Origin of the sequence: Sphingomonas alba, assembly GCF_023516555.1 — a bacterium.
Taxonomy (GTDB): domain Bacteria; phylum Pseudomonadota; class Alphaproteobacteria; order Sphingomonadales; family Sphingomonadaceae; genus Sphingomicrobium; species Sphingomicrobium album.
In genome coordinates, this window is sequence record NZ_JAMGBD010000001.1 from 719,886 (window position 1) to 831,026 (window position 111,141).

The 111,141-nt window shown below is 63.1% G+C and carries 112 protein-coding genes, 1 tRNA gene and 1 other RNA gene (1 of these 114 cut by a window edge); 48 read left to right on the forward strand and 66 right to left on the reverse strand.

The annotated features are described in order from the left end of the window. Window positions 1-188: the final stretch of a LysR family transcriptional regulator gene (locus LZ536_RS03790; RefSeq protein ID WP_249846958.1), read on the forward strand. It extends 730 nt beyond the left edge of the window; only the last 188 of its 918 coding nucleotides appear in the window; the start codon falls outside the window, past its left edge; the stop codon is at window positions 186-188. A gap of 123 nt (window positions 189-311) precedes the next feature. Continuing rightward, the gene (locus tag LZ536_RS03795) at window positions 312-815 is read left to right on the forward strand and encodes a DoxX family protein (protein WP_249846959.1); all 504 of its coding nucleotides are present in this window, start codon (window positions 312-314) and stop codon (window positions 813-815) included. Window positions 816-826: 11 nt separating this feature from the next. Here LZ536_RS03795 and LZ536_RS03800 read toward each other — a convergent pair whose 3' ends face one another. Together LZ536_RS03800 and LZ536_RS03805 are read right to left on the reverse strand one after the other, a co-directional pair. Further along, on the reverse strand, window positions 827-1,219 hold the full coding sequence (locus tag LZ536_RS03800; protein ID WP_249846960.1) for a VOC family protein: 393 nt from the start codon (window positions 1,217-1,219) through the stop codon (window positions 827-829). Between the two features lie 7 nt (window positions 1,220-1,226). Further along, the gene (locus LZ536_RS03805; protein ID WP_249846962.1) at window positions 1,227-1,703 is read right to left on the reverse strand and encodes a hypothetical protein; all 477 of its coding nucleotides are present in this window, start codon (window positions 1,701-1,703) and stop codon (window positions 1,227-1,229) included. A gap of 313 nt (window positions 1,704-2,016) precedes the next feature. Between LZ536_RS03805 and LZ536_RS03810 the strand changes: the two genes are divergently transcribed. The 4 genes from LZ536_RS03810 (at window position 2,017) to LZ536_RS03825 (ending at window position 5,532) form a co-directional block, all read left to right on the forward strand. Then, the gene (locus LZ536_RS03810; RefSeq protein WP_249846963.1) at window positions 2,017-2,448 is read left to right on the forward strand and encodes a GNAT family N-acetyltransferase; all 432 of its coding nucleotides are present in this window, start codon (window positions 2,017-2,019) and stop codon (window positions 2,446-2,448) included. Between the two features lie 85 nt (window positions 2,449-2,533). Then, entirely contained in the window at window positions 2,534-3,031 is a 498-nt protein-coding gene (msrB, locus tag LZ536_RS03815; RefSeq protein ID WP_249846965.1) for a peptide-methionine (R)-S-oxide reductase MsrB, read from the forward strand. Further along, entirely contained in the window at window positions 3,031-4,767 is a 1,737-nt protein-coding gene (locus LZ536_RS03820; protein WP_249846966.1) for a cytochrome c biogenesis protein DipZ, read from the forward strand. The genes msrB and LZ536_RS03820 overlap by 1 nt, the downstream gene beginning before the upstream one ends. A 3-nt stretch (window positions 4,768-4,770) precedes the next feature. After that, window positions 4,771-5,532, forward strand: a complete 762-nt coding sequence (locus LZ536_RS03825) for a haloacid dehalogenase type II (RefSeq protein ID WP_249846967.1) — start codon at window positions 4,771-4,773, stop codon at window positions 5,530-5,532. A 34-nt stretch (window positions 5,533-5,566) separates the two neighbouring features. Here the strand turns inward: LZ536_RS03825 and LZ536_RS03830 are convergent, their stop codons facing one another. Then, window positions 5,567-6,169, reverse strand: coding sequence for a GNAT family N-acetyltransferase (locus LZ536_RS03830; RefSeq protein WP_249846969.1), 603 nt, complete (start codon window positions 6,167-6,169; stop codon window positions 5,567-5,569). A gap of 265 nt (window positions 6,170-6,434) precedes the next feature. On the opposite strand from LZ536_RS03830, the gene LZ536_RS03835 reads away from it, so the two are divergent. The 5 genes from LZ536_RS03835 (at window position 6,435) to LZ536_RS03855 (ending at window position 9,328) form a co-directional block, all read left to right on the forward strand. Beyond that, a complete protein-coding gene (locus LZ536_RS03835; RefSeq protein ID WP_249846970.1) occupies window positions 6,435-6,821 on the forward strand; it encodes a thioredoxin family protein in 387 nt (128 codons plus the stop codon). Between the two features lie 3 nt (window positions 6,822-6,824). Further along, window positions 6,825-7,553, forward strand: a complete 729-nt coding sequence (locus tag LZ536_RS03840) for a cytochrome c biogenesis CcdA family protein (protein WP_249846971.1) — start codon at window positions 6,825-6,827, stop codon at window positions 7,551-7,553. An 11-nt stretch (window positions 7,554-7,564) separates the two neighbouring features. Next, on the forward strand, window positions 7,565-8,134 hold the full coding sequence (locus tag LZ536_RS03845) for an NADPH-dependent FMN reductase (RefSeq protein WP_249846973.1): 570 nt from the start codon (window positions 7,565-7,567) through the stop codon (window positions 8,132-8,134). A 65-nt stretch (window positions 8,135-8,199) separates the two neighbouring features. Then, complete coding sequence (locus LZ536_RS03850; protein ID WP_249846974.1) at window positions 8,200-8,679, forward strand: DUF6314 family protein; 480 nt, start codon at window positions 8,200-8,202, stop codon at window positions 8,677-8,679. Window positions 8,680-8,752: 73 nt separating this feature from the next. Then, the gene (locus LZ536_RS03855) at window positions 8,753-9,328 is read left to right on the forward strand and encodes a biotin transporter BioY (RefSeq protein ID WP_283938381.1); all 576 of its coding nucleotides are present in this window, start codon (window positions 8,753-8,755) and stop codon (window positions 9,326-9,328) included. A gap of 143 nt (window positions 9,329-9,471) precedes the next feature. Here the strand turns inward: LZ536_RS03855 and LZ536_RS03860 are convergent, their stop codons facing one another. From LZ536_RS03860 to LZ536_RS03875, 4 genes are all read right to left on the reverse strand, one after another. After that, complete coding sequence (locus LZ536_RS03860; RefSeq protein WP_249846977.1) at window positions 9,472-12,675, reverse strand: autotransporter outer membrane beta-barrel domain-containing protein; 3,204 nt, start codon at window positions 12,673-12,675, stop codon at window positions 9,472-9,474. Window positions 12,676-12,772: 97 nt separating this feature from the next. Then, window positions 12,773-14,947 carry a TonB-dependent receptor gene (locus LZ536_RS03865; RefSeq protein ID WP_249846978.1) on the reverse strand — a complete coding sequence of 725 codons (2,175 nt, stop codon included), beginning with the start codon at window positions 14,945-14,947 and terminating at the stop codon, window positions 12,773-12,775. Window positions 14,948-15,150: 203 nt separating this feature from the next. Next, window positions 15,151-16,059 (reverse strand): FecR family protein, encoded by a 909-nt coding sequence (locus LZ536_RS03870; RefSeq protein ID WP_249846980.1) that lies wholly within the window; start codon window positions 16,057-16,059, stop codon window positions 15,151-15,153. Window positions 16,060-16,095: 36 nt separating this feature from the next. After that, on the reverse strand, window positions 16,096-16,695 hold the full coding sequence (locus LZ536_RS03875) for an RNA polymerase sigma factor (protein ID WP_249846983.1): 600 nt from the start codon (window positions 16,693-16,695) through the stop codon (window positions 16,096-16,098). 42 nt (window positions 16,696-16,737) lie between these two features. Here LZ536_RS03875 and LZ536_RS03880 point away from each other — a divergent pair, with 42 nt between their 5' ends. After that, complete coding sequence (locus LZ536_RS03880) at window positions 16,738-17,865, forward strand: aminotransferase class V-fold PLP-dependent enzyme (RefSeq protein WP_249846984.1); 1,128 nt, start codon at window positions 16,738-16,740, stop codon at window positions 17,863-17,865. On the opposite strand, the gene LZ536_RS03885 is transcribed toward LZ536_RS03880, so the two are convergent. From LZ536_RS03885 to paaA, 7 genes are read right to left on the reverse strand one after another with little or no spacing between them, the layout of a single operon-like run. Further along, window positions 17,862-19,064: a dihydrolipoamide acetyltransferase family protein gene (locus LZ536_RS03885; protein ID WP_249846985.1), complete on the reverse strand. Its 1,203-nt coding sequence runs from the start codon at window positions 19,062-19,064 to the stop codon at window positions 17,862-17,864. The genes LZ536_RS03880 and LZ536_RS03885 overlap by 4 nt on opposite strands. Before the next feature lies 1 nt (window position 19,065). Then, window positions 19,066-21,090, reverse strand: coding sequence for an alpha-ketoacid dehydrogenase subunit alpha/beta (locus LZ536_RS03890; RefSeq protein WP_249846986.1), 2,025 nt, complete (start codon window positions 21,088-21,090; stop codon window positions 19,066-19,068). Between the two features lies 1 nt (window position 21,091). Then, window positions 21,092-22,285, reverse strand: a complete 1,194-nt coding sequence (locus LZ536_RS03895; RefSeq protein ID WP_249846987.1) for an amino acid aminotransferase — start codon at window positions 22,283-22,285, stop codon at window positions 21,092-21,094. A 20-nt stretch (window positions 22,286-22,305) separates the two neighbouring features. Further along, window positions 22,306-23,379, reverse strand: a complete 1,074-nt coding sequence (locus LZ536_RS03900) for a 2Fe-2S iron-sulfur cluster-binding protein (RefSeq protein WP_249846988.1) — start codon at window positions 23,377-23,379, stop codon at window positions 22,306-22,308. Between the two features lie 5 nt (window positions 23,380-23,384). Continuing rightward, window positions 23,385-24,155 (reverse strand): 1,2-phenylacetyl-CoA epoxidase subunit PaaC, encoded by a 771-nt coding sequence (paaC, locus tag LZ536_RS03905; RefSeq protein WP_249846993.1) that lies wholly within the window; start codon window positions 24,153-24,155, stop codon window positions 23,385-23,387. After that, window positions 24,155-24,439: a 1,2-phenylacetyl-CoA epoxidase subunit PaaB gene (gene paaB, locus LZ536_RS03910; protein ID WP_249846994.1), complete on the reverse strand. Its 285-nt coding sequence runs from the start codon at window positions 24,437-24,439 to the stop codon at window positions 24,155-24,157. Before paaB ends, paaC begins: the two co-directional genes overlap by 1 nt. Further along, window positions 24,436-25,419: a 1,2-phenylacetyl-CoA epoxidase subunit PaaA gene (gene paaA, locus LZ536_RS03915; RefSeq protein ID WP_249846995.1), complete on the reverse strand. Its 984-nt coding sequence runs from the start codon at window positions 25,417-25,419 to the stop codon at window positions 24,436-24,438. The genes paaB and paaA overlap by 4 nt, the downstream gene beginning before the upstream one ends. 67 nt (window positions 25,420-25,486) lie before the next feature. Here paaA and paaG point away from each other — a divergent pair, with 67 nt between their 5' ends. Next, window positions 25,487-26,266, forward strand: a complete 780-nt coding sequence (gene paaG, locus LZ536_RS03920) for a 2-(1,2-epoxy-1,2-dihydrophenyl)acetyl-CoA isomerase PaaG (protein WP_249846996.1) — start codon at window positions 25,487-25,489, stop codon at window positions 26,264-26,266. Here the strand turns inward: paaG and LZ536_RS03925 are convergent. Then, window positions 26,253-27,215 (reverse strand): threonine ammonia-lyase, encoded by a 963-nt coding sequence (locus LZ536_RS03925; protein WP_249846997.1) that lies wholly within the window; start codon window positions 27,213-27,215, stop codon window positions 26,253-26,255. The genes paaG and LZ536_RS03925 overlap by 14 nt on opposite strands. 116 nt (window positions 27,216-27,331) lie before the next feature. On the opposite strand from LZ536_RS03925, the gene LZ536_RS03930 reads away from it, so the two are divergent. The 3 genes from LZ536_RS03930 to LZ536_RS03940 are packed head-to-tail and all read left to right on the forward strand — an operon-like array spanning window position 27,332 to window position 31,184. After that, window positions 27,332-28,621 carry a DUF418 domain-containing protein gene (locus LZ536_RS03930; RefSeq protein ID WP_249846998.1) on the forward strand — a complete coding sequence of 430 codons (1,290 nt, stop codon included), beginning with the start codon at window positions 27,332-27,334 and terminating at the stop codon, window positions 28,619-28,621. A gap of 52 nt (window positions 28,622-28,673) precedes the next feature. Next, a complete protein-coding gene (gene paaZ / locus LZ536_RS03935; RefSeq protein WP_249846999.1) occupies window positions 28,674-30,698 on the forward strand; it encodes a phenylacetic acid degradation bifunctional protein PaaZ in 2,025 nt (674 codons plus the stop codon). Between the two features lie 57 nt (window positions 30,699-30,755). Next, window positions 30,756-31,184: a CBS domain-containing protein gene (locus LZ536_RS03940; protein ID WP_249847000.1), complete on the forward strand. Its 429-nt coding sequence runs from the start codon at window positions 30,756-30,758 to the stop codon at window positions 31,182-31,184. 36 nt (window positions 31,185-31,220) lie between these two features. Here LZ536_RS03940 and LZ536_RS03945 read toward each other — a convergent pair whose 3' ends face one another. From LZ536_RS03945 to LZ536_RS03965, 5 genes are read right to left on the reverse strand one after another with little or no spacing between them, the layout of a single operon-like run. Further along, the gene (locus LZ536_RS03945) at window positions 31,221-31,763 is read right to left on the reverse strand and encodes a F0F1 ATP synthase subunit B family protein (protein ID WP_249847001.1); all 543 of its coding nucleotides are present in this window, start codon (window positions 31,761-31,763) and stop codon (window positions 31,221-31,223) included. Continuing rightward, window positions 31,756-32,244 (reverse strand): F0F1 ATP synthase subunit B family protein, encoded by a 489-nt coding sequence (locus tag LZ536_RS03950; RefSeq protein WP_249847002.1) that lies wholly within the window; start codon window positions 32,242-32,244, stop codon window positions 31,756-31,758. Before LZ536_RS03950 ends, LZ536_RS03945 begins: the two co-directional genes overlap by 8 nt. Before the next feature lie 46 nt (window positions 32,245-32,290). Then, on the reverse strand, window positions 32,291-32,524 hold the full coding sequence (locus LZ536_RS03955; RefSeq protein WP_249847003.1) for a F0F1 ATP synthase subunit C: 234 nt from the start codon (window positions 32,522-32,524) through the stop codon (window positions 32,291-32,293). 31 nt (window positions 32,525-32,555) lie between these two features. Further along, window positions 32,556-33,335 (reverse strand): F0F1 ATP synthase subunit A, encoded by a 780-nt coding sequence (locus LZ536_RS03960; protein ID WP_249847004.1) that lies wholly within the window; start codon window positions 33,333-33,335, stop codon window positions 32,556-32,558. 3 nt (window positions 33,336-33,338) lie between these two features. Further along, window positions 33,339-33,674, reverse strand: a complete 336-nt coding sequence (locus LZ536_RS03965; protein ID WP_249847005.1) for an AtpZ/AtpI family protein — start codon at window positions 33,672-33,674, stop codon at window positions 33,339-33,341. A 170-nt stretch (window positions 33,675-33,844) separates the two neighbouring features. Here LZ536_RS03965 and LZ536_RS03970 point away from each other — a divergent pair, with 170 nt between their 5' ends. Beyond that, window positions 33,845-34,636: a DUF4163 domain-containing protein gene (locus LZ536_RS03970; protein ID WP_249847006.1), complete on the forward strand. Its 792-nt coding sequence runs from the start codon at window positions 33,845-33,847 to the stop codon at window positions 34,634-34,636. On the opposite strand, the gene LZ536_RS03975 is transcribed toward LZ536_RS03970, so the two are convergent. Genes LZ536_RS03975 through LZ536_RS03985 form a run of 3 tightly spaced genes read right to left on the reverse strand, consistent with a single transcriptional unit; the run spans window position 34,633 to window position 38,508 of the window. Next, on the reverse strand, window positions 34,633-35,004 hold the full coding sequence (locus LZ536_RS03975; RefSeq protein ID WP_249847007.1) for a YdbL family probable chaperone protein: 372 nt from the start codon (window positions 35,002-35,004) through the stop codon (window positions 34,633-34,635). The genes LZ536_RS03970 and LZ536_RS03975 overlap by 4 nt on opposite strands. Further along, window positions 35,001-35,228 carry a YnbE family lipoprotein gene (locus LZ536_RS03980; RefSeq protein WP_249847008.1) on the reverse strand — a complete coding sequence of 76 codons (228 nt, stop codon included), beginning with the start codon at window positions 35,226-35,228 and terminating at the stop codon, window positions 35,001-35,003. Before LZ536_RS03980 ends, LZ536_RS03975 begins: the two co-directional genes overlap by 4 nt. Window positions 35,229-35,238: 10 nt before the next feature. Further along, window positions 35,239-38,508 (reverse strand): intermembrane phospholipid transport protein YdbH family protein, encoded by a 3,270-nt coding sequence (locus LZ536_RS03985; protein WP_249847009.1) that lies wholly within the window; start codon window positions 38,506-38,508, stop codon window positions 35,239-35,241. 119 nt (window positions 38,509-38,627) lie between these two features. On the opposite strand from LZ536_RS03985, the gene radC reads away from it, so the two are divergent. The 4 genes from radC to LZ536_RS04005 all read left to right on the forward strand — a co-directional run bounded on the left by radC (window position 38,628) and on the right by LZ536_RS04005 (window position 44,458). Continuing rightward, complete coding sequence (gene radC / locus LZ536_RS03990) at window positions 38,628-39,308, forward strand: RadC family protein (protein ID WP_249847010.1); 681 nt, start codon at window positions 38,628-38,630, stop codon at window positions 39,306-39,308. Window positions 39,309-39,612: 304 nt separating this feature from the next. Further along, on the forward strand, window positions 39,613-41,538 hold the full coding sequence (locus LZ536_RS03995) for a toll/interleukin-1 receptor domain-containing protein (protein WP_249847011.1): 1,926 nt from the start codon (window positions 39,613-39,615) through the stop codon (window positions 41,536-41,538). Window positions 41,539-42,309: 771 nt separating this feature from the next. After that, window positions 42,310-43,638 carry an adenylosuccinate lyase gene (gene purB, locus LZ536_RS04000; protein ID WP_249847012.1) on the forward strand — a complete coding sequence of 443 codons (1,329 nt, stop codon included), beginning with the start codon at window positions 42,310-42,312 and terminating at the stop codon, window positions 43,636-43,638. Beyond that, a complete protein-coding gene (locus LZ536_RS04005; protein ID WP_249847013.1) occupies window positions 43,625-44,458 on the forward strand; it encodes a GAF domain-containing protein in 834 nt (277 codons plus the stop codon). The genes purB and LZ536_RS04005 overlap by 14 nt, the downstream gene beginning before the upstream one ends. On the opposite strand, the gene dnaJ is transcribed toward LZ536_RS04005, so the two are convergent. Both dnaJ and dnaK read right to left on the reverse strand, forming a co-directional pair. Beyond that, on the reverse strand, window positions 44,459-45,583 hold the full coding sequence (dnaJ, locus tag LZ536_RS04010; protein ID WP_249847014.1) for a molecular chaperone DnaJ: 1,125 nt from the start codon (window positions 45,581-45,583) through the stop codon (window positions 44,459-44,461). It lies immediately after the preceding gene. Window positions 45,584-45,636: 53 nt separating this feature from the next. Beyond that, the gene (gene dnaK / locus LZ536_RS04015; RefSeq protein ID WP_249847015.1) at window positions 45,637-47,571 is read right to left on the reverse strand and encodes a molecular chaperone DnaK; all 1,935 of its coding nucleotides are present in this window, start codon (window positions 47,569-47,571) and stop codon (window positions 45,637-45,639) included. 148 nt (window positions 47,572-47,719) lie between these two features. Here dnaK and LZ536_RS04020 point away from each other — a divergent pair, with 148 nt between their 5' ends. Then, entirely contained in the window at window positions 47,720-48,910 is a 1,191-nt protein-coding gene (locus LZ536_RS04020; RefSeq protein WP_249847016.1) for a glycosyltransferase family 87 protein, read from the forward strand. Here the strand turns inward: LZ536_RS04020 and fabG are convergent. Together fabG and fabD are read right to left on the reverse strand one after the other, a co-directional pair. After that, a complete protein-coding gene (gene fabG / locus LZ536_RS04025) occupies window positions 48,885-49,625 on the reverse strand; it encodes a 3-oxoacyl-[acyl-carrier-protein] reductase (RefSeq protein ID WP_249847017.1) in 741 nt (246 codons plus the stop codon). The genes LZ536_RS04020 and fabG overlap by 26 nt on opposite strands. Further along, window positions 49,625-50,548, reverse strand: coding sequence for an ACP S-malonyltransferase (gene fabD / locus LZ536_RS04030; protein WP_249847018.1), 924 nt, complete (start codon window positions 50,546-50,548; stop codon window positions 49,625-49,627). Before fabD ends, fabG begins: the two co-directional genes overlap by 1 nt. A gap of 70 nt (window positions 50,549-50,618) precedes the next feature. Between fabD and LZ536_RS04035 the strand changes: the two genes are divergently transcribed. Continuing rightward, on the forward strand, window positions 50,619-51,944 hold the full coding sequence (locus LZ536_RS04035) for an APC family permease (RefSeq protein ID WP_249847019.1): 1,326 nt from the start codon (window positions 50,619-50,621) through the stop codon (window positions 51,942-51,944). Here the strand turns inward: LZ536_RS04035 and LZ536_RS04040 are convergent. Further along, window positions 51,880-53,046 carry an aromatic ring-hydroxylating oxygenase subunit alpha gene (locus LZ536_RS04040; RefSeq protein ID WP_249847020.1) on the reverse strand — a complete coding sequence of 389 codons (1,167 nt, stop codon included), beginning with the start codon at window positions 53,044-53,046 and terminating at the stop codon, window positions 51,880-51,882. The two genes, LZ536_RS04035 and LZ536_RS04040, sit on opposite strands and share 65 nt — an antisense overlap. Window positions 53,047-53,137: 91 nt before the next feature. Here LZ536_RS04040 and LZ536_RS04045 point away from each other — a divergent pair, with 91 nt between their 5' ends. Continuing rightward, entirely contained in the window at window positions 53,138-53,968 is an 831-nt protein-coding gene (locus LZ536_RS04045) for a nickel-binding protein (protein WP_249847021.1), read from the forward strand. Between the two features lie 84 nt (window positions 53,969-54,052). On the opposite strand, the gene LZ536_RS04050 is transcribed toward LZ536_RS04045, so the two are convergent. Then, window positions 54,053-54,748 (reverse strand): glutathione S-transferase family protein, encoded by a 696-nt coding sequence (locus LZ536_RS04050; protein WP_249847022.1) that lies wholly within the window; start codon window positions 54,746-54,748, stop codon window positions 54,053-54,055. Between the two features lie 98 nt (window positions 54,749-54,846). On the opposite strand from LZ536_RS04050, the gene LZ536_RS04055 reads away from it, so the two are divergent. The 5 genes from LZ536_RS04055 (at window position 54,847) to LZ536_RS04075 (ending at window position 57,373) form a co-directional block, all read left to right on the forward strand. Continuing rightward, window positions 54,847-55,311 carry a MarR family winged helix-turn-helix transcriptional regulator gene (locus LZ536_RS04055; protein ID WP_249847023.1) on the forward strand — a complete coding sequence of 155 codons (465 nt, stop codon included), beginning with the start codon at window positions 54,847-54,849 and terminating at the stop codon, window positions 55,309-55,311. Window positions 55,312-55,464: 153 nt separating this feature from the next. Continuing rightward, window positions 55,465-55,881, forward strand: a complete 417-nt coding sequence (gene rpsF / locus LZ536_RS04060; protein ID WP_249847024.1) for a 30S ribosomal protein S6 — start codon at window positions 55,465-55,467, stop codon at window positions 55,879-55,881. 3 nt (window positions 55,882-55,884) lie between these two features. Then, window positions 55,885-56,109, forward strand: coding sequence for a 30S ribosomal protein S18 (gene rpsR / locus LZ536_RS04065; RefSeq protein WP_249847025.1), 225 nt, complete (start codon window positions 55,885-55,887; stop codon window positions 56,107-56,109). Between the two features lie 12 nt (window positions 56,110-56,121). Continuing rightward, entirely contained in the window at window positions 56,122-56,775 is a 654-nt protein-coding gene (rplI, locus tag LZ536_RS04070; protein WP_249847026.1) for a 50S ribosomal protein L9, read from the forward strand. 184 nt (window positions 56,776-56,959) lie between these two features. Next, entirely contained in the window at window positions 56,960-57,373 is a 414-nt protein-coding gene (locus LZ536_RS04075; RefSeq protein WP_249847027.1) for a hypothetical protein, read from the forward strand. A gap of 54 nt (window positions 57,374-57,427) precedes the next feature. On the opposite strand, the gene LZ536_RS04080 is transcribed toward LZ536_RS04075, so the two are convergent. Both LZ536_RS04080 and LZ536_RS04085 read right to left on the reverse strand, forming a co-directional pair. Continuing rightward, window positions 57,428-58,078 (reverse strand): glutathione S-transferase family protein, encoded by a 651-nt coding sequence (locus LZ536_RS04080; RefSeq protein WP_249847028.1) that lies wholly within the window; start codon window positions 58,076-58,078, stop codon window positions 57,428-57,430. Window positions 58,079-58,142: 64 nt separating this feature from the next. Further along, window positions 58,143-58,637, reverse strand: a complete 495-nt coding sequence (locus LZ536_RS04085; protein WP_249847029.1) for a DUF6456 domain-containing protein — start codon at window positions 58,635-58,637, stop codon at window positions 58,143-58,145. A 96-nt stretch (window positions 58,638-58,733) separates the two neighbouring features. Between LZ536_RS04085 and LZ536_RS04090 the strand changes: the two genes are divergently transcribed. Both LZ536_RS04090 and LZ536_RS04095 read left to right on the forward strand, forming a co-directional pair. Further along, on the forward strand, window positions 58,734-59,297 hold the full coding sequence (locus tag LZ536_RS04090; RefSeq protein ID WP_249847030.1) for a helix-turn-helix domain-containing protein: 564 nt from the start codon (window positions 58,734-58,736) through the stop codon (window positions 59,295-59,297). A 42-nt stretch (window positions 59,298-59,339) separates the two neighbouring features. After that, window positions 59,340-59,415, forward strand: a tRNA-Val gene (locus LZ536_RS04095). A 3-nt stretch (window positions 59,416-59,418) separates the two neighbouring features. On the opposite strand, the gene LZ536_RS04100 is transcribed toward LZ536_RS04095, so the two are convergent. From LZ536_RS04100 to LZ536_RS04145, 10 genes are all read right to left on the reverse strand, one after another. Then, window positions 59,419-60,552: an aspartyl protease family protein gene (locus LZ536_RS04100; RefSeq protein ID WP_249847031.1), complete on the reverse strand. Its 1,134-nt coding sequence runs from the start codon at window positions 60,550-60,552 to the stop codon at window positions 59,419-59,421. Window positions 60,553-60,620: 68 nt separating this feature from the next. Then, window positions 60,621-61,541: a winged helix DNA-binding protein gene (locus LZ536_RS04105; RefSeq protein ID WP_249847032.1), complete on the reverse strand. Its 921-nt coding sequence runs from the start codon at window positions 61,539-61,541 to the stop codon at window positions 60,621-60,623. A gap of 187 nt (window positions 61,542-61,728) precedes the next feature. Beyond that, window positions 61,729-61,923, reverse strand: coding sequence for a hypothetical protein (locus LZ536_RS04110; protein ID WP_249847033.1), 195 nt, complete (start codon window positions 61,921-61,923; stop codon window positions 61,729-61,731). A 35-nt stretch (window positions 61,924-61,958) separates the two neighbouring features. After that, a complete protein-coding gene (gene cysQ / locus LZ536_RS04115; RefSeq protein WP_249847034.1) occupies window positions 61,959-62,783 on the reverse strand; it encodes a 3'(2'),5'-bisphosphate nucleotidase CysQ in 825 nt (274 codons plus the stop codon). A 44-nt stretch (window positions 62,784-62,827) separates the two neighbouring features. Further along, window positions 62,828-63,607 (reverse strand): SDR family NAD(P)-dependent oxidoreductase, encoded by a 780-nt coding sequence (locus LZ536_RS04120; RefSeq protein ID WP_249847035.1) that lies wholly within the window; start codon window positions 63,605-63,607, stop codon window positions 62,828-62,830. A gap of 101 nt (window positions 63,608-63,708) precedes the next feature. Beyond that, window positions 63,709-65,574, reverse strand: a complete 1,866-nt coding sequence (locus LZ536_RS04125) for an acetyl/propionyl/methylcrotonyl-CoA carboxylase subunit alpha (protein ID WP_249847036.1) — start codon at window positions 65,572-65,574, stop codon at window positions 63,709-63,711. After that, on the reverse strand, window positions 65,571-66,206 hold the full coding sequence (locus LZ536_RS04130) for a lysophospholipid acyltransferase family protein (protein WP_249847037.1): 636 nt from the start codon (window positions 66,204-66,206) through the stop codon (window positions 65,571-65,573). The genes LZ536_RS04125 and LZ536_RS04130 overlap by 4 nt, the downstream gene beginning before the upstream one ends. A 30-nt stretch (window positions 66,207-66,236) precedes the next feature. Beyond that, entirely contained in the window at window positions 66,237-67,220 is a 984-nt protein-coding gene (bioB, locus tag LZ536_RS04135; protein WP_249847038.1) for a biotin synthase BioB, read from the reverse strand. After that, the gene (locus LZ536_RS04140) at window positions 67,217-67,684 is read right to left on the reverse strand and encodes a nuclear transport factor 2 family protein (protein ID WP_249847039.1); all 468 of its coding nucleotides are present in this window, start codon (window positions 67,682-67,684) and stop codon (window positions 67,217-67,219) included. Before LZ536_RS04140 ends, bioB begins: the two co-directional genes overlap by 4 nt. A gap of 5 nt (window positions 67,685-67,689) precedes the next feature. Next, window positions 67,690-69,291 (reverse strand): carboxyl transferase domain-containing protein, encoded by a 1,602-nt coding sequence (locus tag LZ536_RS04145; protein WP_249847040.1) that lies wholly within the window; start codon window positions 69,289-69,291, stop codon window positions 67,690-67,692. A gap of 87 nt (window positions 69,292-69,378) precedes the next feature. Between LZ536_RS04145 and LZ536_RS04150 the strand changes: the two genes are divergently transcribed. Next, entirely contained in the window at window positions 69,379-71,460 is a 2,082-nt protein-coding gene (locus LZ536_RS04150; RefSeq protein ID WP_249847041.1) for a M13 family metallopeptidase, read from the forward strand. Between the two features lie 164 nt (window positions 71,461-71,624). Here the strand turns inward: LZ536_RS04150 and LZ536_RS04155 are convergent, their stop codons facing one another. After that, a complete protein-coding gene (locus tag LZ536_RS04155; RefSeq protein WP_249847042.1) occupies window positions 71,625-72,233 on the reverse strand; it encodes a hypothetical protein in 609 nt (202 codons plus the stop codon). A gap of 154 nt (window positions 72,234-72,387) precedes the next feature. After that, complete coding sequence (locus tag LZ536_RS04160) at window positions 72,388-72,825, reverse strand: hypothetical protein (RefSeq protein ID WP_249847043.1); 438 nt, start codon at window positions 72,823-72,825, stop codon at window positions 72,388-72,390. A gap of 145 nt (window positions 72,826-72,970) precedes the next feature. On the opposite strand from LZ536_RS04160, the gene LZ536_RS04165 reads away from it, so the two are divergent. Beyond that, entirely contained in the window at window positions 72,971-73,702 is a 732-nt protein-coding gene (locus LZ536_RS04165) for a LytTR family DNA-binding domain-containing protein (protein ID WP_249847044.1), read from the forward strand. A gap of 371 nt (window positions 73,703-74,073) precedes the next feature. Here the strand turns inward: LZ536_RS04165 and LZ536_RS04170 are convergent, their stop codons facing one another. Next, entirely contained in the window at window positions 74,074-75,219 is a 1,146-nt protein-coding gene (locus tag LZ536_RS04170) for an isovaleryl-CoA dehydrogenase (RefSeq protein WP_283938463.1), read from the reverse strand. A 113-nt stretch (window positions 75,220-75,332) separates the two neighbouring features. Between LZ536_RS04170 and LZ536_RS04175 the strand changes: the two genes are divergently transcribed. After that, a complete protein-coding gene (locus tag LZ536_RS04175) occupies window positions 75,333-76,526 on the forward strand; it encodes an acetyl-CoA C-acyltransferase (RefSeq protein ID WP_249847046.1) in 1,194 nt (397 codons plus the stop codon). A gap of 27 nt (window positions 76,527-76,553) precedes the next feature. Here the strand turns inward: LZ536_RS04175 and LZ536_RS04180 are convergent, their stop codons facing one another. The 8 genes from LZ536_RS04180 to LZ536_RS04215 all read right to left on the reverse strand — a co-directional run bounded on the left by LZ536_RS04180 (window position 76,554) and on the right by LZ536_RS04215 (window position 86,222). Further along, window positions 76,554-76,961: a RidA family protein gene (locus tag LZ536_RS04180; RefSeq protein WP_249847047.1), complete on the reverse strand. Its 408-nt coding sequence runs from the start codon at window positions 76,959-76,961 to the stop codon at window positions 76,554-76,556. 50 nt (window positions 76,962-77,011) lie between these two features. Then, window positions 77,012-77,650: a protocatechuate 3,4-dioxygenase gene (locus LZ536_RS04185; protein WP_249847048.1), complete on the reverse strand. Its 639-nt coding sequence runs from the start codon at window positions 77,648-77,650 to the stop codon at window positions 77,012-77,014. A 151-nt stretch (window positions 77,651-77,801) separates the two neighbouring features. Further along, entirely contained in the window at window positions 77,802-81,584 is a 3,783-nt protein-coding gene (locus LZ536_RS04190; RefSeq protein WP_249847049.1) for a beta strand repeat-containing protein, read from the reverse strand. Window positions 81,585-81,778: 194 nt separating this feature from the next. Beyond that, entirely contained in the window at window positions 81,779-82,255 is a 477-nt protein-coding gene (locus LZ536_RS04195) for an SH3 domain-containing protein (protein ID WP_249847050.1), read from the reverse strand. Next, window positions 82,255-83,661, reverse strand: a complete 1,407-nt coding sequence (locus tag LZ536_RS04200) for an NAD(P)H-dependent flavin oxidoreductase (protein WP_249848554.1) — start codon at window positions 83,659-83,661, stop codon at window positions 82,255-82,257. Before LZ536_RS04200 ends, LZ536_RS04195 begins: the two co-directional genes overlap by 1 nt. Window positions 83,662-83,740: 79 nt before the next feature. Further along, window positions 83,741-84,295 (reverse strand): hypothetical protein, encoded by a 555-nt coding sequence (locus LZ536_RS04205; protein WP_249847051.1) that lies wholly within the window; start codon window positions 84,293-84,295, stop codon window positions 83,741-83,743. Between the two features lie 141 nt (window positions 84,296-84,436). Beyond that, complete coding sequence (gene nadC / locus LZ536_RS04210; protein ID WP_249847052.1) at window positions 84,437-85,321, reverse strand: carboxylating nicotinate-nucleotide diphosphorylase; 885 nt, start codon at window positions 85,319-85,321, stop codon at window positions 84,437-84,439. Between the two features lie 58 nt (window positions 85,322-85,379). Continuing rightward, window positions 85,380-86,222 (reverse strand): metallophosphoesterase family protein, encoded by an 843-nt coding sequence (locus tag LZ536_RS04215; RefSeq protein WP_249847053.1) that lies wholly within the window; start codon window positions 86,220-86,222, stop codon window positions 85,380-85,382. Between the two features lie 50 nt (window positions 86,223-86,272). Between LZ536_RS04215 and LZ536_RS04220 the strand changes: the two genes are divergently transcribed. From LZ536_RS04220 to LZ536_RS04230, 3 genes are all read left to right on the forward strand, one after another. Beyond that, window positions 86,273-87,340 (forward strand): phosphotransferase family protein, encoded by a 1,068-nt coding sequence (locus LZ536_RS04220; protein ID WP_249847054.1) that lies wholly within the window; start codon window positions 86,273-86,275, stop codon window positions 87,338-87,340. A gap of 174 nt (window positions 87,341-87,514) precedes the next feature. Further along, on the forward strand, window positions 87,515-89,602 hold the full coding sequence (locus tag LZ536_RS04225) for an adenylate/guanylate cyclase domain-containing protein (RefSeq protein ID WP_249847055.1): 2,088 nt from the start codon (window positions 87,515-87,517) through the stop codon (window positions 89,600-89,602). Window position 89,603: 1 nt separating this feature from the next. After that, window positions 89,604-90,320 (forward strand): hypothetical protein, encoded by a 717-nt coding sequence (locus LZ536_RS04230; protein WP_249847056.1) that lies wholly within the window; start codon window positions 89,604-89,606, stop codon window positions 90,318-90,320. Between the two features lie 69 nt (window positions 90,321-90,389). On the opposite strand, the gene LZ536_RS04235 is transcribed toward LZ536_RS04230, so the two are convergent. The 6 genes from LZ536_RS04235 to LZ536_RS04260 all read right to left on the reverse strand — a co-directional run bounded on the left by LZ536_RS04235 (window position 90,390) and on the right by LZ536_RS04260 (window position 95,796). Beyond that, on the reverse strand, window positions 90,390-92,531 hold the full coding sequence (locus LZ536_RS04235; RefSeq protein WP_249847057.1) for a M3 family metallopeptidase: 2,142 nt from the start codon (window positions 92,529-92,531) through the stop codon (window positions 90,390-90,392). A gap of 97 nt (window positions 92,532-92,628) precedes the next feature. Continuing rightward, window positions 92,629-93,162 (reverse strand): NUDIX hydrolase, encoded by a 534-nt coding sequence (locus tag LZ536_RS04240; RefSeq protein ID WP_249847058.1) that lies wholly within the window; start codon window positions 93,160-93,162, stop codon window positions 92,629-92,631. Continuing rightward, window positions 93,163-93,834, reverse strand: coding sequence for a TPM domain-containing protein (locus LZ536_RS04245; protein WP_249847059.1), 672 nt, complete (start codon window positions 93,832-93,834; stop codon window positions 93,163-93,165). It lies immediately after the preceding gene. Next, a complete protein-coding gene (locus tag LZ536_RS04250) occupies window positions 93,834-94,652 on the reverse strand; it encodes a TPM domain-containing protein (RefSeq protein WP_249847060.1) in 819 nt (272 codons plus the stop codon). Before LZ536_RS04250 ends, LZ536_RS04245 begins: the two co-directional genes overlap by 1 nt. Next, window positions 94,649-95,110 (reverse strand): TPM domain-containing protein, encoded by a 462-nt coding sequence (locus tag LZ536_RS04255; protein ID WP_249847061.1) that lies wholly within the window; start codon window positions 95,108-95,110, stop codon window positions 94,649-94,651. Before LZ536_RS04255 ends, LZ536_RS04250 begins: the two co-directional genes overlap by 4 nt. A gap of 86 nt (window positions 95,111-95,196) precedes the next feature. After that, entirely contained in the window at window positions 95,197-95,796 is a 600-nt protein-coding gene (locus tag LZ536_RS04260; protein WP_249847062.1) for a LemA family protein, read from the reverse strand. Between the two features lie 161 nt (window positions 95,797-95,957). On the opposite strand from LZ536_RS04260, the gene mscL reads away from it, so the two are divergent. After that, a complete protein-coding gene (mscL, locus tag LZ536_RS04265; RefSeq protein WP_249847063.1) occupies window positions 95,958-96,380 on the forward strand; it encodes a large conductance mechanosensitive channel protein MscL in 423 nt (140 codons plus the stop codon). A 3-nt stretch (window positions 96,381-96,383) separates the two neighbouring features. Here the strand turns inward: mscL and LZ536_RS04270 are convergent, their stop codons facing one another. Continuing rightward, the gene (locus LZ536_RS04270) at window positions 96,384-98,426 is read right to left on the reverse strand and encodes an amidohydrolase family protein (RefSeq protein WP_249847064.1); all 2,043 of its coding nucleotides are present in this window, start codon (window positions 98,424-98,426) and stop codon (window positions 96,384-96,386) included. Window positions 98,427-98,531: 105 nt separating this feature from the next. Beyond that, window positions 98,532-98,888, reverse strand: a transfer-messenger RNA (tmRNA) gene (gene ssrA, locus LZ536_RS04275). A 105-nt stretch (window positions 98,889-98,993) separates the two neighbouring features. Here ssrA and LZ536_RS04280 point away from each other — a divergent pair. From LZ536_RS04280 to LZ536_RS04295, 4 genes are all read left to right on the forward strand, one after another. Continuing rightward, entirely contained in the window at window positions 98,994-99,263 is a 270-nt protein-coding gene (locus LZ536_RS04280) for a hypothetical protein (protein ID WP_249847065.1), read from the forward strand. A 137-nt stretch (window positions 99,264-99,400) separates the two neighbouring features. Next, window positions 99,401-99,571 (forward strand): hypothetical protein, encoded by a 171-nt coding sequence (locus LZ536_RS04285; RefSeq protein ID WP_249847066.1) that lies wholly within the window; start codon window positions 99,401-99,403, stop codon window positions 99,569-99,571. 93 nt (window positions 99,572-99,664) lie between these two features. Next, the gene (locus LZ536_RS04290; protein ID WP_249847067.1) at window positions 99,665-99,928 is read left to right on the forward strand and encodes a hypothetical protein; all 264 of its coding nucleotides are present in this window, start codon (window positions 99,665-99,667) and stop codon (window positions 99,926-99,928) included. Between the two features lie 138 nt (window positions 99,929-100,066). Then, complete coding sequence (locus tag LZ536_RS04295) at window positions 100,067-100,783, forward strand: hypothetical protein (protein WP_249847068.1); 717 nt, start codon at window positions 100,067-100,069, stop codon at window positions 100,781-100,783. Window positions 100,784-100,901: 118 nt separating this feature from the next. On the opposite strand, the gene LZ536_RS04300 is transcribed toward LZ536_RS04295, so the two are convergent. Continuing rightward, window positions 100,902-101,567, reverse strand: a complete 666-nt coding sequence (locus LZ536_RS04300; protein WP_249847069.1) for a DsbA family oxidoreductase — start codon at window positions 101,565-101,567, stop codon at window positions 100,902-100,904. A 73-nt stretch (window positions 101,568-101,640) separates the two neighbouring features. Between LZ536_RS04300 and LZ536_RS04305 the strand changes: the two genes are divergently transcribed. Together LZ536_RS04305 and LZ536_RS04310 are read left to right on the forward strand one after the other, a co-directional pair. Continuing rightward, a complete protein-coding gene (locus tag LZ536_RS04305) occupies window positions 101,641-101,811 on the forward strand; it encodes a hypothetical protein (RefSeq protein ID WP_249847070.1) in 171 nt (56 codons plus the stop codon). A 141-nt stretch (window positions 101,812-101,952) separates the two neighbouring features. Beyond that, the gene (locus tag LZ536_RS04310) at window positions 101,953-102,627 is read left to right on the forward strand and encodes a hypothetical protein (protein ID WP_249847071.1); all 675 of its coding nucleotides are present in this window, start codon (window positions 101,953-101,955) and stop codon (window positions 102,625-102,627) included. A gap of 6 nt (window positions 102,628-102,633) precedes the next feature. Here the strand turns inward: LZ536_RS04310 and LZ536_RS04315 are convergent, their stop codons facing one another. Then, the gene (locus LZ536_RS04315) at window positions 102,634-103,407 is read right to left on the reverse strand and encodes an NUDIX hydrolase (RefSeq protein ID WP_249847072.1); all 774 of its coding nucleotides are present in this window, start codon (window positions 103,405-103,407) and stop codon (window positions 102,634-102,636) included. A gap of 704 nt (window positions 103,408-104,111) precedes the next feature. Here LZ536_RS04315 and LZ536_RS04320 point away from each other — a divergent pair. Beyond that, on the forward strand, window positions 104,112-104,885 hold the full coding sequence (locus LZ536_RS04320; RefSeq protein ID WP_249847073.1) for a hypothetical protein: 774 nt from the start codon (window positions 104,112-104,114) through the stop codon (window positions 104,883-104,885). Between the two features lie 176 nt (window positions 104,886-105,061). Here LZ536_RS04320 and LZ536_RS04325 read toward each other — a convergent pair whose 3' ends face one another. Continuing rightward, entirely contained in the window at window positions 105,062-105,328 is a 267-nt protein-coding gene (locus LZ536_RS04325; protein WP_249847074.1) for an SWIB/MDM2 domain-containing protein, read from the reverse strand. 79 nt (window positions 105,329-105,407) lie between these two features. Further along, window positions 105,408-106,214 carry an LD-carboxypeptidase gene (locus LZ536_RS04330; RefSeq protein ID WP_249847075.1) on the reverse strand — a complete coding sequence of 269 codons (807 nt, stop codon included), beginning with the start codon at window positions 106,212-106,214 and terminating at the stop codon, window positions 105,408-105,410. A gap of 47 nt (window positions 106,215-106,261) precedes the next feature. Here LZ536_RS04330 and LZ536_RS04335 point away from each other — a divergent pair, with 47 nt between their 5' ends. Continuing rightward, complete coding sequence (locus LZ536_RS04335; protein WP_249847076.1) at window positions 106,262-107,641, forward strand: UDP-N-acetylmuramate--L-alanine ligase; 1,380 nt, start codon at window positions 106,262-106,264, stop codon at window positions 107,639-107,641. A 27-nt stretch (window positions 107,642-107,668) separates the two neighbouring features. Here LZ536_RS04335 and LZ536_RS04340 read toward each other — a convergent pair whose 3' ends face one another. Next, window positions 107,669-108,220: a hypothetical protein gene (locus tag LZ536_RS04340; protein WP_249847077.1), complete on the reverse strand. Its 552-nt coding sequence runs from the start codon at window positions 108,218-108,220 to the stop codon at window positions 107,669-107,671. Between the two features lie 193 nt (window positions 108,221-108,413). Beyond that, window positions 108,414-108,644, reverse strand: a complete 231-nt coding sequence (locus tag LZ536_RS04345; RefSeq protein WP_249847078.1) for a hypothetical protein — start codon at window positions 108,642-108,644, stop codon at window positions 108,414-108,416. Window positions 108,645-108,805: 161 nt separating this feature from the next. Here LZ536_RS04345 and LZ536_RS04350 point away from each other — a divergent pair, with 161 nt between their 5' ends. Both LZ536_RS04350 and LZ536_RS04355 read left to right on the forward strand, forming a co-directional pair. Beyond that, the gene (locus LZ536_RS04350; RefSeq protein ID WP_249847079.1) at window positions 108,806-110,017 is read left to right on the forward strand and encodes a sensor histidine kinase; all 1,212 of its coding nucleotides are present in this window, start codon (window positions 108,806-108,808) and stop codon (window positions 110,015-110,017) included. Next, window positions 110,010-110,756: a LytR/AlgR family response regulator transcription factor gene (locus LZ536_RS04355; protein ID WP_249847080.1), complete on the forward strand. Its 747-nt coding sequence runs from the start codon at window positions 110,010-110,012 to the stop codon at window positions 110,754-110,756. Before LZ536_RS04350 ends, LZ536_RS04355 begins: the two co-directional genes overlap by 8 nt. The last annotated feature ends 385 nt before the right edge of the window (window positions 110,757-111,141 follow it).

A 111,141-nucleotide genomic window follows, 5' to 3' on the forward strand; every position in this document is an offset into this window, starting at 1 on the left:
TCCGGCACGGCCAATTGCGCGTGGTCCTAGCCGAGTTCGAACGCGAGCCAAGCCCGGTAAGTTTCCTGCACGTATCCGGAAGGGCGGTGCCAGCGAAGGTCAGGAGCTTCCTTGATTTCGCGGCTCCTGTGTTGAGAGGGCAGCTCACCGAACTGGCAGCGATCACATCGCAGGCGGAGTCGCAATAGGTTGATGATCTGATTGCGGTTGACTGATGCATCGACGCTCACGACGCCGTTTGTCTTGCGTTGTGTAAGTAACCAGCCGCGCTCCCCAGCCGAACTTCGATCGAGCATTGCAAAGGGGACCAAATGGCAGGCACCGCTTCTGTACGCCAACGTTCGATGTTGGCCGCGTTCAATCCACGAAACCCAGAATTCGCGCGATGGGGAGCCCTGCCGTTACGGATAATCGTTGGCTACGGCTTCTTTGCGCACGGGCTCGCAAAGCTGGAAAAGGGTCCGGAAAAATTTGTCGCGATCGTCGACGCTTTGGGCGTCCCGTTTCCTCATGTGGCGGCGTGGTCGGCGATCATGGTGGAATTCGCGGGCGGGCTGCTTATGCTGGCTGGCGCCGGGATCACGTTGCTCAGTCTACCAATGATTGCGGTGCTGCTGGTGGCGATTGTGACCGTCCATCTTCCGTTCGGATTTACGTCGGTGAAATTGATGGAAGTAACCGCTTCGGGTCCGAAATTCGGCCCGCCCGGGATAGAAGCTGACCTGCTTTATCTCGCCTGTATTGCGGCGATGTTCCTGATCGGGCCGGATCCGGTCTCGGTTGACGGTATCCGTGCGCGGCGTCGGGGCAGCTGAGGCTCAGACGCTTATGATGCCCACCAGATTCGCCACGGTGGATAGAGCCGGTTCCTTCCGGCGGAGTACAGCCGGACATCATGCCCGTCGGGATCGCGCATTCGCGCCTCCCTCCACAAATAGTCCATGTCGGTCGGCGCCTGGATGAATTCGATACCGGCCGCGGACAGGTTCGAATGCATCTGATCGACATCGTCGCATTCGAAATACAAATGGCACCCGTCAACTGCCGGCGAACTTGGCGACGACATCACTTCGATGGACAAGGTGGAGTCGCTGGCCGGGACGTGGAAGCGCGCGTAGCGCGGCTCATCCAACACGATGAGACGAAGACCCAACCGCGTGTAGAAATCACGCGAGCGCGCGAGGTTGCTGACTGCAAGTGTTATATGGTTCAGTTTCACGCGTCGATCATCCTATAACCAGCGAGGACAAAGGCCCGACCTGTTGCAGATGACGATCAATGACAGTCGTCACCACGGTCGAGTTGATTTCGTCGATTTGTCGACGTCCAATTCCTGACGCGGATGCACGCACAATTTCAGCGTCATCCGGACGGCCCCTGCTTGCAAGGACGGCCAGTGCAAGGCGGAACACGGCCTGGCGACGATCCGGACGACACGCATCGCCCATCGCGGCCAATCGATTGATGTCGCCAAGGGTAAGCACGCGGCCCAGGCAATCCAACGAAGCAGTAACATCCTGCACCGCCTGGTGATCGGAGCCGGCTCTAATGAATGCGTTCAGACACACGCGAATCTGCAGCTCAACCCGGGCAAGCTCGAAGACCGCGTCTTGTGGACCAGCTTGCGACCAGCCCCGCCTGACCGAGGCAACCTCACGCGGACGACTGCTCTGCAGGGCGAGGCAACGCCCGACGAAACGCATGACATGCTCCCTCCGAAATGAATGCTATTTCGCGCGGAGCGGCGGACCGGTTTCTAATTGGGTCACATTCTTACCAGCCGAAAATGGAATACAGTTTTCCATTCGGACGTATTGGCTGCGGGAGAAATTTGGCGGACTTGCTGCCGCACTCAATCAGTGCGGTAACCGATGGTGCATTTGCGCCGAATTAAACCACGCGATGGCCCTGCATCGCTACGCCGTCAGCTCCCCCAGCTGACGGCGTACTACGTTTCAATGACGCCTGAGACGCTACCGGGCAGAATGAACCACTGAGCAACCAATGAGACCGCGCATGACCGAGCAACGGCCACAAATCCTTGAACGACATGAAATGTCACCGGCAGAGGTGAGCGCGCTGGAGGACAAGTTCAACGATTTCAATGCAAGTCGCACGGGTTTTCACGACGCTGCATCCATCGGATTCCAGCTCGAGCTACACGGGAGAATCGTCGGTGGTGTGGCGGGCTTCACGTGGGCAGGGTTTTGCGAGCTTCGCCAAGTCTGGATCGATGAGCCGTTTCGGCGATCGGGATTGGGTACTGAACTGCTCAACCGGGTAGTCGCCGAAGCGCGAGCGCGCGATTGCTCGCACATCTACCTCGCGACCTACTCGTTTCAGGCCCCTGAATTCTACAAGAAGTTCGGATTTGAAGCGGTGGCGGTGATCGACGGACGACCCCCGGGGCATCAGGACATTATCATGCGGCTGTCATTGGCATCGTGAGTGGCGCACCGGGGCGGTTTCAACCCAGTGTGACCAAATCGGCCGCGCAAACGAATAGCGGGTGAACTTCCAGGATCAAACCCGCATGACAATCCTCCAATCACGGCGACAGCTTCTTGCCACGATTCCGGTCGGGCTGGCCGGATTCCTGTGGCTTGGAAGACCCGAAGCCGCCTCTTCGGCGGCACGGATCAATAAAACGCCCGCCGAATGGCTTCGAGAGCTTGGCCCCGAGCGATTCCGGATCCTGCGCCAGGCTGGAACCGAGCGACCCTATTCCAGCCCGCTCAATGACGAGCATGGGCGCGGGACATTCGCATGCGCTGGTTGCGCGTTGCCGCTCTTCGCATCCTCGACAAAATTCGACAGCGGGACAGGCTGGCCAAGTTTCTATCGGCCGTTGCCCGGCTCGGTTTCGACCAAAACTGACCTGAGCCTGGGTATGGATCGGACAGAAGTGCTTTGCACCCGCTGCGCCGGCCACCTTGGACATGTATTCCCGGATGGGCCCAGGCCAACCGGCCTGCGATACTGCATGAACGGCCTCGCGCTGAAGTTCATTCCCGATCGGGCGCTTGGCTGATGGTCTTCTATCTGCTCGCCTACCTGGGCGGCGCCCTCACCATCTTGAGCCCGTGTATCCTGCCAGTGCTGCCCTTTGTATTCGCCCGGGCGGACCGCAGCTTCGTTCGCAGCACGCTGCCGATGCTCGCCGGCATGGCTGCTACTTTCGCGATTGTGGCAACGCTTGCCGCTTTTGGCGGCGGTTGGGCCGTCCGTGCAAACTCGATCGGGCGATGGGCGGCGCTCGCCTTGCTGGCGCTATTCGGCATCGCCCTTCTTTTCCCGAGCGTCTCGGACAGGGTGACCCGCCCACTGGTCGCACTCGGTTCGCGCATGTCCGAACGAAAGCCGGGCGAGCAGGAAAGCATCTGGTCGTCGGTGGTGCTGGGGGTCGCAACGGGGCTTCTGTGGGCACCGTGTGCCGGACCGATCCTCGGCATCATTTTCACGGCCGCAGCGCTTAAGGGCGCAAGCGCGGAGACGACATTGTTGCTGCTTGCCTATGCATTGGGGGCAGCCACGTCGTTGGCGCTCGCGCTGCTCGTTGGTGGCAAGGTCTTCGCGCGAATGAAAAAGTCGCTTGGCGCCAGCGAGCGAATTCGCCAGGCCCTCGGCGCGCTCGTCCTTGCCGGGGTCGCCGCAATCTCGCTTGGCCTCGACACGCGCATACTGGCCAAGGTTTCCAGCGCGCAAACAACGGGGTTGGAGACGACGCTCGCGCAATCGCTTGGCGTGGGCCCCGCAATGGCCACAAGCGGACCACGCACAAGCCAAATGGGTCAGCTTGCATTGCCGAGCGAAGGAACCCTTCCTGAACTTAAAGCACTCGGCATTGGCCCTTGGTTTAACAGCCAGCCGCTCGCGACAGGCAGTCTTCGCGGAAAGGTCGTTCTGATCGATTTCTGGACCTACAGTTGCATCAACTGCCTGCGCTCGCTTCCCTATGTTAAGGCTTGGGACGAGCGCTACCGCAAGGATGGCCTGGTGGTGATCGGCGTGCACGCCCCCGAGTTCGCTTTCGAGCGCGACTCCGCAAACGTCGCGAAGGCCGTGAAGGATCTCGGTATCCACTACCCCGTCGTGATGGACAACGACTGGAAGCTTTGGCGAGCCCTCCATAACAATTATTGGCCTGCACATTTCTTCATCGACGCCGAAGGCCAGATCCGGTTCCACCATTTCGGCGAGGGAGAATATGATACTTCCGAACGCGTGATCCGGCAGCTGCTCGCTGAAGCCGGCCACTCAACGGGAGCTTCAGGAAGCAAGGCGCGTACGACGGGCACTGGCGCTGCAGGAGACCGTGCCGAAAGGAAATCGCCGGAGACTTACATCGGGTACGCTCGTGCTGACCGCTTTGCCTCGCCCGGCGGACTATTGCGCGATCAGCCAAGGACGTACGAACCGGCTGCGCTGAATCTCAACCAATGGTCCTTCGAAGGCGCATGGCGGGACCAACGCCAAAGTGCTCGCTCACTTTCCGCCGGCGGGAAGATCAATTTCCGCTTCCACGCCCGTGACCTTCATCTTGTACTCGGCTCCGCGACTGCAAAGCCGATACGGTACCGCCTGTTGATCGACGGCAAGGCCCCGGGGCGTAACGCAGGTGTCGACACGCTTCCTGATGGGACTGGCACCGTTACTGGCCAACGACTCTACCAACTCATCCGGCAGAGCGGCCCGATTGAGGACAGGACCTTCACGATTGAATTCCTTGATCCGGGTGTCGACGCCTTCTCGTTCACGTTCGGCTGAGCGATGAGCCCCGAAGCGTCGCGCAGAGAGATGCTGGCACTCATCGCTGCTACCACGGCGAGCGCGCCACTTTTCGCTCAGACAGCGCCACCCATTCATGCGATCGCATTCGACGCGTTTGTTTTATTCAACACAGACGCAATTGTGGCGCGCGTCCGCGAGGACCTGGGCGATATGGCCAGTGCGGTGATGGCCGCGGCATCGACGAAACTGTTCGCCTACAGCTGGTACTACACGAGCGCAGGGAGATACACTCCGTTCGAGAAACTCGCAGCGGATGCCTTCAAGTCGGCTACGCGAGGTCTTGGGTTGAACCCTGCTAACATGAACATCGACCGGATTGTCGCCGGATATGGGAATTTGACGGTCTGGCCTGACATCCCGGATGGACTTCAGACATTGCGGCGTCACGGAATCCGGCTGGCAGTGCTCTCCAATCTCTCGGAGCGGTCGCTTGCGGCAAGCCTTCGGGCCAACGGCATCGACGGTCAGTTCGAGAATGTCCTGAGCACGGACCGAGTTCAACAATATAAACCCAGCCCCAAGGCTTATGCCGAAGCGGTGCGGGCGTTTGGTGTCAGCAAAGACAAGATTGGATTTGCGGCATCCGCCGGCTGGGATGCTTCCGGCGCGACATGGTTTGGCTTTCCGACTGTGTGGATCAATCGCCAGGGACTTGCAGCGGAGCCCGTGCATGCAGCGCCACGCCTCGTTGCCAAAGGAGCGGACGGCCTTCTGCGACTTGCAGGCATTCAAGCCGCGTAGCTTTAGGCAACAAGTGCCCTTTTGCACTTGTCCCTCAGCTCAGGTCGGAGCTGCGGCTCAATGCCAGTTCCAACTCGATGGCATCGTTGAGCGGCAATTGCCTGTCCGTCTGTGCCGGATAACCGCGGTCTGCCGTGAACGCATCTCGCAGAATCGCTGAAGCCCGGAATCCATGACGTAGATAGAAGCCAAGTGCTTCAGGATCGGCGACCGATGTAGACACCGTCAGCGTGCTGGCTTTGTGCCCATGAGCGTAATCGATGACTGCATTGAGGAGTTGCCGGCCAATTCCCAATCGCTGGCAGCCTTCGGCAACCGCAATGCTCTTGAGCTCAAATACCTTATCCCCGCGCCTCACAATGAGCGCTTGCCCAAGGACTTGGCCATTTCGCAATGCGACCAGGAATTCCCCATTGCGCCAGTAGGACCGGATCTGGGTTTCTGAATCATCGGCCAGTTTGAGCAATGGCAACAAGAAGCGGCGATCACCCAGAAATGGGGCGCATTGAATCACATCGTCACCTGCTCCGGAATAAATCTTGCGCCCAGCGGTCTCGGTCGGGCGCGCCTCGCCGCTGCGTGACATCCATCGCCGGTAGAGCGTCAGGCATCGATCACGCAGAAGCTTCGTCAGCAAGCCGAATTCCCCAAAAAATCATGATGTAGTTCGTTCGTCGCGGCGGAATGATTACTCCGCAAGCGATAAGCCCACCCGCAAAACGGCAATCGCCTCACTGATTGAATCAGAAGGTTCGTGGCCGACGGCGAAAAATTCTCTGTAACCCTTGATCGGCCCTCGGCGAACTTGTGGAAGCGACACGCCCCATCTCGAAAGAGACGTCGCCGCGCCGCCAGCGCTCCCTTCGGCGCTGGCGGCGTGCCCTCCCTTCAAAGGCAAAGCGATGCGAGTAACCAATATCATTTTGGCTGTCCTGGCGATGACGGCTTCAGCAGACGTCCAGGCTAATGGCTTCCGCAGCTTCGAGCCTTCGACATTCGCAACGATTCAACAGCACCAGTCGCCAGCCATCGTCTTTGTGCACGCCACATGGTGCCCGATCTGCAAATCGCAGGAGGCAACCATCAAGAAGCTCCTGGCGACACCCCGGTTCAAGAATGTCTCGGTGCTGACAATCGACTTCGATTCTCAAAAGCAGCTGTGGCAGAAGTTCGGCGCCACCGCTCAATCGACGATCATTGGCTTTCATGGACGCCGCGAGACATCGCGACTGGCCTACGAAACAGATCCCGCCAAGATCGAGGCCGTGCTGGCCTCGACCCTGCGTTAGCCGATGGCGACCCCGCTGCTGAGCCCGATCCTAGCATTTGGAGCCGGGTCGCTAACCATCCTGTCGCCGTGCGTGCTGCCGCTCGTCCCGGTTGTGCTTGGGTCGGCGGCTCAGAAACATCGCCTTGGGCCAGTTGCGTTAGCCCTGGGGCTGATCATCAGCTTTACCTTGGTCGGGTTCGTGCTCGCCGTTTTCGGAACCAAGCTCGGAGTGACGGCCGAACAAGTGCGCAAAGTCGGCGCCGCCATCCTGATCTTGGCCGGTGCGTATCTCGCGCACCCTGCGCTGCAAGACCAGGTCGCCGTTCGCGCCGCGCCGCTTGTTGCCTGGGCCGGTGACCGCCAGCTGGCTATCGACGGCTCCGGCCTCCACAGCCAGTTCGGCATTGGCGCGTTACTGGGTGTCGTCTGGAGCCCATGCGTTGGCCCCACTCTCGGCGCCGCGATCGCGCTCGCCGCGCAAGGGCGCGATCTTGGATCCGTCGCGTTGACCATGGCGGCTTTTGGAACCGGCATTGCTGCAGCACTTCTGGTAATCGCCTTCCTAGGCCGGTCACTATTCAATCGGGTTCGGGGAAGTCTTTCTGGAACGGCGAAAAGCGGTAAGACGATCCTGGGCTGGGTTCTGCTAGCGGTTGGAATTGCAATTCTAACCGGTGTTGATCGCTTGATCGAAGCCGCGTTCCTCGCTCATGCGCCGGACTGGCTGATCGCGATCACGACCACATTGTGAGGGATAGGCTGGTGGCCACTGGCAGTCGACAGCTACACATTCTCGGCCTGTGCGGTAGTCTGAGGGCGAGCTCCATCAACCGCGCCATTCTGGAAGCGGCGCGTCTCCTTGCCCCAACGCCTATTGGGCGCCTGTCGATCGTGGACGGCTCTGTTGCCCCTCATTTCAATCCGGATCTCGACGAACCTGGACGCATGCCGCGAGCGGCCGCCGATTGGCGGGACCTCGTCCAGTCGGCAGATGGGGTGGTCATCAGCATGCCTGAATATGCTGGCGGAGTACCCGGCGCCTTCAAGAACAGCCTGGATTGGCTTGCGGGCTCGACAGCAATCTATCAGAAACCCGTGGCCATATTTGCCGCGTCAAATCGTGGTGCCGCCGCACAGAAATCCCTGGCGTCCATCCTCGAAATGCTTGGAACCGATATTGTCGTCGCTTCATGCGTTAATCTCGGCATCAACGGAGCGGAGGCTACGGCCCGCGGCCTAACGGCCGACCAGGGGATTTCCACCACTATTAGAGCGGCGCTGGGTACGCTTGTGGATCACATCCAGTCCCAGGGCGAAATTCTAGTGGAATGACCTCATCACATCGACCAATGATCAAACAATATTCGTCCGAATGATCTAACTGGCAGGGCAGTTTAGTGATCGATGAACGGCAAATAGAGAGAATTCGAGTTCCAGATCTAAGGGCCTATCTATCTGGATTCTGGCAGATCGATCGCGTGTTTCTGGACAGACACAGATCCATTCGTGGCACAATGGCAGGCCACGCACATTTCGCCGAGGACGGCGATTCGCTGAAATATAGTGAGCGGGGCTCATTGAGCTTCGGCGACTATGAAGGAGATGCCGAACAACATCTCGGCGTAGAATTCACTGAAGGCGTCGCTCGAGCGTCCGTATGCTTTCGCGACGGGCGGCCGTTCTACTCGCTCGACCTGTCGGAGGGTTGGTCTGTGGTGTCACATGTCTGCGGCGCGGACCGCTACGAAGGCCGATTTTTCGCTTTTGATCACCTCCACTGGCAATCGACCTGGGAGGTTTCCGGTCCGCGGAAAAATCTACAGATAGTGACGCAATACGCGCGACGGTCCGGGCAGAAGCTCGCCGAGGCCGCGTAACGTCGAGCCTGACCAGCCCCGGCGCCTCCTGCCAATCCATCTTTTGTCACCCTCTCAGATCCGAAAGTTCAACATGACATTCGCACCACGCTCACCTCAGCTCGTACGGCAGGTCGAACTCGGCCGTGCACTTCAGGGGGCGATTGCCCTCGTATTGGGAAGTTCACTCCTTTGGGCATCTGCCAAGGTGCAAGTGCCTTTCTGGCCGGTCCCGATGACCATGCAGACTTACGTGATCCTCTTGCTGGGCCCCTTGCTCGGCTGGAGGCTGGGCGCAGCCGTCGTGCTCACCTATCTGGCGGAGGGCGCAATTGGGCTTCCGGTGTTCGCGGGGCACGCGAATGGTTTGGGGCTTGGATATTTTGCCGGGCCGACTGCAGGTTACCTTGTGGGCTATCTTGCGGCGGTCGTCTTGGCCGGCACACTGGCGGAGCGTGGCTGGGACCGATCTATTGGCGGCAATTTTCTGACACTGCTCGTTGCCGAAATCACGATTCTGGTACTCGGATGCACGTGGCTGGCAACCACCTACGGGTGGGAGACCGCTCTTTCTGTCGGCCTGTGGCCTTTCCTGCTCGGAGATTGCCTGAAGCTTGCTCTGGCCGTCGGGACCCTATCGGCCTTGAATCGGCGCAAGCAGCTCAAATAAGTCTTCCGTAAGACGCGATGGAACGATGCGCCAGATAACTTTGTCAGGATCGATCAAATGGTGGGGGCCGACAACCACGGACCCCCACCCAATGTACCGGCGCGCTACGTGGCCAAGGTACTCGATGGCCCGTAGGCGCCCGACTAAAGGCCGATGTGAAGGCTGGCGCGCGCCGTAATACCAACCTTGTCCTCACGGTCCTCGGCGCCGAGTTCGCCCGCAACCTGGAAGGCCGAATTGCCGCCGATGGCCCTCAGGCGCGCGACCCATCCGCTCTTCCGGTCCTCTGGAGTCAGCGTGAAGCTCTCGCCATCGTCAAAGCGGGCGGTGGTATCGCCAAGCGAACCACCGACGATCTGCCGCCAGCCGCCTTCCGCTTCCACGCGAAGGAAGTCTGCATCCTGATCCTCTGCGCCAAGCTCGAAGCCGCCGACCATCAGCCCGTTGACGGCCAACTCGTCGCTGGTCCGCTTGTCCACGCTCAGGTCGAGCGCGCTGCCGCCGCCTTCCTCTTGGTAGCTGTCTTCGCTCAGGTGGTAATATTCCACGCTCGCGGACGGACGGACGAAGAACAGCCCGGACCACAGTTGCTGGCTCGCGTTCGCCGAGGCCGAGTAGAGTGAGCCATTCCAGTCACCCTTGATCGTCTTGTCGATCGCATCGGTGCCGGATCCGGAACGGAAGAACCTTTCGCCGTTGAAGTTGATGAATGAATAGCTGCCTCGCGCTCCAAGGTGGAGGCCGTTCGAATCGAAACGCCAGTGGGCCGCGATGGAATATTGGTTGGCCCTGACCGTGTTATCGGTCGCCTTGTCGTCGTCCTTGCCGGAGAGGTAGGCGAGCGACAGGCCGGCCTTGCCAAAACCGGTGTCGATCTCGGCACCGCCGCTCATTCCCCAGCCGCCGATCTTGTATCCGGCCGTGTCGCCGATGCTCTTTGACGAGCCCCACGCGACCTGGCTGAACCAATAACCCCATTTGCCTTCATCCTTGTAGGGAGCCTTGGGATCATTGAGGGTGCGGGCCAGCGTTCGGTCGCCCAATGTCACTGCTTCGAAGGTGCCGCCGGCATGTTCGGGCAACAATTGCCGCAGCGTACCGATGAATTCGTCCTGGGTCCGGATCGCAAGGAAGCTGTCGCCGATATCATCGTCGGTGGTCAGCGCCTGGAAGATCGCGTCATAAGCCGAGCTTTCGGAGCGATTGAGTCCCAGCTCGGTGGTGCTTTTCCGACTAATGTCGACCGCGACCTGGTTGCCCGTGATCGCCAACGACCCCTTGTAAAGGAATGGGAGGAAATCGGTGCTGGCGGTAAGGTTGCTGCCACCCGTCAGCGTTCCGGCGGTGATGACGACGAAATGCCCCTCGGCGTCAGCAAGATCGGCGACATTCAGCTGCAGTTTCGAGCCGGCCGCGAAGCTCGCGGTGCCACTGACATTCAGCTGGCTGGAGGCACCCGGCGTCTTGTCCAACGTGACTGCCAGCACACCGCCGTCGGTTACATTCAATGACGCGATGTCTGCGGTCTTTACGACGCCGAAAGTACCCTTCTGGACGTTGATCGTGAGGCCGGTCGCGTTGCTCAGCTGGCCGGCAAAACCCGATGTCCCGCCGATCGTCAGCGTGTCGGCGCCACCGCCGAAATCGACGTTACCGTTGAAGAGGGAGGTCCCGCCGAGAGTGATTATGTCATTGCCGGCACCGAACGTCAGCTTGCCTGCGCCGATCGCATCGCCCGAAAGCAGGAACTTGTTATCGCCTCCGCCGAAAGCAACGTCGCCTGTGATCTTGCCGTCGGCAATGTCGAGAGTGTCGCTGCCGCTGCCGAATTTGATATCCCCGGTGATCGAAGGGGCGGCAAAACCAGCGGCTACGACCGTCTGTTTCACAGTCACGCCCGCGCCATTGGCGCTGACGTCGATGGCAACGTTGCGACCCGAGCCGACCGCCGCGCCCGAAGCGGAAATCGAGCCGCTGTTTTCAATCAGGCCCACGGTCCCCGACTTGTCCGAGATGGCGAGAGCAGTACCGTTCGCGCCCGTCGTTGCCTTGATCGAACCACTATTGCGCAGGATTGGCAGGCTTCCGCCGACATCGATGCCGACGGCGGTCGCAACCGACTGGGCGGTGTTTCCACTAGTCGCCGAAATTCCTCCAGCATTGCGCAGCTCCGGAGTGCTCGCACCGGCGCCGAGCCGAAGGGCGGTCGCGGCTCGGTCAAGGGATGCGGCGTTGACGGACCCCGTCACTCCAATGCCGTTGGCGATCGATACCGTCCCGCCCAAGCCGCCAATCTGTACGGCATTGCCGTCCACGCCCGCATAGACGCCGCTGCCAAGCACGGCGCCTTCGATGATGAGGCCGAAGCCCGTCCCCGTCCCCTGCGTCGCGCCGATATTGATCGCGCCGGCCGCGCCGATCCTTAGCGCCGGAGCTGCGCCGAAGGACTGGATGTTGGCATTGCCTTCCTTGGCATCTTCGATGCCGTCATCATCCTCATCATTGTCGGTGGTGCTCGTGTCCTTTGGCGCCACAGCCAAAATGATCCCCTTGGCGACGTTGCCTTCAATTGAAACGGCGGTTCCGCCCTGAAGCAGATCGTCCGCGTCCAGTTTGCTTGGATCGGCGGGTGCAGTCGTAAAGCGATATCCGGTGGCACGAATTGTGCCCTGCAGGACCATGGCGCCTCCAACGTCGCCGGTGGACCGGACCGCAACACTGTTCTGCCCCTGAACACTAATATCGCCCGCGAGGCGGACGTTACCTGTAACACCGGCGAGCTCGACGCCGACGCCGTTGTTTCCCAAAACCGACGTCTTGCCGTCGTGGCTGAAATTACCTGTCAGGGCCCCGCCGAGCTTGATGCCGGCACTGTCATTCCCCTCGACCGTGATCGTGCCGGTGCTTGTGACAACGATATCGCCGGTCATGGCACCGTTGGTGCGGATGCCGACGCGGCCGGTGCCGGTGGCGAATGGACCGTCCAGGTCTCCGTCATTATCGGCATCGGTTGGAGTGAAGGACTCATCGACGATGACCTTGCCACTCAGCGTGATGCCGCTGGTAACGCCTGCCGCCACATCGACTCCAGCGACGTTGTTGACGTTGCCGATCTGGATCGTGCCCTGGTTGTTCAGCTTGTGATTGCTGTCGATGATGACTCCGCCACTGGCATTGCCGTTTACGACACCGGTCGAGTTGATCAGAATGTCGTCCGGCGTTCCCCCGGGTGTTTTGACCGTCGAGGTCCGGATCGGGCCGGTCACTGTGTTCGAAATAGTCGTTTCCGCGACGGCCGGAGCGGCCAGAATGACGAGGCAGGTCGAAGTGAGCAGCAGGTGTCGCATAAATCCCCATGAGTCCGACGAGGGGCGTGCCCACCGGTCGGCGGACACGCTTTCAGACGGTCAGACGGAGCCGCGGCCCGCTTGCCTTGAATCTTTTTTAGAAGGTGAGTTCGAAGCCTAGCCGGGCGGTGCGCGGCCTTAGCGGCGTGATCTGGTCTTCGCTGGTGGCGATAGGAGCGCCAAAGGCGAAGCGATTTCCGACTTCGTCGGTCAGGTTGGTGACGGTCAGCGACAGCGCCCTTCGGGCGTCGGCCAATCGCAGCACGACGCCGGAATCGACATATTGTCCCTGCTTTTCGCCGAGGTGCTGACCGACGCCAAGCCGCGAATGCCCGACGTAACGTGCATAAGCATTGGCCTGAAGAGTCCAGTCGGCCGCCACCTTCGTCTTCCAGTCGATCGCCCCCCGCGCAACAACGCGCGCGATATTGGGGATCGCCATGGATTCCGCATCGCTGGTGGCAAGCAAGAAACGAAGCATATCGGTAGGTCGAGTAACCCTTCCGTCATTCCAGGCGAGCCCGGCCTCCAGCCTCAATCCATCTGCAAGCCGCACTCCGCCATTTAAGGTAATCGTCCAAACTCGACCGTCCCCGATATTGTCGGTCACCGGTAGGCCCGAAGGGTCGAGAAAGTCGGCCTGGATATCCCGCCAGTGACTCAATGTCGCATTGGCCTGGAGGTCGAAGCGATCATGGCCGGGCAGGCCGTAGCGCATGCCTAGCTCGGCGGTGCCAAGGTGATCGTTGCGGTACACGCGAACCGTATCGTTGGCGATCGACAGGCCGCCCGGACGAAAGCCCTGCTGGTAACGGGCATAAACAGTCAGCCCGTCCAGCGGGCGCACCAGCAAGGATGCAGAAGGCAGGAAGCGGTGCTCCTTGCGGTCAGCGTCCTGTGCCTGAAGCTGAGCGAATGCGAAGGGGCTGAGATGCTGGCCCGATCCCGAGAGGGAGGATCGCGTGTAGCGGCCGCCGATGCTGGCCTCGATGCCCGGCGTAAGCTCGAGCCCCAATTCGCCATATAGCGTTGTTTCTCGGACCTTATTCTCGACACCTGAGAGGTCGACCTTGACGCCGCCTTCGAGCAGGTCGCGCGCAACCTCATAGCGATTCGAAACCGTGCTGAAGCCCAGGAGCCAGCTGAAGCCGCCAGCCATGGGCCGCCACACTCGCGTCTCATTGCTCACGGCCCGGGCGAGGCTGTGCTGGCCCAAGCGGCGGATACGGTCATCGATCGATGCGTCGAAATTCTCGTCGACGTCCTGCCGAGTGGCGCCCGTCGTCGAGCGAAATCGAATGGCGCCAGTGTCTTTGCGGACGACCAATCCGGCCAAGGCGAAATCGGATCCGAAAGGCTGGTCGACCAAGCTTTCGCGCGACAGGCGCTTGCCATGCTTGTCTGCATATTGGCTGTCGTCGCCATCAATGTGCTGGGCGATGCCAACGGTATCGACGAACCAGCCCGGGGCCAGCTCGGCGCTCAGGATCGCGCGGCCGCCGGTCGTGTCGATGTTGTTGATATCTTTCCTGCCGGTAGCAGGATTATCGATATAGCCGCCCTCTTGGGCCCGATAAGCGGTGGCCCGCAATGCGACGGCGGGTCCCAAAGGCAGGTTCACTGTGCCTGATGCATCATATCCAGGCTCGCCATGCCACGTGACGGAAGCACCGCTGGCGATCGTGCCGCCGGTCTCACCGAATATCGGCAAGTTGGGCTTCAGAAGGACGATGCCGCCGAGTGCGCCCGAGCCGTACAAAGTGCCCTGTGGGCCCTCAAGCACTTCGACCGAGGCAATATCAACCAGCCTCAAGTCGGGATCGGGCCCGCTGTAGCCAGTGCGAAGGTCGCCGAAATATTGCCCGACGGGCGACTGGGTCGGGCCGCTGAAGCTGGAATCGGCGATGCCGCGGATGAAGAGCTTGTTCCGACCGGCGCCGAGGTGGGTCGAAGAAAAGCCGACGCTGCGCGCCTCGATCGCCTCAGTGCCGGCAACGCCCAAAGGCGTGAATTCCCTGCCGTCGATCCGTTCCCATTGTCCGGGAAAATGCTTGAGCGACGTGTCGCGCTTGCTGGCGTGGACGATGACGTCTTCGGACGGTGATTCAGGTTGTGCAGCAACTGCCGAGGCCTTCCTGGGGACAGCAGGGACGCTCTTCGGCTCCTGAGGCGGTCGCGCCGCGGCGGCAAGCAGGTACGAATTCGCGCCGACCTTGGTCAGTTTGAGCCCGCTTGACGATGCAAGTCGGTTCAGCGCCTGACCGGCGTCCATCCGCCCTCGAATCGCTGCAGTCCGGCGCTGCAGCAGCTTGCGATCCGGGATGGAAATGCTGACGCCAGCCTGTCTGCCGATGGCGAACGCCGACTGTCCGACCGTCCCCGCCGGGACATCGATCGGATATGAAACTGCTAAAGCGGCAGAGGGGAGGACGAGCGCGGCAATGAACGACGCACCGACAAACAGCCCGCGAATCGCTAAGTCCTTCCTCCCAGTTTCCAGGCCTTGCCTGTTTGCTTGATGGAAACGCCGACCAATGGGCCGAGCGACTTGGGATCACGCCTGACATCCGCCACCGACAACGTGCCGGTGAAACGCTGTGCGCTGATAGCGGCGTCCGCGGAAATGTCGAGGCCGGTCGACCGGCTGAGATCGGCAACGACATGGTTCACAGGTTCATCGATATAGGTCAGTTGCCCGCGCTGGAAGGCGCCGACCGAGGCCACGTCCGCCGCCTCCGCCTGCAAGACGCTTGCTCCGTCTTTGGCGTCGAGCTTCTGGCCGGCACCAAGCCGAAGCTTCGCGCCATCGGGATCGGCGACGACCGCGCCTTCGCTGACGATGACGCGGGTCTCGCCAGCATCGCGCGTCACTTCAAAGACGGTGCCAACGTCTACGAGCTTGAGGTCGCCGCTAGTGACGGCGATCTTACCCTTGGCGGGATCACGCAGTTCCAACAGGGCCTGGCCGTTTTCGAGGTGCACGTCGCGCCGGTTCCAGCCCGACAGCGCGAGCTTGGTCGAACCGTTCATCACCAGCCGGTCCTTGCCGCCCAGGCTGACGACCCGGATCTCTCCGGGCGCGGTCGAATAATCGACTGGCATGAGGCCAGGCGCAATGACGGCGGTAATCGCCGCGGCAAAGGCGGCGACGCCGGCGACCAGCGCCAGTCGACGGCGTTCGGGGGGCGCTGCCGGTCGTATCTGAGCTTGCTCGACAAGCGGCCGCATCTCGGCCTCGCTCTGTCCGAGCGCGTGGAAGGCCCCGGCGTTGGCCGAGTCCGCCTCAAGCCAGGCGGTGAACTCGTCCCAACCCTCGAATTCGGGGTCGTTGACCCGCACCAGCCAGCCTAGCGCGGCCTCGCGTCGGTCCCGATCGATGTTCATTGCCACCTCATGCCCCCCAAGACGGAGTCGCGACGCTCATTCCTCATCCAGCCGCCTCCTCAACTCATCGAGCAGCCGGTAGACGAGGCGCAGGTCGCTCTCGATCGTGCTGCTGCTCACGCCCATGGAAGAAGCAATCTGGCGCTGCGTTTGCCCATCGATGCGGTGCAACCGAAACACGGCAACCGCCCGGCTGGGGAGGCGTGCCAGTTCCCGTTCCACCAACGCCAACTGCCGCTGCCCGTCGACGGTGCGGTCGGGCCCCGGATCATTGGCTGGCGATTCGGGAAGGCGGTCGGTCAGCCGCGTCCACTCCACGTCGCGGCGCTGCGCCTGGTTTTCAGAACGCCGCCGATCGATCATCAAATTGGTCGCGGCGCGAAACAGGTAGTTTCGGGGCGCTCCGATGGGACCCGACGGAGCCGACGACAGCTTGATCCAAAGCTCCTGCAACAGGTCCTCGGCCTCCTCCCCCGCGCCATGCGCACGGAGGTACCGGAGGAGCTGCTGACGATGCTGCTCGAAGATTTCCTGCAGGCCGGACTGGGTCATGCGCTGAGCGCGTTTATCGCGGCCATTTCGCATGCTCAATGGTTGGGGAGCCAGAATGCTGAAATTGGAGTCCAGCTCTTCCATCGGGCCTACGCATTGCCGGAAATCTGAGGCTATAAGCGGAGAATGACCATGCCGCTGATCCCGCCCGAGGAACTGATGCTGGCGCCGGGGCTCGTTCATTTGCAGACCGGCGGAGTCGGCGCGATGCCGAAGTCGGTATTCGACGCGACGGTGGCCGCAATGCGCGAGGTCGAGAGCGATCCGGCACGCGAAACCTACGGTCCCGGCGTGGCCGAGTTCGCCAAGGTTCGCGCCAAGATCGCCTCGCTCATCGGTGCCGACGCCGAGGACATCGTTCTCACCACCAGCGCGACGCAGAGCATGTTCATGCTCGCGCAGGGCCTGCACTTTACCCACGGCGACCATGTCCTGACGACCGACCACGAGCATCCCGGCGGGCGGCTCGGCTGGGAATGGGCTGCGCGGCGCTATGGCATCGAAGTCGACGCCGTGCCGATCGCGCCGGACGAGACGGACCCGAAGACGATCGTCGAACGCTTCGCCGACCGCATCCTGCCCAGGACACGGCTCATCTCAATAAGCCACATATTGTTCACGACCGGAGTGAAGCTGCCGGTCGCGGAACTATGTGCATTGGCTCGCGATCATGGTTGCCTTGCGATCGTCGATGGCGCGCAGGGACCAGGTGCCATGCCGGTCGATGTGAAGGCGCTCAACTGTCATGCTTATGCGGCGAGCGGGCACAAGTGGCTGCTCGGCCCGAAGGGTACGGGCTTTCTCTACATCAGCCCGGAGATTTCCGGCGCCCTCGATGCCTTGCAGCTGGCGGCTGGAAGGGTGCCGGGATCGGACTCGACCGGCATCGTCAACATCGGCGGATTGCGCGGATTGGGAGCGGCAGTGGATTATGTCGCCGCGCTGGATCCGAAGCGGATCGACGAACATAATATGTCGCTCCGGCGCGAGCTCTACGATCGGCTATCGCGGTTCAATCCGGTCAGCATTCCCGCGCCGGCGGACGGCCCGCTCAATTCGGCGAACCTGTCCTTCTGCTTGCCCGACGGCGCCGATCTCGCGGCTATCCGCCGCAACCTGGTCATGAAACACAAGATTTATATCCGCACGGTTGACCAGGCCGGCTTCAAGGGACTGCGTGCGTCGATGCACGCGTACAATGGCTCTGCGGACATTGCGCGCCTGGTCGAGGCCCTCACGGAAGAACTGGCCTAAGCCCAGCCTTCGATGATCTCCACGAAGCGGGTCAGCCAGGCGTTGGTTTGGTGGCCGTCGACGACGCGATGGTCGATGGTCAGCGTGACGTAGACCATCGGCCTTACAAGGATGGCGTCCTGGCCATTGACCTCGCGGACTACGACCCGCTTTTCGAGCTTGCCGACTCCCAGAATCGCCGCCTGCGCCTGATGGATGATGATCGGCGAGGCGAGCAGGCTGCCCGACACGCCGTGGTTGGAGATGGTGAAGCTGCCGCCGGATACATCAGCGCCGGCCAGTTGCCCCTCGCGGGCGCGGCGAGTCATCTCGTCGAGGCGCGCACCGATCTGTTCCAGGCTAAGAGAGCCGGCATCCTTCACGACGGGGACGATGAGGCCCTTCTCGCCAAGGGCCGTACCAACGCCGATGTCGATGGTCGGCGATATGGCGATGCGGTCGTCTTCCCAGCGGCCGTTGATCGCCGGCGCAACTGCCATTGCCTCGGCGGCGGCTTTGACGATGTAGGCGGTATAGCTGAGCTTTGTGCCCTTTGCGGCAAGTGCCGCCTTGTGCGCGGCGATGGCCGAGAAATCGGCTTCGAAGACCGCGGTCACATGGGGCTGATCGGTGACCGCGCGAACCATGTTCTCGGCGATCTTCAGCCGCATGCGGTCGTGCGGAATATCCTGCGCGGAGAATTGACGCGGCTGGGCGGTGGCGGAATCGCCGGAGGTCACAATCGTCGCGGTTTCGACAGCCTTATCGACGTCCTCGCGAGTGATCCTGCCGTTGCGGCCCGTTCCCGCAATGCGCGACGCGTCGATGCCGTGCTGTTGGAGGGCGCGGCGGACGGAGGGGGAGAGGCGGGATTCCTGACCTTCACCAAGCTCGTTCGTCCTGAGCGAGGTCGAAGAGCGTGCCTCCGCCGCTTGTGCGGCACGCCCTTCGACTTCGCCCTGCGGGCTGCGCTCAGGACGAGCGGAATTGTCGGTCGATATACGGCCTAGCAGCGCGCCGGGCACTGCCTCGGCATCCGTGTCCAGCAAGATTTCCGCCAGCACCCCGGCCGCCGGCGACGGAACTTCCTGTGTCACCTTGTCAGTCTCAAGCTCGACCAGGGGATCATTGACGGCGACCGGATCGCCGACCTTCCTCAGCCAAGAGCGAACGACCGCCTTGGTGCCCTCCTGCTCGTCGGGGACGCGGACATCGATCATCTTAGAAGCCCACCAGCCGTTCGATTTCCGCTCGAATGCTGTCCACAGACGGCAAGGCTGCATCCATCAACTTGGGATGATGAGGGCTTGGAAAGTCCGGCATCGTAACGCGCGCGACCGGTGCGTCGAGGTCGAGGAAGGCTTCGTCGGCGACAACCGCGGCAATCTCGGCGCCGAAGCCGCCCGTCCGCAAATCCTCATGGACGATCAGGCAGCGGTGGGTGCGGCGGACGCTGTCGAGCACCATGGCCTTGTCCCAGGGCATCAGCGTGCGGAGGTCGATGACGTCGGCGCCGAAGCCTTCGGCGGCCGCTTCGCATCGCGGCACCATCGCGCCCCAGCTGACGATGGTGATCTTGTCGCCCTCGCGGGTCTTTTTCGCTCTGCCGAACGGCAAGACATAGTCGTCGCCCGGCCAAGGCCGCCGCGCCCAGCTGTCGTCGAGCATGGCGCGATGTTCGAAAAAGAGTACCGGGTCGTTACCGCGCAGCGCGCCGCGGAGCAGGCCGACTGCATCCTCGGCATTGGAGGGCACCGCAACCAGCCAGCCTGGATTATGGACGAACTGCACCTCGTTGGTCTGGCTATGCCAGGGGTCGCCGCATTTAAAGAAGCCGCCCGGCACGCGTAGCACCATCGGCGCCGAAAAACGGTTGGCGGTGCGCCAGCGCATGGTACCGATGTCGTTGATCTGCTCGGTCGCCGGCTCTGCATATTTGCGAAACTGGATTTCCGGCACCGGCATCAGCCCAGCCAGCGCCATGCCAGCGGCTCGGCCGACAATGCCTTCTTCGTTGAGGCTCGTGTCGAAAACGCGGGCGACGCCGAACTTGTCTTGCAAGCCGAGCGTCACCGCATGGACGCCGCCCTTGGGGCCGACATCTTCACCGAAAACCAGCACCTTTGGGTTGGATTCCAATTCCTGATCGAGCACGCGACGGATGGCGGTGACCATGTTGATCCGCTGGCCGTCGGGCTTCGGTTCGTCGGTCGTCGCGACATTCGATCCGGCTCGGCCGCCGACCTCGCTATGCGTTCCGGAGAAGAACATGTTGTCGCCTACGCGCGCGACATCGAGCACCGGCCGCGCTTCTGCTTCAGCGGCAGCGGCGTCGACCTCCTGGGCCACGCTGCTTTCGATAAAGTCCCAGTCGAGGTCCGGCACGAAAGCTTTAAGCTTGGGCAGAGGATCGCGCTCCCACTCCGCCTTGATGACGGCGTCCGGTTTGTAGGTCTGAGTATCCTGGTAGCTGTGGCCTTCCAGGCGCGGCACGGTCAGGCGGAGCAGCACCGGTCCCTTGCGGCCGCGAACATGGCCGACTGCCTCGGCGATCAGCCGCGCGGCTTCGGCGGGCTCGGTGCCGTCACCGTTGAGGATGGTGATGCCTTTGAAGCTGGCGAGGTTGGCGGCGATGTCCTTGCCCGGCGTCTGATATTCCGACGGAACGGATATGCCGAAGCCATTGTCCTCGATGTAGAAAAGCATCGGCAGCTGCTGCGTTGTCGCAATCGTCAACGCCGACCAGAACCCGCCCGTCGCGCAGCTGGCGTCGCCGCCAAGCACGACAGCGATCGCGCCGCCCGGCCCGTCGCCCAGCTCTTCTTCCTTATATTTGATCGCCTGCGCCCAACCGGCCGCCGGCGTATATTGCGCGCCGACGCCGCCGCACATCGGCAAGGCGTGGGCGCCGCCGGGATTGGGGTAGTTAAAGACGACGCCAATATCGCGGCCGTCGGAATAGCCACCGACGCGGCCCATTCCGGAGCCGAGCGCGTCGGCCAGCGGCACGCCAAGCGCCAGCAATAGCGGTCGCGAGCGATAATAGCCGTTGGCCGCATCGCCGTCCTTGAGCTGGAGGCCAAGCAGCACCTGCGCCACGTCATGACCGCGCGCGCTGAACTGGTAGAGGACCTTCTTTTCCGGGACGAGCCGTTCTTCCTCGACGCGGTCCATTGCGCGGCTGGTCAGGACCAGCCTGGCGACGGTCTGCCAGTCCACGTCCGCGCTCAGCTGGCGCGGGTCCATCTCAGCCACCAATGACACCGGCGACTGCAGCCACGAAGCGGTCGATGGCATCGTCCGCCATGCCGAGGATGTTGAAGCGCCCGCTGTCGGCCATGTAGATCGCGTCGCGCTCGCGCAGCTGCAGCACCTGTTCGGGCGTCAGCGGCAGCATCGAGAACATGCCCATCTGGTTGCGGATATACTCGAGGCGCGGATCGGCATCGGCAAGCTTGTCGCGAATCCTGAGGATGCGGTCGCGCATCTCGTCGAGTTCGGCCCGCCAGTCCGCGGTGAGCGCAGGATCCTGCAGGACCGTCCGGACGACAGCGGCGCCGTGATCGGGCGGCATCGACCACATTTCCCGGGCGATCTGCAGGACATGGCCCATAGCGATGTCGCTGGCCTCGCGGCTCGCCGTCTTGATGAACAGGCAGCCGACGCGGTCGCGATAGACGCTGAAATTCTTGTCGCAGCTCTGGGCGACCAGGACTTCGTCGCAGGCGTCGAGGATGCCGCGCAAGCCGGCGGCGTCTTCATCAAGGCCACGGCCGAGACCTTGGTAGGCGATATCGACCAGCGGCAGAAGGTCGCGCTCGACGATGACGCGCGTGACCTCGCGCCACTGGTCGGCGTCAAGATCGGCGCCCGTCGGGTTATGGCAGCAGCCATGTAGCAGGATCACGTCGCCGGCGCTGGCGCCCTCAATCGCCGCCATCATCTCGTCGAAGCGGATTCGGCGGGCGTCACGATCGTAATAGGGATATTCGACGATCTCGAGCCCGCAACCGACGGTGATCGGCACATGGTTCGGCCAGGTCGGCATACCTACGAACACGCGCGCCGCCGGGTTGGCGCGGGCGATCAGCTGGATGGCAAGGCGAAGCGCGCCGCAGCCGCCAGGAGTCTGGACGCCGACGATGCGTTCATCGCCGGAATGCTCGCCAAGAACGATCGGCCGCAGCAAATCCGCATAGGCAATGTCGCCCTTGCTGCCGAGGTAGGACTTGCTGTCCTGGGTCTCCCAAAGCTTCTTTTCCGCCGCCTTCACCGCCCGCATGACCGGCGTGTTGCCCTGGCCGTCGCGATAGACACCGACACCGACGTCGATCTTGTTCGGGCGGGAATCGGCATTGGCCAGCGCGATGAGCTTTAGCAGCGAGTCGCTGCGCACCGCGTCCAGGTCGGCGAGGCGGGCACTGCTCTTGGTCGTCAGCATGGTGCGGCTCCTAGCGCGCTTCAGGCGTCATAGTCTACCGCGACCCCCTCGCCCGCGGGGACCGACTGGCAGGTGAGCACATAGCCGGCGGCGATTTCCTCGTCGGTGAGGCCGTAGCGGGCGGCCATCTCGACCTTGCCCTTGGTGACCTTCGCCCGGCAGGTCGCGCAGACTCCGGCCTTGCAAGCAAAGGGCGCCGGCAACCCGGCGGCACGGGCGCTGTCGAGGATATTGGCTTCGGTGAAATCGACTTTGCGAGTGCGGCCGTCGAGCGTGACGCTGACCGTCAGGCCCGCCGCCTGCTCCTGCAGCGCCTGCATCTGCGCAGCAAGCGCCGCGGACGGACGGCCGGCGGTGAAGCGCTCGATATGCACGCGTTCCTTGTCGATGCCCTTGTCCAGCAGTGCGGCTTCCGCCGCATCCATCATCGGGCCTGGACCGCAGATAAACCAGTCGGAGATCGCCTGCGGCTCGTCGATCAGATGCTCGATCGCCTCGTCGCACCGCTCGCGGGTAAGCATACCATTGAAAAGGTCGACATCGCCCTCCTCTGCATCGAGGAAATGGAAGATTTCGAGCCGCTCTATGTAGCGGTCTTTCAGGCCCGCCAGAGCTTCGAGGAAGATGATCGAGGTGGAATCGCGGTTGCCATAAAAAAGAGTGAAACGACTGCGGGGTTCTTCGGAAAGCGCCGTGCGGATCAACGACATGACCGGCGTGATGCCCGAGCCGCCTGCGAAGGCGACGTAGTGGCGCTTCGAGCCTGGATCGAACGGCCGCGTAAATGAGCCGTGCGGCGTCATCACGTCGACCATGTCACCGCTCTTCAAATTTTCACCAACCCAGTTGGAGAAGACGCCCCCGGCGATGCGCTTCACGGTCACCATCAGGTCGTTTTCGTGAGGAGCGGTGCAAAGCGAGTAATTCCGGCGGACCTCTTCCCCGCCGATCTCGGTACGCAGCGTCAGGTGCTGGCCGGCCTTGAAGCGAAAGGCCTCTTCCAGGTCCTCCGGCACCTCGAAGCGGATGGAATTGGCTTCCTCGGTCTCCGGCACGACCTCGGCGACCCGCAAGCGGTGAAAATGCTCGGCCATTCGGCTTACCAGACTGCGTCGGGATAGGTGCGCGGCAGATACTGCATTGCCGCCAGCAGATGACCGAGATGCTCACTGTGATGGCCGCGCCGGCCACCAAGGATCGGCCGCTGGTCGGCGGGCATTTCCAATTTGGCTTCCGCAAGGACATCCCCGATGGCGGCGCGGTATTCGCGTTCGAAGCTGCGCGGGTCGGGCACGGTCTGGCGGGCGATCATTTCTTCCAGCGTCTCGTCGACCTCGAACAGCTCGGGCACAAATCGCCAGCACCAATCGAGCGCGTCGCGCATGCGGGCTGCGCTTTCGTCGGTGCCGTCGCCGAGGCGCACCGTCCATTCGCTCGCCAACTCGCGATGGTAGGCGACTTCCTTCACCGCCTTGGCGGCAATAGCCGACAGGAACGGGTCGCGGCTCTCGGCGAGTTGCTGGAACAGCAGATGCTGCCAGGTTGAATAGAGCAACTGGCGAACGATTGTGCGGGCGAAATCGCCGTTCGGCTGCTCAACCAGCAGGCAGTTCCTGAAATCGAGGACGTCGCGCTTGAATGCCAGCTCGTCGCCATCGCCGTTATTCGCGTTGTTGAGGATGTGCGTGGCCTGGCCGATCAGGTCGAGCGCCATGTTGGCGAGGCTGAGGTCGACCTCGACCGACGGCGCGTGGCCACACCATTCGCTGAGGCGCTGGCCAAGGATCAGGGCGTCATCGCCGAGCCGCAGAAGGTAGTCGTAATAGGCGTCTTCCAGCGGATCGGCCGCCAGTTCGTCGGCAGCCGGCATCAGATGTGCTTCACTTCATCCGGGATGTCATAGAAGGTCGGGTGGCGGTAAATCTTGTCCTCGGCCGGCTCGAATAGCGGCCCCGCCTCTTCCGGGTCAGACGCAACGATGTCCGTCGATTTCACAACCCACAGGCTGACGCCTTCTAGCCGCCGCGTGTACGTGTCCCGCGCGTGGCGGAGCGCGAGCTCCTGGTCAGGAGCATGAACACTGCCAACGTGGCGATGCGCAAGGCCACCCTTGGCACGGACGAAAACCTCCCAAAGCGGCCAGTCACTGCTCACGCTGCCTCCCGAGCCTGTTTCTTGGCGGCATGCGCGGCTGCCGCCTCGCGGACCCAGGTGTTGTTTTCCCAGGCCTCCCGGCGCGCGGTGATCCGCTCCTTCGCGACCGGACCCTCGCCGCGGACGACCGCATAGAATTCGTCCCAGTCGACCTCGCCGAAATCGTGGCCGCCCTTCTCGTCGTTCCACTTTAGCTCGGGATCGGGGACAGTGAGGCCGAGGAAGTCGGCCTGCGGCTTGGTGATGTCGACGAACTTCTGGCGAAGTTCGTCATTGGTCTCGCGCTTGATCCGCCAGCGCATCGAACGTTCGGTGTTGGGGCTGTTGTCGTCGGGCGGGCCGAACATCATCAGGCTCGGCCACCACCAGCGGTTGAGCGCGTCCTGCGCCATCCGCTTTTGCGCGGCCGTGCCGTTCGCCAGCGCGATCATGATTTCGTAGCCCTGGCGCTGATGGAAGCTCTCTTCCTTGCAGACGCGGACCATGGCGCGGGCATAAGGCCCGTAGCTCGTCCGCTGCAAAGGCACCTGGTTCATGATGGCCGCGCCGTCGACCAGCCAGCCGATGGCGCCTATGTCGGCCCAGGTTAGCGTCGGATAATTGAAGATCGTCGAGTACTTGGCTTTGCCGGAGTGCAGCGCCTCGATCATCTCCTCGCGGCTCGTGCCGAGCGTCTCGGCGGCGCAATAGAGGTAGAGGCCGTGGCCAGCCTCGTCCTGCACCTTGGCGAGCAGGATTGCCTTGCGCCGCAGCGACGGCGCGCGAGTGATCCAATTGCCCTCGGGCAGCATGCCGACGATCTCGCTGTGCGCATGTTGCGAAATCTGGCGCACCAGCGTCTTGCGATAGGCCTCCGGCATCCAGTCCTTCGGCTCGATGAACTCGTCGGCAGCGACCCGCGCCTCGAAGGCTTCCAGCAGGGCCGGATCCTCGGGCGTCTCGATCGGCTGAACATTCTTGCTGAGCTCGGTCGTGTACATGGCTTCGCCTCTAGCAATTGCGCCCTTGCACTTCAAACGCATGAACGAGGCGGCTAGAGCCGCTCCCATGGCCTACGAAACCATCCTCTTCGACCGCGCGGACGGCGTCGTCCGCATTACCCTCAATCGGCCCGACCGGCTGAACAGCTTTACGCGCACCATGCATGCAGAGGTGCAGGCGGGGCTCGACGACGCAAAGGACGCGCGGGTCATCATCCTGAGCGGTGCCGGCCGTGGCTTTTGCGCAGGCCAGGATCTGAACGATCGCGCGGTCGCGCCGGGAAAGGCGGTGGACCTTGGCGAGACCGTCGAGGAAAGCTGGAACCCCCTGATCCGGCGCCTCGCGACGATGCCGCAGCCGGTGATCGCCAAGGTCAATGGAGTGGCGGCGGGCGCGGGTGCCAATATCGCGCTCGCCTGCGACATCGTCGTCGCCGCGAAGGAGGCAAAGTTCATCCAGAGCTTTTCGACACTGGGCCTGATCCCGGACAGCGGCGGCAGTTGGCATTTGCCGCGCCTCGTCGGCCAGGCGCGGGCATTGGGGCTGGCCCTGACCGGCGAGCCGCTGCCAGCCGAAAAAGCCGCCGACTGGGGCCTGATCTGGAAGGCCGTCGACGCAGACGCGCTTGACGCCGAAGTTAATGCCATCGCGACCAAACTGGCCTTGCTGCCGCCCCTCGGTCTCGCTGCGATCAAGGCCATTATTCGTTCGACCGGCGAACGGACGCTGGATCAGGAGCTCAACCTCCAACGCGACGAAATGCGCCGCCTGGGTTTCACCGAGGATTATCGCGAGGGCGTCGCTGCGTTCCTCGAAAAACGACCGGCAAGCTTCAAGGGGCGGTGACCAATTCGGCGAATTTCTTAAGGTCGATATTGCCGCCGGAAACGATGCAAACGATTGGCCCCTCGCCTGCCTGACCGCTGAGCGCCGCGGCCAAAGCGAGGCAGCCTGCGCCCTCCGCGACGATCCTCGCTTTCTCCGCCTGCAGCCGCATTGCCGTTCGTACTTGCTCGAGCGACACCACGATCGAACCGTCGACGACCGGCGTCATGCGGTCCCACATGCGTTGAATGACGCTCTGGCCGCCGGCGCCATCGACAAAGCTGGCCTGCCAGTCGGGGTATTTGCGCGGCGCGCCTTCAGACAACGACAAGGCGAAAGGCGCCGCCGTCTCGGGTTCAGAGCCCAGCACCTGCACATCGGGTCGGAGCGCCTTGATCGGGCTGGCCACTCCGGTGATGAGCCCGCCGCCACCGATGCCGGCGATCACCGTGCGGACATCCGGAGCGTCCTCGAGAATCTCCAGCCCCATGGTGCCGTGGCCGGCGATGAAATCGTCATTGTCGAAAGGATGGATGAACGTGCCGTCCATTCCTTCGAAGGCATGGGCCTCGGCCGCCTTCCAGGCCTCTTCATAGGATACGGGGACTACGGTCGCGCCGAGCGCACGCATCCGGTCGAGCTTGGTTTGCGGCGCGGTTTCGACGGCCACCACCGAGCAAGGAATGCCGGCCGCGCGGGCAGCGTACGCGACCGCTTGTCCGGCGTTCCCCGCGCTGATCGTCCAGACGCCGCGAGCAAGCTCGTCGTCGCCGAGTCTGGCTACGGCGTTGGCAGCGCCGCGGATCTTGTAAGAATTGGTCGGCTGCAGGTTCTCGAGCTTGAGCCGGACGTCCGGCCCGTCGGGACCCAAGTCGAGCGGCACGAGCGGTGTCCGTAGGATCGTCCCGGCAATGCGGTCGCGGGCATCGCGAATTTCCTCAATCGTGATTGGCCTGACCGGCTTTGGCATGCTTGTCCCTTTCGGACGCACGTCGTCGGAGGATCGGGCGACAAGGTCAATGGAGCGGGTTGCCAGCAAGGGGCAGTTAGCGGATAGTTAACAAACATCAACGGGGGGATGGAGCCATGGCCAAATCCGTTGCGGCGCCGACTGCGAAGCGCCTTGAATCGCTCGACTTCATTCGCGGCTGTGCGTTGTTCGGCATCCTGATCATGAACATCGTCGGCATGGGCTTGGGCCCCGCCTACGATAACCCGACCATCATGGGCGGCGACAAGGGCATCGACCTTTGGACCTGGTTCGTCGTCAACGTGACGTTCGAAGGCACCCAGCGCGGACTGTTCTCGATCCTGTTCGGTGCGGGCATCATCCTGTTCACGAGCAGGCCCGACTCCACGGATGCCTATTTCCGTCGAAATCTGTGGCTGATCGCCTTCGGCTTGTTCAACGCCTGGATCCTGCTCTGGGCCGGCGACATCCTCTATTATTACGGGCTGACGGCTCTCTTCCTGTTCGCCTTCCGCAACCTGAGCGGAAAGCGGCTACTGGCTCTTGGCGTGGCCTCGTTCGTCCTCGGCGCAGCCTGGTCGGGACTCGACACGTCGAACTTGTTAGGCGCTCACGAGAAGGCGGTGGCGGCCGAGAAAGTCCCTGTCGCCAAGCGGACCGACGATCAGAAAAAAGCAATCGAGGACTGGAAGGAGAAATCCAAAACCGGGCCTACGCCGGCCGAGATTGAAAAGACCAAAAAGCAGATCCAGGGCAATTATGCCGGCGCACTGATGGCACGGGGACCTCATATCGCGGAGGGAGAATCCTGGGGGGCGTACCGTTATTTCTTCGACGTGTTCGGCATGATGATGATCGGCATGGGCCTGTTCCGGCTGGGCATCGTCACTCTGGAAGCGAAGACGCGAACTTACGTGGCGATGATGGTCGGCGGGTATGCGATCGGCATCCCGCTTAACCTCTACGAAGCCAATTGGATCATGAGCCACGGCTTCTCGGCACTGGCCTACAATCAAGCCGGCATTACCTATGACGCCGCGCGACTGGCACAGACAACCGGCCATCTTGGCTTGCTGTGCCTGTTCTTGAGATCCGGCGCCTTCACCTGGCTCCGGCAATCCATGGCGGCGGTGGGCCGGATGGCGCTGACCAACTACCTTACCCACTCGGTCGTAGCGCTGATCATTTTTGTCTTCCTGGGCTACTGGGGCGAGCTGCAGCGGCACCAGCTCTATTACATCGTCTTCAGCGTCTGGGCGGTGCAGATCGTCATCAGCCCGATCTGGCTGAGGCATTTCCATTTCGGGCCGGTCGAATGGCTGTGGCGTTATCTGACGTACGGCAAGGCGCCGCCTTTCCGGCGGGAGACGTCCTCAGGCCAGCCAGAGCTGGTGCCCGCCGAGTAGGCATTGCGTCCGCCTCTTCTTGCCCGCAATGACGCGGGCAGAAGAGGTGGCCATGAAGACTCCGCAACTGCTCAACTATGCCCGCGACCAGTGGGTGCCCGGCGAGGCATCGAGCCTGTCCGAGATTGCTTCGGCGATTGACGGCGCACCGGTCGCGACGACCGGCTCGGGCGGTCTCGATTTCGATGCGATGTTGCGGCACGCACGGGAAGTCGGCGGGCCAGCGCTTCGCCGGATGACCTTCCACGAGCGGGCGCGGATGATCAAAGGCCTCGGCCTTGCGATCCTGGCGCAGAAGGAAGGGCTGTACGAGCTTAATTACCTCACTGGCGCGACCCGCAAGGATGGCTGGATCGACATCGAGGGCGGCGCCGGCACGATGCTGTCATTTTCATCGAAGGGCCGCCGCGAATTGCCGGACGCTCATGTCCTGCTGGACGGCCAGGTCGAGCCATTGTCAAAGAGCGGCTCCTTCATCGGCCAACATATCTACACGCCGCTTCAGGGTGCGGCGGTGCACATCAATGCTTTCAACTTCCCGGTCTGGGGGATGCTGGAGAAGCTGGCGCCGACGCTGCTCGCGGGCATGCCGGCGATCGTCAAACCCGCCAGCGCCACGGCCTATCTATGCGAGGCGGCGGTCAGGGTGATGGTCGAGAGCGGCCTGCTACCTGAAGGTGCGTTGCAACTGATCGTCGGCGGCGTCGGCGACCTGTTCGATCATCTGGGTGGCCAGGACGTTGTCAGCTTCACGGGCTCGGCGTCGACCGCGCTGAAGCTTCGCTCCCATCCGGTCGTCCAGCGCGAAAGCGTCAAGTTCGTTGCCGAGCAGGACAGCCTCAACGCGTCGCTGCTTGGTCCTGATGCGGCGCCGGGTACGCCCGAGTTCGACCTGTTCGTGAAAGAGGTCGTCAATGAAATGACGGTCAAGGCGGGCCAGAAGTGCACCGCCATCCGCCGCGCCATGGCGCCGGCTGAATATCTCGACGCAGTCGAAGCGGCGATCCGCGACCGGTTGGCTGCAACCAAGGTCGGCGACCCACGCGACAAGGAAAGCCGCATGGGCGCCCTCGTCTCGCTCAGCCAGCGGGAGGATGTCCGGGCGCAGATCGGCAAGCTAACGGCGTCTGGAGCTCGCATCGTCGCCGGCAATCCAGATGCGACGCCGGGCGTCAGCGGCGGCGCCTTCATGGAGCCGATCCTTCTCCGCACCGACGATCCTTGGGGCACAAGCGCCGTTCATGATGTCGAGGCGTTCGGCCCCGTCTCAACCGTGATGCCCTACAAGAACATGGCGGACGCCATCGCGCTCGCCAATCGCGGCATGGGCAGCCTGGCCTTATCGTTCTTCACCTATTCGCCGGAGGCGGCACGCGAATTCATCCAGGGCGCGGCGGCCTATCACGGCCGCATGCTGGTCCTGAATCGCGACAATGCGGCGGAATCGACGGGACACGGTTCGCCCCTCCCGGTCCTCGTCCACGGCGGGCCCGGGCGTGCAGGCGGCAGCGAGGAGATGGGCGGCGTCCGCGGCGTCAAACACTACATGCAGCGCACCGCCATCCAGTCGACGCCTGCCATGATCGCGGCGATCAGCGAGCAATATGTTCCGGGCGGTCCGAAGCATTTCCTCGAAGCCCATCCCTTCCGCAAGCGGATGAGCGAGCTTCACATCGGCGATACGCTGAAGACCCCGAGCCGCACCGTCACCATCGCGGACATCGAGCATTTCGCCGAATTCACTGGCGACAAATTCTACGCCCATATGGACGAGGAAGCGGCGAAGGCCTCCCCGATCTTCGAGGGTCGCGTCGCCCACGGCTATCTCATCCTGAGCTTTGCCGCCGGCCTGTTCGTCGACCCCGATCCGGGTCCAGTGCTGGCGAATACCGGCCTCGAGAACTTGCGCTTCCTGACGCCGCTCTACCCGGGCGATTCGATGCGCGTCGAACTCACCGTTCGCTCGAAATCCCTGAAGAGTGAGGACACCGGCGTCGTCCGCTGGGCGGTCGAGATCTTCAATCAGAAGGACGAGTTGGTCGCCACCTACGACCTGCTGACGGAAAACGTGCCTTGACACGAGCAACCGCCCTTCCCGCCGTTCGTTGATCGGGTGAGAAGGAAGGAGGGCTCCATGAAAGTCAGTGAAGTCATGACGAGCGACGTGCAGACGGTCAGCGCCGACCAGACCGCACGCGAGGCGGCGAGCTTCATGCTCCGCGCCGAGGCGGGATCGATCCCGGTAGTTGAAGGGGATGAGGTTATCGGCATCATCACCGATCGCGACATTGCCGTCCGCGGTGTCGCCGAAGGCCGCAGCCCGGATACGCTAGTGCGAGACCTGATGAGCGACGGCATCATCTGCGCTCACGAAGATGACGATGTCACCGACGTAGCGCAGCGAATGAGCGAAGAGCAGATTCGACGCTTGCCGGTTTTGGATCACGACAAAAGGCTGGTCGGGATCGTCAGCTTGGGTGACCTTGCCCGCGAGACTCGTGGCGAACCAGCTCAGCAAGCCCTGGAAGGCGTCAGCCAGCCCGGGGGCGACCACCAGCAGTAGAAATGATTGTGGCCCCGGCTTCGGCCGGGGTCGGCATCACTTCAGGCTCGAGATCGCCTGGTCGATCAGCTTGGCGTCGGCCTTGGCGTCGTGCCGGTCGGCGATCAGCTTTTCGGCGGCCTTGCTGGCGGCAGTGGCTGCAGCAGCGCGCAGCTCCTTGATCGCATTGCGCTCCTCGGCGGCAATCTTCTCTTCCGCCATCTTGGCGCGGCGCTCGACGAGGGCTTCGGCGTCGGCATTGGCCTTGGCGACGATCGCCTCCGCCTCATGCTTGGCGCGGTCGATCATGGACGCCGCTTCCTTGTCGGCCGCCTTGGCCTTCTTCTGATATTCCTTCTTCAGTTGCTCGGCCTCGGCACGCAGCGACGAGGCTTCATCGAGCCGCTTGCGGATCGCCGCGATCTGGTCGTCGAGGGTTTTGGCAACTGCGCCCGGAACCCGCTTCCAGATCATGATCGCGAAAACCACGATCATGGCGAGGGCCACCCAGCCGCCGGCGTTCAGGCCGAATGCGGTGGGCTCTTCGTGATGCTCGGCCGGAACCTCGGTCCCGGCAGTCGTGTGCGCTACGTCAGCCATGAGCCGATTCCACTGCCTTCAGCGCCTCTTCCTTGCTGACATTCAGGCCGGCGACCTTGGCGGCAACGTCCTGGGTCATTTCCGCAGCCGCTCCGAGGATTTCGGCGCGGGCGGATTCGCGAGCCTTGCGGATGCGCTCGTTCGCCTTGTCGAGTTTCGCCTGGTTCGCAGCGTCGGCCTTGGCGACCTTTTTCTCGATGGCCTTGGCGACATCGCTTTTCGCGGCCGCCGTCAGCTTCATGGCGTCCGCTCGGCTGGCGTCCATGCGCTCGCGATAGGCTTCTTCCATCTTGTCCGTCTCGGTCCGAGCCGATTCCGCGGCCGTAAGATCCTGGGCGATCTTCTGGTCGCGCAGGTCGACGGTCGACTGGATCTTCGGCAGCATGCCGCGGGCGATGACGAAATAGATGAACCCCAAAGTGATCGCGAGCCAGAACAGCTGCGACAGGAGCACATCCGAAAGCTGGGTAAGTTGAGGCATGGACGTCCCCGGTGCGGGCCGGACTTAGCCGGCCCGCTGCCGTTTGTTAGCCGTTGAAGGCGTAAAGGATGATCATCGCCACGGCGAACGCCATCAGGCCGAGAAGCTCGGCGGCGGCGAAGCCGATGAATAGGCGACCCTGCTGGCCGTCAGCGGCAGCCGGGTTGCGCAGCGCGCCCTGGAGGAACGCACCGAAGACGTAGCCGACGCCCGCGGCGGCGGCGCCAACGCCGATAGCAGCAAGACCGGCACCGATGACCTTTGCAGAAGCGAGATCCATTTTAAAACTCCTTGAGAAAAACCGACAAAACCTAGTGAAGATGAACTGCGTCGTTGATGTAGAGCGACGTCAGCAGCGCGAAAACATAGGCCTGGATGGCACCGACCAGCAGTTCCAGCGCATTGACGAAGATCACGAAGACAAAGCAGAGCGCCGAGACGCCATAGCCCGCGGCGCCACCGCTGTTGAGGCCCTGGACCACGAAGTTGCCGAACACGTCCAGCAGGATGTGACCGGCGAACATGGCGATGAAGGGACGAAGGCCGAGGCTGAATGGCCGGACGGCGAAGCTGATAATCTCGACCGGCGTGATCAGCAGCTTGAGGATGAACGGCGTCCCCTGCGGCACGAACAGCGAGAAGAAGTGCAGGCCATGCTTCCAGAACCCAACGCCCAACACGATCGCGAAGGTGATGATCGACATCACGCCGGTCACTGTAAACTGGCTGGTGACCGTGAACGGATGCGCGCCCGGCACGACTGCAAACGGCATGGCGCCGATGAGGTTCGCGAACAGGATGAAGATGAAGGCGGTGAACACCCACGGCAGGTAGGTGCGGCCTTCCTTGCCGATGCTGGATGTCACCATGTTGTTGACGAAGCCGACCAGCCCTTCGGCGGCGACCTGCCAGCGGTTCGGGACCAACTCGCGGCGCATTCCCATCAGCATGAAGCCGGTGATCACGGCCAGGAGGACCAGCATCCAAAGGGAACTGTTGGTGAAGGCGAACGGGTTATTCGAGCCCAGCTGTCCATAGATCGGATCGATCATGAACTGGTGCATCGGGTCGATTTTGCTCTCTACGGCCACTGATTACTTCCCTGAGTCCCTGTTCGAGCCCTGCTTCGTAAATCTCATCACGTCCAACACCGCTCCGGCGAAGCCGATGAACATCAGCCCCAGCATGATCCACGGCGCCGTGTCGAACAGCCGATCGAGCAGCCAGCCGATAATGGCACCGCCGAGCGGCATTCCGATCAAGCTTTGCGCGACCCTCTGGCCGACGTTCTTGATCAACGTCGAGGAGTCAATCGGGTCAGGCCCTCGCTCGGCCTCCACCCGCTCGGCCCGCTTCAGTCGCTCCTCGAGCGAACCTAGTCGTGCGTCCTGGGGGGACGTCGGAACCTCGTCGTTCTCGTCTTCAGCCATGTTACGCAAGCCTCCCGATGTTGTGCGCCAGCGCCTTTGGAAGGGCAGGCGCGAAAGGCATGGAACATGGCGGCCACGATCCCGCCAAGGCGCCGCCCCTTTATGAAGGGGCCGGGACATAGTCAACCGCGGCTTCCCCCGGTTTCCTACCCCGTATAAGTTCGTACCTGATGAAGTATTTCGCAGCCCTCGCCTTAATCCTCGCAGGTTGCGGACCGAAGGCGTCCGAGACACCGCCGAATCAGGCTGCGGACAACGGACAAGCTGCAACGAAACCACTGCCAGCAGCGCCACCCGCCAAGCCCTTCTCGGTCGAGACCAAAAACGATCTCATCGAATATGACTTCTCCTACCCGGCCGAGGCTGCCGCCATTCCTGAATTGGTGAAGCGGTTTGCCGGCGAGATGGAGAAGGAGAAGTCGGAGCTGGTCGCCAATGCCGAGGAGGACAAGGCGATGCGGGAGAAGCTCGGCACCGATTTCAACCCATTCTCAGCCTCGACCGCCTATGAAACCTCAGGCCAGACCGACCGCCTTCTGAGCCTGCGGGTTGATTCCGGCGGCTACACCGGCGGGGCTCACGGCTATGCCTCGACAGACGCCTTGCTCTGGGATCGGCGGGCGCGTCGCGAGATCAAGTTCGCCGACCTGTTCGCGGAAGCTTCCAATCGCGACCGGCTGCTGACCCAGCGCTGGTGCGATTCGCTCAACAAGGCGCGGGAAGAGAAGCGCGGCGAGCCGGCCGGCGGGGGTGGCATGTTCGACGATTACCCGACCCTCGACGACGTCTCGATCATCCCGGTCGACGGCAACAAGGACGGCAAGTTCGAGAAGTTGCTTGTCGTCGCCTCGCCCTATGTCGCCGGGCCATGGGTCGAAGGCGATTATGAAGTCGAGCTGGCGGTCAGTTCCGACCTGGTCGCCGCACTCAAGAACGAGTTCAAGCCGAGCTTCAAGGCCTAGGGCGCGCAGTAACTCGGAATCGAGACATTCTGCATGGCGGTTCGCCTCCGCCAGACATTGTCGGCCAGCAAATAGGGCTCCCCGACCTCAACCGAGCGCAAGGTCACGCAGCCCGCCGTGATGCCGACGTCTTGCGGAGTGACACCCTTGGCATTGGCCAAGTTCGAATAATGCGAACGGCGGCGGATGTTGATCGCCTCAACTTCGCGTCGGACCGCGGCAGGCGCGTTCGCAGCCATCCCAAGGTAGCCGTCGTAACGCTCTCCGACCTGCCCGGCTGCCTTTGCCGCCCGGATCGTCGGCGACATCTGGGCCATCGCCGGCACCGCGACTGCCAGCGCGAGCAGTGCCGCGAGCTTCAGTCTCACGGCTGCCCCCCTGGCTTCTTCGTCTGCGGGAAGTCCTGCGGATTCTGGTTGATGATATTCTCGACGTCCCGCTGCAGGCGAACGACGACCTCCTGCTCGATCTTGACGTTGAGGTTGATCTCGATCGGCTTTTCGGGCGCCGCAAGGCTGATGCAACCGCCGAGCGGCACCGCCAGCGCGGCGGCTCCCAGCAGCGATGCCCCCTTTTTGATTGTCTCGGTCATTGCGCTTCTCTCACTTGGTTGTCGGGGTTGGCGGATTGGTTTCGACTTTCTCCTGGACCGGGGTCTGGGTCTGGGTGTTCTCTTCGTTCTTGCGGATGACCTCGGTGGTGATGCCCGGCACCTGGTCGAGAGGCCGCGGCAGCACCTCCTCGATCACCTGACGCGGGTCGCGGAAAGCCTTGGCTGTTGCGATGAGGCCGCGGAACGGCCCGCGGATGGTCAGGTTCAGCTTCAGCGGAATCTTCTTCAGAAGGCCGCGGATGATCCTCTGCGTGCCAGTAGAGCCGAGGCCGACGCCATCGATGGTCGAACGCGTGACGAACTCGCCCGCCAGGTCGCCGTCGAGACGAATGATCATCGATTTGAACCGCAGGTCGCGTAGCGCCTCGAAGGCGATGTTCCCCATTGTGCCAAGGTTCGCCTTGTTGACCACGCCATTATACTGGAGGAAGCCGCCGCCTTCGCGAGAATCCAGCCGCCCGCCGACGATCCGGCCGCCATTCTCGTCGAAGATCATCGGCAAGACGCCATCGAAGACGCCGGCCGCATCGATTTCGCTGAAACCCATACTGCCGACAAAGGTGTGCGCGTCGAGACCCACGACTTCGAAGGTCAGGCGCTTGGCGGTCGGCTTGTTGAAGTTGAGGATCGTCTCGTGGAGGATCAGCCGGCCACCCATGAACGGCCATTCGCCGCGCTCGATCTTTACGAGGCGATCGGGCAGCAATTGGTAATGCATGACCCCGTCCTCGACGAGGATGCCGGGGTTGACGCTTCCTAACGTCACCACCTGGCCCGGGCCGGTTTCGAGGCCGAGGAGGTCGGTGAAATGGATCGTCCCGTTCATGCCGGTGACCGGGCCAAACGGCGCGGCGAGATCCATGTCGGTGACTCGGAAATCGCCAGTCGAACTAACCTTGCCGGTGCCGTTCCAGGCGATCTGACCCTGCCCGGACAGCCCACCGTTAACGAGGGCGATGATGCCCTGGGTGATCGGGGTCAGTTCTTCAGGCTGCAGGCTATTGCCGAACCGGATGCCGGGCACGTCAAGGACGGCATTGCCCTCGCCGCTGTCGAGATTGTGGTGGATCGTAACGTTGGTCACCGGCGTGCCGCTGGCCGGGTGCTTGAGCAGGCCCGTCGCCTCGATGCGGTTGTTGGCCAGCAGGAAGTTCACATTGTCGCTGCGAAGCGGGTAGAATTTCACCGGGTCGGCCCGGTCGGCGACCGTCATGGCGCCGGTGAGCCCGACGCCGCCCTTGACCATCCTCCACTTGCCTGCTGCCTCGCTGATTGCCAGCGGCACCCGGCCGATGATGGCGCGACCGCCGCTGAGGGTGCCGGTACCGGAGTAATTGCCCTCCAGCGCCGTTGCGTTGAGCAGTACCGGCGCGTCGGCCTTGCCGATCCGCATGGCAAAATCGCCAACTTGGAAGCGCTCGCGCATCAGCCGAGCAAAAGCGGCGGACAAGGCAACGGGTGAATTGCCGAGCGAGCCGGCAAACTTCGGATTGCGGAGCAGCGCGCCGACCTGGAGCGCCCCGCCGGGCCCCTGGTAGGCGATGGCCGGACCGGTCGGGCAAACCGGCAGGCGTGCGGCTCCAAGCTTCAACGACCCCATCTGGAAGCTCGCGAACCGCGCATCGAGGCAAGTGCGGCCGAACCGAAAACCAGCCGGACCCCCGAACTCGGCATCGACCGGGACCCTGAGGCCGCGCACGAACCCGCCGGGCACAGGTCCGTCCATCAGTGCGATCGTGCGGACGCTCGTCGAGCCGTCGGGGGCCGCCGTGAAGCGGATTGTGTCGAGCGCCAGCCGGCTATTGCCCGCGCGATAGGGTGCGACATCGGCCGTGCCGGTCATGGGACCGCCGTTGCGTGGCTGGCGTAGCGATACCTGCGCGGTCGGCAGCCCGCCCCCGGCCATCTGGATGTCCGTGTCGATGCGGACGTAGCCCTTGGGCCAGTAATAATTGAGCCCGTCTCGGCCCGCGACCTTGGCTCTCGCGCCATTTGGTCCGCTCACGTTCGCCGTCTGGATACGGACGCCGCCGCCGCCCGGATAATTGACCAGCACCAGCCGGCCTTCGGCGTCGAAATTGCTGACCGTGTTGCGGACGGCCGCGCCCATTGCCCTGGCGATCGGCTCGATCGGCGTGCCGTGCGCGGCTTCGAGCGCGCCGATTAGCTGCGCGACGAGCGGCCCGGAGAGCCTAGCGCTGCTCGCACCGTAGTTCGCCGCGACTGCCAAGGTGCCCTTGCGTGCCTGGAGGTTATATTTGCCGTTGAGCCGCGTACGGTCCGCGTAGATGGTCGCGAGGCGCGCCCGTTGTGCCGATAGGTCGAAACCGCCGTTGGCACTGGTCGGCGATCCCTTGAAACTGAGATTTGCGACGAGGTTGGCAAGGCCATTGTCTCCCGCCGTGAAGCTGGCGACGGCGAGTTTCCCCTTGCCGTTGAAGTCGGTGAAGGCCTCGGCGAAATTGCTGTCGACGTCGATCCGCGGCGCGATCATCGTCATCCGGCTGGCCGGGCAGTTGAAACTCGACGCCGCGACCGGCCCCAGCACCCGCGGTCGCCGCGCGACGACGCCGATGGCGACATTCGATTTCAGCCGGTCGAGCGAGCATGCGCCAACGTCCAGGTGATGTGCGGCGGTGGCGAGGCGCCCTTTGAAGCCGCCCGTGAGGTTGCCGCTGCCGACGATGGCGAACCCAAGGCGGCCATAGGGCGTGTTGAGCCGGATCGTGCTGTCGGCGACATCCAGGACGACATCGGGCAGCCGGAACGGCTTGCCGCTCGGGGGTGGGAGCAATTTGTCGATCTGGCCCCAACTGACCTTGCCGGTCTTCAGCAGGCGGCCGTTCAAATGCGCGCCGCGGGTGACGATCCGGTAAACCTGGACCGAGCCGTTCCACTTCACCCGCATCTGGATGAGGGCCGTTTGTGCCACCAGGTCCGGGTGCTCGGGGTCGCCGATCCTGATGTTGCTAATCTGCTGGTTGTGCAGCCCGACCTTGTCGATGGTGTAGGTCGCCTGGACGCCGCGTTTCTCCAGCTCATTGGCGATGACGTTGTCTGCAAGCGGCTTGCGCCATATCCACAACGCGGCGAAGCCGATGACCGCAATGACCAGAATGGCCAGCAAGCCGGCGCGCGTGACCCTGCGGACCTGATGCCAGCCGGTGCGGTCGTGGACGAGGACCGGCTCGGCGAGCCCTTCCTTTTCCAGCTCCTCACCGATTTCTTCCGGCAGGCCTTCGTCTTTGTCGGCGCTCATCCGGGCTTAGAACCTCTCGTTTCCGCGACCGTTCCGTGTCCGCGACGATGCCGCGTTGCATGGCGCGGCTGCTTTGCCTAGCCTTGGCGTGCTCGGTTGTTGTGTTCCTGGGAGGCTTCGTGGCCGACAATCCGAGCGATTCATCCGGCCATCGGGCCCGGCTTCGCCAGAGATTGTTCGAGGGCGGCGGCAAGGCCCTGCTCGACCATGAGCTGGTCGAATATCTCCTCGCCCTCGCCATTCCCCGCCGCGACACCAAGGTGCAGGCCAAGGCGCTGATTGCCCGCTTCGGCGGCATCGGACCATTACTCGAAACGGCGCCGGATGTGCTCCGCAAGGAAGGCCTGTCGGAAGGCGTGATCGGCGCGCTCGCCATCGCCCGCGCCACTGCGTTGCGGCTACTCGAAACCCGCGTCGAAGGCCGGCCGATCCTGTCGAGCTGGGACGCGCTCGGCGATTATCTCCAGGCGGCCATGGCTCATAGCAGCATCGAGGAGGTCCGCGTCCTCTTCCTCAACGCCAAGAACATGTTGATCGCCAATGAGGCGATGTGGCGCGGCTCGGTCGACGAAGCCTCGGTCCATGTTCGCGAGGTCATCAGCCGCGCCATCGCGCTTGGCGCCACGGCAATCATCATCGTCCACAATCATCCGAGCGGAGACCCCTCACCCAGCAGCCAGGACATCCGCCTGACCCGCGACCTGATCGAGGCCGGCCGGCACATGAAGGTGACCGTCCACGACCATGTCATCATCGGCGCGCAGGGCCGGTCGAGCATGAAGGCGAAGGGCCTGATCTAGCGCGCCATGAGCGACATTGGCGGCACCCCTTGGAGGTCGCTTAAGGTCACAAATGTCACAAAAGTCTTGGGATGAGCGACCATTTTTGCGGGCGCGGCGGCCTACTTTCGTAATCTCGATCTTATCCACGGTTCAAAGAGCGGTAGCGCGAATGCTGGCATGCTCCGGTCGCTGTAGGACAGGAAAATCGACGATGTGGCTAATGGCAGCTTTCGACCCATTGCGGACACTAGTGAGCGATTCGGCTTCTTAGCTTGCGCTGAAACTACCTTCGGCGCAGCATTGCCCCCGCGGGGGAGTACTCATGGCTGCCGTGTTCTTGAGCTATGACCGGGACGACACGAGCAAGGCGCGACTGATCGCCGTCGCATTGGAGCGTGCTGGGCACGAGGTCTGGTGGGACCTCCACGTTCGCGGGGGAGCCCAATTCTCCCTAGTGATCGAAGAGGCGCTGAAAGCGGCCGAAGCTGTGATTGTGTTGTGGTCGAGGAGTTCGGTGAAATCGGCTTGGGTCCGGGACGAGGCCGCCGCTGGACGCGACAGCGGCCGTCTTATTCCCGTTTCGCTCGGCGAAATCGAGCCGCCCATGGGCTTCCGGCAATTCCAGACGGTCGATTTTTCGCGGTGGAAAGGCAGGTCAAATTCTACAGAGCTTCGCCAACTCCTCAGCGCGATAAACGAACTGAGGCCTGCGTCGCCGGACCGAGAGAAGAACGCCTCATCCGCAATTCTACAGAAGTCCAAACGCGGCTACTTCCGTATAGCGGCTGGCGGAACTGTTGTTTTGGCTATTGCCGGCTTGTCGGGCTTATGGTGGTTTAAGCACCACTCTCCGGCCGTTCCCACGGTGGCTGTCGTGGCAGCCGATACCTCGTCAAATAGCCGCGCGCTGGCTCGCGACTTGTACGTAAAGCTAGGGCGGCTTCGGGCCGGCGATGCTGACACAATCGAGATCGTCGATGCGACGGTCAAGAAAGGGTTAGACTTCACTTTCCAAGTATCGGGCGCATCCTCGAACGGCAACCCGACCGCCAACATTACGCTGATTGATCAAAACCATGTGTTGCTCTGGTCGAAAGATTTCGAGCGCGCGCAGAATCAGTACGGTGACCTGAAGCAGGAGCTAGCATTGACATCCGCACGCGTACTCGGCTGCGCTACAAATGCCGCCAGCAATAGCGGCAGCACGCTCGATCAGCGGACGCTCAGGCTTTATCTAAACGGCTGCTCGACGCTGTCAGAGGCCGCGTGGACAGACTTCCGCAGCCTAGTCCCTGTCTTTCGCGAAGTTACTCGAAGTGCGCCAAGATTTGAAGGTGGGTGGGCAAAGCTTGTCGAAACAGAAGCGTATGTAATAAATTGGGAATCGCTCTCCAAAACGGCACCGGAAAGAGATGAACTTGCCCTAGACGTGGCGCGAGCCCGCAAAGTCAATCCTCGAATGGCCGAAGCTTATTTCGGAGAATCCACTCTCCTTGTGGACAATGATCTTGCGAGTTCGTCGGCGCTCATTGACCGTGCATTGCGCGATAATCCTGATAGCTCACTGATCCAAGGCATGAACGCGACATTTCTGTCGCAGGTCGGAAGGGTGAAGGAGGCGGTGGAAGCCACGAAGCGAGCGTACGAACTCGATCCTTTGTCAGCAGACACAGCCTCGGGGTATATCGTGGCGCTCGCTTACGCCGGGCAACTTGATGCGGCCCGAGAAGAGCTGAAAAAAGCGGAGTCGTTCTGGCCGGAGGCCCACCCACTTGTGGAGGCGAGATTTCGGATAAACCTTCGCTACGGCGACCCGCAGGACGCCTTGCGCGTTGTCCGGTCGGGCCTGAACCCGGGCTACGCCCATTTCGATTCCTTTCTGCTAGCTCGCATCAACCCAACCCAGGAAAACATTGATCACGCTGTGGCCGACGCGAAAGCTGCCGTAGGGCAATCAGGTCGCGGCGCCGGTTGGCTATTTCTCGCCCTCGCGCAATTTGGACGTGAAGATGAGATTTATCGCATCTTGGAAGATCATCCCGACATGGTCCTCGCCACCAAGGAAATGTTCTTTCGGTCAATCTTTGGCCGATTCCGACACGATCTGAGGTTTATGAAATTGGCGAAGAAGCAGGGTTTAATCGAATATTGGCGAAGCAGTGGTCATTGGCCCGATTTCTGTCATGACCGCGATCTTCCGTATGACTGCAAAGAAGTGGCAGCCAGTCTGGCTGGCGACCGAACATAGTGTTGAGGACCTAGAGTCCGCTTTCGACCCATTGCGAGCATCAGCTTCCGCCGAACAGTCCCGCACATTTGGCGCAAAGGTCGTCGTCGGACGGCTTATCTTTTCTGATAGCGAAGGCCTTCCATGGAAAGGAAAGGCAGTCTGGGTGCCAGTGCCAGAACTCATTCTTCCGTTGGCTCGGAACGCCACGCCGATACTCAACCATGAGTTGTCCCCAATCAACTCAACACAACGCACCAAATTCAACCCATTTTGGAACGAAAAGGCAAGCATAACAAATGTTTAGGAGTGCAAGCATCGACCCGCTGCGGCCGTCCTAGCGGGGTGGCGCAAACGTTTCGGTATCGGGGCTGTCAGGTTCGGCGTGGGATGAGACCCCAATTTCCATCAAACATACCAGTGTCTGATACTTCTCCGCCATTTCCTGGTGGACGGCAGCGATGTGCGGAGCGTCCGAGGAGGCGGCTCGTTCGCGCTCCTCCAAAGCTCGCGTTCGGAAATAGTCGGCATGAGTGGAGGACATTTCAGCTCCCCTTTCAATTAGCGGGAGCGCGGTCGGTCTCTCAGGCGGGCGGATGCTTGCAGAACACGTCGCCCGATGCCCTGTAATAGCACCGATTGGCGTTTGAACCTAAAGTGGCGGCAATGTCCGCTTTCCACCCAAAGCCGCCACTAGGACCATATGTTAATCGCGGCCCGAATGGGTGGATGGCAGGCATTAGCCCTGCTCCGATTTGAAGCATTGAAGCATCCCTGCTAGCCGCTCGCGCCATGGTCCCACGTTATTCCCGCCCCGCAATGACGGCCATCTGGTCGGCCGAGAACCGTTATCTGATCTGGTGGCAGATCGAGATCTTCGCGGCCGAAGCGATGGGCGAGGTCGGGATGATCCCGGCGGAGGACGCCGCGACCATTCGCAAGGCCTATGACGCCGATGCGCTCGGCGAGATCGACGTGCCGGCCATCGACGCCATCGAAGCGGTCACAAAGCATGACGTGATCGCCTTCCTGACCTGGGCCGGCGAGAAGCTGGGCCCCGAGCGGCGCTGGCTGCACCAGGGCATGACCAGCAGCGATGTGCTCGACACGGCGCAGGCGGTGCAGCTGAAGCAAGCCGCCGACATCCTGATCGCCGACCTTGATGCCCTGCTCGCCGTGCTCAGACGCCGGGCGCAGGAGCACAAGCTGACCCCGACCATCGGCCGCAGCCACGGCATCCACGCCGAGCCGGTCACCTTCGGCCTCAAACTCGCACAGGCCTATGCCGAGTTCGACCGCAACAAGGCGCGGCTCCAGGCGGCACGCGACGAAATCGCCACCTGCGCCATTTCCGGCGCGGTCGGCACCTTCGCCAACATCGACCCGCGCATCGAGGAGCATGTCGCTAAGGAGCTTGGCCTGACGCCCGAGCCCGCCTCGACCCAGGTCATCCCGCGCGACCGCCACGCGATGTTCTTCGCGGTGCTCGGCGTCATCGCCTCGTCCATCGAGCGGCTGGCCGTCGAAATCCGCCACCTGCAGCGCACCGAGGTGTTGGAGGCGGAGGAATATTTCTCGCCGGGCCAGAAAGGCTCGTCGGCCATGCCGCACAAGCGCAATCCGGTGCTGACCGAAAATCTGACCGGCCTCGCCCGCATGGTACGATCGGCGGTGACGCCGGCGATGGAGAATGTCGCCCTCTGGCACGAGCGCGACATTTCGCATTCGTCGGTCGAGCGCTTCATCGGGCCCGACGCGACCATCACGCTCGACTTCGCCCTCGCCCGCCTGACGCAGGTGGTCGACAAACTGCTCGTTTATCCGGAGCGCATGCAGAAGAACCTCGACCGCATGGGCGGCCTCGTCCACTCGCAGCGCGTGCTGCTGGCGCTGACCCAGGCAGGCCTTAGCCGCGAAGACGCCTATGCCGTCGTCCAGCGCAACGCGATGAAGGTTTGGGAATCCGATGGCGCACTGTCGCTGCTCGACCTCCTCAAGGCCGATCCAGAGGTGACGAAGCACATCGCCCCGGCCGCACTCGAAGAGAGTTTCGACCTCGGCTATCACCTGAAACATGTCGACACGATCTTCGCACGGGTCTTCGGAGATGCCGCGGGCTGAGATCCAGCCCTGCGGCTTCCTGGTCGTGCTCGGCCAGGACTGGCGGGTGCGCCACGTGTCCGCGAACATTGCCGACCATTTCGCCGATTGCGGCCCGCGCATGATCGGCCAGCCATTGTCGGAGTATTTCGGCGGATCGGCGGTGCACTCACTGCGCAACCAGCTCGCGTTGATGCGCAATCCGGAAGGGGCGGCGCGGCTGTTCTCGCTCTTTTTCGCCAGCGTGCCGAAGCCGTTTGATGTGTCGATGCACTTCAAGGACGGCTTGATCATCCTTGAGGCCCTGCCGTCCGCCCATGTCGAGGCTGGTGATCCGGCCGGTATGGCGCGCCAACTCGCGGCCTCTCTCGATGCCTGCGAGACGGTTACCGACCTCGTCCAGCGCGCGTCACATTTGCTTAGGGCGCTGACCGGCTTCGACAGTGTGACCATCTTCAGGCTCGACGAAAATGGTGAGGGAGAGCGCATCGCCGAGGAGGGCCGGGGCGCCCCGATCCCTGCAACGCATTGCCCGCCTCCGGAAGTCCGTGTTCTCGCCGACGCGAGCCGGGCCGCGATCCCGTTGGAGCCGGATGCTCCGACTTCCTTGGTGCAGCACGCGCTGCTGCGAGCGATCGACTCCGGCGAACCGTGCGCGAGCGCCAAGGAGGCTTCGACGTCGCTGTTCGTCCCCCTGGTGTCGGCAGGGATTCCCTGGGGCGTCGCGGTTTGCTTCAATCGTACCGCGCGCCAGCCGACACTCGATCGGATCGCGGCGGCGGAATTGTTCGGGGATTTCCTGGCGATGCGCGCGGAGCTCTGCGAAGCCCGCGCCGGCTGATCAGCCGCGCATCGCGCCTTTCATCCGCTGGAAGAAGCTCTTGGTCGCCGGGCACTCCTCACCCGTTTCCGTTTCGCGGAAACTCTGCAAGATATCCTTCTGCTTGGCGCTGAGTTTCGTCGGAGTTTCGACAAGAATGCGTGCGATCAAGTCGCCGCGTCCTCGGCCGTTCAGAACGCTCATGCCGGCGCCGCGATGGCGAAGCGTTTCGCCCGACTGGATACCGGCGGGGATCTTGATTTCGACCTTCTCGCCATCAACGCCCGGAACATCGATGGATCCGCCGAGCGCCGCGGTCGTGAAGCTGACCGGGCATTCGGCAATGAGACTCGTGCCCTCACGCTGGAAAATGGCGTGCCGCTTCATGTGGACGAAAAGGTAAAGGTCGCCGCTGCTGGCGCCGCGAATGCCGCTCTCACCCTCACCGGCGACGCGGATGCGGGTGCCTTCATCGACCCCGGCGGGGATATCGACACTCAATTTGCGACGGCTGATCGCCCGCCCCTCGCCGTCGCAGGCGTGACAGGGGTCGGCGATGGTTTCGCCCGAGCCGAGGCATGAGGGGCAGCCACGTTCGACGACGAAGAATCCCTGCTGGGCGCGAACCTTGCCTGCGCCGCCGCATGTGCTGCAACGCTGCGCCGTCGCCTCTCCGCGCGAGCCACGCCCCTTGCAGGGCTCGCACTTGGCTAAAGCCTCGACAGTAATCGTCTTCGATGTGCCGGCGAACGCCTCTTCCAGCGTCAGTTCCAAATCGTAGCGAAGGTCCGCCCCACGGGCGACATTCTGCTGCTGCCCGCGCGGATCCATGAACTCGCCGAAAATGGAGGAGAAGATGTCCGAAAAACCCTCGAACCCGCCACCGGCACCGAACGGATTGCCGGCGCCGCCACCGCCGTTCTGGAATGCCGCCTTGCCGAAGCGGTCGTAAGCGGCGCGCTTCTGCGGGTCCTTCAGTACGTCATAGGCCTCGTTCAAGGCCTTGAAGTGCGCTTCCTTGTCGGAACAGCCGCCGTGACGGTCCGGGTGACATTCCATCGCCGCCTTGCGGTAGGCGGCCTTGATCGTCCGCTCGTCCGCGGACTTGGGCACGCCCAGCAGCTCGTAATAGTCACCCTCAACCACGCACACACACCCCCGGCCAGGCCGTCATCCCATGACTGGAATGACGGTCCACCTTAGCCCTTCTTGTCTTCGTCGACCTCGGAGAATTCGGCGTCGACGACGTCTTCGTCGGCACTGGCCGAAGCCGTTTCGTCCGTGCCTTCAGCGCCGGCTTCAGGCTGGGCCTGCGCCTGCTGCTGCTCGTACATGGCCTGACCGAGCTTCATCGCGGCCTGTGCAAGCGCATTGGTCTTCTCGGTCATGGCCGCCGGATCGCCGCTTTCGACGGCGGTCTTGGCCTCGGCGAGCGCGGCCTCGATCTCCGATTTCACTTCGGCGGAGACCTTGTCGCCATGCTCCTTCAGCTGCTGCTCGGTCGAATGAATGAGGCTCTCGGCCTGGTTCTTCGCTTCGGCAGCCTCGCGGCGCTTCTTGTCGTCCTCGGCGAACTGCTCGGCTTCGCTGACCATCTTCTCGATGTCAGAGTCGCTCAAACCGCCCGAGGCCTGGATGCGGATCTGCTGTTCCTTGCCAGTGCCCTTGTCCTTGGCAGTGACGTGAACGATGCCGTTGGCGTCGATGTCGAAGGTGACCTCGATCTGCGGCACGCCGCGCGGCGCCGGCGGAATCCCGACCAGGTCGAACTGGCCGAGCGCCTTGTTGTCCGAAGCCATTTCGCGCTCGCCCTGGAAGACGCGGATGGTGACCGCATTCTGGTTGTCGTCGGCGGTCGAGAAGGTCTGGCTCTTCTTCGTCGGAATGGTCGTATTGCGGTCGATCATCCGGGTGAAGACGCCGCCAAGCGTTTCGATGCCCAGCGACAGCGGGGTCACGTCGAGCAGGAGCACATCCTTGACGTCGCCCTGAAGGACGCCGGCCTGGATGGCGGCGCCCATGGCGACGACTTCGTCCGGGTTGACGCCGGTGTGCGGCTCACGGCCGAAGAAGTCCTTCACGACTTCGCGGACGCGCGGCATGCGGGTCATGCCGCCCACCAGCACGACGTCGGCAATGTCCTTGGGATCGATGCCGGCGTCCTTGAGCGCCTTCTTGCAGGGATCGAGCGTCCGGTCGATCAGCGGCTGGACCAGCTTTTCAAGATCGGCGCGCGTGATCGTCTCAACGAGGTGAAGCGGGGTCGTCGCTCCGCCTTCCATGCGGGCGGTGATGAACGGCTGGTTGATTTCGGTCGTCGCGGCGGACGACAGCTCGATCTTCGCCTTTTCCGCAGCTTCCTTGAGGCGCTGCAGGGCAAGGCGGTCGGTGCGGAGGTCGATGCCCTCCTTCGCCTTGAACTTGTCCGCGAGATATTCGACGATCTTTGCGTCGAAATCTTCGCCGCCGAGGAAGGTGTCGCCGTTGGTCGATTTCACTTCGAACACGCCGTCGCCAATCTCGAGGATCGAGACGTCGAAGGTGCCGCCGCCAAGGTCATAGACGACGATCGTCTTGCCCTCTTCCTTCTCGAGGCCATAGGCGAGCGCGGCCGCGGTCGGCTCGTTGATGATGCGCAGCACCTCAAGGCCGGCAATCTGGCCGGCGTCCTTGGTCGCCTGGCGCTGCGCGTCGTTGAAGTAAGCCGGGACGGTAATCACCGCCTGTGTAACGTTCTCGCCCAGATAGGCTTCGGCGGTTTCCTTCATCTTCTGCAGGATGAACGCGGAAACCTGCGAGGGGCTGTAGTCCTTGCCGCCGGCCTGGACCCATGCGTCGCCGTTCGAACCCTTGACGATCTTGTAGGGCACCAGCTCGGTGTCCTTCTTGGTGATCGGGTCGTCAAAGCGGCGGCCGATGAGGCGCTTCACCGCGAAAATCGTATTGTCGGGGTTGGTGACCGCCTGGCGCTTCGCCGGCTGGCCGATCAGCCGCTCACCGTCCTTGGTGAATGCGGTAACGGACGGCGTCGTGCGCGCGCCTTCGCTGTTCTCGATGACCTTCGGCTTGCCGCCTTCCATGACGGCGACGCAGCTGTTGGTCGTGCCCAAGTCGATGCCAATGACTTTGGCCATAACTAAGTCCTTCTCTTCGTTGCCCCTCTCGGCTCCCCAACAGGCAGCCGAAATGTTGATTTCAGGCCGGATATAGGGGGCCGAAATTGAGCGACAAGGGTCGCAGCAAGGGATGATTTCTTAGGGCTTTCCGCGCTAGGCACAGCCAATGGGTGGGGTAATCAGGTCCGGCGACTGGCTGACGCGCGAGCGGATGATGCGGATCGCCGTCATTTGCGGCGTCGTGTCAATCGCGATCCTCGCCTACCTTCTCGCGACTTCGCAGGGCACGCTGGACTATAGCGGGCGGCCGCTGGGCAGCGACTTTTCGCAGGTCTGGACGGCCGGCAGCATGGTGCTCGACGGTCGCGCCGCCGAGGTCTGGAACTGGGACAAGCATCGCGCTGTCCAATTGGCATTCCACGGACCAAAGCTCGCCGAATGGTATGGCTGGCATTACCCGCCGCCCTTCCTGCTGATCGCCGCTGCGCTGGCGACCATGCCCTATCTGCTGGGGCTGTTCGTCTGGCAGGCCGCCACCTTGGCGCCATTCGCGGCGATGATCCGTCGCTTCACTGGCCGACGCGAGGCATGGCTTTTCGTCCTCGCAGCGCCAGTCACCCTCATTTGCATCATGCATGGCCACAACGGCTTCCTGACCGCGCTATTGCTCGGCGGCGGGTTGATCTTGCTGGAGAAGAAGCCGTTCGAGGCGGGCCTGCTGCTCGGTTGCCTTGTCTACAAGCCGCAGTTTGCCTTGGTCCTGCCCCTGCTCCTGCTCGTGCTGTGGAATTGGCGGGCCATCGCCGGTGCAGCCGTTTCATCGCTAAGCCTGATCGGCGTCACGCTGGCGCTCTGGGGCTGGCCGGTCTGGCAGGCGTTCCTCGATAGCCTGCCGCTCACCCGCCGCATCGTCATCGAACAGGGCCGGACCGGCTGGGAAAAGATCATGTCGCCTTTCTCGGCGGTGCGCAGCTGGGGCGGCTCAGTCGAATTCGCCTATGCCGTACAGGGCGCCTTCACCGTCGCCACAATCGCCGCAACGCTTTGGCTTGCCCGCAAGGCGCGCCCGGACATCCGCAACACCGCCGTCACCGCTGCCGTGCTGATCTCGACGCCTTATGTGCTCGACTATGATTTTGTCGTGCTGCTCGCAGGCATCGCCTTCATCTGGCGTGACGCTGAGCGCCATGGCTGGCTGCCTTGGGAAAAAAGCGCACTTGCGCTCGTCTGGATCGCGCCTTTGTTCGCGCGCAACCTCGCCGCCGTTACGCTGTTCCCGCTCGGGTTGCTGACGACGATCCTGATGCTTGTCCTGGCCGTCCGCCGCGGCCTTAGAGCATCGCCATCCCGCCATTGACGTGAAGGGTCTGGCCGGTGACGTAACCGGCCTCCTTCGACGCAAGGTAAACGCAGGCCGCGCCGATATCGTCGCCGCTGCCCATCGCCCCCATTGGGATCTTCGACAGGATGGCATCGCGCTGCTGGTCGTTCAGCGCATCCGTCATCGCCGATGTCATGAAGCCCGGCGCAATCGCGTTGACGGTGATGTTGCGGCTGGCAAGCTCCTGCGCGACCGACTTGGTCATGCCGATAAGACCGGCCTTCGACGCGACATAATTCGCCTGGCCCGGGTTGCCGGTGACTCCAACCACCGACGTCACCGAAATGATGCGGCCGAAGCGAGCCTTCATCATGGGCTTTGCCGCCGCACGCATCAGCCGGAAGGCGGCTTCGAGGTTGATGCGAATGACGTCCTCGAACTCCTCGTCCTTCATGCGCATGAGAAGGTTGTCGCGGGTGACGCCGGCATTGTTCACGAGAATATCGAGCTTGCCGCCGAGCGCTTCGACCGCTTGCGGAACGAGCTGGTCGACGGCAGCGCCGTCCGACAGGTTGCACGGCAACGCGACATGGTCTCCGCCGAGGCCAGCGCGGAAGCTCTCCAGCTTGTCGACATTGCTGCCCGAAACCGCGAGGCGAGCGCCCTGTCCGGCCAGTGCCTTGGCGATCGAGCTGCCCAGCCCGCCGCTTGCGCCAGTCACCAGCGCCGTCATACCCGTCAAATCGAACATTACGCGATCTCCTTTGCCAGCGCCTCGATGTCCTCAATCGTGACGACGCTGGTGACCTTGGCATCGGGGGCGATGCGTTTGACCATCGGGCCAAGCACCTTGCCGCCGAGCTCGACGAACTCATCCACACCGGCCGAAGCCATGTTGGCGACGCTTTCACGCCAGCGCACCATGCCGGTGACCTGCTCGACCAACTGGTTTCGGATCGTGTCCGGTTCGCTCGTCGGCTGCGCGGTAACATTGGCGTAGAGCGGCACGGCCGGTGCGTTCAGCACTTCATAGCTAAGCGCATCCGCCATCGCATCGGCGGCCGGCTGCATCAGCGAGCAGTGAAAGGGTGCCGAGACCGGGAGCTGAATGGCACGCTTGGCGCCCATGTCCTTGGCAAGGCCGATGGCGCGCTCGATTGCCGAGAGGTGGCCGGACAGCACGACCTGGCTCGGGTCGTTGTCATTGGCGACTTCGCAGACTTCGCCCTGAGCGGCAGCATCGGCGATTTTCTTCGCCAGTTCCAAATCCGCGCCCAGCAGCGCCGCCATGGCGCCGACGCCGACCGGCACTGCCGCCTGCATCGCCTTGCCGCGGATCTTCAGCAGCTTCGCCGTATTTGGAAGCGCCAGCGTGCCCGCAGCACACAGCGCCGAATATTCGCCGAGGCTATGCCCCGCGACGAATTGCGCCTTGGTCGCCTCGATCCCGAGCGTCCGGAACACCGCGACGGCATGAGCCATGATCGCCGGCTGCGCATTCTCCGTGAGCTTGAGCTCGTCGTCCGGCCCTTCGCGCATCAGCTTGAAGAGATGCTGCCCCAGCGCCTCGTCGACTTCGGCGAAGGCGTCGCGGGCCGCGCTGCTGGCTTCGGCAAGGGCCGCGCCCATGCCGACCGACTGGCTGCCCTGCCCCGGAAAAAGGAATGCGCGCATTGGAACCCCTGCTATGAACCGCCGGGGCGACTAGGCCGGTTCGGCCAGCTTGCCAAGCGGGGGTCATGCCATGAATGCAGCTGAGCACAAGCCGACCATTGGCATTTGGCTGACCACGTCGGTCGTTGTCGGAACGATGATTGGCGCCGGCATCTTTCTCCTGCCGATCAGCCTGGCTCCGCTCGGCATCAACGCAGTCGTCGGCTGGCTACTTAGCGCCGTGGGCGCCATGTGCATCGCCTTCTCGCTTACGCGCCTGGTCCGTTCGGAGGGCGGCGGCATTCAGAGCTATATCGAAGGCGTCTTCGGGCCCACGGTCGCATTCATTGCCACATGGGGTTTCTGGGTCTCGGCGTGGACGGCGGTCGCTGCTACCGCAATCGCCACTGCGGCCGCCTTGGCGCATCTATTCCCAGCCTTCGAGAATCCCTGGATGATTGCGCTAGGCGCCATCGTCACAACCGGCATCATCCAGGCCGTCAATGCCCGCGGCGTCCGGGCTGCGGGCGAGTTTGCGTTCGTTACGACCCTCATCAAGATCCTGCCCCTGCTGGCAGTCATCGCAGCCGTCCTCGTCCGCAAGAGCTCAGGCCAACCCCTGTCACCGCTTGCTCCTGTTCCTCTTAGCTTCAACAGCGTCGCGGCAGCCGTAGCTTTCACGCTTTTTGCAATGCTCGGATTCGAGGGAGCGACCGCGCCCGTCGGCAAAGTCCGCAATCCCGAGCGCACCATTCCGCTCGCCATCGTTGCGGGCACGAGCTTCGTCGCCCTTCTCTATTTGCTCGGCAGCACGTCGGTCAGCCTGATCCTGTCGCCCGAGGCGACGGCCTCGTCGACTTCCCCCTTTGCCGATGCCTTGGTTGCCAATTTCGGTGAAACCGCCGCGGCCTTGGCGGCGCTTGCGATAGCAGTGGCGGCGCTCGGCTGCGCGAACAACAACCTGCTGATTACGGGGGAGCTCGGCTACTCCATGGGCCTGCGCGGCGACCTTCCGCGCTTTTTCGCGCGGACGGATGAATACAATGCCCCGATCCTCAGCCAGCTGGTTGCGTCGGGGCTGGCGATCGTCCTCATCCTTTTGAACAGCAGCAAGTCGACGGCCGCGATGTTCACGTTCGTCATCCTGTTGTCGACCACGGCGACGCTTTATCTTTACCTGATTGGCGCTGTCGCCGCGCTGCGCCGCGATGCATCGTGGCTGGTCAAGGCCGTGATCTCGCTCAGCATTCCATTCTGCCTGTTTGCCTTCTACGGCGCGGGCCTTGAAGCCAATGTCTGGGGCCTCGTCCTGCTGGCAATCGGCCTCGCCATTCGCTGGCTATGCCACCGCTTCAATTCGTCCGCGGCCACTCTGCCGGAGGCCGCGCCAGCCGCGCCTCCGGGATCATCCGCCTAAGCTTAGCCGCGAAGCTTCTTAAGGACACCTCGCTAACCCCCAAGGGCCCGGGCTCGTAGCTGTCCGATTCCATGCCGCGCTGGACGCGGCTGATGAGCTCTGTGTCCTCGGCATTCACCCGCCGGTTGATCCGCCAGTTGAGGTAGCGACAGGCGCGCATCTCGCGGCTGTCGTCCGGCAGCGCGTAGCTGATCTCCCGGATGACGCTGGTGGTCGCGCTGACGGGCAGCCACTGCATGAAATCCACCTGGTCGGGGTAGATGTCGAAAGCGACGCAGGGGAACAGCTTGTAATAGAGCCACTTGCGCTGGTGACTGTCCGGCAGCCCTTCAACCTTTGGAAGCAAGGCCTGATACGTGCGCTCGGAAGGGTTGTCCGACAGCTCGTCGACCAATTGACCTTCCATCCTGTCGACCCATTCCTGCGCCTCGACCGCATAGCTGCGCGCGAACAGGCGCGTCAGCCCGGGATGACCGATCGGTATGTGCAGGTGATCCGAATAATTGTCGGCGATCGTCTTCCAGTTGAGGTCCCGCGGCCGCAGCGTCACGCGCCCGATCGCCCGCAGATCCTCGAACCGGTACGGCGCGACCTCGGCATCGTATGGCGCCATCATCTCCGCGACCGACGGCAAGCCCTCTTCCAGCCTTACGAACAGGAAGCCGCGCCATTCCTCCAGCGCGATCGGCTTCAATCCCAGCTTCTCGGTCTGCAGGTCCGGATATTCATGGCGATGCGGCACCCCGACAAGTCGGCCGTCGCGGGCATATGACCAGGCATGGTATGGACAGGTCAGCACCTTGGCGCAGCCGCTCTCGCCGTCGACCAGTTGCGACCCGCGATGCCGGCAGACGTTCGAGAACGCCCGCGGAACGCCGTCGTCGCCACGCATGACGATGATGCTTTCGCCAAGGTAATCGAGTTTCTGCCACTGGCCAGGCTCGGCGATGTCGCTGACGTGGCAGACGATCTGCGGGCTGGCGCGCAGGAAGGCCCGCTTCTCCGCCTCGAAAAACCCCGCATCATGATAAAGCCAACCCGGAAGGCTCCTGCCCGCCAATGGGTCCTGTGCATCAGACACGGATTTCAGTCGCGTCGCCATGGCGCCCAAATGCCACTGTGCGGAGGCGGCGGCAATTGGCCTAGTTGATAAATCCCTGTAAGCATTGGCGCGACAGGTGGGAGGCATTTGTATGCCACTGTACATGGACATTCATACGGTGCCGGGTGCGACGCCGGAGGCGCTCAAGCAGGCGCACGATGCCGATGTCGCCGTCCAGAACAAGCATCACGTCTGCTACCACAAATATTGGTTCAACGAGCAGGCGGGGAAGGTCTTTTGCCTGGTCGAGGCGCCCAATGCCGAGGCCGCCGCAGCTGTGCACCGGGAAGCGCATGGCCTTGTTGCGGAGAAAATCATCGAGATTGATCCGGATATGGCGGACGGCATGCTTGGCCCCGGCGTCGTCAGCATGGCGGGCGCGGTCATGATGCCCGAAGAGCTGGATCGCCGCGACAACGGGATCCGCTCGATCATGTTCACCGACATTGTCGGTTCGACGGAGGCGACATCGCGATTTGGCGATGATGCGGCGATCGCCATGCTCGGCACGCATGACCTGATCGTCCGGACGTCGATAAACGATCACGACGGCCGCGAGGTCAAGCATACTGGCGATGGCATCATGGCGGCCTTCAACTCCGCGGCGAACGCGGTGAAAAGCGCCTGCAAGATCATCGGCGAGCTCAACGAGCATAACTCTGGCGATCCCGAATTCCCGGTCATGGTCCGGGTTGGAATTTCCGCGGGTGAGCCGGTTGAGCAGGCATCAGATTTGTTCGGCTCGACTGTCCAACTCGCTGCCCGTCTCTGCGCCCAGGCCGAGCCCGGGCAGGTGTTGGTGTCGAACGTCGTCTCAGACCTTTGCCTCGGCAAGAACCTGAAGTTCTACGACGCGGGCGAGTGCGAGTTGAAGGGATTTGAAGGCAAGATCCCGACCAGGGCAGTCGAGATCATCTGCTAAGGAAATGGCGCCCCGGCTTGGGAGCTGAGAAGCCGGAGCGCCATCGTGCGGCGAGCGTGAGGGGGAGTCCCGCCGCTTGAGAAATCAGGCCGCGATCAGAGCCTTGTCCCTGAGCAGCCGCGACAAGTAGCTGTTCTTGGCAATCACGAAATTGAGCAGGCGGTCAGCATAATCGAGCGGCACGGCGCCGATCACCGAAGGCCGGATGCCGATCTCTTCCGACCAGGCCGCAATCCTCCGTCCTCGCTCGACCAAAGTCATACCCAACTCACGCTCGAAGACGTCGAGATAGCGGAAGACCGGCGCGAAGGCGGCGTCGGCGAGGCCGAAGCGGGCGCCATTGAAGAATGGGCCGGCAACCTCGTTTTCGAGAGCATCGAACCGCACCTTCAACGCTCGGAGTGCGTCATCGAAGGCCGCGAAGTCGGGCGCGCTGTACAGCTTGCCGATATCCGCCAGCGTTGCCGATGCATATTCGATCCAGGCGCGCGTCCGGGCCCGCTGGATGGGCTCGGACGGAAGCAGAGCGTTGAGGGAAATCTCGTCGAGATATTCGGCGATTACCGCGCTTTCGAAGAGGACATGCACCTTGCCCGCATCATCGACGACCTCAAGCACCGGAACCTTGCCGGTCGGCGAAGTCCTGAGAAACCAGTCGGGCTTGTTGGCGAGGTCGATGTCGATGCGCTCGAAGTCGATATGCTTCTCAGCGGCAACGATCGCGGCGCGCTGGACGTATGGGCAAAGCTTGTGGCTGATCAGTCGAAGGCGCTGCGGCATCTCTCTCTCCATTCAATGCATGTGCATGGATTATTTAGATGCAAGTGCATATATAAGTCAAGATTGATGCATCTGCATGAAATTGCTAGGATTTGCCCATGACCGTCACCGCCGATGCCTGCCCAGGAAGCTGCACCGAGGTCGCCGAGCGCGCCTGGGTCCAACTGATTCGCGCCCATCGCAGCGCGCTTTGCTCGGTCGAGAAGGCGCTTCGCGCTGCCGAGCTGCCGCCTCTGGAGTGGTATGACGTGCTCCTGGAACTGGAACGCGAAGGACCCTTGCGTTCGCGCGACCTGCAGGAGCGGCTGCTGCTCGCGCAGTACAATCTGTCTCGCCTCGTCGATCGTATGGAAGCCGAGGGGCTGATCGAACGCACGCGCTGCTCGGACGATGCCCGCTGCCAGTGGATCCGCACGACTACTGCCGGCGACGCGCTGCGCCAGCGCATGTGGCCGGTCTATGCCGATGCGATCCGCACGGCGGTCGAGTCGCGCCTGACCAAGCCGCAGGCCGCTCAGCTGGGGGAGTTGCTCGCTCGGCTCAGCAACTGCCCCAAGGCTTAAATCCCGCTTCGCCTTGCCTTTTCCACCCCTTTCCGCCATAGGCGCCCCGCTGGCGCGTTGGGTCTCCCTTCGCGCCCGTAATTTTTAGACGATAGCCGGAGGGGCCCCGTAACAGGTACGGGATCAGCGATCGGCCAACATGGATGAAGAAACATGCCGCTCTACGAGCATGTTTTCCTCGCGCGTCAGGATCTGGCCCAGGCCCAGGTCGATGCGTTGGCGGAAAACGCAACCAAGATCATCGAAGATAATGGCGGAAAGGTCGTCAAGACCGAGGCCTGGGGCCTGCGCTCCCTCGCCTATCGCATCGCCAAGAACCGCAAGGCGCACTACGTCATGCTCGAGCTGGACGCGCCTGCCGCGGCCCTCGCCGAACTGGAGCGCCAGACCGGCATCAACGAAGACGTCATCCGCTACATGACCATCCGCGTCGACGAGCTCGAAAAGGGCCCGACCGTGATGATGCGCAAGGGCGACCGTGACCGCGGCGAGCGTGGCCCGCGCGGCGACGGCGACCGTGGCGGTTTCCGTTCCGAACGCGCCCCGCGTGGCGAAGAGATGGAGGCCTAAACCATGGCACGTGCATTCTTCCGCCGCCGCAAGTCCTGCCCCTTTTCGGGCAAGGATGCCCCGCGCATCGATTACAAGGACGTCCGCTTGCTCCAGGGTTTCATCTCGGAGCGTGGCAAGATCGTCCCGAGCCGCATCACCGCGGTCAGCACCAAGAAGCAGCGCGAGCTGGCGAAGGCGATCAAGCGCTCGCGCCACATCGGCCTTCTGCCCTACGTCGTGAAGTAAGGAGACTAGGACATGGAAGTCATCCTGCTTGAACGCGTCGAGAAGCTGGGCGCCATTGGCGACGTCGTCTCCGTCAAGAACGGTTTCGCCCGCAACTACCTGCTCCCGCGCAAGAAGGCGCTCCGCGCCAACGCCAGCAACAAGAAGCTGTTCGAGGCCAATCGCGCCAAGATCGAAGCGGACAATGCGTCGCGCCGCACCGACGCCGAAGCCGCCTCGAAGGGCGTTGACGGCAAGACCGTGCAGTTGATCCGCCAGGCTTCGAACACCGGCCAGCTCTACGGTTCGGTTTCGGCCCGTGACATCGTCGAGGCGCTCGACGCCGAAGGCGCCAAGGTCACCAAGAGCCAAATCGTGCTCGACCGCCCGATCAAGGCGATCGGCGTCCACGAGGTGCGGGTTGCGCTGCATCCCGAGGTCAGCGTCACCGTCAAGGTGAACGTCGCCCGGTCGCCGGAAGAAGCCGACCTCCAGGCTCAGGGCGTCGACGTCCTCGCCCAGATGTTCGAGGAAGAGGCTGCTCCGATCGCCGTCGAGGAGATTGCCGAGGCTCAGGCCGAGGAAGCTGAAACTGCCGAGGCTCCTGCCGAGGTTGAGGAAGCTCCCGCCGAGGTTGAAGAAGCTCCGGTCGAGACGGCGGAAGCCGAAGGCGACGCCGAGGCTTAAGCCTTTACCGCATCAAGGAATTGGGCCGTCGGGGGCATTGTCCCGGCGGCCTTTTTCTTCGCCATTTCAATCCGTTCGTCGCATCGCCCTCCGTTCGTCGCATCCACTGGCTTCGGCACCGGAACGGTTTTCGCGGCCGCTCGCTTTACCTGTCGAGAGCATGGGGCGAACGAGGAGGCAGTGTATGACCGACAACAATCAGGACCGTTCGCAATCCGAAGGACAGAACAGCGCCGATCGGGAGACGTCGCAGCGTAACCAGGAAAACGAGACCGGTCAGAGCCAAGGCCAGCAGCCCGGCCAGGGTCAGCAGGGCGAATCCGCCTTCGGCCAGCAAGGTCAGTCGGCTGGCGGCGACACCAAACTCGCCGACAGCGACCAGGCCGGCCAGTCCGGCGGCCAGGCCGCTACGGGCCAGAGCGCATCCGACCAAAACGGCGGCTTCGTCGGCTCGGGTCAGGACAATAGCAGCGACTATCTGACCAAGGGTGAAGACAATCAGGACGGCCAGGGCGCCCAGGAAACCAGCCAGGGTCGCTCGGATGTCGAAACCGGCCAGTCGCAGGACAGCAACTCGACCGATGACGGTTCGAACTAGGGCCTAGGCCATAGGGAAGACGGCGCCGCGCTCCTTCGGGGGCGCGGCGTTTTCTTATGCGGCTTCCCGGACCTTGGCGAGGATCGCGGCTTCCCGTTCGATCCATTGGCTGAAGCTAGGCCGCGCCAGGATCCGCCGGACGTAGGCGGCCGTGCGCGGATAGTCGTCGATCGAAACCTCCGTATGCCGGAAGTTGGCGAATGGGCCAGCGACCGCAATGTCCGCTAAAGTGATGCTGTCGCCGACGAGATAGCCGGTCTCGCCCGGCACGATCGATTCAAGATAGGCCATGATCGGCGGCAACTCGTCGCGGATGGCGCATTCCGCGGCGGCCTCATCGCCTTCGCGTTTGAGGAAGTAAGGCGCCACGACCCGATTGAAAAAGACTTTGGCGCCGCAACCAAACAGGATCGTATCGGAGAATTCCTCGAACCAGATCGTTCGTCCCCTTGCCCGGGGTTCAGCCGGGATCAGCGCCGGTTCGGGATATTTTGCTTCAAGGTAATGGATGATCGCCGATGAATCGGCGAGCTCGTAGTCACCGTCTTTCAGGGCCGGCATCTTCTTGAAGGGGCTGGCGGCACAGAAGTCCGGCTCATGATTGGGGGCGCCGGTCGGCTTGAGCTCGATCTCGACGCCCTTCTCACCGGCAAAGGCCATGACCTTGCGGACGAATGGAGAGAGGGTGGAACCGTATAAAATCATCGCATTCCCCTTTCGCGCATCGGGCTTCACTGCCTTCTAGTGCCACTCGAACACCTCCGCCAGTTCACCTGATCCGATAGAAGTTGGCGACGCGGTCGAGCGCGATCGTCAGCACGACCTTTCCCGCTCGCGCTGGCCAGCCGAGCGCCGTCTCGGCATCGCGCATCCCCTCCCCTCCGCAGACAATGCGCCAGAGAATATCCTGCAGCCCTGGACCGGCAGCCTGACTCGCTGCTTCGAAGCGTTTTCGGCAGTCGATCTGCCGCGCGTGCAGATCGGGTGCGCCGCCGGTCCCGCCGCGTCCGCTGCTGATCGGTGACGCGTCCCAAGTCATCGTTACCCGCGAAGCCAGTTGCCCCTTTTCCCAGTCGCCGCGCAGTGTCTCGCCGGCATCATATTGCCGGCGACTGATATGCCCGCGCGTGAATAACCAGCCGAGCGGCGACTCCACCTGGTTGACCGTCACGGACCGCCGAGCCCGCTTGGTCGCCGTCGGCTTGATCGTCCCACCGACGTCATCTCCCTCGATCAGGCATTCCTTCAGCAGCAGCTTGCCCATCATACCTCCATCCGAATCGCATCGAAGGAAGGGGTTGCCACAACGGCAAAACTGTAGGACAGTATAAAAACCATATTGGTTACAACGGGCATTCGCATGATCACTCGCATCCGGGAAGTCCGCAAAGCCAAGGGCCTGACCCTCGATGATGTCGGCCAGCGTTGTGATCCACCAACCACGGCGCAGACGATCGGCCGGCTCGAGACCGGCACTCGGACAGTGTCGGTCGGCTGGCTCAATCGCATCGCATCGGCGCTCGGCGTCGACGCGGCGGACCTCGTCGATCACCCTGACCGCGCGGAGATGGAAGTCGTCGCCGTACTCGGCACGCATGGCGCCCAGGCGCCGAAGCGCCACGGCCTCGTCGTGCCGCCGCGCAATTCCCCGGGACAGGTCGCCATGACAGTTGCGGCCAGCATCGGCGATTATCGCGCCGGCGATGAGATCTGGTGCGACCGCGTCGGCCCAGAGGAATTCGCGCTTGCCCTCAACCGCGATGTGCTCGTTCCCCGGCCTGCGGGCCGTTTCCTGTTCGGACGCCTCATCAACCGGGACGCTGACAAGCTGCAGCTCCTGCCACTCGAAGCAGGTGGACGGCAGCAGGTGATTCCAAATCCACCCTGGCTGGGAGTGGCTGTAAAACTGGTGCGCAGTCTCTAAGCGCTTGACCAATGGCGGACCGAAAGTCAGTGACGGCCCAGAGGGCGCTTAGCTCAGTTGGTAGAGCATCTCGTTTACACCGAGAGGGTCGGCGGTTCGAGCCCGTCAGCGCCCACCAGTCCTAAAGATACTCTGTCAGGACCAGTGTGACTTCGCGCCTCTGGCCACCGCGTACCACCGCGAGCGAAACTGGATCACCGGGCCTACCGCCTAGCTGGCGAATGAGATCACGGAATTCGCCATCGATGCGGTCGCCCGGAACGATTCCGGCCTGTTCCGCAGGACTGCCCCTCCCGACCATCGTCGCCTTGATGTCCCTTCCTTTCTCGTCAATCCACAGCCCGGAAAGATTGTATCGGTCGGGCCTGCCAGGATTTCCGTTCGGCCGGGTCCAGAGCCGCGCGGCCTGCACCTCCGTCGCCAGGTTGAGGCGCTGAATCAGCGAAAGTCCGACCAGGCCATCTTCGATGAAGTTGGGAAATTCGTCTGCGACAAAGACAAGCGGCTTCTCGATTCTGAAACCGCCAATCTCGAGTGGCGCGCTGGCGCGGTAGAGGCGTCTTGGCTGGCCGCCCGCCATCACCGGCGACCAATTTTGCCGGTCGACGTCGATCCCGCATTTCCGCGCGACCTTGGAGAAGATGGAAATCGACCCAGGAGCGCCGGTATCAAACAGGCAACGCAGCTTCTGGCCTGCCAGAGAAACCTGTCCGTACAAATGCGGCGAGCCCACATCATTTGTTTGGATGGCGCGCTCATGCGCGACCCACCCCGTCCGGTCGGGCCCGCCATCAGGGTAAAGGCGCCACTGCATCGCCGAAAAATCGAGTTCGGCATCCATGGTTGTCAGGCAGCCAGCGGCGAGCATTCCAACGACGTCACGCCCCAAGGGAAAGTCGATGCCGGCAAACAGCACGCGCTCCTGCCGGAAGGCATTGCCGAAGATAATCTCACGCGCCTCGAACATCGGAAAGTTCTGATAGCGTCCAGCAATACCGAGCGGCGTCACTCCGTGTTGTTTGAGGTCCAGGCGCTTGGCAAGGTCGGCCGAGATGATGCTGGTCAGGCTGCCTGTGTCGATACCGAGTTCGAACGGTCCCTTGCCTTCGATCATGCAGCTGACCGCCAGCCGGCCTGACTGCAGGCTGATGGGCACGCGGTAAATCCTCCCCGCGGCCGCCAGTGCACTGCGTGGAATGGCAAGGAAGGCAAGTGCCGGGCCGCAGCCCAGCAAGACATCACGACGAGTGACCATGGATTCGGACCCCAGAACGCAACCCGAGCCTGCGCATCGAGCATGCTGGCACGGCAATTGTCTAGGGGTCAGATGACGGCCGGTTTGATCACCTCGGCGAAATAGCGCCGCATTGCGCTGCTGGCGGCGGGCGCCAGTTCGACGAAGACGCGCCGGCCGTCGTGCGGATCGGCTCGGCGCCCGAAAAGGCCCTGCTCCGTCATTGTCTTGATCCAGCGTAGCGCCGTGGTCGCCGGCACGGCCGCAGCGATGCAAAGCGACGACACCGGCACGCGCAGCTGGGCGATTTCCGCCTGCAACAGGTCGAGCAGCATGTCCCAGGCAGGATCGGCGAACAGCTCCTCCGAAAAGAAGCGAGAACGCAGCCGACGGGCGCGGATGACGGTACGGACTGCATCCGCATCGACGTCGGGAACTTCCGTCCTCGCCTCCACCGGCTTTAATGCCGGACTGCCCGGTCCGCTCGACAGCCGGGCCAGGGTAGATGCGATGCGCCCCATTTCATCGGAAAGCTGGCGCAACCGTACGGCATTGTCCTTGCCGACGTCGCTAACATTACGGCCCTCCCGCGCACCGAACAAAGCCAGCGCCAGCACGGCGGCGCGCTGTGCGTCGTCGGCGTCGATCAGGATATCGCTTGAGCGATCCGTCAACCTGGCGGCGACCATATCGACGAGTTCGATCGGCGTGGACGCGACAACGGGGATACCCTGCGTTTCCGCAAGCTGGTTGAGGCGGCCAAGGAGGCGATCGAGCTCCGGCGTGTCGTCCTCTTCGCCAAGCTCAACCCAGGCCAGCCCCAACGAAACCTGATCGTCAAGCCGCTCCATGCCTTCTTCGATGGAAAATGACCCGACCAGGCGGACTCCGGAGGCGGCCAGGGCCTCTTCTGCTCGACGCTGTCGTGAACCCGTGGCGAATAACAAGGCGGGTTTGGAAAGATGATAATCGACGGCGTAACCCGCCTGGACCTGCTCGAATTCGCTCATAACGCGCCTTCCCAAGAAATGACGGCGTGAAAGAAAGAACCGAGCAGGTTGTTAGTATCCGTCAAACCGGCGCCAGGACAGATTAAATTGACTCCGGTACGGACATAACCATCACCGTTAATTCATTTCATGCCAATATCGGCGCTTCCCGAAGGAAGGGGGCGAGGAAACCTTGAGTCCGCGTAATTCAGACCAGGATCGCTGGCTCGCCGAGGCGGCGGCTGCCCTTGCCGAAGCAGAAAGACTGACCGGCCTCCTGGCTCTCGCCCGTCATCGCAACGAATTGGCCCTGGCGTCGGCCCAGGCCGAAATCATGGGGCTGCGCCGCGAGATCGAGCGCATCCAGCGCGAACGTATCGGCGAACGGCGGCGCGAATTTCATCCGGACTGGTTGCGATCCGCCTGGAGCGCGACGCGTTAGACGCCCTCAGGCAGGTCGCCGCCGCCTGCGAAATCCTCCAGGAACGAGTGGCATTCAGGTGCATCCCAACCCCCGGTGGCCACGAACGCGCGATTAAGGAACGCGGGCTTGCCGTAACGCAACGGTTGTCCGTCCGGACCCACGACGCGCCCGCCGGCACCGAGCAGCACTGCATGGCCGGCGGCCGTGTCCCATTCGCTGGTCGGCGACAGGCGTGGATAGAGGTCGGCACGGCCTTCGGCGACGATGCAGAACTTCAGGCTCGATCCCACGGCTTCGTAGCCACAGCCCGGCGCCGCCTGGGCCAAATAGTCAGAAGTGTTCTGCGTGAAATGCGACTTGGAAGCGACGACGATGATCGGGTTGGCGCAATCGCGGCACGTGATGAGCTCGCGGCCCTCCCCCTCGTCCAGCCAAGCATATTGACCCGCAATGCCGCCGTGCAGCCGCCCGGTCGCCGGAGCGAAGACGGTGCCGACCACGGGGCTTCCATCGGCCACCAAAGCGATGTTGACGGTGTAGTCGTCGCCGCCGCGCACGAATTCCTTGGTGCCGTCGAGCGGGTCGACCAGAAAGAAGGTGCCATCGTGATCTGGAATACGTCCGGCGGCGACTTCCTCTTCGGCGATGACGGGCACGCCGGGCGCCACCCGAGCCAGCGCCGCGAGGATTACCAGTTCGGCGGCACGGTCCGCCTCGGTGACCGGCGACAAATCGCCCTTCTGCTCGACGTCGAAGCCCCGCGCGACGACCTCAAGAATCGCCGCCCCCGCCTCACGCGCCGCAACGGCAATGTCGTCGAGTAAGCGCTCGTGATCCAATGAATCTTGGATTGCAGGGCCCATCCTAACCAACCATGGCCCGCTTACTTGGGCGCCATCCGAATGCCGCCGTCTAGGCGGATCGATTCCGCGTTCAGGTACGGCGTTTCGACTATGAAGGTGGCGAGGTCGCCATATTCCTCGGCCTTGCCGAGCCGCTTCGGGAACGGGACCTGCGCGCCCAAGGCGTCCTGCACGTTGGGCGGCATCATCGCCACCATCGGCGTTTTGAACACGCCCGGGAGGATCGTGTTCACGCGGATCCCGTCGTTCATCAAATCGCGCGCGATGGGCAAGGCCATCGCCAGCACACCGCCCTTGGACGCGGAATAGGCCGCCTGGCCGATCTGGCCGTCCTCGGCCGCAACCGACGCAGTATTAATGATGCAGCCGCGTTCGCCGTCCTCCAGCGGGTCGAGATTGACCATGCCGTAAGCGGAATGCGCGATGCAGCGGAACGAGCCGATGAGGTTGATCTGAATCGCCAGCTCAAACTGGTTCATCGGGTAGAATTTCGGAGCCTTGGTTTCCTTGTCGCGGCCGACGGTCTTGGCAGCGTTGGCGACGCCGGCGCAATTCACCAGCACGCGTTCCTGCCCATGAGCCGCCCGTGCCTTTTCGAACGCCGCGGCGACCTTCTCGTCGCTGGTGACGTCGACTTCGCAGAAGACACCGCCGATCTCGGCAGCGACCTTTTCGCCCTTGTCCGCGTCGCGGTCGAAGACGGCGACCTTGGCGCCCTTGGCCGCGAGTGCCCGCGCCGTCGCCTCCCCCAGTCCCGACGCGCCGCCGGTGACGACTGCCGCAATTCCGTCGATCTTCATGCCCTACCCTTTCCGTCACCCCGGACTTGATCCGGGGTCTGCCTGTTCTTTCCACCGCTCCAAAAGGAAGGCGGATGCCGGGTCAAGCCCGGCAAGACGAATCAGCTATTCGCTTCCACCAGAGCCAGTGTCGTGCCTTCGCTGACCTGCGTACCGGCCTTCGCGGTCAATTCCGTGACGGTCCCGTCGAACGGAGCGACCAGTCCATGCTCCATTTTCATGGCTTCAAGGGTGAGCAAACGTTGTCCTTTGGCAACCTTTTCTCCCCGCGAAACTTCGACGCTGGTGACCTTGCCCGGCATCGGCGCAATCAGCGCGCCGTCGGCGGCGGAGGCACCCACGCTGCCGCGCGCTGCCCGCTCGAACTCATAGGCCTGCCCCTCATAGAATACGACCACGCGCTCGTCGTCCCGGAAACCCGAGGCGGCCGCAATTGGCTCATCGTCGAGAAGCACGCGCCGGAATTCTCCGCCATGCCCCAGGCTCGCCGATGGCTGGCTCATCGCATTCAGACGGAAGCCCGCGAGTCCGGCGGCCGGATCGCCCTCGTCTTCTGCCGTCGCCACCGCGGCGGCGGCACGCCAGATCGAATCATCCGGATCGGCATTGGGCACCAATTGATCGAGCTTGCGCTCGATGAACCCGGTATCGATCCGCGCATCGCCGAAATCTTCATCGAGCAATGCGTTGAAGAGGAAACCGGCATTGGTCTTCACCGGCCAGACCTCGGCCTCATCCAGGATCGACGCCAGCTCGCCAATCGCCTCCTCACGCGTGTCGCCGCGCGCCACCAGCTTGGCGATCATCGGGTCATAGAAGGGCGAAATCGCATCGCCTTCTTCGACTCCGGTCTCGATGCGGCCGTCCTCGCCCAGGTCGAAATGTTCGAGCTTGCCGACACTGGGCAGGAATCCCTTTGCAGGATCTTCCGCATACAGGCGCGCCTCGATCGCCCAGCCGTCGATGGCCAACTCGTCCTGCGCCAGCGGTAGCGTCTCGCCGCTCGCCACACGCAGCTGCCATTCGACCAGGTCCTGCCCCGTAATCTCCTCGGTCACCGGATGCTCGACCTGAAGGCGGGTGTTCATTTCCATGAACCAGATGCGGTCGCCCTTGAGGCCTTCGCTGGCGTCAGCGATGAACTCGATGGTCCCGGCGCCTTCGTAATTGACCGCCTTGGCCGCGCGTACCGCGGCCGACGTCACCGCCTCGCGCGTTGCCTCGTCCATGCCGGGCGCCGGTGCTTCCTCGATCACTTTCTGGTGCCGCCGCTGCAGCGAGCAGTCGCGCTCGAACAGGTGGACGACATTGCCGTGGCTGTCGCCGAACACCTGCACCTCGATATGGCGCGGCGAGAGGATGTATTTTTCGATCAGCACGCGATCGTCGCCGAAGCTCGACGCTGCCTCGCGCTTGCAGCTTTCCAGCGCGTCCTGGAAATCCTTGGAGGCATCGACCTTGCGCATGCCCTTGCCACCGCCGCCCGCGACTGCCTTGATAAGCACCGGGTAGCCGATGGCGCCGGCCTCTTTCTGCAAGCGCTTGGAATCCTGGTCCTCGCCGAGATAGCCGGGCGTCACCGGTACGCCGGCATCCGCCATCAATTTCTTGGCGGCGTCCTTCAGGCCCATGGCGCGAATGCTGTCAGGCTTCGGTCCGACCCAAACGAGGCCGGCCTTGATCACCTTTTCGGCGAAGTCGGCATTCTCGGACAGGAAGCCATAGCCCGGGTGGATGGCCTCGGCGCCCGTCTCCTTGGCCGCGGCAATGATCTTTTCGCCGCGCAAATAGCTCTCGGCCACGGCCGGAGGCCCGATATGCACCGCCTCGTCTGCCATGCGCACGTGCAGGGCCTTGGCGTCCGCATCCGAATAGACGGCGACCGTCCAGATCCCGAGCCGCCGCGCGGTTCGGATGATGCGGCAGGCGATCTCGCCCCGGTTGGCGATCAGCAGCGACTGGATCATGCCAAATCGCCTAGCCGGTTCACGGCGCCGTTGGGAAGTCCGGGCCTATCCCGAACATCACGATCGATTTGCCCGAAACGCGCATTGTCCGGCTCCTGGGTTCGATAAAAGTCCGCAATTCGCCTCAAGTCCGCGGCATAATCGCCAGTCGGCCGGATCGCCGGGCCGATCGCTGCCCTTCGCGTCCGGCGATTGATCCATGCAGGCACGACCGGCACCCCGGCGCCCATGGCGATATGGTAGAATCCCGATTTCCAGTGGCCGTCGCTGTCGCGCGTCCCTTCGGGTGCAATCACCAGCGCAAGCTCATCACGGCGCGCGAACTCGGCAACCACCTGCTCGACGTAATTCGACCGCTTTGTGCGATCCACAGGGATGCCGCCCATGTCGAACATGAAGCGCCGCATCGGCCAGCGGAACAGGCTGTGCTTACCGATGAAGCTCGGGTGGATGCCAAGCTCATCCGTGGCGCCGAGGAAAACCGCGAAGTCCCAGTTGGACGTGTGCGGGGCTCCGACCAGGATGAACTTCCTGTCCGCCGGCGGGGCACCCTCAATGTGCCATCCGCGCATCCGGTAGAGCGCGACTAAGACTGAACGGACCAGTCGCGAAGAGAGCGAAGGCGACGCCAATCCCGGCTCAGCACCAGCTGGGAGGCTGCATCATTCGGCGGCCACGCGCATCGGCTCTTCGGCTTCCAGCGGCCTGAGGCCGAGCTTCGCGAACATCGCCGCGTCCCTGCCGCCGCCCGCATTCGGCGTCGTCAACAACTTCTCGCCGGTAAAGATGCTGTTTGCTCCCGCGAGGAAGCAAAGTGCTTGCGTCGATTCACCCATGCTCTCGCGGCCCGCTGAAAGGCGCACCATCGATTGCGGCATGGTGATGCGCGCGACCGCGACGGTGCGGACGAACTCGATGTCGTCGATCGGACGCTCCTCGCCCCACATGTCGCCGAGCACCGTGCCTTTGACCGGCACCAGCGCATTGATCGGAACGCTTTCCGGATGACGCGGCAGCGTTGCCAGCGCATGGATGAAGCCGACCCGGTCCTCGCGGCGCTCGCCCATGCCGACGATCCCGCCGCAGCACACCGCCATCCCCGCGTTGCGCACCTCTTCCAGCGTGTCGAGCCGGTCCTGGAATGTGCGCGTCGTGATGATATCGCCGTAATGCTCGGGCGAGGTGTCGATATTGTGATTGTAATAGTCGAGGCCGGCCGCGCTCAGCGCCTTTGCCTGGCTCGCGGTCAGCATGCCGAGCGTCATGCAGGTTTCGAGGCCCAATCCCTTCACTTCGCGCACCATGTCGCAAACCGCATCAACGTCGCGATCGCGAAGCTCGCGCCACGCCGCGCCCATGCAGAAGCGTTGCGATCCGGACGCCTTCGCCTCTCGTGCCGAGGCGATGACCGCATCCACGTCCATCAGCTTCTCGGCCTTGAGCCCGGTGTGGGCATGAGATGACTGCGAGCAATAGCCGCAATCCTCCGGGCAGCCGCCGGTCTTGATCGACAGCAAAGTGCAAAGCTGGACCTCGCCCGCTGGATGGTTGGCGCGATGCACCTCCGCCGCGCGGAATACGAGCTCCGTGAACGGCAGCTCGAAAAGCTCGGCGACCTCGTCGCGGGTCCAGTCGTTGCGGTTCATTGTGCCGGGCAATCCGTCGTCCGAGACGAGAAAGTCAGGTTCATCACCTTCCATGCGCCATTGTCGCGGACCAGGTCGAAGTGATCGACGCCGCAATTGCTGACTTTGCCGCCCACACGGACGACGAACGGTGCCCAGACCATGGCGATGTCGCCGTCTATCTCGACCGCCGGATCGCTGATGCTCTCCTGGAACCGAGTTGTCGGCGTCACGTGGGTCGCGAACTCTGTCCAATTCATCTGGCGAAGGCCGCTGGTCGTGGCGCGCGTTCCCGTTGCTGTCACCCGACCCTCCGGATGAATCAGGCGAAGCATCGCCGCTGAATCCCCGGCTTCGAAGGTAGCGAACAGCTGCTGGATTGGCGTCAGGATATTCGCCGTTTCAAAGTCGGGCGCAGGAATCGGCTGCGCCGGGGGCAAACGGGTCGTGTCGGCCTGGGCCGCGAGAAGTAGGGACAAGATCATGAGCATTACATCCTGAAGACGCCGAACTGCGGCCGGTCGGGGATCGGCGCATTCAGCGTTGCGGCGAAGGCGAGGCCCAGCACGTCGCGTGTCTGGGCGGGGTCGATAATCCCGTCGTCCCACAGCCGCGCGGTCGCGTGCCAGGGATTGCCCTGCGCTTCGTAATCGTCGCGGATCGGCTGCTTGAAGGCCTCGGCCTGTTCGGGCGTCCACTTGTCGGCGTCGCGGTGGACGGTCGCCAAGACGCTTGCCGCTTGCTCGCCCCCCATCACCGAAATGCGGCTGTTCGGCCATGTGAAAAGGAAGCGTGGGCTGTAGGCCCGGCCGCACATGCCGTAATTGCCGGCGCCGAAGCTGCCTCCGATCAGCACCGTAACCTTGGGCACCGTCGCCGTCGCCACTGCCGTCACCAGCTTGGCGCCGTGCTTGGCGATGCCCTCGGCCTCATATTTGCCGCCGACCATGAAGCCGCTGATATTCTGCAGGAACAGCAAGGGGATGCGCCGCTGGCAGGCCAGTTCGATGAAGTGCGCGCCCTTGACCGCGCTCTCGCTGAACAGGACGCCGTTATTGGCGAGGATCGCCACCGGCATGCCCCAGATATGCGCGAAACCGCAGACCAGGGTGCTGCCGTAAAGCGCCTTGAACTCATGGAATTCGCTGCCGTCGACGATGCGTGCGATGACCTCATGCACATCATATGGCGCGCGCACGTCGTCCGGAATGACGCCGTATAATTCTTCGGGATCGTATGCGGGCGGCCGCGGTTCGCGCAGCTCGACATCTGCGCCAACTTCCGCGCCGAGATGCGACACGATGTCGCGGACGATGGTCAGTGCATGCTCGTCATTCTCGGCCAAATGGTCGACGACACCCGACTTGCGCGCATGGAGGTCGCCGCCGCCCAGATCCTCGGCAGAAATCTCCTCGCCCGTGGCCGCCTTCACCAGCGGCGGGCCCGCAAGGAAGATCGTGCCCTGGTTGCGAACGATGACGCTCTCGTCGCTCATCGCCGGAACGTAAGCGCCACCGGCGGTGCAGCTCCCCATGACGCAGGCGATCTGGGCGATCCCTTTCGAGCTCATCTGCGCCTGGTTGAAGAAAATGCGGCCGAAATGCTCGCGGTCGGGGAAGACCTCCGCCTGGTGCGGCAGGTTCGCACCGCCGCTATCGACCAGGTAGACGCACGGAAGCCGGTTCTGCTCGGCAATCTCCTGCGCGCGGAGGTGCTTCTTGACCGTCATCGGATAGTAAGTGCCGCCCTTCACCGTCGCGTCATTGGCGACGATCATCACCTGGCGGCCGGCAACGCGCCCGACACCGGCGATCATGCCCGCGCCAGGCACTTCGCCCTCGTACATGTCGCATGCAGTCAGCTGGCCGATTTCGAGGAACGGCGAGCCCGGATCGAGCAACCGCTCCACCCGTTCGCGCGGAAGCAGCTTGCCGCGTTCGACGTGGCGCGCGCGATGTTTTTCCGGTCCGCCTTTGGCCGCTTCGGCGACATCGCCGCGCAATCGCTCGGCGAGCGCGCGATTATGATCGTAACGCGCGCGGAACTCTTCGCTGTCCGGGGAGATTTTACTGTCGATTCGCGGAGCGCTCATGCCCTTCAGCCACCCGTTGGTCGAAATCTACTCCCGACCGCCTAGCCGCTCGCTAGGGGCATTGCAAAGCAGTGAAAGGCTCAATCGATGAAACGTCCATCCCTTCTCGTCTTCGCTTCCGCGCTTGCGCTCACCGTCGGCGTCTCCGCCTGCCAGAAGGCCGGCCAGGAACAGACCGCCGAAGCCGCTAAGGGTACGGAGCTTGGCATCACCAAGGCATCGATGGACACCAGCGTAAAGCCGGGCGACGATTTCTACGCTTATGCCAATGGAGCCTGGATGAAGTCGGCGGAGATCCCGGCCGACCGCTCCAGCATCGGCAGCCACCTCGTCGCCGACCAGCAGACCGAGAAGAACCTCAACGAGCTGATCGCCGGCCTGCAGAACTCGAACCCCGATATCAATAGTGACGCCGGCCGGGTGAAGGCGGTCTACAACAGCTTCCTCGACACCGCGACGATCGACAAGCAGGGCATGCAGCCGATCCAGGCCGACCTGCAGCGCATCGCAGCCATTCAGGACAAGACCCAGCTTGCAACCGCCATCGGCGCCAATGTCCGCGCCGACGTCGACCCGCTCAACGCCACCGACATGTCGACCGAAAACCTGTTCGGCGTCTTCGTCAGCCAGGCGCTCGCCCAGCGCGAGGTCGTGCCTTACATCATGCAGGGCGGCCTCGGCATGCCGGAGCGCGAATATTACCTCTCGGGTGACGCCGACATGAAGGCGCACCAGGCGGCCTATCGCAAATATGTCGCCGACGTGCTGACCGCCGCGGGCATTCCCGACGCCGCCGCCAAGGCCCAAAACATCTGGAATCTCGAACTCAAGATCGCGCAGGCGCAGGCCACCCGCGAAGAGCGCGACGATTGGTCCAAGGCGACGCAAATCTGGAGCCAGGACGATTTCGCCAAGAAGGCGCCGGGTCTCGACTGGAAAGCCTTCTTCGCCGCCGCGCAGCTCGGCAACCAACAGAAGTTCGAGGCCTTCGACGCCGGCGCCATTCCCAAGCTCGCGGCGCTGGTCGGGTCGGAACCGCTCGACAGCTGGAAAGACTGGCTGACCTTCCACCAGATCAACCAGAACACCGCCGTCCTGCCGACCAAGCTCGACCAATTGAGCTTCGCCTTCAATGGCCAGGAACTGACCGGCGCCGAACAGCCGCGGCCGCGCGACAAGCGCGCCATCGGCTTCGTCAACGCCAATGTCGGCGACGCGCTCGGCAAGCTCTACACCGACAAATATTTCCCGGCCTCGGCCAAGGCCGCGATCCAGGAGATGGTGAAGAACATCAAGGACGCCTTCGTCCGCCGCATCGACACTTTGGCCTGGATGGCGCCGTCGACCAAGGAGGAAGCCAAGAAGAAGGTCGCGTCGATGACCGTCGGCGTCGGCTACCCCGACAAGTGGACCGACTATTCGTCTCTCAACGTCGCCGCCGACACCGCCTATGCCAACAAGCAGGCGGCGGAGAAGCTGCGCTACACGCAGCAGCTCGCCAAGATCGGCAAGCCGCTCGACACCGGCGAATGGTGGATGAACGCGCAGCTGGTCAACGCCGTCAACCTGCCGGTGCAGAACGGCCTCAACTTCCCGGCCGCCATCCTGCAGCCGCCCTTCTATGACCCGAAGGCGGAAGCCGCGTTCAACTATGGCGCGATCGGCGCGGTCATCGGCCACGAGATCAGCCACAGCTTCGACGATGCCGGTGCCCAGTTCGATTCCACCGGCCTGATGCGCAACTGGTGGACTCCGCAGGACTTCACGACGTTCCGGCAGCACAGCAAGGCGCTGTCGGACCAGTTCGACACCTACGAGCCCTACCCGGGCCTGCACGTGAAGGGCATGCTGACGCTGGGCGAGAACATCGCCGACGTCGCCGGCCTGCAGGCTGCCTATGACGCCTATCACGCCTCATTGGGCGGCAAGGAAGGCCCGACGATCGACGGCTTCACTGCCGACCAACGCTTCTTCCTCGCTTATGCGCAGTCCTGGGCGACGAAGATGCGCGAAGCCGCCATGCGCCAGCGCATCGCCACCGACGGCCACGCCCCGGGCCAGTATCGCGCCCTCACGGTCCGCAACATCGACGCCTGGTACAAGGCCTTCAACGTCCAGCCGGGCGAGAAGCTGTACCTGGCACCCGAGAAGAGGGTTCCGATCTACTAAGCATAAGCCGCCAAGCCTAGCGACGCCGGCGCGAAAGCGCCGCCGGAGCTAGGCGAGAGACGGCGCATGCCGGCCGACCGGCGCAAAGCGACCGGATCGACGTCACGGGATTCACTCCCGTGACGGCCTCGGCGCTAATGTCTGCTTTCGACCCAAAGCGGACGCTAGTGCAGCCAGCGAAGCAAACTCGGTCCGGCACCAGTGGTGAAGTCGAGGGTCAACAAAAGTAGACTCACCAAGACTATCAGATTGGCCCTATTTCCTGCCGCCAAGATTCCGGCGGCCTGCAGGAAATAGTAAAAACCTAATTCGATATAGTCGTACCGGTGGAATCCCGGGATTGCGAAGGAGCCGACCAGCCAGCTGCGACCCATAAAGGTCGTGATATTGGACGCGAAAATTAGGCTGAAAATTAGACCTTTTTGCCGGAAGAAGTGGTGGTCTAGGTCGCTCCCGCGATCAGCCTCTTCCGGAAAGACCCAGCTGGCCGCCACGTAATAAAGTCCAGTAACAAGCAGGCCCGAGGCAAGCGTCAGCGGCGTGACCGCGATCCTGTCTTGCAGGGTCCATGCCACAAGCCAGAAGCTCGTAATGTCTAACATCAGGAATATTGCGAGCAGCGGTGTGAGAAACCCCAGCCGATGCCCGTCGTGATTTTGACGGACCGCGTTGTGCCGCAGCCCGATGGACCTTGCCAAGCCCGTCAGGACCTCTGTCAACGCTAGCGCGAGCACTACTGCATATAACGAAAAAACCCAGTTGAGCCTGTCCATCGTTGCGCAACACTAACGAATGCACACGCAGAGTCATAGCCTACGCAGCCCTGGGCAGTGCGCAGCGGCAGCTTTCCACCCAATATTGCCGCGTCCGCTTTCGACCCATTGCGGACATAAGACGACCTGTTAGCTACAGACGCTTACCGCTCGGCTACTGGTTGCGCCCACGCCCCCGATCCGCCCTCTTTTGCGCGATCATCTCGAACTTCTGACCGCGGTGGTAGCTGACGATGCCGCACATCCGCTTCCCATCGGATGCGAGAGAGCCGTCGAAACGCACATCCCCCTCGCGTGATGCCACAATCATCGTCACGGTCTGGCCGTCGAGCGACAGACTGCGAACCACCACGACGCCGGCCGATAGGGCGAGCGACCCTCCTAACTCGGTGCCGGACGTCCCAAGGGAGAGAAGACCGAAGCTGGGAACGCCTGCCACATCCATAACTACGTCCCACAGGCCTGAAAGGTCAGTCGACTGAATCGGCTTTGTGATAGGTGCGCGGCATTCGAAACGCATGGTTGTGGCCTCGCTTTCCGCCGCCGGTACAGCTGCAGTTGCCAATGCTACGCCAGCGATTATCCGATTCATTGCTTTCTCCCTGTCAACACCTTGACGTTTGTGCTGGCCGGATGACGGGTTGCGATGCCGGTCGACAATGGGGAAAGTCGTGAATAGCCTTCGACATTTCGTGACCGGTAGGCCGATGCAATTGGCGATGCGTGAATGGCGTCAAATGGGGAAGTGGCGAGGGCTGATTAGCGCCCTCACTATTGGTGCATTGCTTGGCGTGACAGGGCCCTTCGGATCGCAGACCGCTTTCACACCGGCCGTGCGATATCCTTTCTGGATGGTGATTGCGCTCGTCGGCTTTGGCGCGGCGGTTGCCGCGGAGCGAGTCCTTCAGTTCAATTGGTCAAGCAAGCGAACGGCAGCGCGGCTCGTCGCGATAGCGGCTGCATCCGCAGTACCGATGACGTTCTTCGTGGCGTGGGCTCTCTCTGTGGTTCAACCAGGCAGGACGTTCAGCCCCGTCCAACTGCTCGTGTTGTTCCCGTTCGTCATGTTGGTCCAGCTGCTGATCGCCCGCGTCATATTCCCGGACGGCCCGCAGACGATTGCCGCACCGGTGGAACGACAAGCCGCCGCTCCCGAATACCCGCCGGAGTTCGTGTCAAAGCTTCCGGTTGCTCTGCGCCAGGACATACTCGCACTTGAAGCTGAGGATCATTACTTGCGGGTGCACACGCTCCACGGCTCGGCACTGGTCTTGATGCGGCTGGCGGACGCGGCGGCGCTCATCGATCCCCGGTTGGGCCTTCGCGTGCACCGTAGCTGGTGGGTCGCCAAGGACGGGGTTCGTGCGCTCGAAACTCGCGGACGAGCAATTGCCCGGCTGGTTGATGACACAGCAGTTCCGATCAGCAGGGCACGATTGTCGGCCGCGCGGGCCGCATTGGCAGACTAGCTGTATCGAACCGACTTGGGCTGGGCGCAGGCTGGATGACCTAACGTCCGCTTTCCACCCAAAGCTGCCACTAGATTTCCCTGTCCTACAGCCCATTGCCCATGCAAACGAGCCAATGGCTCATTCGCATCGTTATGATCGTCCCCCCGCGCACACACGCGTGCGAACCCGCGCACGCGCACGCCGTGAGGGTGACTTTAGTGAACTTTGGCCGCGGGAAACGCGGCTCGTCACTGTGAACATTCGGCGGGCCGGCGCGGAGTAAATCCGCGCCGTCGGTCCTGTCCCGCCAGGGCGGGCAGGCCGTCCGGCCTTCGCCATCTCTCGCGTAACGACGCTCGCTGCGCTCCGCTTACGTTACGCCCGGCGGCTCAGGCCCCGATCAGTTCCCGCCCAATTAGCATCCGGCGGATCTCGTTCGTCCCCGCACCAATGTCGAGCAGCTTGGCGTCGCGGTAGTAGCGTTCGACCGGCCAGTCCTTGGTATAACCGGCCCCGCCAAGCGCCTGCACGGCTTCATTGGCGACCTTCACCGCGCTTTCGCTCGCCAGCAGGATGGCGCCGGCCGCGTCGAAGCGCGTCGTCTTGCCTGCATCGCAAGCTTTGGCGACCTGGTAGACGTAGGCGCGCGCCGAATTGAGCGCGACATACATGTCCGCGACCTTGGCCTGCATCAGCTGGAAGCTGCCGATCGGTGTTCCGAACTGCTTGCGCTCGCGGACATAGGGCATGACCGTATCGAGACAGGCCTGCATGATGCCGAGCTGGATGCCGGCAAGCACGGTGCGCTCATAATCGAGGCCGCTCATCAGCACGCCGACGCCGCCATTTTCCGGGCCCATGATGTTGTCGGCGGGGACGAAGCAGTCCTCGAACACCAGTTCGGCGGTCGGTGAGCCGCGCATGCCGAGCTTGTCGACCTTCTGGCCGATCGAGAAGCCTTCCATCCCCTTTTCAATGAGGAAGGTGGTGATGCCGCGGCTGCCCTCGCCGGTCTTGGCATAGACGACCAGCACGTCGGCGTCGGAGCCGTTGGTGATCCAGAATTTGGTGCCGTTGAGCCTGTAGCCATTGCCCGACTTCTCGGCCTTCAGCTTCATCGAGACGACGTCGCTGCCTGCCCCCGCCTCGCTCATCGCCAGGCTGCCGACATGCTCGCCGCTGATCAGCTTGGGGAGGTATTTCTTCTTCTGGTCCTCGTTTGCCCAGCGCCGGACCTGGTTGACGCAGAGGTTGGAGTGCGCGCCGTAGCTGAGGCCCACCGATGCCGAGGCCCGCGCCACTTCCTCCTGCGCGACGACATGTTCGAGATAGCCGAGGCCAAGGCCGCCCCATTCTTCCTCGACCGTAATGCCGTGCAGGCCGAGCTCGCCCATCTGCGGCCAGAGGTGCTTGGGGAATTCGTCCTTCTCGTCGATTTCCGCCGCGATCGGCGCGATCTGCTCACGCGCGAACCGCTCCGTCGTGTCGCGGATGGTATCGGCCATTTCGCCGAGATCGAATTCGAGGCCGGGCATGGACATGCGGTTCTCCCTGATTGGCCGCGTCGCTAGCAGAGCGTTAGAGGCTTTTACAGAGCGCCCCGACTCCCTATGTGCGCTGCAACATCAAAGCTCCGCGAGGCAAAGCCATGGCCACCACCGCCGAAGATCCCATCGTCATCCTCTCCTATGCCCGTACGCCGATGGGCGCGATGCAGGGCTCGCTTGCCGATGTTGCCGCCACCGATCTCGGCGCCGCCGCCGTGAAGGCCGCGGTCGAGCGCGCCGGTGTGAAGCCCGACGACATTGACCGGATCTACATGGGCTGCGTGCTTCCGGCCGGTCTCGGCCAGGCCCCTGCCCGGCAGGCGGCGATCAAGGCGGGCCTCCCCAAATCGGTGCAGGCGACGACCGTCAACAAGGTCTGCGGCTCCGGCATGCAGACGGTGATCATGGGCGAAGAAGCGCTGAAGGCCGGCAACGCCGACCTCATCGTCGCCGGCGGCATGGAGTCGATGACCAACGCCCCTTATCTGCTGAAGAAACACCGTTCGGGAGCGCGTATCGGCCACGACACAGCCTATGACCATATGTTCCTCGACGGCCTTGAGGACGCTTACGAGCCCGGTCGCGCCATGGGCACCTTCGCCCAGTGCACCGCCGACGAATATCAGCTGACTCGCGAAGACATGGACAATTACTCGATCGAGAGCCTGTCACGCGCCAAGTCGGCAATCGACAATGGCGGCTTCAAGGACGAGATCGTTCCAGTCACCATCAAGGGCCGCGCCGGAGACACCGTCGTCGATACCGACGAGGCGCCCGGCAAGGGCCGCCCCGACAAGATCCCGCAGCTGAAGCCCGCTTTCGCCAAGGAAGGCACGATCACCGCCGCGACCAGCTCGTCGATCTCGGACGGCGCCGCCGCGGTCGTCCTCGCCCGCGAGTCCACCGCGTCCGAACAGGGCCTGTCGCCCGTCGCCCGCATCGTCGCCAGCGCCGCCCATGCACAGGAACCGGCGCAGTTCACCGTCGCCCCGATCGGCGCCATCGACAAGGTGCTGAAGAAAGCCGGATGGGGCGTTGGCGACGTCGACCTCTGGGAAGTCAACGAAGCCTTCGCCTGCGTCGCCATGTTCGCGATGAAAGACCTCGGCATCCCGCACGACAAGATCAACGTCCACGGCGGCGCCACCGCGCTCGGTCACCCGATCGGCGCCAGCGGCACCCGTATCATCGTCACGCTTATCAATGCGCTCAAGGGCAAGGGCCTGAAGCGCGGCGTCGCCACGCTCTGCATCGGCGGCGGCGAAGCGACGGCGGTGGCTGTCGAACTGGTCTAAGCCAGAGGGAGGCTGGCCCGAGGGCGCCTATTTCCTGGGGTCGTAGGCAATGCACTCGACCTCGAGCAGCGCTCCCATCGCCAGCCCGTTGGCGCCGAATGCCGAGCGCGCCGGAAATTTGCCGTCGGGAAAGTAGGTGACATAGACCTGGTTGAAGGCCGGCCAGTCCTTCATGTCGGCCAGGAACACCGTGCATTTGGCGACATCGCCCCAGCCGAGCCCGGCCTGCTTCAGCGCGGCACCGAGGCCGTCCATCGCATGCTTGGACTGGGCCGCAATGCCCTCGCCGAGCTTGCCATCTGCGCCAATGCCGAGAGAGCCCGAGAGGTAGACCGTGTCGCCCGCGCGGACTGCGCTCGAAAACGGCAGCCGCTCTCCGTTGAAACTTGGCTCACCAATCCGCTCGATTTGTGCCGAGGCGTTGCCCGTCATCATCAAAACTCCAGTTATAAATGCCGTCAGAAATCTCATGAGCGCCCCCGCGTTCATCCCATCAGGACGATGTCCCAATTGTATTTGTTCGGGTCGTTGGTGTTGCGGACAGCGACGCTGGTTCCCGCTTCCGAACCCAGTCCTTTGTAGAGCATGTCGCCCGCGTTGAGCTTCGCCTCCTCGGGGAAATAGAGCTGCGCGATATTGCGCTGGATCTTGCCCCGGATGTCGAAATGGATGTGCGGCGTGCGGCGTCCAATCGGCGAGTCATAGCTGCCGGGCTTGATGGTCACGATCCGCCAGTCACCCTTTGAATCGCTGACAATCGAGGCGAAACCCTGGAAATCAGGATCGAGCGGCGCAACTGCCGGGTCGCTGGGATGAGCATAGCGCCCCGCCGCATTGGCCTGCCAGAGGTCGAGCCGGGCGCCGGCGATCGGATTCCCCTTTTCGTCGAGCACACGACCGGTCACTTCAATCACCTGCCCGCTCGCCCGCTTCGAATGGCCCTTCAGCCATGTCAGGTCCGCATCACTTTCTGCGGGCGGCGATAGCGGGAAGAACGGGCCCAACGGCGACTCGGCGGTTAATGGCCGCTCGGCGAATGCGCGTGCGCCTGTCGCCAAAACCAGCCCCGCCGATGCCAGACCGGTTCCGGCGAATGTCCGCCGCGAAAGATGGATTTGCCCCATGGCCCTGCCCCCTGTTCCCGGAAGGGCCGGAGTCCTGCGCCGTCAGGCAGATCAAGTCAAACGCCCAAAAGGAAACGGCGGCCTCTCGCGAGACCGCCGCTCCCCAGGTACCGCGCTGTTGCCGCAAGAGCGGTAGCAGCCGCGGATTTGCTTAGCCGCGTTCCGGCTCCGGCGGCGGCGGCGGCGGTGGCGGTGGCGGTGGGCAGGCGTCCGTCGCCAGGATCACCGAGCCGTCCGGGCAGGTCTGGGTTGCCGGCGGCGGAGGTGGTGGCGGCGGCGGAGGCGGAGGCGGCGGCGGCGGAGCAACCACTTCGGCAGCGCCGCCTAGGCGCCAGCCGGCCCTCAGGCCGAAGCCCTTCTTGTCGCCAATGTCGCCCCACAGCGCCAGGATCGGTCCAGGGCCGTCGTTACCGCTGAGACCGGCCTCAAGCCGCAACCAGGTGGCATTGCCGTTGGTGTTGAGGTTGTAGACGTTGGCGCCGTCGAACACGTCGACGTCTCCATCGCCATTGAACTCATGGTAGACGGTCGCCTCGGCATAGGGGGCGATGCCGCCGCCAAACACCGCACGGACACCGGCCCGGCCACGGGTCGAGGTGACCTTGCCAAGGTCGTAACTGAAGCCGAACGCGTCGATGTCGTCGGCCTTCGACACGACATGGCTGATGCCGATCGAGGGATCGATCGTCATTCCGCCCATGCCGAAGCGATAACCGATTGCGCCGTCCAGGCCGAACTCATGGAAGTCGGCATCCACGCCGTCGAACACTCCCGAGTCGAACTCGCCGGTATACTTGTCGTACTTGGCCAGCGCCTCGCCATGGAACCCGGTGAGGCCACCAAATTGACCATAGAGCCCGATATTCCAGCCGTGGGCCTTCAGGCCGACGTCGGTGAGATCGTTGCTCTCGTTATCGGATTTGGCCCAGGCATAGCCGGCGGTGATCCCGGCCCGGGCATTGCCCCAGCCGTAATCGGCGCCCAGCTGGATGCCGTGCCGCTTGGTCTTCAGTCGGTTGTCGACATCGAAATCGACGCCGGCGACAGACACGGTGTCATCATGATCGCCATATTTGTCGCGGCTGAGGTAAACATCACCCCAGTAGCTAAAGCCGACCGTCGTGGCCGGCTTGGTGGTTTCGGCGAACACCTCGTCGGCACTCTGGTACCACATGGTCGCCATCAGATTGTTGACCGCCAGCGGGCTGAAGGCCGCTGCATTTGGTACGGAAACGAGGAAGAAGTCGCCTCCCGACTGCAGCAGGCTGACATCGACCAGTGGGCTCGAACCGGTCAGGTCGCCGAGGACGAACGCCCCCGCCGTTGCCGTTGTGGCATCGACCACTTGCACGCCGGTGAGGTTGATGAGGCCGCCGCCGACGAAGTTGGCGTCGACTGCCGTTGTGCCGCTGGCCGCGCCGATGATCGTCAGCAGGTCCGCAGTCGTGTCGCTGAAGTCGACCGCAAGCGTCGACCCACCTGAGCCGACGAACGGGCTGTTGATGGTCAGTTGGTCGCCGACTGCGCCGTCCTGCAGGTCGATCGTTCCCGTATTGGCGAACGTCGTCTGCCCGGTGATCGAGCTCGTGCCCTCGTCTGCCAGGATCGTCCCACTGTTGGTGAACGTGCCCGCGACCGTCGTGAACACGCCCGGTCCAAGATCCAGGACACTGGCGTTACTGAAGCTCGTGAAGCCAGCGAGCCCGGCATTGCCGTTAGTGTCGATCGTCCCGGTATTCGTGAACGCGATTGCCGGACCAGTCAGAACGAAGGTGTTGAGATTCAGCCGACCAGCGTTTGTCAGCGTCTCAAGGCCTGCAAGCGTCGTGTTACTATTTACATTGACTGTTCCTGCGGCGCTGTTCGTCAGGCTGTCGGCGCCGCCGAGAAAGTCGATCGTGCCACCGACGTTCATCGTGCCGGTGTTGGTCACCGCGGTGTTGCCCGCGTCGAACAACAGGCCTGCGTTAGCCGACAAGGTGCCGGCGTTGTTCAGGGTCTCAAGGCCGAGGAATGACGTCCCCGTGCTGGCGACCACAAGGCCACCCGCATTGTTGGTAAGGATGTCAGCGCCCGCACCGAAGTCATTCGCGCCTGCGGTGTTGAACGTGCCTGTGTTGTTAAACGCGTCGGCACCGCCGCCGGTCAGCAAGACAACGCCATTGATGACGCCGCCAGTACTGTTGTTGATTACGACCGTTGAGGTGCCCGTGGCTACGGCAGTCCCGGTTGTCGTCGCGCCGATGGTGCCACTGTTGTTGACGGTTCCGGCACCGCCTCCGTTGAACGTGATGTCGTTGCCGGCGGTGCTGTCGATCGTCCGGGTCGCCGAAACGTTTACGACCTTGGCGCCTGACGATGACAGGGTGACTCCGTTCGCAGCAGACGTGATGTTGCCGTTTACGTTGGCCGTGATGGCGCCACTGGTTGAGGTGCCGCTGATGCCACCAACGTTGGCGTTGATTGTACCGTTGGCATTGATGACCTGATTGCCGGTCGTCGTCGAAGTATCGATGGCGTCACCCGCCGTCGTCGTGATCGCGCCGGTCGTAATGTTGAGACCGCCGGTTCCGGTGGCCGTCGAACTGACGCCGGTGCCAGCAGCGGTGATCGCGCCTGCGACGTTGACGGTGGTAAGGCCATCGACCGCCGTCGTTGTAACGCCATTGCCGCCGGTTGCGTTGACGGTGCCGCCGGCAGTCGTAATTACGCTGACCGTTCCAGCGCCCGTCGTATAACCTTCGATACCGGTCAGGCCGGAGATCGCTCCGCCCCGAGTGATGCTGATATCGCCGCCGTTGGACTGTCCGACGATCGTACCCTGGAGGGCGCCCGTAACAATGCCGTTGCCCGTGATGGTAACATCGCCGCCGCCGGTGCTGACGGCATAGAGCGTGCGGCCTCCGTTACCGGCACCGATGTAGTCGCCATCGCCGGAAATTATGATGTTGCCCGAACCATTATTGGTGGTCGAGACGCCGTAGAAGCCGTTGAAGCTGTCGTTGTTGGTGATCGAGATGTTGCCCGTCGATCCGGCGCCAAGCTCGGCCCAGACGCCATTATTGAAGCCAAGATTGCTACCCGTGACCGCCCCGTTCGCGACGATTGTCAGGTCGCCGGCAGTGTTATTGAGCAGTGCATGAATGCCATCGATCGACCCGGTGACATCGTCCACGGTGATGCTCGTCGCGCCGGATCCGGCGGCATTGGTGACGATAACGCCATAGCCGGCGGTGGTGGATACATCATCGCCAAGGTTGATCGTCGTGGTGCCCGTGCCGCTATTGTTGACCGAGACTGCATCGCCCCCGGTGGAGGTTATGGTGTTCCCCGCTGTGGAGGTCAGCAGGACATTGCCGGTGGCCGCCGCATTGGTCGTGGACAGAACGACAGCCGGCCCGGCAGACGTAATGTCTCCATCGACGGTGACATTGACCCCGCCAGAACCTGCTCCGCCATTGGCCGTCGCAGAAAAAGCAGTCGAACCGGCACCGATGGACGTAATCGTGCCGGTGTTAGCTGTAATGCTGGGCGCGGTAATGCTGAGGATCGTCGCGCCAGTCGCGCCTGCCTGCCCGACCAAAGTCGAGCCGGTCCCCGTGTAGGTAAAGGCATTCGTGCTATCGAAGCGCAACACGCCTCGGCCCGCAGTCGTGGATTCAATGTACCCGTTAGTGACGCTGGAGTTCAAGTCGCCAGACGTATCCACCACCGCTAGCGCCGACCCAATAGTCTGGGCGATGCCGCTCGTGGCTTGGGTATCGTTAGTGCCGTTGCCGTTGCCGTCGGTGCACGTAGCGAGGAAGCCGAAGGGAAGCGAACTTGACGTAACGCAGGCAGAATCCGCTTGGGCTGGCGTAGCGGCGGCCATCGTCAAACCAATGGCTAAGGATGCACCCGCCAACAGGCGGCCACGGGATGCGGAAAATGTCATCTGGATTCCCCTTTTCGCTCGCGCGCCGGGGTGGCACGCACACTAAGAACCGGTCGGGGAACAAGGGACCGAAAGAAACGGTTCCATCACAATTTCAATTAATTTGAGTTGTTGCTGAAAGAGCACGCCGATCTGGGAACAATTGCTTAGGGAATACTTCGTTTCGGTTGCGAAACATTTTCTGTAGCTTATATTTACTCGACGACTTCTTTCTCACTCACGCCCCAGAGGTCGGATGTGTGAATACGGCCTACGCGTTTGTCGACGGCGATCCGGCACCAGCCGTCGGCGCACTTGTCGATACGCCCCACCACGCCGGGCTCCAGGAGGTACGATACCCGGCTAGAGTCATCGGCGCGCTCGTGGACCTTTCGCGGCTCTCCGGGTTTGACGATCGCCGTGCGCCGATCGCTGAGGAGCGTCACCAGCATCCAGCCGCGCGTACCATCGGGGTCCTCGATGAGCCGCCAGTTTGGATAGAGTTTGACAACCCGCACCGGCAGGTCGCGGCGCTTGTAAAGCCAGACGCCGGGGTAATTCTTGCCCGGGCCCGTGCGCATCATGGCCTCGCCGCTGGCGATCGATGCCCAATAGGGTGGCTGCTTTTCCTGCGCGGCCGCGGGCGCCGCGAGCGACAGCAGCGCGGCAATCAAAACCCCCTGCTTCAGCATCAAGCCCCCGTCAGGATACGGTCGACGAGTTGCTTCACGGTCGGCACGAACCCGTTCGAATAGAAGGGGTCGGACTTGAAGCGGAATGCGGCATGGCCGGCGAACATCAGATTCTGTTCGACAGGGCCGCCATGAGCGATGTCCTGCAGCGTCTTCTGGATGCAGAAGCTGCGAGGATCGGCCAGACGACCGGTCGAATTCTTCTCATTGTCCGCCCAGGACGAGAAAGCGCATTGGCTGAGGCAGCCCATGCAGTCGGCCTGGTCCTTGCGGATGACGGCTTTTTCTTCCGGCGTGACGAATATCAGCGTCTCGTCGGGCGTCTTCACGGCTTCAGTATAGCCGGCGCCATACCATTCGCGCGCATGCTGCAGATCGCCCTTGGTAACCCAATAATTTTTGCGGCCATTGAGGCCGACATCGAGCTCGAAATGATGGTCGCCCAGGGAGTCCTTGGTGAAGGCGATCTGTCGTTCCGACCGCGCTTCCAGCGCCCGCAGGAACGGATTGCGCACGGCCGAGGAATAGAAGCCGGTCGGCGAGAAACGGTGGAGCAGGACATCGCCCTCCTCCAGCGTCATCAACCGCGCCTTCCATTCGGGCGGGATCGGGCTTTCCTGCGTCAATAGCGGCCGGGTGCCGAACTGGAAGACGATCTGCCCGAGTTCGGGGTTGTCTATCCAGTCGTTCCACTCGTCGAGCCGCCAGACGCCGCCGGCCATGACGATGGGGACGCTGTCGGCGATGCCGTTCTCACGCATCGTGGCGCGAAGTGCAGCAACGCGCGGGTAAGGATCCTGCGGCTTGCGCGGGTCTTCGGCGTTGCTCAGGCCATTGTGACCGCCCGCCAGCCAGGGATCCTCGTAAACGACCGCCGCCAGCCACTCCGCAGCCTTGTGGTAGGCACGCTTCCACAGGGCACTGAAGGCGCGGGCCGAACTGATGATCGGCAGGTAATGCACGCCGTATGAGGCGGCGATTTCGCTGAGCTTGTAGGGCATGCCCGCGCCGCAGGTAACGCCACTGACGAGACCCTTGGTCCGCTCGAGCACGCCGTGGAGGACACGCTGTGCGCCGCCCATTTCCCACAGAACGTTGATGTTGATGGCGCCCTTGCCGCTGGCCATTTCATAGGCCTTCTGAACCTGTGCGACGGCGCCGTCGACGGCGTACCGGATCAACTCTTCATGACGCTCGCGGCGGGTCAGTGCGTTGTAGACCTGAGGGATGATACGCCCTTCAGCATCATAGCTGTCGGCATTGACCGCGCTCACCGTGCCGATCCCGCCCGCAGCGGCCCATGCACCCGAGCTGGCGTGGTTGGTCGCCGAAACGCCCTTGCCGCCTTCGACCAGCGGCCAGACCTCGCGGCCGCCGTACAGGATGGGCTTCAGGCCCTTAAACAACATGCCTCTCCTTGAGCGTTCGGCGCCCATATAGGAGCGAAACGCTTATTGGGAAAATGAAATGCTACGAGGCGTTTGCCTAGCAGTGGCCTGAAGCCACCGCCGCTCCCGTAACAGCGCCTACCGCACCGCCGATCGCCGCCCCGGCGCCGGCATCGCCGTGGCCAGCAGCCGCTGCCCCGAGGACTGCTCCAGCCGCACCGCCGACAACCGCGCCGGCGGCCGGATCGCCGCAATGATAGCCGTGATAGGCATAGCCGCCAGGGTACGCGTACCCCGGATAGCCATAACCATAAGGATAGGCTGGCGGATAGCCGTAGCCATAGCCGTAATAACCGTACGGATACGGATAATAGGGGTAGGCATAGCCCGGGTAGTAGGCGCCGTAGCCGTAAGAATATGGATAATAGCCGATGCGCACATAAGTGCCGCCGCGGTAACCCCAACCGCCGTAGCCATATCCGTAGCCCCGATATCCCCAGCCGCCGTGGCCACCGTTCCAGCCGCCGTGCCTGCCGCTCCAGCCGCCGTGGCCGCCGTTCCAGCCGCCGTGGCCATGCCCACCCCGAGCGTCGGCGATTGACGGCATCGCGGCTAGGAGCGCCGCGCAAAGTGCAAATTTGAGAGTGTTCATCGGTAAGCCTCCTCCGGCTCCCCTGTGCACTCGCGCATGTGCGCGCGAGGCCCCACACGAGCCATACGGGTTATTCCGGAGACGTTACGGTCCGTACGAGCATAGAGCAGTTGGCTGTCGGCGACTTTGCCGACGCCACCATCACCCGGCGAAGTTTTGCAGGGAATAGTCGAGGCCGATGTCGACGGCTGGCGCCGATTGCGTGATCCGGCCGACGGAGATGAAATCCACACCAGTCTCGGCGATGCCGCGGATCGTGTCGAGGTTAACCCCGCCAGACGCCTCGAGCGGCACGCGCCCATCGACGATGTTCACTGCCTCGCGCAACATGTCGGGTTTCATGTTGTCGAGCAGCAACCGATCCGCGCCTGCGGCCAGAGCCCGCTCGATCTGTTCCAGTCGGTCGACCTCGACCTGGATCTGCAGGCCCTTATTGGCGGCAACCGCCTTCTTCACTGCCGTCTCGACGGATCCGCAGACCGCAACATGATTGTCCTTGATCAGCATGCCGTCGTCGAGCCGCATGCGGTGATTGTGCGCCCCGCCCATGCGCGCCGCATATTTGCCTAGCAGGCGCATGCCCGGCACCGTCTTGCGGGTGTCGAGCAGGATCGCGCCCGCGCCATCGATCGCATCAACATAGCGCCGGGTCAGCGTCGCAATCCCGGATAGATGCTGCAGCGTGTTGAGAGCCGACCGCTCCGCCGACAGCATTGCGCGCGCATTGCCTTCCAGCCGCATCAGGATCGTGCCGGCGGGGACGGTGTCGCCGTCGTTGACCTCTTTCTTGATCCGCACCTCGCGGTCCAGCGAACGGAAGAAGGCGATCGCGATGTCGAGGCCGGCGACGGTGATCGGCTCGCGGCAATTCATCTCTGCGGTAAAGCGGGCGTCGGCGTCTATGGTCGCGTCGGATGTGACGTCGCCCCCAGAGCCCATGTCCTCTGCCAGCACCCTGCGAACGAATTCCTGGAGGTCGAACTGGGACGGCTCCAGCTTCTTGTCGCTCAGTGCCGCCTCGGTCATTTCCATCTCCCCCAGTGATACCTTTCCCTAGGCCCCAGCCCGCCCCCGGTTCAAGCGCTCAATCGGCAGGCTCGGCTTCGACCGGCCGATGCGCCAGCCGCCAATGATTTCCCCCCCGGGCATATGTCTGTTCGTCGCCAGCCACGAATTCAGTCCCGTTCCAGGTCTGGACGATTAGCGTCACGCGGTCGCCCTCGACATCGATGCGATTGAAGCTTTGCGCCTCTTCACGCAGCCGCGTCGATGTAGCCGTGCCCGCCTGGATGACCAGCGCCCCGCCCGCCCGCGTCGCCAGATCGCGAGCCTCGGCCGAAGCCTTGTGAATATGCCCGGCGAGCAGGATATCGACCCCCGCCTCGGCGATGGCGTCCAGCGCCAATTCCTGCCGACCGACGGCTTCAGCCGGTTCCGATTCATCGCCGACCGGCAAGGCGAACAGCGGGTGATGGGTGACCAGGATACGCGGCACGTCCGTTGCCCGCTCGAATGTGCGGCGGATGAAGTCCATCTGCTCGTGGCTGATGCGCCCGTCCTTGAACGTCAGCGACCGCGCCGTGTTGATGCCCAGCACCGCGGCCCCTTTGATCTCCTGGAAAGGGCACAACGTCTCGTCGATGTACCGCCGGTAACGGGTCAGCGGCGACAGGAAACGCCGCAGGACGTCGTACAACGGCACATCGTGATTACCGGGTACGCCCAGGACCTCGTGGCCAGCGTCCTTCAGCCGCTCCAGGAACCGACATGCTTCCTTGAACTGGTCGGTCCGCGCCCGCTGCGTGAAATCACCGCTGATGATGACGAGGTCGGGTTTTTCCTCGTCGACACGCCGTTCAACGGCCTCGACCAGCAGGGGATCGTGGGCGCCGAAATGCAGGTCGGAGAGGTGGATCAACCGGGGCATGGCGCAGGAACGCGTTGCGAGGCCTGCGGTTCACCGCCTACATCGGCGGAATGAACCGAACCGAAGCGAACAGCGGTACGCGCGAGGTTTCCGAGCGCCTTCGCTTCGATGAAGCCGCTCTCGTCCTCTGGATGGAAGGCAATGTCGCCGGTTTCCGCGGCCCGCTCTCGGTCCAGCAGTTCAAGGGCGGCCAGTCCAACCCGACCTATAGGCTCGACAGCCCGTCCGGTTCCTACGTCCTCAGGCGCAAGCCGCCGGGGAAACTCCTGCCCGGCGCCCATGCTGTCGACCGAGAATATCGCGTCCTCGCCGCGCTTGGCGCCGCAGCCTTTCCGGTCCCGCGCGTCCACGGCCTGTGCGAAGACGAAACCGTCATCGGCACTCCGTTCTACGTCATGGACATGGTCGAGGGCCGCATCGTCTGGGAAGCGCAATTCCCCGGCATGTCGAAACAGGAGCGAGCCGCCCACTTCGACGCGATGAACGCGACCATCGCCCGGCTTCACAGCTTCGACCCCCAGGCTATCGGCCTTGGCGACTACGGCCGCGCCGGCGGTTTCGTCGAGCGCCAGGTCGCCCGCTGGTCGAAGCAATATGAAGGCGATGTCGAGGCCGGCCGCGTTCCCGCCATGGACCGGCTCGTCGCCTGGCTGCGCGCCAACCTGCCCGGCGACAGCGGCGACTCCCGCGTGGTCCACGGCGACTTCCGCTGCGACAATATGATCTTCGCGGCGAACGAGCCTCGCGTCGCCGCCGTCCTCGACTGGGAATTGTCGACACTTGGCGATCCGGCCGCCGATTTTGTCTATCATCTGATGATGTATCGCATGCCCGCCGGAATGTTCACCGGCCTCGCCGGTCTCGACCTCGACGAACTCGGCATCCCCAGCGAGAAGGAATATATCGAAGCCTATTGCCGCCGGACCGGCCGCGACGGCCTGCCCCATGTCGATTATCTCGCCGTCTTTGTCATGTTTCGCCTCGCCGCCATCTGTCATGGCATCCGCGGCCGCCTTGCCCGCGGCAGCGCCTCTTCGGCCCATGCCGAAGCCACCGCGGCCGTCACCGATCCTCTCGCCGAATTGGCCTGGAAACAGGCGGAATCCGCCCGCCTTTAAGAGTCCCCGCGTGGGACTCAGCCCCCTCGCGTTAACTCGCAAATTTTCTTACCAGGGGTTAAACGCCTCTTAACCAACACGACTCGGCTTGATTCAGGGGACCGGCGGGGACGGTGATGCTTCGATTGGCAGTCCTTTTTGCGCGCGCGCGACGGAGCCGTCGCGGCTAGACGCATGGACAAGGCGCCCCATTGGCGGAACGCGGCGGACCCGCTGACCGAACAGGCGAAGCCGACCCTCGCGGCGGTACGCGAGGACTTGGCGCGCGTGCCGCTGGCCCGCCGCATCGTCACCATCGTCTTTGTGCTCTTCGCCATTTTCATCGCTCGTTCGTCCTGGGACCTGGAAATCGCCGGCCATGACGTCCCCGGCGTCAAGGCGTTCATGCGCAATGCCGAGCGCGCCCTCTACGACACCCGCTCGCTGACCGCTTCGCTGCGCAAGCCGGTCGAGCAGGACAAGCGAATCATCCTCATCCCGTTCACGCCGGATACGCAGCGGACGACGGGGGAGCGCTCGCCACTCGACCGCACGACCCTCGCCAATGCTCTGACCAACATCGACAAGATGGGGGCCAGGTCGATCGGCATCGACATCCTGATCGATCAGGCCCAGCCCGACGACCCCCTGCTGGTGAAGGCGCTTCACGACATGAAGACACCTGTCTGGCTGGGCTTCGCCACGAACGCGCACAACAGCTTTGATGTCGACGTCTGGCAGCAGGAGTTCATGGCGAACTTCGTCAAGCAGATCGGCAATCCGAACGTCCGCAAGACTTCGATCCGGCTTGAGGCAGACAATGACAATGTGATGCGCAACTGGCCCGCACAATATCGCGACCTGCCGCCGTTCATGCCGGTCGCCATGACTGGCATGACGCGCGCGGAGAATTATCGCGGCAGCGTGCTCTACCGGGCGCCTGTCGGCTTCGGCACGCAGGATCAACGCGAAGTCTTCACCAGCCTGCCAATCGACCTCTTTGCGACACCGGAAGGCGCGGCGATGTTGGGCAATGAAGTGAAAGGCAAGTATGTCCTCATCGGCGGCGACCTGCCAGACCTCGACCAGTTCGACACTCCCGCCTCCCTCCTCAGCAATGAGCCGACGACGGGCCTCAAGATCCACGCGACGATGATTGCGCAATTGCTCGATGGCCGGCTTCCCGGCCGCGTCGCCGGAGCGGCGCTCTGGATCGTCGCCTTCTTCGTCGTGCTTTGCGGCACGTTCACCTCGATGATCGATATCCGGCCGGGCTACCTGACCCTGGTTATCATGGGGCAACTGGCCTTCTTCTTCACCGTCCCCTTCCTGTTCGAGCTTCAGGGCATCGATACGCAGGGCCTGCCGGCCTTCGGCTGGATCGCAGGCTGGCTCCTCGCCTACATGGCGACCGAGGCGACGGTGAAGGCGATGGGCTCCGACCAGAAGCGCTTCGCCCAATCGGCGCTCGGCAAATATTTGCCTAAGGATATCGCCGCCCAGATCCTCAAGGATCCCAACAAACTGACCCTGCGCGGCGAGCGCTTGCCGCTGTTCACTTTGTTCACCGACATCCAGGGTTTCACCAACCTTTCGACCCAGCTTCCCGCGGAGACAATGGCGTCGATCCTCAACGCCTATCTCGAAGGCATGAGCAACATCGTGCTCGACCATGGCGGGACGATCGACAAGTTCGTCGGCGATGCTGTCGTCGCCTTCTGGGGGGCGCCGATCGCCCGCCCAGACGACGGCGAGCGCGCCGTCGCCGCTGCCCTGGCGATGCTCGATTTCACCCGCAATTTCGGCAAGGATAATGCCGACCGGGCCCGGCTCGGCCGCACCCGCATCGGCCTTCACCACGGTGACGCAATCGTCGGCAATTTCGGCGGCGAGGGCAGGATCAGCTATACTGCCCTCGGTGACGCCATGAACACGGCCGCCCGCCTCGAGGGGGCGAACAAATATTTGAAGAGCGCGGCACTGATCAGCGAGGAGGTTCGCAAGATCATTACGACTGCCGACATCCTTCGGCCGATGGGCCGCATCGTATTGTCCGGTCGCCCGGTCCCAATCACGGTCTGGGAGCCGGCGACCGACATGGATGCTGAAGTCCGCGCCGAACTTACCCGGCTGTGGGAACAGTTTGATTCAGGCGACAAGGAGGCACTGCATGCGATCGAGGCGATCGCCGCTTCCCGTCCCAACGACCCGGCTTTGTCCGCTTTCGCATACCGGCTGCTCCAGGCAGGTCCTGGCGGCCACTTCGTATTAGGGGAGAAGTAGAATGAAGAAGTTGGTTATTGCCGGCTGCGCGCTGGCTATCGCGTCAGTTGCCGCTGCTGCTGAGGCCGCGGTTCTCGTTGTTCGTTCCTCCGGTCCCTCTGCCAAGGCCTTTCCGGCCGGCAAGGCCATTCCAGAGGCCCAGACCATCAACCTCAAGGCCAACGACGTCGTCGTCCTGCTCGACAGCCGCGGCACCCGTACTCTCAAGGGGCCGGGCAAGTTCAGCGCCACGGCCTCGGCATCGACCAATACCACGTCGGCGCTTGCGGCCCTGACCGACCAGAACTCCAACCGCCGCAGCCGCGTCGGGGCCGTCCGCGGGGTGCCGACCGGCGCGACCGCGGGCCGCAACGTCTGGCAGGCGGACCTCGCCCGCTCGGGTAACCTGTGCTTCGCCAACCCGGCCGATCTTGGCATCTATCGGGCTGCTGGCGGCGGTGCCGAAACCGTGACGGTGACCGACAGTGCCAGCGGCAAGGCCGGCAAGGTCCAGTTCAACGCCGGCCAGACGATCGCCAACTGGCCGACTGAAGTGCCAGTGGCTGCGGGCGGCCGCTATCAGATCGTCGGGGGCGCCTCGAACGTCAGCTACACCGCGCACCTGATCCAGCCGGTGCCGGCGGGCCTCGAGGGCCTGGCGCAGAGTTTCATCCGCAACGACTGCAGCGCTCAGCTGGATGTGCTGATCGATACTTTCGCCGGTCCATCGGCGAGCTAAGTCGTCGCCCAAACAAAAAGCCCTCCCCGGCAATGCGCTGGGGAGGGCTTTTCTTTGCCTTGAATTGACTTAGTTCGTCGGGAAGCCGCGACGCTTCAGCAGCGCCTTGACGTCCGGGTCGCGGCCGCGGAACGCGCGATAGGCCTCCGCGCGGTCCGTCTCGTTGCCCGTGGACAGCAGCAGCGTGCGGAACTTGTCGGCAATGGTCCGGTCGAACGGATTGCCGGCTTCCTCGAACGCCGCCCAGGTGTCGGCGTCCATCGTCTCGGACCACAGGTAGGAATAATAGCCGGCCGAATAAGCGTCGGACGAGAAGAGGTGCCCGAACTGCGGCAGGCGGTGCCGCATCACCATCTCCTTGGGCATGCCGAGCTCGGCCAGTGTCTTCTTCTCGAACGCGTCCGGATCGACGACACCGTTGGGATCGAGGTGCAGCTTCATGTCGACCAACGCCGACGATAGATAGGAGACCGTGGCGTAGCCCTGGTTGAAGGTCTCGGCCTTCTTGATCTTGTCGACCAGCGCGGCGGGCATCGGCTGCCCGGTTTTGTAGTTGATCGCATACTTTTCGAGCACCGGCCGCGTCAGCAGCCAATTCTCGTTCACCTGGCTCGGATATTCCACGAAGTCGCGCTGCGATCCGCCTAGCGACGGATATTTCACGTCGACCAGGAAGTAATTGATGGCGTGACCGAACTCATGGAACATGGTCGAGGCGTCGTCGAGGCTGAGTAATGTCGGCTTGCCCGGCTCCGGCTTGTTGAAGTTGTTGTTGTTCGACGCCAGCACCAGATTGTCGTTCAGTAGCCGAGCGCGACTGCGGTACGTGTTCATCCAGGCGCCCGAGCGCTTGCCTTCGCGGCCGAAGGTGTCGAGGTACCACAGACCGATCTTCTCGCCCGTCTTCGCATTGGTGACTTCGAACGTGCGGACGTCCGGGTTGAACACCGGAACCTTGCCGGTGTTTTCCTCGAAGTGCAGGTCGTAAAGCTGCTCGGCAGCCCACTGCATGCCCTTCAGCAGATTAGCCTGGTCGAAGTAGGGCTTAATTTCCTCTTCGCTGAGGTCGTACTTCGCCTTGCGGACCTTCTCCTCGTAATAGAGGTAATCCCAAGGCTTGATTTCCTTGAGGCCGTCCTTGCTGGCGAACTGCATCTGCTCGGCGACTTCCTCGTGAACCCGCGCCACGGCCGGCGTCCAGACCCGCATCATCAGGTCCATCGCGCGCTGAGGCGTCTTGGCCATGGTGTCAGCCATCCGGTACTCGGCGTGGTTCTTGAAACCCAGCAAGTGCGCACGGTCGGCGCGCAGCTTCACGATCTTGGCGATCGTCGCGTTGGTGTCGTCGGCATCGCCATTGTCACCGCGATTGACGAACTTGGTCCAGATCTTCTCGCGGAAAGCGCGATCGGTGCCGAACGTCATGATCGGTTCGAAGGCGGAACGGGTATTGCGGACGGCGTAGGTGCCGGCCGGAAGGCCCTTGGCCTTGGCGACAGCGGCGGCCGCGTCCTTCACGTCCTGCGGAACGCCGGCCATTTCGGCCTCGCTCGCCGGCGTGAACTTGGCTTCATCGGCCAGCAGCTTTGAGTTGAAGTCGGAGAAAGCGGAGGACAGGTCCTGGTTGTACTTGGTCAGCTCCGCCTTCTGCGCCGGATTGAGGTTGGCGCCGTTGCGAACGAACGAGTCATACTGGCGGGTCAGCAGCCGCATCTGCTTGGCATCGAGGCCGAGCTTGTCGCGCTGGTCGTACAGCGCCTTGGTTCGGGCGAAGAGCTTCGGGTTGAGTGTGATTTCGTCGAACGCCGCCGACAGCTTCGGCGACCACTTCTTGTCGAGCGCGACATAGGCGTCGTTCGACATGTTGTCGGTCATCACGCCGAACAGGGTCAGCACCCGCCCCAGCCGCTGGCCAGCCTTCTCGCCGGCGTCGATGGTGTTTTCCCAGGTCGGCGGCGCCGGATTGTTGGCGATCGCGTCATATTCGCGCTTCTGTTCGTCGACGGCGAACTGAATCGCCTCGTCGAACAGCTCCGGCTTCACCTTATCCCACGGCGGAACGCCGTCATAGGGGCCGGTCCAGTCGGCCAGCAGCGGATTGTTCGGAACCGCGGCGCTCGACGCCGCGGCGGCAGTCTCAGCGGCCATGACCGGCGTCACCGCCGCGGCCATTGCGAGCGCAGCCGCGCCCGCCAACAGAATCACTTTCATTATCCCCACTCCCGGATTTGGAAATTTCGCGCGAGCTTATAGGGGCCGCGCCAGACCCCTCGCAACTTTGATGTCGATGAACGGTCGGCACCCTCGACTAAAGGATGGACGAGGCAAGCAAAAGCAACAACTTGACGTCGATCGCGACGCCCGCCGCCCGCCGCTGCTCGACGAACTCGGCCACCTTGTCGCGCTCAACCAAATGCGTTTCGATGCCAAACTCTGTCGGCGTGCCGCAGGGCCTCACGCCATGCGCCCGAACCAAGTCGAAGCCCTCAGCCACCATTCCCGGCGAACTGTAGAAAAAGCCCAGCCGTTCGATCCGCTCGGCCGTGTAGCCAGTCTCTTCCTCAAGCTCCTTGACCGCCGTTTCCTCGACCCCTTTGTCGTCCTCGTCGCCGACCAGCCCGGCCGGCAATTCCAGGCAGGTTCGTCCGCCCAACGGCACACGCGACTGTTCGATAAGGATGATTTTGCCGTCGGTCTCGGCGAGGATGACGACGGCACTCATGCCGCTGCAGCGCTCGACATATTCCCAGCCGCCGCGCTTCACGATGCGGATATATTTGCCCGCCCACTGGACCTCGGGCGGCTCTTGAATCCGATCATCCTGAGCTGGTCGAACGGCCATTTAGAGCTCAATGAGCTTGTCGGGGATCTCGTTCCGGTCGTCGGGCGCGCGCGGGAAATGCTCGGCCAGGACAACGCCGATCTGCTCGATCGCGGCGACCATTCCGTCCGCCACTTTTCCCTCGCGGACGTCAGTCAGCAACGCGTGCATGGCCTCGCCCCAGGTCTCCGGCGTCGTCACCGACGTGATGGCCTCGTCGCCAATGATCTCCGCCCGGCGTTCGGCCATCGACAGATAGATGAGGATCCCGGTCCGGCCCGCCGTGCGCCGTTCGGCGCCTGATTTGAACACGCTCACCGCCCGTCGCCGCACGCGCCGCGTCTTCGTCTGTCCGGGCGTCAGCGCCAGCCGCAGCGGCCGGTATTTCAGGATCAGGAGCGCGACCGTGAACTTGAACACGGCAAGCACCATCAGGAAGGTCAGCAGCTGCCTTAATGATGGCTCCGCTCCCCAGTCGCCGAACAGCGTCCCCCACCACCATTGCAGCGCCGATGGCCATGCCGCCGCCCATGCCAGTACGGCGATCAGCACCAATACCGCCCAGTGGAGCGCGACGTCGTGATAGGGATCGCTCGTGTCAGTGACCGCGACCAGGATCTCGCCGGCGGTTGTCCCTTCCGCGGCGGCAATCGCGGCGCTGACGCGGTCACGGTCCGCCTCGTTTAAACGCATTACCATGATCCCGATGCTCCCCCACCGCCGAAGGACCCGCCGCCGCCGAAGCCGCCGAATCCTCCGCCGCCACCGCCGCCACCGCCGCCCCAGCCGGAGCCACCGCCCCAACTCGAACCGCGCGAGCCTCTGCTGAGCTCATTCAAGCCCCAGAGCACGACCCAGGGACTGATCCCACTGCGACGGCGATAGCGCTTGCCGCCGGCCCGCCTGGCGATCGAGCTGATGATCACGAAGAAAATGACGACGATGAAGACCACCGGAATCGGGTTGACGTCCGCCTGCCGCTTTTTCTCGGCAGCCGCCACCGCGGCCGCCTGCTTCTTCGCTTCCTCGGGCGGCAGCTGCAGCTTCGCGATCAGCGCGTCCGTGCCGGCGACGATCCCGCCGCCCATGTCGCCCGCCTTGAACTTGGGAATGATCTGCTGCCGGATGATGAGGCCGCTGACGGCGTCCGTCAGATAATCGTCGGCGCCGTAGCCGGTCTCGATCCGGACTTTGCGCTCGTTCGGCGCGACGAGCAGGATGACGCCATTGTCCTTGTCCTTGTCGCCGAGCTGCCAGTAGCGGCCGAGCCGATAGCCGTAATCTTCAATCGAATAGCCTTCGAGGCTGTTCACGGTCGCGACGACCAGCGCAAACCCGGTTTTGGCGTAATTGGCTCGAAGCTTGGAATCGAGGTCGAGCTTCTGCGCCGGCGACAGGATGTTTGCCTGGTCGACGACTGGCGAATCGCCATGAGCGGGGAATTTCTGCGCGGCGACCGGCAGCGCGAAAAGCGCCAGCCAGATTGCTGCCAGATAGCGGATCACTGTCATGACGCCTTCTTTCCCGCCCTGATCGGGCGCTTGGGATTGCTCCTGAGCAATCGGTCGATCTCGGTCACCGCGGTCTCGATCGCGTCGACCGGCAGGTTCTGGTCGAATTTCGGGCCCATCTCGTTGACGATGGCCTGGGTTCTTTCATCGGTCAGGATGGATTCCAGGCCGGTGCCGGCGGTCAGCCGGATGCTGCCTTCGTCGCGCGCCACGATCAGCAGGACGCCATTATCGACGCCTTCGCGCCCCAATCCCCAGCGGTTGCCGAGGTCATGGGCGACATCCTCGATCGACGCGCCGTGAAGCGTCTCAAGCGTCACGACGACCACCTGGTCCGTGGTCGCCTGCTCAAGCGCATCGAGCCGATCAGTGATCCGCTCTTCAGCGGCAGGTGACAAAAAGTCTGCATCATCGACGACATGGCCGGTCAGAACGACGTCGGCGGCGACCGCCCCCACGCCGCCCTCCTTGGCTTGCCATGCGGCAGCTGGGCTGCCGCAGGCTGCCAGGAGCAAAGCGACTGGAAGCAGCCGCACCGATGCCTTTACCCCGCGGTGTTGAAGTTGACGCTGGGGGCTTCCTGCGCGCTCGCCGCCGCCTGGAACGGCACCTTCGGCTTGGCGCCGTAGAAGACTCGGGCGCCGATGGCGTCGGGGAAGGTGCGGATGCGCGTGTTATAGGCCTGGACCGCCTCATTATAGTCGCGGCGCGACGTGTTGATGCGGTTCTCCGTGCCCTCCAGCTGGTCCTGAAGCGCCAGGAAGTTCTGGTTCGACTTCAGGTCCGGATAGGCCTCCTGCATCCGCTGCAGCGGGATGATTGCCGCCGACAGGCGCGCCTGGGCGTTGGCGAATTCCTGGACCTTGGCCGGATCCTCCAGGTCGGAGGCGCTGAGCTGGACGCTGCCGGCCTTGGCGCGTGCCTCGGTGACCTGGATCAGCACCGATTTCTCCTGCGCGGCATAGCCCTTCACCGTCTCGACAAGGTTCGGGATCAGGTCGGAGCGGCGCTGATAATCGGCCTGGAGGTTGCCCCAGGCGGCGTTGACCTTTTCCTCGGCCGTCGGGACCGAGTTGATGCCGCAGCCGGCAACGCTGACGGCGGCGAGCGGAGCAAGAAGTCCAATTCGACGAACAACGGTCATGGGTGCAGTCCCCCTCATGCAAAATGTTCCGAAGGCGAATCTAGAGGCCCGCAACGGCAATTCAATAGCTGTCCTAGTCGGACAACACACATTGGCCCGAAATACTTTCATTCCGGCCCGCGAACGCTAGTCTCGGTCGACGCGACGCATGGAGGGTAAGCATGCTGAAGGAATTCCGCGACTTCATCGCCAAGGGCAATGTCCTCGACCTGGCAGTGGCCGTCATCATCGGTGCCGCCTTCGCCACCATCACCACCAGCCTCACCAACGACATCATCATGCCGGTCGTCGGTGCGATCTTCGGCGGCCTCGACTTCGCCAATCACTTTATCCTGCTCGGGCCGATACCGGACACGTTCAAGGGCGACCCGACCAGCTACGCGGCTCTCAAGGAAGCCGGCGTCGCAGTGCTCGGCTGGGGCCAGTTCGTGACTGTGGCCATCAACTTCCTGATCCTCGCCTTCGTCGTCTTCCTCATCGTCCGCCAGGCGAACAAAATGAAGAAGCCGGCCGAGGACGCTCCAGCCGGCCCGACGGAACTGGATCTGCTGGCCGAGATCAGGGACGAGCTGCGAAAGCGGTAGGCCTTACTTTGGCCGGCCGCTGAAGCCGGCTTCCTTGCGCAGCGCGTCGCCGTCCATCAGCGCGCCGTCCAGCACCACCTTGTCGACATGATGGAGGTTGCCGATGTTCGCCTCGACGTCGCCGTCGACGAGCAGCAAATCGGCCTCTTTGCCGACAGTGATCGAACCCGTGCGCTGGTCGGCATGGACGTTGCGCGCGGCGTCGATGGTCGCGGTCGTCAGCGCCTCGGCCGGCTTCAGGCCAGCGTCGACGTAAAGTTCGAGCTCATGCACGATCTCTAGCCCCGACCCGTCGGTGCCGGCGACAATAGGCACGCCGGCGCGATACATGGTGGCGACATAGTCCAGCATATGCCGGTAACTCGTGGTGACGTCCTCGCGGGTGGTTCCTTCCGGCAGCGGCAGCGGCCCCGACTTGAACCCGCGCTCCGTCGCGGGCGGTAGCGTGCCGACATACGCGGTGTAAGGCGCGCCGACCTTGCCCGCTTCGGCCGTCAACACGCCTTCCACCACCACCAAGGTCGGATCGACTGCGATCTTCTTCGCCGCCATCGTCGCGATCAGCGATTTCATCGGCTCGGCATTGAGGTCAACGTCCTTGAAATACTTGCCCGGCCCCAGCATCCGCATCAGGCCGTTCGACTTGGCGACTACCTCGTCGGGCATCGCTTCCATTGTCGCGAAATAGATGTGGGTGATTTCGTCGTATCCGGCGTTGATGGCGTCCATCGTCCGCATGCCCGCCGGGATGTGGCCGTGAACGTGCAGGCCCAACTTGTGCGCCTCGTCCGCGGCCGGCTTGATCCAGGCCGGATTCATCGACGTGTAGAATTTGACCGCCGTGAGTCCGGCGTCCTTGATTTTGTGCACGGCGGCAATCGCCTCCTCAGGGCTCGACACGGTCGTGCTGCCTTGCGCTGATAGCGGCCCCTTGCCGTCGACGATGATCGACGAAAAAGCCTCGGGCCCCAGCAATGTGCCAGCCGCGCGGCGTTTGGCCTGGCTGACCTCCAGCTCCATCGGTCCGCCGGGATTGCGGACCGACGTCACGCCCAGCGCCAGTTCGCTCAGCAAGTTGAAGTCGTCGCTGACATGCATGTGGCTGTCCCAGATGCCGGGAACCAAAGTCTTGCCTGCGCCGTCGATGACCCTGGCGCCGGCGGGTAGTTTCGGCAGCATCTCGCCGACCATGGTGATCTTGCCGTCGCTGACGACGACATTCTGGCCGGGGACGAACTTCTTTCCGAGCGCGTCGTAGATTTTGACGTTGCGGAACAGAATGGGCTTCTTGGCTTCGGCGGTCAGGAACTTGGCCGCGATCTTCGGGGACATTGCCGCGATGGCGTCGTCCTGCACTTTCTGCATCGCGACCTGATTGCCCTCATAGCCAGCTGGAAGCAGGGACAGGGCGCCGATCGACCCGAAGAACTGCCCCTTGGCGTCGACCCAGACCGGGGTCGGCGACTGCGAAATGCCCGTCATGAAGCGCAGGCTCACCTTCTGCGTGCCTTTGGGGCCGGCGACTTCGAGCGATGGCCCCTCCTGCATCACGCCACGACCGGAGGGCAGCAGGGTAAGTCCCTTGGGACCGGCAGCGAGCAGCTTGGCGACCTGCAGATCGCCGCTCAGGAAAGTGCCGCCGTTGGACACATAATATTCCGGCGACTTGTAGGTTGTCTGGCCCTCGTCGACCGGACTCTTCCAGCGCGCCAGCCCGTCGACGACCGAGAAAGTTTCACCAGCATCGCCGCTCGGCGTCACGCCGCGGACTTCGACCTTGTCGGGCATCCCGTCCTTGCCGGCATGGATCACCATGTCAGTCTCGAACACCAGGCCCCGCAACAGAATGGATTCTCGATAGGCGGTGCTGCCGTCCGGAAGCGTCCAGCGATATTCGTCCCCGTGCTTGCCGGCGGTCGAAACGACGACGAAGTGCGTCGCATCGGCAGGCGGCTTCATCAGCTGCTCCTTCGGAACCGGCGCAGCGAGCAAGGCGGCCGGCGCAACGGTAAGGCCGAGCGCGAGAGTCAGGTGGCGAATGGACATGTGTTTCCCCCTCGAAAATCGAGGCGGGAAACTGTGCGACCTGCGCGTTGTTGGCAAGAGAGGGAAAAGTGGGAGGCTTCTGTTGCCCGGTGCCTCCCGAACCGCTGGATTCCCCTTCTGTTGCCCGGCGGGGTCCAACCGCGCTTTTGTCTTTGTAACTTCAGACCGTTAGGCCGTCAGTTACGCAGCAATCGCAAGAGCCTCGTTATCGTTGGCACTTGTGTGAATGAGCCGTCACGGTGGTCTCATACCGATCGGCAACCGGGCATTTACTGCACTCGTCGATCCTGTTTCGCCCCCATCAGCAGCGGCGGATTCCCCGCTCGATTTCCACCGCTGCTGGTGGAGGCGCCGGGGTACTGCCCCCCGGGTCCGAAATGCCTATTCTACCCGACAATCTACCGACATAGCCGGTTACCCGGCCCCCCTTAGATAAGGTTTTACGCCCTTTTCTTCAAGCAATTGACAAAAGCTAGCCACCGCGGAACCGTTACGAAAGCGATGGCGTTGGAACCGTTCAGTGGCTTGGGCTTACCCGCCGCCGCGAAACCATAAGGGGATGATTGCATGAGGAAGATTTCTTTCGCGCTGGTCGGCGCTGCTGCCTTGGCCCTCTCGGCCTGCGGCGGCAAAGGCGATGATTCGCTGGGCGAGAACGTCCAGGAGAACATGGAAAACGCCGCTGACGCGCTCGACACGGCCGCCGATAATGCGGCGACCAACGCCGAGGCCGCGAACCTGGCGAACCAGGCTGACGCGCTGCGCAACGCGGGCGACAACGCCAAGCAGGCGATCGATAATGCCGACGTCAACGCGCAACAGGTCAATGGCATGTAATTAGCCGTTACGGCTGATTTCATGGAAGGGCCGGTGCTCCTGCAGGAGTGCCGGCCTTTTTCATCGGAGCTTGCCTGCAGGCCGTTCAGCGCCCCGAAAGCTGGGCCGTTGCAATTTGGTCTCGGAGGTCGAGTACCATGGACTCCCAGATTATCGCCAAGTTGCGTGCCAAGGCGGAGCGCTGCCGCGAGCTTGCGGCCGAGGCTTCGGACGCCGAAGCCGCCCAGTCCCTGCTTCAGCTCGCCGACGAGATCGAAACCGCCATCCCGGTGTTCGAGGACAATAAGGCCAAGCTCGGCGCCTCCTGAGGCTTGCGTCGTTACCTTTCTGGAACGTTGCCGAGAGTCGCGCGTAATTGCCGGGCGCATGTCGCAGACTGACAATTCTCCAGGGAGATCATCGTGAGAAAATTCACCGTTTTGGCGCTGGCATTCGGCATTGGATCGCTCGCCGCCTGCAACCAGAGCCCGCAGGAGCAAAAGGCCGACAATATCGAGGCCAATGCCGAGAACACCGCGGACGCCATTGAAGCGAACGCTGACAATGCGGCCGACAACATGCAGGCCAATGCCGACAACGCCGCGGACGCCACCCGCGCGGCTGGCGAGCAGAAGGCCGACGCTACCCGCAACGGCGCCGACGCCGACGGCAATAGCGCCAACTAACTAGTTCGGACTGCTTGCACGTAGGCAGTTCGACGAAGGGCGTCCGCGTTGTGCAATCCGCGGGCGCCCTTTTCGATTGCCCGGCCCATTGCAGACAACAGGCCATCTGTTACGCTCCCGTAATCAGGGGGCGACTGGATGCACCTCAAACTGCCAAGGCCGATGCACGGGTGGCGCGTCTTTGCCGGCGAGGTCGGCATCATCGTCATCGGTGTCTTGATCGCACTCGGCGCCGAACAGGTGGTCCAGGCGTCACACCAGCGGCAGGAGGCCAGGCAGGCCGACGACATCATCCGCGCGGAACTCGGCCTCAACCTGGGGCGACTGCAGTCGCGCAATGAGATTCGCGAGTGCGTCAGCCGCAGGATCGAGGAGATTCAAGCAATCCTCGACAAGGGAGCGGACAATCCGTCGATTGTGACCCCGAGCTGGATCGGCAGGCCGCAATATTGGGCATTCCTCAGCGGACGCTGGGAAGCGGAAACCCAAGCGGGCAACACCGCGCTGATCGATCGCCACAAGCTAGCCGAATACGGGCTGATGTACGCCAAGATGGGCGACCTCCTGAACGAAATGGCCTTCGAGCAGACGGACTGGGCTAAGCTGAGGACGCTCGAACATCTGAAGCGCCTTGATTCCGTGGCGGCATTTCAGCTGAACACCGCACTGCAGGATGCCCGCTATCGCAACTGGAGACTGGCGCTGGTGACCAGCCAAGTGTTCGAACAGGCCAAGCCGCTGGGCCTGAAAGCGCTCAAGAACGTGACGCCAGGCTCGCGGGCGATCTGCCTGCCGATCACGACGACAAGGGCCGAAGCCAATCGCGTCAGCGTCTGGCCGTTCGGCGAGCCATAAGGTGCCGATCCATTCGTGACATTACTTTGGTGCCGCTGCTGTTCCTCACCAGCGCCGCCCTGCGGCATCATCAGACCCGCCGGCGCGATGCAGCGATCAAACCGGCGGTCGCGGCCGCCTAGGCAGCCGGGGCGGAGGCTTCCGCCGCGATCTTTCGCAGTGCCTGCTCGAAATAGTCCGCCGGCTGGCCGCCGGAAATCAGGTAGCGGTCGTTGATGATGATTGCCGGAACGCCGGTGATGCCCATGGACCGCCAGTGGGCCTCGGCCTCGCGGACCTCGGTCGCATAAAGCCCGGATTCCAGCACCTCGATCGCCGCCGCACGCTCCAGGCCCGCCGCTTCGGCAGCGTCGGCCAGCACCTCGCGGTCGCCTGGGTTCAGGCACTGCGTGAAATAGGAATGGAACAGCGCCTTCTTCAGCTCGCGCTGGCGCCTCTCGATCCCGGCCCAGTGCAACAGCCGGTGGGCATCGAACGTGTTGTAGACCCGCCCCTCCTCGGACGGCAGCGCGATGGTGAAGCCGAGCTCGGCCGCTCGTTCACGGATTATCGCGCGCCGCTCCAGCAATTGTTCCGGGCTCGATCCGTATCTCTGCGCGGCATAGTCGACCAGCCGTTGCCCCTCGAACGGCATGTCCGGATTGAGCTCGAATGGCTGGAAACGGATGTCCGCCTCCACCAACCCGCCGACCCGGTCCAGCGCCTGCTCCAGTCCCAAGAGGCCGATGACGCACCACGGACAGGACACGTCGGAAACGAAGTCGATTTTGATAGGCGTCGTCATGGCATCACCCGCGAACAAATGTGCCGGAACCGTAACATCGGTTCTGCATTCATGCACCAACCGGAGGGTTCCGATGAAGCATTACCGCATCAACAAACTGACCAAGGCCGACGGCATCATCATCAAGAAGAAGGACATTTTGGCGACGTCCGACGCCGCGGCTGTCCAGCATGCGGCGGCTGACGACGACTGCCCAGTCTGCGACGTCCTGCGCGACGGCAAGAGAGTCGGCTCCGTCCTGTAGCGGGGAAACCCTGATAGTCCGGGGCTGCGAATTGCAGTTAGCGCGTCTCGCGGAGGCGGACGCATGCGTACAGACTCACCTAGGCAAAAGCGGGGTCCTTGGTCCCGGCTCGCCCGGTCGGCAGCCCTGCTGGCGATCCTCATGTCCGTAGCAACAGACATCCAGGCGCGCGGGGGACGCGGCGGCGGCGGCGGTTTTCGCGGCGGTGGCGGCGGTATCCGCGGCGGCAGCTCGACCAGCTTTGGCCGGGGCAGCGACTTTGGGCGCGGGTCCTTTGATCGCGGCTCGGACAGCTACCGGTCCGGCGGGACGTTTAGCCGAAGCGGAGATTATAGCCGGTCGTCCCGGCTCGACGGCAACCGGTCCGGATCGAAGCTGGAGTCGAACGATCGTCCGCTCGGCGGCGGCTCGGCCTCGCAACTCCCTGCCAACCGGCCCGGCGGCGGTGGCTCCGCATCGCAATTGCCCGCAAACCGGCCGGGCGGAATAGGGGGATCGGCCTCTCAGCTGCCCGCCAACAGACCGGGCGAGGGAACTCGCTGGCGTCCGGATTGCCCGAAATGCAGCGACGGCTGGGACGGGTGGATCGATCATCCGATTGCGGCAGGAATCGCGATTGGAGCGATCGCGGGCTATCGCGCGGCGGTCGGTACGTACTGGTATGCGTTACCGCCGGAGTGCCCGCCCTACATCTGGAACGATTATTATTATTACAGCTGCAACGGGACCTTCTTTGAGCCGATCTACGAGGGCGAGACCATCGTCTATGTGTCGGTGCCCGACCCTTCGGGAGGATCGCAGCCGCCCACGAAGTGAGGCTACTCAGGCGGCGGGGAAAATGCCCTCGCCGACGCCGCGCCGAACGCTCGTGAGCGGCTCGCGCGTCACCGGATAACCAAGACCTTCCGGGATGAAGAGGTGCGGCTCGCCGTCGTGATCGTCGATCCACGGGGTGATGGTCTCGATCGGATGCTCTGCGGCGTCGGCCCGGGCGGCGGCGATGCTGTCGAAGCGGGCCAGCCGCTCCAGGTTGCGGACGGTTGGGAAAATGGCGTTAGCCTCCCCGTGCGTGACCCGGGCAAGCACTTCGGCGGCAGCCAGCCATTCGACGGCCTCGCATTCCCCCGCTTGTGGCCGCGGCTGCCACTCGCCGCCCGGCGCTTCGGCGATGAAGAAGATCGTGTCGAAGATTCGCGCCTGGTGAAAGGCGGGTTTCCACCGCGCGAAGGGCGTCAGCGCCTCAAGGTCGAGCGACAGGCAGTGCGACGCCAGCAACTCACGGAAATTGGCACCGTCGTGCAGCCGGGACTGCAGGCTCGCCGCGAGCCCGGCGTCGATGTCGGGCGCGATCCCGACTGGAATGCCGCTCTCCTCAAGCGTCTCGCGGATGGCGGCGATCCGGAAGGCGGCGTCGGCATCGGCAAAGCCCTCCGCCAGAGCGCGGTCCTCGGCGTCGACGCGGCCGCCGGGGAAGACCATGGCGCCGCCGGCGAAGGCCATGCGCCTGGTCCGCTCAACCATCAGCAGCTCGGGTGGGCCGTCGTGCCGCTCGCGCATGACGACCAGGGTCGCCGCGGGGATGGCGTCGTTGCTCATCGGCCCGGCCTAGGCGTGTCAGGCTTTAAGGGAAAGTCGGCTTAGCGGCCCCAGGTGTCGACCGCGCTGGACAGCAGCCACCACAGCCCTCCGAAAAGAGCCATGAAGAACAAAACGAGCTTTACGCCGAGATAATCCCGGCTCGACCCCCTCAGCATGCCCCCGGCCTAACATAAGTGAACCGGGCAATGGCAGTTATCGAAGGGTAAGGTCGGTTAGGCGCAGCCCAAAAGGTTGCCGCGTCTTGTGGGTGGAAAGCTGACGCGGCGGCATTCGACCCACACGGGGCTCACATTCGACCCAGCCGGGACTCAAGTAACATGTGTTCCCAATGGCGGCTTTGGGTGGGAAGCTGCCGCTAGGCCAAGTGGCCGTTGGCCCGGCGTGCCAGCCGCCTGAAAGTCTCTAGGCAAATCACGGACGGCACCAGCACGGGCAATGCAATCCTGTTGGCAAAGGTCATAACGTCAGGTCGCGCAAGGCCCACCAGTAGCAACACGAACCACCCAGCCAGGACAGCAAAGCTCAACAGGTACAGCCCGGTGAACAGCAGATAGGTTCGTGCGGAGCCAGTCATGTCGGTGACAATACCGTTGGGCGCAATCTCCGCAATGGGTCGAAAGCGGACACTATCAGGTCGACATCTGAACCACAGGCTGGCGGGATATAGACGCTTGGCCTAGCGTAGCCTCCCGGGGGGAAGGATGATCCTCAAGAGGTTACGCGGGGAGGCAGCGCGTCAGAACTGGTTCGGGGTGGCGGTCGACCTCGTCATCCTCATCCTTGGCGTGTTCCTTGGCATCCAGGTCAACGACTGGAACCAGGCGCGGCTCGATCGCGCGGAGGGCCACGAATATCGCGAGCGACTCTATTCGGACCTCGAATCGAACCAGCGGGACCTGGCCTTCCGCATTCATTATGACGGACAGACCCTGGCGCACGCACAGGCGGCCCTCGCGGCGCTGGACAGACCGGTCACCGACAATCCCGGCGCGTTCATCATCCATGCCTATGAAGCCAGCAACCACGTCCCGCAGGCGATCCGGCATGTCACCTACGACGAAGTCGTCGCGTCCGGAAAGGCGGAGTTCCTCGGCAGCCGGGTGGTTCGGGAGCGCATCGCCAATTATCATGTCGGCATGGCGACCATGCAGCGCCTGTTCGACTACACGCCGCCTTATCGTGACGCTATCCGCTCGGCGCTGCCCTTTGCAGCCCAGTCGCAAGTCATGAAGGATTGCCCCGAAGTCCTCGCGGCGGACGAATATGGGAGCGTCACGCCAAGGCTAGCCGACGATTGCAAGTCGACCATGGACGCCCGGGCAGCCGAGCGGTTCGCGGCGGAGGTACGCACGATCCCCAACCTCCGATGGCTACTCAATCGACAGGTTGCCGACCTCGACCAGAAGATCGGGAATGCGCGCCAATTGTCGGCCGAGGCCGAACGGCTGAAGAGGCAGATCCGCAAAGCATCCTAGCCTCGGCGCTATGTTGGCCCGCGGCTAGCGCCTGAAATCGCTCCAGAGCGGCCTCTAACCCAACCGCGGCTAGCGCCCGACTCGCGCACGCGCGCGCCCGAGTCGCGGCTTTGTCACATAAGGAAAGGGCCCGCGGTTTCCCGCGAGCCCTCGTCCCTTCACGCGGTGACGCGCGATTATTTCAGATGGTTCGAGAGATGCTTGTTCATCTCGAACATGGTGCAACGGTCCTTGCCGAAGACCTTGCGGAGCTTGTCGTCCGCAATGATTTCCCGCTTGTTTTGCGGGTTTTGCAGGTTGTTCTTGCGAATGTGATCCCAGACCTTGGAAACCACTTCCGAACGGGGCAGCGGTGCGCTGCCGGTAATCGCGGCCAGATCCGCCGACGGAGTTACCGGGCGAGCCAATCCACCCCCTGCTTTACGACCAGTCCCTTTTGCCATTTGGCCCTCCTGTTGTTTCTCTCTGACGATAGAGCGCAATTAGAGGGGCTTTGCAATGCTTCTGTAGAGGGAAAATAGGTTAATTCCGTCCGAAGGGGACCACGCGGTTAGCGGCATCGTGCCCGATGATGGCCCGGCCGCCGTAATTGATGCTCGCGCGCTCGCACCAATCCTTGACGATTGCCTCTTCGTCGCTGCCCCAAACGGGGTCGTTTTCGGGGATGTCGCTCATGTTGCCGACGCGCAGCTCGACGACCCCGCGCACGTTGGCGCTGCCGGTGATGTGGTACATCAGCCGGTCGATCCGGTAGTAATGCTCGCTGACTTCCTCGATCAGCAATTCATAGCCCGTCAGGTCCGGTTCCACCGCCGTTCCCAGCAAGCTCGACAGCACCGTCAGATTATAGGCCTGGACCGGATAGCTGATGCTCGGCTCGACCCCGGCGCGGTCGCGCGTCAGGAGCCAGTCGAGCGAGCGGGTCACCGCCGCCTCGCCGCCGTCGCGCAAGATGTCCTGCGGCATCGGCCCGTGCGCCACCTCGCACCCTGCCTTGTGCAGCCCCGCCAGCAGGAAACCCGCGTCGCTGTAACCAAGGTACGTCTTCCTCATCGCGGTGACGCTCAGATCGGAGCAGGCCGCCTCGGCGATGCGGTTCGACCCATATCCCCCGCGCGCGAACCAGACGGCATCGACGCTCTCGTCCTCCATCACCTCGCGCAATGCCGACAGCCTCTGCTCGTCGCTGCCCGCGAAATGCCCGTCGCTCAGGAAGCATTGCGGATGGATCGCCAGCTCGCAGTCCCTCCGCGTCGCGGCCAGCGCCGTCACCAGGTCGGCAGCTTCCTGCTTCAACGTGCAACTCGGCGCGACCAGCGCGATTTTCATCAATTCCCCCTTTGCATGCCGGGCGCGCAATCCATAGGGCGAGGCCCATGACTAATGCCACCTTCTTCTGCGGGATCGGCGGCAGCGGCATGCTGCCCCTCGCCTCCATCCTGCGTGCCCGCGGCGAAAAGGTCGCCGGGTCCGACCGCGCGCTCGACGCCGGCCGCCTCGCGCCCAAGTTTGATTATCTTCGCTCGCTCGGCATTCCGCTATTCCCGCAAGACGGCAGCGGCCTTGCCGAGGGCATGACGCTCGTGACTTCGGCAGCGGTGGAAGAGACCATCCCCGACGTCGTTCGCGCCCGCGAGCTCGGCCTGGCGCACCTTACCAGGCCACAGATGCTGGCCAGGCTGCTCAACGCCGCGCACCGCAGCGTCGCCGTCGGCGGCACCAGCGGAAAGTCGACAGTGACCGGGATGATCGGCTGGATCCTCCACGCCTGCCATCGCCAGCCGACCGTCATGAACGGGGCGGTGATGAAGAATTTCACTTCGCCCTCCTCGCCGTTTGCTTCCGCACTCGTCGGCGATCCCGAGCTGTTCATCAGCGAGGTCGATGAAAGCGATGGCTCGATCGCGCTCTATCACCCGACGGTCGCCGTACTGACCAACATCAGCCTTGATCACATGGGCATGGATGAGCTCCGCGCCTTGTTCGGGGGCTTCCTCGAACGCTCCGGCAAGGCCGTCATCAACATGGACGATCCCGAGACCCGCCTGCTCGGTGAGGCCTTGGGCGAGAGCAAGTTGCTCGGCTACGGTTTCGACAGCCCCAACGCGGCCTTTGCCGGTCGCAATCTCACGCTCGATGCGGACAGCGCGGCGTTCGACATTCAGAACGGCGAAGAGATCGTGGCTGTTACATTGCCCCAGCCGGGCCGCCACAACGCCTCAAATGCGCTGGCCGCCTTGACCGCTTGCCACGCCCTCGGGATTCCCCTCGCCGATGCGTCCGCTGCTCTGTCCAGGTTCGAAGGCCTGAAGCGACGTTTGGAAACCGTTGGTGTGTCCGGCGGCGTCACCGTCATCGACGATTTCGCACACAATCCTGACAAGATCGCCGCCTCGCTCGCGACCCTGACCGCGCAGCCCAGCCGCCTGCTCATCATGTTCCAGCCGCACGGCTACGGCCCGCTCGCCAAGATGGGGGAGGAACTGGCCGAAACGTTCGCTCAAGGCCTGCGCGAAGGCGACCGGCTCTATCTCCCCGATCCTGTCTACCAGGGCGGCACCGTCGACCGTTCGCGCGGTTCGGACTGGCTTGTCGAAACGATCGGCGGCGTCGCGCAGTACATTCCGGAACGCGAGGCCATCGGCCGCGCGATCCTCGCCGAGGCCGCCGCCGGCGACCGCATCGTCATCATGGGTGCTCGCGACGATACATTGAGCGAATTCGCTGCCGAGATTGTTCAAAACCTGGGCAAGTGACCGCGACCGGCCGGAAAATGTGCCCGCTTAGGCGGCGGCGGCGATGTCGACCTTTTCGACCCACTCTGGCCAAAACACCGGTTCGCGGTTCGACCAACCCGGCGCAGTCGCCGCGCTTTCGCTGATCGACTGAAGCAAGGTGCGGCGACGGTCAGGATGCAGGTGCGGCAAGGCAGCGGCAGCACAGAAAGCCGCCGGCAGCCACGGCCTCGAACTGGCGCCCAGCAGTCGCTCGTAGAGGAAACGGAAAGCCGCGAAGCTCGTCAGGCGATCTTGCCCGAGGTCGAAGGCGGCAACTGTCACCAGCATGCCAAGGAACGGCTCGATCATGTCGAGACCGCTGTCATCGGGGATCTGCAGGCGCAGATGATCGAGTTGCTTGTAGAAGCGGGCCTGGGCGCGAATCGAGGCAACTTCGCCTTCGTCGCGGGCCCATGTGCCGATTGGGTCGGACCGACCGAAGGCAATATCGAGCGAGCGACGAATGTAACGCTGCGTCGCTTTCGGGAAGCTCGCGAATTCCTTCATCTCAGCAATCAGCAGCACCCCACCGGCTGGCTGATTGGTGCGCGTCGTCATGAACCCAACTCCTTTTGCACGGATGGGATCATGCTACTGCCTTGGTTGCGAATTGCTTAACCAAGATCCCACCCCCCATTCATATTGAATCAAAGGGTTAGGCTCGCGGCAAGTCGGAATTCTTCACGCTCCGTAATCGCGCAGCGTGTGTGTATTTTCTGCAACGGCGCGACTGTTTTGTTACGATTCCGGTCTATTCTTCCGGGAAGGTCGACGACGGCGCCGGCTCGTTTCCGCCCGGCTGCGTCGCCGCCGGCGGATCGGACGCGTCCATGCTTTCGTCCGAACCAACATCTGCCTTTGCATCAAGATCTTCCGGGTGCTTCTTGAGCTTGAGTTCGAGTTCGCGTTCCGGGGCGCCTGACAATGTCGGCGGACGTTTTTCGGCTTCTTCCCGTCGCGGCTCTTTCGCCTCGTTAGTCATGGCTCGATTCACTCCATCGATTCCTTGTCAAGCGTAACGAAAGGGGCCGGCGGCCGTTCCCCTAAGAAAACTGTGGATTGTTCGACCGGCGGCGGCTGGGGTTCTGCCAAGCGACAGCGGGCGGATTGCAAGCAACGTGCGGCGGTTCATAAGTAACAGCCATGAGTGACGAATTCTCCGAGGAGCGACGGTTCGCCGACTGGCGCCTCGCCTTGAAATCAATCCTCGGATTCTGGCTGGTCTACGCGGCGACGGTCGTCGCCCGCGCATTGCTTGGTGAGGACCCCTGGACCGTCCTTCACAACAAGGTGCCCACCATTATCGCCGGGACCCTGCTAACCTTCGTACTTTATGCGGTTCTGAATGCCTCCACGCGAGGAACCTCCATGTACCGCAAAGCGATCATCGCGGCGGTGCTTTCGGCGTTAGCGGCCATCCTGCAAGCCGCGATCATCATCCAGCTCGAGCCCTATTTTAAGCCGAGCAAGGAAGAGTTCCGAGTCCAGACCCGCGAAGGTTTCGTCGTCGTCGAACAGGGTTACCAGATCCGTATCGAGCGCGCCGCGAGCGATCCGCTGGTCGTCACCATGCCGCGCATGGCGGAGATGGACCAAGAAAAGAAGATCCGCTGGATCGCTGACAGCTCGGTCACCTGGTTCTTCTTCTTTGCCGCCTGGAGTGCCTTCTATCTCGCCAGCCTGGCCCAGGCCCAGGCACTCGGAGCCCAGCGCCGTGCAGCCCAGGCCGAGGCCGCCGCCCGCGCTGCACAGGTCCGTGCATTGCGTTACCAGGTCAACCCGCACTTCCTGTTCAATACGCTGAACTCCCTGTCCTCGTTGGTGATGACCGGCCGCAACGAGCAGGCGGAGGAAATGCTGCTGAAGCTCTCCACCTTCTTCCGCACCAGCCTGTCAGTGGACCCATCGGCGGACGTGACACTCGCCGAGGAAATCGACCTCCAGCGGCTCTATCTCGACATCGAAAAGGTCCGGTTCCCGTCGCGCCTCAGGGTCGAGATCGATATCCCGAAAGAAGTGGAATCGGCCCGCCTTCCGGCGTTGGTCCTGCAGCCCCTGGTCGAAAACGCGATCAAATACGGCGTCTCACCGACCCGCGAGCAGGTGACCCTCCGGATCGAGGCGCGCCCCCTCGGCGACGGCCGGTTCGAGATTATCATTACCAATACCGGCAGTCCCGACGCCAGGCCGGCGAAGGACAGCGACAAGATCGAAAGCACCGGCGTCGGCATCGCCAATGTCGTCGAGAGGCTCAAGGCTCGATTCGGCACGCATGCGAAATGTGAATTTGGCCCGCTAAGCAATGGCGGCTATCAGGTTCACATCATCATGCCGCTGGATCGATCGAATGGATGAGCCGCCGCTAAGAGTCCTGATTGCCGACGACGAGCCGCTGGCGGCGGAGCGCCTGCAACTGCTGCTTGCCCGCATTCAACATGTCGATCTGGTCGGCACCGCAAGCGACGGTGAAGCGGCCGTGCGGCTCGCCGAGGGCCTAACGCCGGACGTCCTGTTGCTCGATATTGCCATGCCGGGAATGGATGGAATCGACGTCGCCCGCGCCCTTGCCGAGCGCCGTCCGTCGCCCGCAGTTGTGTTCGTCACCGCCTTCGACCAATTCGCCGTCGCCGCTTTCGAGGTTGCGGCCGTCGACTATCTGATGAAGCCGATCGAGCCGGCGCGCCTGCAAAAGGCTTTGGACCGGGCTCGCATCCACCTGCGTCATCGCGGCGAGGAGGAAGCGCTGAGCGCAGCGCCTTCGGCCTACCTTGACGAATTCTGGGCCTCTGACCGCACGGGCCTGGTCCGTATCGCGTCGCGCGATGTCGACCGGGTCACGGCGGAGCGCGATTACATGCGGCTGCATGTCGGCGCGCGCAGCTGGCTCATCCATCATTCGATGGCGTCACTTGAAGATCGATTGGATCCGCAGTTGTTCGTGCGGCTGCATCGCTCGGCGATCGTTCGCCGAGACTTCATTACCGGTTTTTCGCGCAACCCCTCGGGGCGCTGGATCGCCAGGCTTGGCGATGAGAGCGAGCAGCCGGTCGGGCGGCTGTACGCCGACCGGGTAAGGTCGATCGCCGGGCGCTAACCCCTTCGGGCAGCCACTCCGGCGATCGCTGGATTTCAGTTAGGTTCATTCCTTCCTCCGCCTCAGGCGTTGAGGCGAAGCTCGGCAGAATCCATGGTTCCAGCTTGGGTAACCGTCGGAACGGTCAGCAGCGCGGACGTCAGCAAGGCGGCCAACATTACGAAGGCTTTCATTTCCATTCTCCCTTTTTACATTGCGGGCGAGGAGACCCTCGGGGTGATGAGGAAGCCTTTGAGGTCCCTCGCGCCGCAAATGCTGGATAGGGTTAACCGGGGTTCAAAGCATGCGTTGCTCGACCGGCGAGCGGCGGGAGTCGGCAATCGGTACGGTCGCGAGACGAAAGCCGCTTATCGCCGGATCAATCGACGAACGACGGTCATCTGGC

Bases quoted from the DNA above. Each gene is read 5' to 3' on its own strand.
- LZ536_RS04190 (WP_249847049.1), bottom strand. From the start codon at position 81,584: ATGACATTTTCCGCATCCCGTGGCCGCCTGTTGGCGGGTGCATCCTTA.
- LZ536_RS03840 (WP_249846971.1), top strand. From the start codon at position 6,825: ATGGCGACCCCGCTGCTGAGCCCGATCCTAGCATTTGGAGCCGGGTCG.
- LZ536_RS04335 (WP_249847076.1), top strand. From the start codon at position 106,262: ATGACTAATGCCACCTTCTTCTGCGGGATCGGCGGCAGCGGCATGCTG.
- LZ536_RS04355 (WP_249847080.1), top strand. From the start codon at position 110,010: ATGGATGAGCCGCCGCTAAGAGTCCTGATTGCCGACGACGAGCCGCTG.
- LZ536_RS04160 (WP_249847043.1), bottom strand. From the start codon at position 72,825: ATGAATCGGATAATCGCTGGCGTAGCATTGGCAACTGCAGCTGTACCG.
- bioB (WP_249847038.1), bottom strand. From the start codon at position 67,220: ATGAACCGCAACGACTGGACCCGCGACGAGGTCGCCGAGCTTTTCGAG.
- LZ536_RS04260 (WP_249847062.1), bottom strand. From the start codon at position 95,796: ATGACCGTTGTTCGTCGAATTGGACTTCTTGCTCCGCTCGCCGCCGTC.
- LZ536_RS04315 (WP_249847072.1), bottom strand. From the start codon at position 103,407: ATGAGCAACGACGCCATCCCCGCGGCGACCCTGGTCGTCATGCGCGAG.
- nadC (WP_249847052.1), bottom strand. From the start codon at position 85,321: ATGACCGAGGCGGCACTGAGCGACAAGAAGCTGGAGCCGTCCCAGTTC.
- LZ536_RS04235 (WP_249847057.1), bottom strand. From the start codon at position 92,531: ATGAAAGTGATTCTGTTGGCGGGCGCGGCTGCGCTCGCAATGGCCGCG.
- LZ536_RS03965 (WP_249847005.1), bottom strand. From the start codon at position 33,674: ATGGCTGAAGACGAGAACGACGAGGTTCCGACGTCCCCCCAGGACGCA.
- dnaK (WP_249847015.1), bottom strand. From the start codon at position 47,571: ATGGCCAAAGTCATTGGCATCGACTTGGGCACGACCAACAGCTGCGTC.
- LZ536_RS04005 (WP_249847013.1), top strand. From the start codon at position 43,625: ATGCCGCGGGCTGAGATCCAGCCCTGCGGCTTCCTGGTCGTGCTCGGC.
- LZ536_RS04080 (WP_249847028.1), bottom strand. From the start codon at position 58,078: ATGATTTTATACGGTTCCACCCTCTCTCCATTCGTCCGCAAGGTCATG.
- LZ536_RS04170 (WP_283938463.1), bottom strand. From the start codon at position 75,219: ATGCCCGGCCTCGAATTCGATCTCGGCGAAATGGCCGATACCATCCGC.
- LZ536_RS04285 (WP_249847066.1), top strand. From the start codon at position 99,401: ATGGACTCCCAGATTATCGCCAAGTTGCGTGCCAAGGCGGAGCGCTGC.
- LZ536_RS04300 (WP_249847069.1), bottom strand. From the start codon at position 101,567: ATGACGACGCCTATCAAAATCGACTTCGTTTCCGACGTGTCCTGTCCG.
- LZ536_RS03890 (WP_249846986.1), bottom strand. From the start codon at position 21,090: ATGGACCCGCGCCAGCTGAGCGCGGACGTGGACTGGCAGACCGTCGCC.
- LZ536_RS03970 (WP_249847006.1), top strand. From the start codon at position 33,845: ATGAAGTATTTCGCAGCCCTCGCCTTAATCCTCGCAGGTTGCGGACCG.
- LZ536_RS03835 (WP_249846970.1), top strand. From the start codon at position 6,435: ATGCGAGTAACCAATATCATTTTGGCTGTCCTGGCGATGACGGCTTCA.
- LZ536_RS03955 (WP_249847003.1), bottom strand. From the start codon at position 32,524: ATGGATCTCGCTTCTGCAAAGGTCATCGGTGCCGGTCTTGCTGCTATC.
- mscL (WP_249847063.1), top strand. From the start codon at position 95,958: ATGCTGAAGGAATTCCGCGACTTCATCGCCAAGGGCAATGTCCTCGAC.
- purB (WP_249847012.1), top strand. From the start codon at position 42,310: ATGGTCCCACGTTATTCCCGCCCCGCAATGACGGCCATCTGGTCGGCC.
- LZ536_RS04050 (WP_249847022.1), bottom strand. From the start codon at position 54,748: ATGCCGCAGCGCCTTCGACTGATCAGCCACAAGCTTTGCCCATACGTC.
- paaZ (WP_249846999.1), top strand. From the start codon at position 28,674: ATGAAGACTCCGCAACTGCTCAACTATGCCCGCGACCAGTGGGTGCCC.
- LZ536_RS04045 (WP_249847021.1), top strand. From the start codon at position 53,138: ATGCCACTGTACATGGACATTCATACGGTGCCGGGTGCGACGCCGGAG.
- LZ536_RS04040 (WP_249847020.1), bottom strand. From the start codon at position 53,046: ATGGCGACGCGACTGAAATCCGTGTCTGATGCACAGGACCCATTGGCG.
- LZ536_RS03855 (WP_283938381.1), top strand. From the start codon at position 8,753: ATGACATTCGCACCACGCTCACCTCAGCTCGTACGGCAGGTCGAACTC.
- LZ536_RS04325 (WP_249847074.1), bottom strand. From the start codon at position 105,328: ATGGCAAAAGGGACTGGTCGTAAAGCAGGGGGTGGATTGGCTCGCCCG.
- paaC (WP_249846993.1), bottom strand. From the start codon at position 24,155: ATGCCGGCTGCCGACGAACTGGCGGCCGATCCGCTGGAAGACGCCTAT.
- LZ536_RS04180 (WP_249847047.1), bottom strand. From the start codon at position 76,961: ATGATGACGGGCAACGCCTCGGCACAAATCGAGCGGATTGGTGAGCCA.
- LZ536_RS03805 (WP_249846962.1), bottom strand. From the start codon at position 1,703: ATGCGTTTCGTCGGGCGTTGCCTCGCCCTGCAGAGCAGTCGTCCGCGT.
- LZ536_RS04145 (WP_249847040.1), bottom strand. From the start codon at position 69,291: ATGAGCGCTCCGCGAATCGACAGTAAAATCTCCCCGGACAGCGAAGAG.
- LZ536_RS04270 (WP_249847064.1), bottom strand. From the start codon at position 98,426: ATGTCCATTCGCCACCTGACTCTCGCGCTCGGCCTTACCGTTGCGCCG.
- LZ536_RS04075 (WP_249847027.1), top strand. From the start codon at position 56,960: ATGACCGACAACAATCAGGACCGTTCGCAATCCGAAGGACAGAACAGC.
- paaA (WP_249846995.1), bottom strand. From the start codon at position 25,419: ATGTACACGACCGAGCTCAGCAAGAATGTTCAGCCGATCGAGACGCCC.
- LZ536_RS04295 (WP_249847068.1), top strand. From the start codon at position 100,067: ATGCACCTCAAACTGCCAAGGCCGATGCACGGGTGGCGCGTCTTTGCC.
- LZ536_RS04105 (WP_249847032.1), bottom strand. From the start codon at position 61,541: ATGAGCGAATTCGAGCAGGTCCAGGCGGGTTACGCCGTCGATTATCAT.
- LZ536_RS04320 (WP_249847073.1), top strand. From the start codon at position 104,112: ATGATCCTCAAGAGGTTACGCGGGGAGGCAGCGCGTCAGAACTGGTTC.
- LZ536_RS04055 (WP_249847023.1), top strand. From the start codon at position 54,847: ATGACCGTCACCGCCGATGCCTGCCCAGGAAGCTGCACCGAGGTCGCC.
- LZ536_RS04280 (WP_249847065.1), top strand. From the start codon at position 98,994: ATGAGGAAGATTTCTTTCGCGCTGGTCGGCGCTGCTGCCTTGGCCCTC.
- LZ536_RS04090 (WP_249847030.1), top strand. From the start codon at position 58,734: ATGATCACTCGCATCCGGGAAGTCCGCAAAGCCAAGGGCCTGACCCTC.
- LZ536_RS04350 (WP_249847079.1), top strand. From the start codon at position 108,806: ATGAGTGACGAATTCTCCGAGGAGCGACGGTTCGCCGACTGGCGCCTC.
- LZ536_RS03900 (WP_249846988.1), bottom strand. From the start codon at position 23,379: ATGGCCGAGCATTTTCACCGCTTGCGGGTCGCCGAGGTCGTGCCGGAG.
- LZ536_RS03945 (WP_249847001.1), bottom strand. From the start codon at position 31,763: ATGGCTGACGTAGCGCACACGACTGCCGGGACCGAGGTTCCGGCCGAG.
- LZ536_RS04215 (WP_249847053.1), bottom strand. From the start codon at position 86,222: ATGCCCCGGTTGATCCACCTCTCCGACCTGCATTTCGGCGCCCACGAT.
- LZ536_RS04100 (WP_249847031.1), bottom strand. From the start codon at position 60,552: ATGGTCACTCGTCGTGATGTCTTGCTGGGCTGCGGCCCGGCACTTGCC.
- LZ536_RS03980 (WP_249847008.1), bottom strand. From the start codon at position 35,228: ATGACCGAGACAATCAAAAAGGGGGCATCGCTGCTGGGAGCCGCCGCG.
- LZ536_RS04020 (WP_249847016.1), top strand. From the start codon at position 47,720: ATGGGTGGGGTAATCAGGTCCGGCGACTGGCTGACGCGCGAGCGGATG.
- fabG (WP_249847017.1), bottom strand. From the start codon at position 49,625: ATGTTCGATTTGACGGGTATGACGGCGCTGGTGACTGGCGCAAGCGGC.
- LZ536_RS03865 (WP_249846978.1), bottom strand. From the start codon at position 14,947: ATGGACGCCGGTCAGGCGCTGAACCGACTTGCATCGTCAAGCGGGCTC.
- msrB (WP_249846965.1), top strand. From the start codon at position 2,534: ATGACAATCCTCCAATCACGGCGACAGCTTCTTGCCACGATTCCGGTC.
- LZ536_RS04195 (WP_249847050.1), bottom strand. From the start codon at position 82,255: ATGCTGAAGCAGGGGGTTTTGATTGCCGCGCTGCTGTCGCTCGCGGCG.
- LZ536_RS04035 (WP_249847019.1), top strand. From the start codon at position 50,619: ATGAATGCAGCTGAGCACAAGCCGACCATTGGCATTTGGCTGACCACG.
- LZ536_RS04340 (WP_249847077.1), bottom strand. From the start codon at position 108,220: ATGACGACGCGCACCAATCAGCCAGCCGGTGGGGTGCTGCTGATTGCT.
- LZ536_RS03795 (WP_249846959.1), top strand. From the start codon at position 312: ATGGCAGGCACCGCTTCTGTACGCCAACGTTCGATGTTGGCCGCGTTC.
- LZ536_RS04150 (WP_249847041.1), top strand. From the start codon at position 69,379: ATGAAACGTCCATCCCTTCTCGTCTTCGCTTCCGCGCTTGCGCTCACC.
- LZ536_RS04310 (WP_249847071.1), top strand. From the start codon at position 101,953: ATGTCCGTAGCAACAGACATCCAGGCGCGCGGGGGACGCGGCGGCGGC.
- rpsR (WP_249847025.1), top strand. From the start codon at position 55,885: ATGGCACGTGCATTCTTCCGCCGCCGCAAGTCCTGCCCCTTTTCGGGC.
- rpsF (WP_249847024.1), top strand. From the start codon at position 55,465: ATGCCGCTCTACGAGCATGTTTTCCTCGCGCGTCAGGATCTGGCCCAG.
- LZ536_RS03895 (WP_249846987.1), bottom strand. From the start codon at position 22,285: ATGCTGACGACCAAGAGCAGTGCCCGCCTCGCCGACCTGGACGCGGTG.
- LZ536_RS03880 (WP_249846984.1), top strand. From the start codon at position 16,738: ATGACCATGCCGCTGATCCCGCCCGAGGAACTGATGCTGGCGCCGGGG.
- LZ536_RS04205 (WP_249847051.1), bottom strand. From the start codon at position 84,295: ATGAACACTCTCAAATTTGCACTTTGCGCGGCGCTCCTAGCCGCGATG.
- LZ536_RS03885 (WP_249846985.1), bottom strand. From the start codon at position 19,064: ATGATCGATGTCCGCGTCCCCGACGAGCAGGAGGGCACCAAGGCGGTC.
- paaG (WP_249846996.1), top strand. From the start codon at position 25,487: ATGGCCTACGAAACCATCCTCTTCGACCGCGCGGACGGCGTCGTCCGC.
- LZ536_RS04240 (WP_249847058.1), bottom strand. From the start codon at position 93,162: ATGGCCGTTCGACCAGCTCAGGATGATCGGATTCAAGAGCCGCCCGAG.
- LZ536_RS04155 (WP_249847042.1), bottom strand. From the start codon at position 72,233: ATGGACAGGCTCAACTGGGTTTTTTCGTTATATGCAGTAGTGCTCGCG.
- LZ536_RS03860 (WP_249846977.1), bottom strand. From the start codon at position 12,675: ATGCGACACCTGCTGCTCACTTCGACCTGCCTCGTCATTCTGGCCGCT.
- LZ536_RS04110 (WP_249847033.1), bottom strand. From the start codon at position 61,923: ATGAAATTCGCGCCGCCGTTCGCCGATACGTTCGCGCTGGATGCGCTC.
- LZ536_RS04345 (WP_249847078.1), bottom strand. From the start codon at position 108,644: ATGACTAACGAGGCGAAAGAGCCGCGACGGGAAGAAGCCGAAAAACGT.
- LZ536_RS04175 (WP_249847046.1), top strand. From the start codon at position 75,333: ATGGCCACCACCGCCGAAGATCCCATCGTCATCCTCTCCTATGCCCGT.
- LZ536_RS04220 (WP_249847054.1), top strand. From the start codon at position 86,273: ATGAACCGAACCGAAGCGAACAGCGGTACGCGCGAGGTTTCCGAGCGC.
- LZ536_RS04185 (WP_249847048.1), bottom strand. From the start codon at position 77,650: ATGGGGCAAATCCATCTTTCGCGGCGGACATTCGCCGGAACCGGTCTG.
- LZ536_RS04245 (WP_249847059.1), bottom strand. From the start codon at position 93,834: ATGCGTTTAAACGAGGCGGACCGTGACCGCGTCAGCGCCGCGATTGCC.
- LZ536_RS04305 (WP_249847070.1), top strand. From the start codon at position 101,641: ATGAAGCATTACCGCATCAACAAACTGACCAAGGCCGACGGCATCATC.
- LZ536_RS04230 (WP_249847056.1), top strand. From the start codon at position 89,604: ATGAAGAAGTTGGTTATTGCCGGCTGCGCGCTGGCTATCGCGTCAGTT.
- LZ536_RS04225 (WP_249847055.1), top strand. From the start codon at position 87,515: ATGGACAAGGCGCCCCATTGGCGGAACGCGGCGGACCCGCTGACCGAA.
- LZ536_RS04165 (WP_249847044.1), top strand. From the start codon at position 72,971: ATGGGGAAGTGGCGAGGGCTGATTAGCGCCCTCACTATTGGTGCATTG.
- LZ536_RS04085 (WP_249847029.1), bottom strand. From the start codon at position 58,637: ATGGGCAAGCTGCTGCTGAAGGAATGCCTGATCGAGGGAGATGACGTC.
- LZ536_RS03810 (WP_249846963.1), top strand. From the start codon at position 2,017: ATGACCGAGCAACGGCCACAAATCCTTGAACGACATGAAATGTCACCG.
- LZ536_RS04250 (WP_249847060.1), bottom strand. From the start codon at position 94,652: ATGACAGTGATCCGCTATCTGGCAGCAATCTGGCTGGCGCTTTTCGCG.
- LZ536_RS03950 (WP_249847002.1), bottom strand. From the start codon at position 32,244: ATGCCTCAACTTACCCAGCTTTCGGATGTGCTCCTGTCGCAGCTGTTC.
- LZ536_RS03820 (WP_249846966.1), top strand. From the start codon at position 3,031: ATGGTCTTCTATCTGCTCGCCTACCTGGGCGGCGCCCTCACCATCTTG.
- LZ536_RS03995 (WP_249847011.1), top strand. From the start codon at position 39,613: ATGGCTGCCGTGTTCTTGAGCTATGACCGGGACGACACGAGCAAGGCG.
- LZ536_RS03985 (WP_249847009.1), bottom strand. From the start codon at position 38,508: ATGAGCGCCGACAAAGACGAAGGCCTGCCGGAAGAAATCGGTGAGGAG.
- fabD (WP_249847018.1), bottom strand. From the start codon at position 50,548: ATGCGCGCATTCCTTTTTCCGGGGCAGGGCAGCCAGTCGGTCGGCATG.
- LZ536_RS03870 (WP_249846980.1), bottom strand. From the start codon at position 16,059: ATGAACATCGATCGGGACCGACGCGAGGCCGCGCTAGGCTGGCTGGTG.
- LZ536_RS04125 (WP_249847036.1), bottom strand. From the start codon at position 65,574: ATGATCCAGTCGCTGCTGATCGCCAACCGGGGCGAGATCGCCTGCCGC.
- LZ536_RS03930 (WP_249846998.1), top strand. From the start codon at position 27,332: ATGGCCAAATCCGTTGCGGCGCCGACTGCGAAGCGCCTTGAATCGCTC.
- rplI (WP_249847026.1), top strand. From the start codon at position 56,122: ATGGAAGTCATCCTGCTTGAACGCGTCGAGAAGCTGGGCGCCATTGGC.
- LZ536_RS03925 (WP_249846997.1), bottom strand. From the start codon at position 27,215: ATGCCAAAGCCGGTCAGGCCAATCACGATTGAGGAAATTCGCGATGCC.
- LZ536_RS04330 (WP_249847075.1), bottom strand. From the start codon at position 106,214: ATGAAAATCGCGCTGGTCGCGCCGAGTTGCACGTTGAAGCAGGAAGCT.
- LZ536_RS04140 (WP_249847039.1), bottom strand. From the start codon at position 67,684: ATGATCTTGTCCCTACTTCTCGCGGCCCAGGCCGACACGACCCGTTTG.
- LZ536_RS04120 (WP_249847035.1), bottom strand. From the start codon at position 63,607: ATGAAGATCGACGGAATTGCGGCAGTCGTCACCGGCGGCGCGTCGGGA.
- LZ536_RS03825 (WP_249846967.1), top strand. From the start codon at position 4,771: ATGAGCCCCGAAGCGTCGCGCAGAGAGATGCTGGCACTCATCGCTGCT.
- LZ536_RS03875 (WP_249846983.1), bottom strand. From the start codon at position 16,695: ATGGAAGAGCTGGACTCCAATTTCAGCATTCTGGCTCCCCAACCATTG.
- LZ536_RS03940 (WP_249847000.1), top strand. From the start codon at position 30,756: ATGAAAGTCAGTGAAGTCATGACGAGCGACGTGCAGACGGTCAGCGCC.